The following is a 114,730-nucleotide window of genomic DNA, read 5'->3' as shown; positions in this document are numbered from 1 at the left end:
GCGGTGTCGACCAGCCAGCCGAAAACGGGGGGACCGGTGAGCGACCCGAGCATCATCGACCCGAGCAGCAGCCCGCCGGCCCGCCCGGACCGTCCGGAGCCGGCCAGCTCGGTCCCCCACAGGCGGATGACCCCGACCCAGCCCTGCGCGAAGAATCCGAAGATCAGCATGGTGAGCGCGCCGGTGGTGGCGATGAGCGGGTCGGCGGCGACCCCCAGCATGATCGCGATCATGCCGCCCCCGGCGGCGCTGGTGGCCAGCGCCAGGCCGCGATGACCACGAAAGGCCCGGTCGCTGAGCCAGCCACAGGCGATACGCCCCACGCCGCCACCGAGCCCGAACAGCGCGAACCAGCGTGCTGCCTCGACCGGCGCCAGCCCGCGGTCGTCGACGAGGTACAGCGTGAGGAACGTCATGGCAGACGACATGAACACGCCGAGGGCGGCACTGATGGCGATCAGGGTGGCGAGCTGGCGGACCAACGGGAGTTTCGTGGCGACGGCTGCGCGCACATCCTCCGTCCCGGTATCGCCCGCCCATTGATCATCATCCGGTCCTCCCCGGGCTACGCCGGCCGCACCGTCGTGAACGGTGCGCCGTGCGGGCGCGGCGGAGTCAGGGCCGTGGCGTAGCGCTACAGTGGCGCCCGCCACGACGGCGGCCGTCGTGGCGAGCGCACCTTGCCAGCCCAGGCCGGCGGATGCGAGCGGGGGCAGTGTCATGGCGGCGAGAGCCGAGCCGATCGGGGTGCCGGTCTGCTTGACACCAAACACGAATCCGCGGTCTGCCAGTGGCGCGCCTTCGTACCCGAGGCGGTCGCTGAGCGGTGGTATCGCGCTGCGGCTCACCCCGGCCAGGGCGAGCCCGAGGATGACGGTCGTGACCGTCGAGAATCCGGCGGCTATCAGGAGCGACGCGGCGATGCCCAGACCGGTGAGCAGAACGGTCGTCCGTGCATGGTGCCGATCCACCCATCCACCCGAGACGAATGCCGCGGCGGCCGTGCCGACATAGGGTGCGGCGGCGACCAGGCCCATGGTGGACGCGGAGACACCGAGATCGGTGCGGATGAACGGCGCCAGCGCCCCGTACGTTTGCATCGCCATGGCCTGCACCATCATGAGCGCGGCCAGGTAACCGGCGAGCCGACAGGTGGGCCACGACGGGAGTGCGTGGCCACCCACCCGGAACCGTCCCATGCGTGTCAGAGCAGATTCCGCACGGCCTTGAGCCGCTGTACGGAATCACCCGCCAGGTGAGTCCAGATGGCGGCATCCCGGACGAGTTTCTCGACACCCTGGTCCCGCATCACGCCGAGGGCACCGTGGATGTCCATGTTCAGGTGGGTGACGCGCTGGACGGTGTCGGTCGCGAAATTCATCAGCGCCACGTTGTTGCGCGCGTCGCCGGCGTCTGCTTCCGCAGCGGTGCGAAACGTGAACGCCCGCAGGGCTTCGGTCAGGGTGTGCATCTCCGAGAGCTTGAGCTGGATCGCCTGATGTTCGACGATCTGCTTGCCGCCTTGCCGGCGGCCGCGGGCATGAGCCAGCGCCATCTCCATCGCGGCGTCGCAGACACCGACGGCGATCGCGGCCAGTTCGAGATCGCCGAACTCCGAGGTGTCTCCGGCACGGGCCGCTACGCCCCGGTTGACCTCGCCGACCACGTTCGCGTGCGGGACGCGGCAGTCTTCGAAGATGAGCTCGGCATTCTGGTAGAAGCGCCACCCGACCTTGTCGTAGACGGTGCCGACGCGGAATCCGGGACTGTCCGAGGGAACCAGGAACAGGGTGGTTCCCTCGCTCAGCCGGACTGACGGATCGGTGCGGGTGTCGATGAAGAACAGCGTGCCGACGCTCCCGTTGGCGATGTAGTGCTTGCGACCGTTGAGGATCCACTCGTCGCCGTCCCGCTCGGCGGACATCATCCAGCCGGCGTCGGGGTCGTCCGGCGGCATCCGGTTGTCCGAACCGGCGTGCAGCTCGGTGCCTCCCTTGCCGAGCAGGTACGTGTCGTCGTTCAGGAACGGTTCGAGGAAACGCCGCCGCTGGTCGGCAGTGCACGCGGCGGCGATGAGGTGACTCCATTTCCAGCACTGGCTGAACGTCTTGGTGATCGCGGCATCCCCGCGCGCGAGCTCGGCCATGACGAGCGCCTGGCCGACGAAGTCGAGACCACCGCCGCCCCATTCGGTCGGGACCGCGGCCGTGCGGAAGCCGAGCCGGGAACCCTTCTTGATGATCTCCCAGTCGAACGTGGCCGCGGGATCGGTGATCTGATCCCGCTCCAGCGAGATCGGCCGGATCTCTCGTTCGGCGAATTCTCGAGCTGCCGCCTGCCACGTGCGGTGTTCTCCGGTGAACTCGACCATGCGCCTCGTTTCCTCCGGTTCGCTTCAGCGGACCACGTAGTATGCTAAATATACTGTATATGATTGTCGTGGTTCGGTCCGGAGCCCAAGGGGAGGGCAGTGTCCAGCGGAATGCCGAGCGGGATGCCGAACGGGTCACCGGGCCAGGGCCGTCCGGTAGAGATCTGCGTCATTCCCGGTGATGGAGTAGGTGTCGAGGTGATCGCTGCCGCGTGCCGGGTTCTCGATGCGGTCACGCGTGCCGGAGGGCCGCGCTGGGTCCGCACCGAACACGCTGCGGGCTACGCCGCGTACCGGGAAACGGGTGAGCCGCTTCCGCGTGCCACGGTGGAGGCCGCACAGCAAGCCGACGGCGTCCTGGTCGGTGCCATGGATGCGGCCCGGATCCCCGGCGGGCTGCCGCAGCCGATACGGGCGTTGCGACGGGAGCTGGAGACCGTGGCGAGCCTGCGACGCTGCAGGACCCTGCCGGGAGTGCCCGCTCCGTCGGGTCCGCTGGACGTGATGGTGGTGCGCGAGCTCACCGAGGGCTTCTACGCGGGTGTCGAATATCCGGTGGGAAACGACGGAGCCTGCGCGGTACGCGTCGTGACGCGGGAAGCCTCGGCCCGGGCGGCGCGCATCGCGTTGCAGTGCGCACGCGAGCGATCATGCAAGGTGACGGCCGTGCACAAGCGCGGCGCCATGCCGCTCACCGATTCGCTGTTCCTCACTGCGGTATCCGAGCAGGCGTCCAGCTTTCCCGACGTCGAATACGAGACGAAGAACGTGGACGCCTGCGCCATGGAGATGGTCCGCGCGCCGCAAGCGTTCGACACGATCCTGTGCACCAACGCGTTCGGCGACATCCTGTCCGACCTCGCGGCCGGACTGGCCGGCGGGCTCGGTCTGGCAGCGTCGGGATGTGTCGGTGACCGCTGGGCCTATTTCGAGCCGTTGCACGGCACCGCCCCGGACATCGCCGGTCAAGGCGTCGCTAACCCGCTGGCGGCCATCCTCAGCGCGGCGTTGATGCTGGCGCACCTGGGTCATCACTCGTGGTCGACGGTCGTCGAGGAGTCCGTCGCCGACGTGCTGGGCGCCGGCGGGCCCCTCACCGCCGACCTGGGTGGTGACGCGACGACGTCTGACGTGGCTGGGGCGGTGTGCCGGCGGGTCGTCGCCCGCGCCGCAGGCCTCGCAGCGGCCGGCCGGGCAGATGCCGATCGAGCGAAGGCGGGTGACGATGCCGACCGTGGGGACTGACCAGCTCGAAACGTTCGTCAGGGAGATCTTCGTCGCGGCGGGAACGCCACCGGGCCCGGCCGCGGACGTCGCCGAGCATCTGGTCTCCGCCAACCTCGTCGGTCACGATTCGCACGGCGTCAACCGCGCGCCCGGATATATCAGGCTCGTGGAAACCGGCCATATCGTTCCGGATGCGCCGATCGAGGTGTACGACGAGACCGACACGACTGCCGTGGTGGACGCCAACTGGGGGCTCGGGTTTTCCGCGACGAATCACGCGACGGATCTGGCCACGGCGAAGGCGCACGCACACGGAACGGGAGCGGTGACCATCCGGCGGCAAAGTCACATGGGACGGCTGGGCTGGTACAGCGCCCGCGCGGCGGAACGGGGTGTGATCTCGTTCGTGGTGGCGGATTCCGGACGCGCCCCGAAGGTCGTGGCGCCGTTGGGGGGTCGTGCTCGCCGGCTGGGTACCAACCCGCTGTCGTTCGGTGTCCCGTCCGAGCTGGACGGCCCGCTCGTCCTGGACATGGCGACGTCGGCGGTGGCCCAGGGAAAGACGAGGATCGCGAAAGCGCGGGGTGAGCTGCTGCCGTACCCCTGCATCGTCGCTGCCGACGGCAGTCTCACGCGCGATCCGCATGCGCTCGGCGAGGACGACGGCGGGGCGTTGCTCCCGTTCGGCGGTGACCAGGTGCACAAGGGGTACGGGCTGTCGTTCATGGTGGAGGTTTTCGCGGGTTTGTTGACCGGTATCGGGTTCAGTCACGATCCGGGCGGGTTCTCCAATGACGGCGCATTCGTTGCCGCGTTCGCGGTGGATCGTTTCCGGCCGCTGGAGGAGTTCACCCGCGACGTCCGCGCGTTCGTCGATTACCTGAAGGACACGCCGCTGGCCGACGGGCACGACGAGATCCTCTACCCGGGCGAGGTGGAGGCACGGACCGCGGCCCGGCGGCGCGACCAGGGCATCGACATCGACGATCCGACATGGCAGCGGCTGGTGGACGTCGCGCGAAGGTACGCGGTCGAGGTGCCAGCTGCCTTCGATGGGCACTGAGCACGCCTAGATCCAGCGGCCCTCGGGCAGGTGAACGTTGAACGCGCCGCCGAACAGCTGGTACATGCCGAGCGCGAGGAGACCCGCGACGACGATGATCAGGCCGACGGCGGCTGGATGGCGCCGGCCCCCGAGCACGCTCGCCTGTACGACCATGAACAGCCAGGTTGCCACGAAGTAGCCGATCTGGGGGATGAGCAGGAAGAAGGCGAGCACGCTCGCGGAGAACCAGCTCACGTCGACGGCGGCGCGCCACGACTCGAACAGCTTCTCCCGCGTGCGCCGGGCGAGTCCGATCACGGCGAGCAGGATGCCGAGGCCGACCATGAGCCAGGAGACCATGTTGGGGAACACCCACGTGCGCTCTCCCCAGCCAGGCCCCCAGGTGTAGGCGAACGAACCCAGGATGATCAGTGCCAGACCGGACAGCAGGTCGTGATTGAACGCGATCCGGCGCCCGGTCCCGGTCCCGGCGGGCGCCGTGGTTCCGGCATCGTTCATGGTCAACCCTCCGTGCGCGAGGAGCGTCGGACGTTGGAGTACACGGTCCACAGCGCCGACAGGACCGTCAGCGCCATCAACACGAGTGAGATCGGCCGGGTGAAGAACACGGTGAATATTCCGGCGGTTTCGGCCATCTGGAGCGAGACGTCGAGGCCGTTTTCGACGATGGGCCCCAGGATCAGCCCGAGCGCCACGGCGGCCACCGGTATGCCGATCTTCATCAGGACGTAGCCGACGATTCCGAGCACGAACATCATGTAGGTGTCGAACATGTTGCCGCGCACGGCGTAGGAGCCGACCATGGTCAGCGCGGCGATGACGGGAATCAACGCGTACACGGGCGCCTGGATCGCGCGCACCAGCAGTGGCGCCATCACCCGGCCCAGGATGAAGACCGCGATTCCGCCGAGGATCATGGCCCAGACGAATGCGAAGACGATCTCGGGCGTATCGTCGAACAGGGACGGCCCGGGTTCCAGGCCGTGAAAGAGCAGTGCACCGAGGAAGATGGCCGCGACGTTCGAACCCGGCACGCCCAGCGACAGCAGCGGGACCATGGAGGCTGGCGCGGCAGCATTGTTGGCGGTCTCCACGGAGACCACGCCTTCCACGGCCCCCTTGCCGAACTTCGTGCGGTCCTTGGACCAGCGAACCGCCTCGTTGTATGACACGATTCCCGCCAGCGACGCGCCGGAGCCGGGGAGCACGCCGATGAACGTCCCCAGGACCGACGATCTGATCAAGGTCACTGGCCTGCGCAACTCGGACCAGATGTGCCGGAACACGCGGCGCTCGGGCACGTACTGCGAGATTCGCGTCCGCTGCTTGCGATTCTCCGCGAGTTTGATCAGCTGCGGGATGGCGAAGAGCCCGATGAGGGCCGCGGCCAGCGAGACACCACCCTGGAGCTGGTAGAAACCGAAGGTGAACCGGCTGGTCCCGCCGGCCGGTGCGATGCCCACGGTGCTCAGCAGGAGGCCGAAGAGCCCTCCGCCGAGTCCGCGGAAGAACGACGAGCCGGCGACAGATCCCATGATGGTCAGCGCGAAGGCGCCCAGCCAGAAGAACTCCGGCGGGCCGAACGCCAAGGCCGCGGCGGCCAGCGTCGGCGACATGACCAGCAATGCGGTGCCGCCGATAATCGCGCCGACCGCCGAAGCCCAGCATGCGGCGATGATCGCCCGCTGCCCCTTGCCCTGCTCGCTGAGCGGGTAGCCGTCGAACGCCGTGGCCATCGCCGACGGTGTGCCGGGAACGTTGACCAGCACGGCCGGTACCGCGTCGCCGAACATCGCCCCGACATACATCGCTCCGAGCATGACCAGCCCGGCCGACGGCTCCATGACGAACGTGAACGGCACGAGGAGCGCGGCACCCATGGTGGCCGTCAGCCCCGGCAGCGCGCCGATGAGCACGCCGCCGGCCACCCCGGCAAGGATGAGCAGGAGATGCGCCGGGTCGAGGGCGAGCAGCAGGCCATCGAACATGAGCGAACCCGCTGTCCCTTACTGTTCGAACAACGGCGTCACGGACCGGATGTCGTCGAGATAGTCCTGAACGTATTCTTCGGACTCCTCCGGACCCGTGCCGATCATGCCTTGCCCCTCGTCTTCCATGTTCTGCAGGACGTCTTCCTCGTCGAGGGCGTCGGCGACCGCATCGCTGATGATCTCGATCTTTTCCGGGTCCGTTCCTTCCGGAGCTGCGAGTCCCCAGTTGGTCGACCCGGACACGTCGTAGCCGAGTTCGCTCAGAGTCGGGATGTCCGACGCCAGCTCGTACGTCTCTTCCGAGCTCACCGCGAGTGGCTGGATCTCGTCCTCGGCGCCGAAATACTGCTGGATGGACGTGATGCCGACCGGGTAGTGACCGCCCCGGACCCCGGACACCACGGCCGTCGCGCCCTCGCCGGTGGCGACGTAGTTGGTGTCGAGACCTGCGTCGTCGAGCATGACCTGAACGGCATGGCTCAGGTTGTACTCTGCGGCACCGCCGATGTCGACGTTGCCGGGGTTCTCCTGCACGTGTGCTTCGAATTCGTCGAACGATTCGAAGGCGGGATCTTCGGCGTCGACGAACAGGATCTGCGGCGCGTACGCGTTCATCCCGATGATGTCGAAATCGGATGTCTCGTATCCGGTGTCTTCGATCAGCTCGGGCTGCAACAGGATGTGCGGGAGCACGACGGTACCGATCGTGTAGCCGTCGGGTTCGGCGTTGGCGAGCTCCGCCCACCCGATGGCACCGCCCGCTCCGGTGACGTATTCGGGTTCGAGGCTCACGCCCAGGGATTCTTCGAGGTGTGGTTGGAGACGGCGGAAATCGGTGTCGGAGCCGCCTCCGGGATCGAACGTAATGATCACCCGGATGGATTCGGACGGATAGTCGTCGCCTCCGTCGTCGGAGGATCCAGCATCGGATGCGCAGGCCGCCGGGGCCAGTAGAAGCGGTGCCGCCAGTGATAACAGCGTGCAGCGTGTCCGGATTCGCGGTCGCTTTCGCATCGCGTCCCCTCTCATCGAGGCACGGGCTAGCTATTGAGTTTGAGATATAATACAGGATATACAGTGTGTGACAAGATGATTCCGGAAGAGCTGAGGAATCAGCCCGCTTTCGACGCGTGACCACGCCCGGACAGCCGCATCGACGAGGATGAAGGGACGGAAAGGCGCATGGCAGAGCAACGTGAGGCCAACACCCGGCACGGCACCCAGCTACCTCCCGAGCTGCAGCACATGTCGTGCCAGCTCGACGCCGGCATCGCATGGATAACGGTGCACACCGGCCGAAACGACAACGCGATGACGACGCGGGCCTACGACGAATTGCTCGCGTGCATCCGGTGGGCGGGAAGCCATCGTGCGTGCCGCGTGATCGTTCTGGACGGCCGCTCGAACTTCTCGGCGGGTGGGGATTGGGCCCTGCACAAGGAGCGGGACACGCAGAACTTTCGAGATCACCTCTCGTTGCTCTTCGATATCGCGATCGCCATGCGCACGTGCGGCCGTCCAGTGATCGCAGCGGTTCGTGGACGCTGCACCGGCGGGATGAACCAGATCGCCGCGATCGCCGACCTCACGATCGCTGCCGACGACGCGATATTCGGCCAGCACGGTTGCCGTACCGGCAGCTATCCCATCTTCTGGGGTACCCAGTTGCTGCCCCGCATCGTCGGCGAGAAGAAGGCCCGCGAGATGATCTACATGTCGTGGGAGTACACCGCGCAGGAAGCGCTGGAGATGGGGCTGCTCAACCGGATCGCGGCACCGGAACGGCTCGACGACGAGGTCGTCCGGTATTGCGAGCGGATCAAAGAGGCGAGCCCACGGTCGCTGCGTTTCGCCAAGACATCGATCAATGCGGGATCGGATTTCCTGTATACCGCCATCTGGCACGCGCGTGACGCGCTGGCGGAATTCACCGGTACCGACGAGTGGCACGAAGCCATCGATTCCTACCTGGAACGGCGAGCCCCGCAGTGGGTGGAACACGGACCGCAGTGGTGACGACACCGGTCCGGGAACAGGGTGAAAGGGGCAGGTCATGACGATCCAGAGCATCGATGTCGAGCAGGTGTCCGCGACCACGCAGGACCTCGTGACATATCCGAGTGTGAATCCCCCTGGAGACGTTCGGGCGATCACGGAGTACATCGCCGGCCGGTTCGAGACGGCTGGATGGCGCGTGTCCGAGATGGCGGGAGATCCCGAGAAACCCAATCTCGTCATCGAGTACGGCCCGGACGACGAGCGGCCCGCCGCCCTCCTCTTCTACGCGCACAGCGACGTCGTCGGCGTGGATGACAACGAGCGGCCGCTGTGGGTATGTGACCCGTTCGACGGCTACCGAGATGGCGACACGCTCTACGGGCGCGGCACCGTGGACGCGAAGAGCAAGATCGCTGCATTGGTCGCTGCCGCAGGTGCTGTCGCCGCATCCGGCATCCCGGCCACGCGCAAGGTCCGTGTCATCATCGAGGCCGACGGTGAGCGCGGTGATCAGCTCGGCATCAAGTACATGAAGGACCAGGACGAACGAGTTCTCCTGTCGGACATGATGCTGGCGTGCGAGCCGTCCGAGAACAAGGTGCTTCGCGTTTACAAGGGGCGCCTGTGGATGCGGCTGTCGATGAACCTGCCGAACGTGCATTCGCTCGTGCCGGAGACGGGAACGAACGCGATCGAGCGATTGATCAATGTCCTGCCGCGCATCCTCGGTGCGGACCTGACCGAATCGCCACTCGACGATCCGGATCTCGCCGGCGAGATGATGGGCAGCGAAAGCCGCTGCTACACGCAGTTGCATGCCGGACACGCCTACAACATCTCGCCCGGCAGCGCGGAAGCCACCGTGGATGTCCGCCCGGTCCCCGGCCAGACGATTGACCAGGTCGTCGCCGATTTCCGGCGGGTGGTCGACGAGGTCAACGCGGAGCGGCCGGACGCGCCGGTGATTCTCGACCCGATGGCCGAGTCCTTCCGGGAACCTGCCGTCGTGGAACGCACCTCACCGGTCATCCGAGCGGTCCAGAAGGCGTACCTGGAAGGCGTCGGGCGGCCGGTGGAGTTCGGTACCGGGTATTCGGTCGGTGGTTTGCAGCACTTCTGGGACCTCGGTATCCCCGGAATATACTTCGGCAGCGGCGGTATCTGGGACGCCCATTCCGCGAACGAGAAAGTCACGCTGCCCGAACTGCACGACATGACGTCGGCATATACCCAGCTCATGTACAACGGATTGCTCGATCGGCTCACCGGCACGTCGCCCGGGTGAAACCGGCGCGACGGAGCCGGCGAGCCTGACTTCTTGGCTCTGCGGAACGTTCAGGTGGGCTTCGAGGGCTCTGGGCGTTCCGCAGGGCCAAGAAGTTGCGAAGACGCGCGCCCACGTCCCTCGGGGCCCTCGTGTCAGAACGGGATCCACTCGCCACCGGGAAGTGGCACGAAGAAGACCTTGGTGAGGACGACGTACCCCACGATGCAGACGCCGAGCGCCACGAGCACCGAGATCGCGATGTTGCGCCGGGAACGGAACGTGTCGAGGTAGACCGAGGCCACCACGAGCATGGCCGCGCTGGGGAGCCAGAAGCCCACCTGCTCGATCACGATGACGTACACGACGACGAGCCCGACGAACAGCGCCACGTCGGGATTCTGGCCGCGAAGCAGGCGTGGCACGGCGGGCACGCGGTGGCCGTACCCGAGGAGGCCGCGTACCACGAGACACGCGCCGAAGGCGCCGAGGATCCAGCTCAGCGTGACCGGGAAGAGCCAGTCGAGGTGGCCCTCGCCAGATCCGAGGAGACCGATGGCGACGATGGCGAGTAGCGCCATTCCGGCGATCAGGTCGGTGGAGACGTGCGGGCCGGGGGCGGGCCGTTCCACGGGCCGTTCAGTCGACGACATGTTGGCGCTCCCTTTGCTTGGACCAGATGACCCAGGCGACCGAGATGAGCGTCAATACGATCACGATCAAGCTCACCGGGCGCGTGAAGAAGACCTCGAATGCCGAGCTCGCCTCGGTCATCGCCATGGACTGGACCAGGGCCGGCTCCACGATGGGTCCCAGGATCACGCCCAGCCCGATGGGGCCGGGGTGGAAGCCGAGTTTGCCGAGAAGGTAGACGCCGACGCCGAGGCCGACCATCAAGAACACGTCGATGATGTTGTTGCGGATGGCGAACGAGCCGACGACGGACAGGAACAAGACGATGGGAGCGAGCAAGCGCACCGGGATGGTGACCATCCTCGCCAGCAGACCGGCCAGCACGCTACCGAACAGGAAGGTTCCGATACCGGCGATCACGATGGCCCAGGCGAAGCCGTACACGAGTTCGGGCCGGGTCTGGAACAGCTGCGGTCCGGGTTGCAGGCCATGCAGGAGGAGTGCGCCGAGGATGACAGCAGCGGGCGCGGAGCCCGGGATGCCGAGCCCGGCCAGGGGCACCATCGCCCCGCCGGCGGCGCCGTTGTTGGCCGCCTCGGACGCCACGACGCCGTCGAGGGATCCCTTGCCGAACTTCGTCTTGTCCTTGCTCCAGCGCACGGCCTCGTTGTATGAGACGAGTGAGGCCACCGGGCTTCCGGCGCCCGGCAGGAGACCGACGAGGGTGCCGATGATCGCGGAGCGGAACAGGTTGACGGGGCGCCGGAGGATCTCGCGAACCGTTTCCAGGCTGACGCCGGGTGAGCGGGTGTAGCTGGCGACGGTATGTTTCTCGCGCCGGTTCGCCACCATCCGCAGGACCTGCGGCATGGCGAACACCCCGATCAGTGCCGCGACCTCGTTGAGCCCGCCGCGCAGATCGGGCAGATCGAAGGTGTAGCGAGAGACCGCTCCGGTGGCGCTGATGCCGATGGTTCCGATCAGCATGCCGAGGGCGCCACCGGCGAGCCCTTTGAGCATCGAGTCGCCAGCGATGCTGCCGATGATCGTCAGCGCGAAGATGCCGATCCAGAAGAATTCGGGTGGCCCGAATTGCAGCGCGACGCTGGCGAGCACACCGGAGAGAAACAGGAATGTCAGGCCGCCCAGCGTGGCTCCGACCATGGAACTGAAGCTCGACGCGACCAGCGCTTTCTGCGCATGCCCTTGCTGGGTGAGCGGGAATCCATCGAACGCGGTGGCCATCGCGGACGGCGTGCCGGGCGTGTTGACCAGGCAGGCGGGCACGGCGTCGGCGTACATGGCCGCGACATACAACGCACCCAGCATGGCCAGGCCCTGGCCCGGTTCCATCGAAAAGGTGAACGGGAGCAGGAGCGCCGTGCCCATCGTCGCGGTGAAGCCCGGCAACGCGCCGACCATGATCCCGAGGAGCACGCCGACGGCGATCACGAACAACGACGACGGCCCGGTGGCGAGCTGCAAGCCTTCTAGCATCGCTGCCCTCCCTCCGGGGCGGTCGTGTCGGTCACCTCGACGTGACCGGGGGCTCGGTCCGCTGGTGGGATCGGTGCTAGATCCGGTGTCCGCGCCCGTCCACGAGATTCTTGCAACTGAGCACCTCGGAGTCGTCGAGAGCGGTCACGCCGTGCGGGACGTTCGGCGGCACGTGAAACCCGGAACCGGGGCCGAGGTCACGTTCCTCGTCACCGAGCCGAGCGCGAATGCGGCCACGTATCACGACGACGATCTGCTCGTGGGGATGCTGGTGTGGCTCGGCCCCCTCACCCTTGGTGAACGACAGGTAGCCGACCTCGATGGACTCGCCCGTGGCCAGGGCACCGTAGGCGGTCGAGTGCTGTGGAGTGACGTACTCCTGCTGGCTCGCGGTGTAGTCGATGAACGGCACGATGCCTCCTTGCTCGTTTCCGTTCGCGGCCGGCCCGGTCTAGTGGAGCTCGCCGGTCTTCTCGTAATTCGGTGCGACGAGGTTCTTGAACGACAGCGCCGTGGTCCGCTCCCGCGCCACGGCCCGGTGCCAGACGTTGGACGGGTGGAAGCTGGCTTGGCCCGGGTGCACCTCGTAGGTCTCATCTCCCACCGTGACCTCGAGGACCCCGGCCAGGACGTAGAGGATCTGTTCCTCGGGATGCTGGTGCATGTCGGCACCCTCGCCCGCGTCGAATGTGATCTTGGTCAGCTCCATCTGGTCGCTGCGCAAGACCGGCCCCCGGCCACGTGAATAGTGCCCGGCCACGAGGTTCTCCTCGTCTTTCCCGTCGAACGAGACCAGTCCCACCGTTGTCATCTCCTCACGTCGGCGACCGGACAGGCGGATGATGAACCCAGAATTTCATACATTTTGCACGATGCATGTGCCCGATGCAAGAGCGATCGGGCCGGTATCAGGTGTCGCCGTCCGGTATCACCGGGAGCAACAGGCGGGACTCGTACGGGCCGCCGGTATGCAGCGTCGCCGTCCCGCCGAACACGTCCGCCGGGCGATCGCGCGGATCCTGATGGATGAACGGCCCGCAGCCGCGGAACTCGTTCGCGAAATGGCCGAGGCGCGCGCCCTGCTGGCCATGGTCGAAGTCGGTTCCGGCGACGGTGAGCGCGATCCGGTAACCGCGCGGAAGGACGATGCTGGTGGGCCAGATCTCGACATCGAGCTGGTAGACGCGCCCGGGCCGCAGCGGCTGAACGTCTCGATGGGTGTGATAGGGGCGCTCCGGGGTGGCCAGTGTCTCGTCGAGCTGGCGATGCGATGCCCGCAGCCACCCTTGCGCCAGTGGTGCACGCGGGTCGATGGCGCCGCGGAACAGCATCTCCGAGCCATCGGGAGCGAACGCGCGCACCGTGAGGAAGGCGTCGGCGTCGGTCGTCGACGACGCGAGGAAGAGGCGCGCCGCGAGCGGTCCGGTGATCTCCATCGGTTCGCTCAGCGGCGGTGTCGTCAACGTGAGTCCCGGGCCCAGCATGTCGTAGCTCTTGCTCGCCGGCCGGGGCGGGCGCTCGGTGCGCAGGGCGAGGTCCTCGACATCGAGGTGAAGATCCGTCCACGCGGTGCGGGGGAGGGGCCAGCCGCTCTCGGCGCGCTCGACGAATCCGTCGACGGTGCGAACCTGCAAGAGCACCGGTGGCCTGCGATCCCACCCGTTGTCTACGCCCTTGAGGAAGTGGTCGAAGAATTCCCGCTGCAGGTTCACCCCGTAGTCGGTGTAGAACTCGGTCCAGTGTTCCAGGCCGTGCACCTCCAGCCATTTCTGCGTGGATGCGGCCCGGATGAAGCCTTCGACGTTGCCGCGCAGGTGCAGGCCCTGGCCTCCCCAGTTGCCCGCAGACAGGAACGGCACCGTGATCCTGGCCCAGTCCGCCGAGCGTTCCCGGTGGAAATCGTCCGCCAGGGGGTGGGCGCGCAGCTGGGCGCCGAAGTCGGCGCGATTGCGCGCGCGTTCGTCCTCGGAGAGCGTCTCGTCCCCGCATACCGGCTGGCCGGTGTTCGGGTTCACCGGCCCGTGTGCACCGCGTCCATACTGCACAGAGGTGACTTGGATGTCGTACCAGTTCTCGAAGAAGGTGCAGTAGATGCCGCCGTGATAGCTCATGTCCCGGTACGAGTCCGCCGCGCCCTCCCAGACGACCATGCACGCGAGGTGGGGCGGCTGGAGCGAGGCCACGTGCCACTGGTTGATCGCGTAGTACGAGATGCCGGCCAGTCCCACCTTGCCGGTGCTCCAGGGCTGCGTTCCGGCCCATTCGATGCATGCGTAGAGGTCCCGCGTTTCCCGGGCGGAGAACGGATCGAGGTAGCCCGGTGACCGCCCGGCGCCTCGCGAGTCGACCCGCACGCACGCGTAACCGTGCGGCACCCACTTCTCCGGATCGACGACTTCCCAGTTCTGGTAGGCGTTGGTCGAGCCGGCCGCGACGTCGGGATGCTCGCGCACCATGATCTCCCAGGAGGACGCGTATCCTTCCTGGAACGACAGGCCCTTGCCATACGGGCCATAGCTGAGCAGGACCGGATGGCGCGCATCGGCGTCCGTGGTGGACGGGCGAAAGACGTCGGCGCGAAGCGTGAGGCCGTCGTCGACGACGATGGGCACGTCCCAGTCGATCTGCATGTGGCCCTCCATGGTCACCTCCTGGAACAAGAAGTTATATAATACCTAATGTTTAATATTGTGTCGGCGAGTGTCCCCGGAGAGGGAGGAGGAAGGTCATGGCGATCGTGGTGGGGCTCTCGGACAGTCCTCTCGGCCAGCGCGCCATGCGCCGGGCCGCCGAGGAAGCCGTCTTGCGTGACCTTCCCGTCGTCCTGGTCTCGCACGTCGCGATGCCGCGCAACGAGAACGACGCGGGCCGCTACCGGCAGCGCCGCGAGGAAGCCGAGGCACAGCTGGACCGCGCGGTGCGCCAGCTACGCGAGGAGGGGGTCCGCGCTCAGACGTACCTCCCGTCCGGACCGTCCGATGCCGCGGACGCGATCCTCGCCGCCGCCGAGGAGCACGCCGCGTCACTGATCGTCGTGGGATTGCGGCGGCGCTCGCCCGTCGGCAAGGTATTTCTGGGCAGTACGGCACAGGACGTGCTCCTCGGCGCGGACTGTGCGGTCCTGGGTGTCAAGCTGCCCCGAGACGAGGAGGACGCGGACTGAACGCCGCTGACGAGACCGCCGGCCGCGGGCTGCGGTCCATCTTCCTGGCTACGGGTATCACCGTTTTCGGTCCGCTTCCAGCGTTCCTGCTCGGTGGGCTTGCCGTCCTGATCCGCGAGGAGCTGCAGTTCTCCGAGGCGCGGTTGGGCATTGCCGTGGCTGTCTTCTTTGCCCTGGCGGCGATCGGCGCCGCGCCAGCCGGTCACCTGGCGGATCGTGTCGGTGCGCGCCGCGTCCTGCGGCTCGGGCTGGCGGCGGCCGTGCTGGCACTGGTGACCATGACCGTGGCGGGCACCTGGGCGCAGCTCACCGTGGCGCTGGCGCTGGCCGGTGCCGGGCACGCGACCCTGCAAGTGGGCTCGAACCTCTTGCTGGCAAGCGACGTGCCCGCGCGCATCCAGGGCCTGGCATTCGGGATCAAGCAATCGGCGATCCCCCTGGCCACGTTGACGGCGGGGATGGCCGTGCCGCTTGTCGGAACCCAGTGGGGATGGCGGTGGGCATACGGCGGCGCGGCGGTGATCGCCGCGCTCGTCCTCATGATGCAGGGGCGCTTGCGGTCGAAGTCAGGCCGTGCGGGCCCGCGCCGGCGAGCTCCCGCACCGCCGGCACCCTTCACCCGCCGGCAGCTGCTGGCTCTCGCCGTCGCGGTGGCGTTCGGTGCCGGCGCGGCCAACGCGTTCGGGGCATTCCTGGTCGAATACGCCGTGCACACCGGGATGTCCGCGGGTGTGGCCGGTACCTTGCTCACCACGGTGAGCGCTCTGGGTCTCGGTGCCCGCGTCGTCATCGGGTGGCTCTCGGACCTGCGTCCCTCGATCGACCTGGTGACCGTGGCCGGGCTGCTGACTGCTGGAGGTGCGGCGTTCGCGGCGTTTCCGCTGGCGGGTTCCGGGTCGCCGGCGCTGTGGGTGGCCGCCTCGGTCGCGTTCGTGGGTGGCTGGGGCTGGCCCGGCCTGATGACCTACATCGTGGCCAGGGCGAACAGCGACGCCCCGGCGACGGCGACCGGCGTGGCGCAAGCGGGTGTGTTCGCTGGAGCGGTGGCTGGCCCGTTGCTGTTCGGGCTGGCTGTCTCGGCCGTCTCGTACCAGCTCGCGTGGATCGGTGCGGCAGCGTCACAGCTCGTGGGCGCGGTCCTGATCGTGGCGGTTCGGCAGTCGCATCGGCGGGCCGTTCCTGCCGGGGAATGAGCGATCATATATAATGTACGTTGCAGTTCGCCGTACCCCTGGAGGTAGCCGCATGCAGCGCGTCAACGTCGGGATCATCGGAACCGGGTGGTGCGGGGGCATACGCGCCCGCACGGCGGCCCGAAACGCACTGGTCGAGCAGCTCCACCTGTGCGATACGTCACCCGAGCGCCTCGCCGAGGTGGCCGCGGAAACCGGGGCCGCGAGCGCCGTCGCCGACTACCACGAGATCCTCGCCGACGCACGGATTCACGCCGTAATGATCTCGGCGACACCGGAGACCACGCATTACCCGATGGCGCGGGACGCTCTCGACGCCGGCAAGGATGTCTTGCTGGAGAAGCCGCTCGCGCTTACGCTCGGCGAGGCCGACGATCTGGTGGCGCGTGCACAGGAACGCGACTGCACGTTCACGATCGGTTACTCGCAGCGGTTCAATACGAAACAAGCGCTGGTCAAGCGCAGCATGGACGATGGGACCCTCGGTATCCCGGTGAGCGGCCTGGTCAGCCGGCACATCACCCGCAAACTCGGCGACAAGATCGGCGGCCGGATCACGCTCTCACCGGCCGCCATGGAGGCCACCCACGACATCGACTTCCTGCTGTGGTGTATGGAACCGGCGGTGCCGGTGCGCGTGTACGCGCAGGCGGTCGAGCGCGTGATGAAGGACAAGTACGGCATCTCGGACTGCATGTCGATCGTCGTCACGCTGGACAACGGCGTGGTCCTCACGATCGGTGCCGGGTGGATCTTGCCGCCCGGTTATCCCAACTTCTCGTCCACCTGGATCGAGATCGTGGGCAGCGAGGGCGCGCTCATCCTCGACGACACCCACCGGGACACCATGCTCAACACCATGTCCGGGGGATTGAGCCTGCCGTTGTCGACCATGCCGGGCGAGGAGGTCGGTCACGTCTATGCCGGTCCGATGCGGGACGAGACGAATCACTTCATCGAGGCAGTCGCCTACGACCGGCCGGTGCTGGTGACGCCGGAGCAGGCACGGCAGACCATGGAGGTGTATCTCGCCGCGGACATCTCGGCCGCGACCAACCAGGCCGTGGAGCTTCCGCTCGACAGCTCGCAGGAAGCCCACGCCCTGGAGCTGGCGGGAATCTCCGCATGAGCACGGCAGCCGACGAGATCGTCGCGACCCTGGCAGCAGCCGGCGTCCGCACGGTGTTCGGTGTCGTGGGCACCTCCACCCTCGACCTCGCCGACGCGATCGCCCGCGATCCTCGCATGGAGTTCGTCAGCGCACGCGAGGAAGAGGCCGCCGCGCACATGGCGGACGGCTACGCACGCGCGACGTCGCGGCTCGGCGTGACCCTGGCCCACGTGGGGCCGGGCGCGCTGCGGCAGATGTACGGGGTGGGTACCGCGTGGAAGGACAGCGTGCCGTTGCTGGTGCTGACCGGCAACGAGATGTTGCCCGCAACAGATCTGGAGCTGCGCGAGGGGTACCACGTGGTGGACGTTCTGGAGCTGTACCGGCCGATCACCAAGGCCACGATGCAGCTCCGCGAGGCAGCGGACGCGTCCCACGCCGTGACACGCGCGATGTGGACGGCCGCATCGGGCCGGCCGGGACCCGTGCTGCTCGACCTGCCGAAGAACGTCCTGAAACAGCAATCCATGCGGGCTTCGGCAACTCCCGTGACGGATACGGTTCCCGCGGCCCGGATCGCCGCCCATCCCGCCGAGGTGCGCGCTGCCGCGCAGCACATCATCACTGCGGAGCGGCCGATCATCGTCGCCGGCGGCGGGACGCACTGGGCGGGCGCGCACGAGTCGCTGGCGAGCCTGGCGACCAACCACGACCTTCCCGTGGTCACCACGGATGGCGGCCGGGGAAGCATCCCGGAAGACCACGCGCACGCGTTGGGTGTGGTGGCGCGCCAGGCAGGTGACGCGGTGGCGCAGAAGGCGCTCGCGAACGCCGACGTCATCCTCGTCGTCGGTGCGCCACTCAGCGACGTGTCGACGTTCGAGTGGTCCGCCTGGCCGGACACGTCGACGGTCATCCGGGTCGATGTCGGCCCGGAGTCCGGCTACAAGGGAATCCCGGCACAGCACCACGTCGTCGCCGATGCCGGCGAGTTCGTGGTGGCGCTCGACACGGAGCTCCGGGAACGTGATCACCACCGGGCCGGCGACTGGCACGAGCTGCGCGCGCAGCTGGAGGAGGAACGCCGCGCGTGCCGCCAGCCCGGCCAGGGAGAGCTCGAACGGGCCGACCCCTGGACGGTGATCGATGAGCTTGAGACGGCATTACCGCGCGACGCGTTCATCTCCGTCGATTCGGGCATGCACTCGTTCTTCGGGAAGAAGCTGCGGGTCCTGGCGCCACGGAGTTACATCCGGTCCGCGGGATTCGGCGCGATGGGGTATTCGTACCCGGCAGTGCTCGGCGCCGTGGAAGGTGACCCGGAGCGGCGCGGGGTGGCCATCGTCGGTGACGGTTGTCTGGCGATGTGCCTGGGCGAGCTCGAAACGGCTGCCCGCCGCGGGTCCAGGGTGACCGTCATCGTGTACAACGACGCGCGGTTCGCGTCCCAGCAGAGCCACCAGCACCGGAGATTCGGCGGGCGGGTGATCGGTACGGACTTCCGGGACACCGGCTTCGCCGAGATCGCCCGGGCTCAGGGCGTACCGGGGTGGACGGTCGCCGACGACGCCGGCGCCCGGCAGGCCGTGCGGGAGGCGCTGGCGCTGGACGGGCCGTCGTTGATCGACGTGCGGGTAGACCTCTCGGTGCATCCGCCGACGTGGATCGAAGGCAGTGGTGACGCCCGGATCGGGGAAACTGGCGAGGAACGCTGATGGCAGACGAACGACCCGTGTTCACGCTGTGGGTGAACGGCCGGCAGCAACCGGTGAGCGTGCCGGACACCACGCCGCTGATGTACGTGCTGCGCAATGACCTCGGGTGCACCGGCGTGCGCACCGGGTGCTCCATCGGCGAGTGTGGCGCCTGCCGGGTGATCGTCGACGGGGTATCGCTCCAGTCGTGTATCACCCCGGTGTCCGAGGTGGACGGCAGCCAGATCACCACCCCCGAAGGTCTCGGCGGGCCGGAGAATCCCCACCCGGTCCAGCGCGCCTTCCTGGACGAGCAGGCGGGCCAGTGCGGGTACTGCGTCAACGGGATGATCATGAGTGTCGCGGCGCGGCTCGAGCAGGGCCCGGTGCCGGACACCGGCACGTTGTGTGCGGTTCTCGATGAGCACCTGTGCCGCTGCGGCACGCACGTGCGGATGCTGCGGGCGGCGCACCGAGCCGCGGGATTCGAGGTGCGTGATCTGGACGGTGATCTCGGTGGCGCGGATGTGGCCGGCCACGACGGCACCAGCTCCGCGGCGACCTCCACGCAAGCAGGCCAGGGTGCGGAGGCCGCAGGCGGGTGTCCGACACCCCGGGCTGTGGTGGACGAGCCACGCATCGCGCGATGGATCGGGCTGCACCCCAGCGGCGAGGTGGCGATCTATCCGGGCAAGGTCGAGCTCGGGCAGGGCCTGCGTACCGCGTTCGCCCAGATCGTGGCCAGCCAGCTGGCGATCCCCCGGGAACGGGTGAGGGTGGAGCCGACGATGACGGGCCGGTCACCGGACCAGGGGCAGACCTCGGGCAGCTTCTCGATCGAGCACGGCGGGATCTCGCTGGCGATGGCGGCGGTGGCGTTGCGCCGCGTGCTGCTCCGGCGCGCTGCCGCGTCCTTGGGATGTGCGGCCGATCGGATCGAGCTGGACACCGGCACGGCGGTGGACCGTTCCAGCGGAGAGCGGATCTCGCTGGGAGAGCTCGTCGCGGATCGTCCGATCACCGAAACAATCGAGGACACCGATGTGCCCCGCTGGGACGCGCCACCACTCGGCGAGCCGCTGCCGCGGGAGGACTTGCGGGCAAAGCTGACGGGCGCGCCCGGGTACGTGCACGACCTCACGATGGACGGGATGCTGCACGCGCGGGTCGTGCTGCCGCCGTCGTACGACGCCACGCTGGACGAGCTCGATCTCGCCAGTGGCTGGCAGGTTCCCGGGGTGCGGCAGATCGTGCCGGACGGCCGGTTCGCCGTCGTCGTCGCCGAACGCGAAGAGCAGGCGATCCGCGCCCAGAACCGGCTCGCGCTGGACGCGCGCTGGAAGCGCACCACCACGATCGGCGAGCGCGACACCGAGCGGATGTTGCGAGACCTCCCGGCGCGGGAGCGGGTCTGGCACCAGGATCAGGACGTGACGGACGTGCTGGAGACGCTGCCCGGATATGCGGCGTCGTACTCCAAGCCCTACCAGGCACACGGTCCGATGGCGCCCTCGGCCGCGGTGGCGGTGCACGACGGCGGCGTCCTTCGCGTCTGGACGCACAGCCAGGGAGTGTATCCCTTGCGGCGCGAGCTGGCCGCGCTGCTCGGACATGCGGAAGGACGGATCGTCGTCGAGCATGTCGACGGGCCCGGGTGTTACGGCATGAACGGGGCCGACGACGCCGCCGTCTTCGCGGCGCTCGCCGCGCGTGCGGTGCCGGGATCACCGGTACGCTTCCAGTTCTCGCTTGCCGACGAGTTCGCCTGGGAACCTCACGGGCCGGGAATGGTCGCGGATATGCACGCGGGGCTCGGTGCCGACGGCACGCTCCGGGCGTGGCGGTATCGCGTGATCACGGACTCGCACAGCACGCGTCCGAACGGTGACGGCGATCGGCTGATGGCCGCGTGGCTGGGGGCGCGTGCCGCCGAACGGCCGTGGGTCGGCCTGGGCGAGCCCGGCTTGCGCAACGCGGTACCGCTGTACGACATACCCGCCCTGGACGTCGCGGCAGCGGAGGTCCGCGGTTCACTGCGGACGGGTCCGTTGCGCTCGTTGGGCGCGTTCTTCAACGTCTTCGCCATCGAGTCGTTCGTGGATGAGCTGGCCGAGCTGGCGGGCGTGGATCCGGTCGAGTTCCGGCTGCGGCACCTGCGCGACGGCCGGGCCACGAGAGTTGTCGAGGTAGCCGCCGAACGCGCCGGCTGGCAGCCCCGGGTCGGTCCCAGCGGGCGCGGCCTCGGGATGGCGTTCGCCCGGTACAAGGACACCAAGGGCTATGCCGCGGAAGTGGCCGAGGTGGAGGTTGACGCGGAGTCCGGGGAGTTTCGCGTCGTGCGGCTCGTCGTGGTCTGCGATGCGGGTGCCATCGTCAACCCGGACGGTGTGCGCAATCAGTTGCAGGGCGGTGCGTTGCAGGGGCTGAGCCGCACGCTGTACGAGCAGTTGCGGCTGACCGAGGATGGCGTGCAAGAGCAGGACTGGACCGGGTATCGCAGCTTGCGCTTTCCGGACGTGCCACGGGTGGACGTCACGCTCGTGGATCGCCCGGAGCATCCGCCGTTGGGCGTGGGGGAGGTGGCCACGCCTCCGGTGCCCGCGGCGGTGGCCAATGCCGTCGACGATGCCATCGGTATCCGCCTGCGCGCGCTGCCGCTGACGGCGGACGGGCTGCGCAAGCGGTTGGAAGACATGGACGAGACCGAGATGGCGCGGGTCCTGGTGTAGGCGGCTCCGGTGAACGGGTGGCAGTCGACGAATACCCGCGGGTGTGTGGAGGAGGTGACAGGCGATAAGAGCGGTGCTCGTCACGGGAGTCGACCAGTTGACAGTGTCCGACGTACCCGAGCCGGCGTCCGACGGGCGCGCGGTGGTCGCGCCGGCGACGATGGGCTTGTGCGGAACCGACGTGAAGATTCTCGCCGGTTCCATTCCCGTCGACACGCCGCGGATACTGGGGCACGAGATCGTCGGGCGGGTGGTACGTCCCGGCCCGGCCCGCCGCGTCGACGAGGGCCAGCGCGTGCTCATCGATCCGGGTATCGCGTGCGGTCACTGCCGGCTGTGCCGTGCGGACCGCCCCCATCTGTGTCCGCACGGTGCGCTCATGGGACGCGACGTCGACGGCGGCTTCGGCGAACGGGTGGCGGTCGACGAGTTCCAGCTGCATCCGATCCCCGACGAGCTGTCCACCGGAGACGCGAGCCTGTTGCAGGTCCTCGGCACGTGTGTCCACGCGCAGACCCGCGTGGCCGACGTCTTTCCGGGCCAGACGGCTGCGGTTGTCGGCCTGGGTGTGAGCGGCCTGCTGCACCTGCAGCTGCTGCGCGAGCGGGGAGTGGACCGGATCGTCGCCGTGACCCGTTCGGCGTGGAAGCGAGAACTCGCCGAGCGATGGGGCGCGATCGCGACGGCGTCGCCCGGGGACGCCGGCGATGTCCTGGACGAGGTCACCGGTGGAGCGGGAGCGGATCTGGTCGTGGAAACCGCCGGCAGCGCTTCGACGCTGGCGCGGTCGATCGAGCTTGCCGCCATGGGTGCAACGGTGCTCGCGTTCGGGACCGCACCGTCCGGTCCGGCCGAACTTCCGCTCTACCAGCTCTACTACAAGGAACTCGACGTGGTGAACGCGCGCGCCGCGCGGCCACGCGACTATACGCGAGCGATCCAGCTGGCCACATCCGGCCGGCTGCACCTGCGCGACCTCTGGTCGGCTGACTTTCCGCTCGACGATGCCGCGGCAGCCGTGGCCGCGGCGCGGGACAGCTCGACGCTGAAGGTCACGATGACGTTGCCCGGCTGATCCGGTGTGATCGACGACGGGAGAGGAGGCATCCATGGTGCGGACAGTGGGAGTCGTCGGTGTCGGGATCATGGGGACGGCGATGGCGTCGAACCTGCTGGACGCCGGGTTCGACGTCGTCGTGCACGACGTCGCCGTGGAGCGGTCGACGGCGCTTGCGGCGGAGGGCTCCCGGGCAGTCGCGGCGGCAGGCGATGTCGCTCGCGCCAGTGACGTGGTGATCACCTCGTTGCCCAGCACGCGGGCCCTTGAGGAGGTCACCGCGGACGATGCGTTGCCCGCGGGATGCCGGCGCGGGCTCGTGGTCGTGGAGACGAGCACCCTCCCGCTCGCGGCGAAGGAACGGGCACGCGAGCGTATCGAGGCGGCCGGCGCGACCATGCTGGACTGCCCGTTTAGCGGAACCGGCCGTCAGGCCCGAGTGCGTGACCTGGCCGTGTACGCCAGTGGCGACGAGCTCGCGATCCGGGAGTGCCAGCCGGTGTTTGACGGGATCGCTCGCGTCACGCACCACGTCGGCACGTTCGGGACGGGCTCCCGGATGAAGTTCGTGGCCAACCTGCTCGTATCGATCCACAACGTCGCGACGGCCGAAGCTTTCGTGCTGGCCCGGCGGGCTGGCCTGGATCCGGAGACCGTGTACGACGTGGTGCGCTCGGGGGCGGGAACGTCGACGATATTCGAGGCACGGTGGCCGATCATGGCTGCCGGCAGTTACGACGAGCCCACCGCATCCGTGCAGATGTTCCTGAAGGACATCGACACCATCCGCGATTTCGCAGGGCAGGTTGGCGCGCCGACACCGCTGCTAACGGGCGTGTTGCCGTACTACCTGGCCGCGCACGCCCAGGGGCATGGCACCGACGACGCCGCGGCGGTCTGTGCGGTACTGGAGCAAGGGATGGCGGGCGACGAGACGGTGTGAGCGCCATCATCGACGAGGGCTCGCCATACTAGACGGCGAGGAGGCGTTGCTGCGCGTCGTCGTCGGCTTCGAGCTCGCTCGCCTGACCGTGCCACGCGACCCGGCCCTCGTCACCGAGGATGTAGACGCGATCTGCGACGCTGAGCGCGAGGCCGAGATTCTGCTCGACCAGCAAGACGGCGATGTCGCTACCCTTGAGCTGCTGGATGCGTTCCCGGATCTGCGCGATGACGGCGGGTGCGAGACCTTCGGACGGTTCGTCCATCAGCAACAGCTGGGGGTTCGTCATCAGGGCGCGGCCGATGGCGAGCATCTGCTGCTCCCCTCCGGAGAGGTTCCGCCCGCGCGACCTGGAACGCTCCTGGAGCCGCGGGAAGAACGCGTACACCTCGTCCAGATCCCACCCGTTCTGGCGGCGCCGCGCCGCGACGGTCAGATTCTCGTGCACGGTGAGACTGGAGAAGACGTGCCGTCCTTGCGGAACGAGCCCCATGCCGAGGCGAGCGCGCTCGTGGCTGGGCGCGTGTGTCGTATCGGTACCGGCCCACCTGATCGTCCCGCCCGAGACGACCGGCGGGCGCGTGCCGGCCACGGACCGGACCAGGCTGGTCTTGCCCATGCCGTTCCGGCCGAGGAGGGCCACCACCTCACCTACGTGTACGTCCATGTCGATCCCACGTAAGATCTCGGCGGTCCCGTACGCGCAGCGTAGATTCTCGATCGACAGCATCAGTCACTCTTGAGGTAGACGGCCTGGACTCGTTCGTTCGCCCGGATCTCATCGGGCGAGCCGGTGGCGATGGTTTCGCCGTTGTCCATGCACACCACGTGCTCGACGAGTTCGAGGGCGAGGTTCATGTCGTGTTCGATCAACACGACGGTGAGCTCGCGCGGCAGCTCGGTGATCAGGCGTCGCATGAGCATGCGTTCCGACGACGAGAGACCGGCGGCGGGCTCGTCGAGCAGCAGCACGGCCGGATCCGCGGCGAGGGCCACGGCGATCTCGAGATGCCGCTGCTCGCCGTGCGAGAGTTCGGCGACCGGGGTGTCGTGCCGGTGCGCCAGGTGGACCTGTTCGAGCGCCTCGCGTGCGCGCCGGCTGACGTCTCGTTCCATCCGGAGCGGCCACCACGAGCGGAAACGTGATCGGGTCCGGCCGAGGGCGGCGATGGCGACGTTCTCCACGACACTCAGCTCGGAGAACAGGTTGGTGATCTGGTACGTGCGCCCGAGCCCGCGGTGTGCCCGCCGGTACGCGGGTTTGCGGGTCACGTCATGATCCAGCAGGGTGATTCGGCCGCTGGAAGGGAGGACCTCGCCGGAGATGGTGCGAAACAGGGTGGTCTTTCCGGCACCGTTGGGTCCGATCACGGCCCACCGTTCACCTCGGCGCACCGTCATCGACACCCGGTCGACGGCCGTGAGAGCGGCGAACCGCACGGTCACCGCGTCGAGGTGCAGCGCTGTCGGCGTCATGTATGGCCCCTGTCCGGATTCCGCGATCCCTGTCGATGTCCCTATTCGATGCCCTGGTACTCGCGGCTGTAGACGGGCTGATCGAGGAACTCGTCCGGGTCGTACGTCCAGAACTGGCCGACACTCTCGAACGTCTCGACGGACACGTTCCACAGCCGCCCGTCGTCCCGGCGTTCGACACGACGGAGGTCGACGTCCTGGATCGGGTTGCCGTACTCGTCGAGGCTCATCGGGCCCATCGGCGAATCGTCGAGCTGCACGTCACGCACGGCGTCGAGGAAGGCCTCGCCGTCGGACACGTCGCCGTCGACGGCTTCGACGGCTTCGGCCACCCAGCGTGCGGCCGTGTACATGGCCGCCGCATAGTACGAGGGCAGCTCGTCGTAGGCGTCGAGGTAAGCGTTGACGAACTCTTGCGTGGCGGGTGCCTCCCGCCCCTCGGTGAACCTCCCGATCGATTGCAGGCCGATCGCCTCGTCACCCATGTTGCGCAGCAGCGACTGGTCGAGCAGCGTGTCGTTGCCGAACAACGGGATCTCGTCGGTGAGCCCGAACGACGACCACGCCTGGACCAGCCGGACCGAGTCGGCGCCGACCTGCTCGGAGAAGACCACGTCCGGATCCGCCTGCTGGATCTCCGCGATATACGTCGAGAAGTCCTGGGTGCCCAGCGGGTTCCAGAGTTGCTCCACCACCTCGCCTCCGGCGTCGGTGAACGTGTTGGCGAAACCTCCACAGCTCTCGTGGCCGAACGCGTAGTCGTTACAGATCGTCACGGCTCGCTCGTAGCCTTGCTCGGCCACGTATTCGCCGAGCACGTGGGTGGTCTGGCTGCTCGTCCACCCCGCGGGCCGGAGTACCCAGTCGAGTTGCTCGCGCTGGGTGAGATCGTCGGCCGAGACGATGGGCAGCAACACCGGCATCTGCTGCCGGTTCATCTCCTCGGCGACGGCGAGCCCGACGTTGGCCAGCAGGGGGCCGACCAGCATGTCGACGCCGACGTCGCCGACCAGCCGCTGGGCCTTGTTCAAGCCGGTCGAGGGGTCGCCAGCCGTGTCTTCGTGCACCGACTCGATCTCCCGGCCGGCGACACTGCTGCCGTGCTCGTCCCAGTACAGGTTCCACCCGTTGAGCATGTCCTGCCCGCTCGCGGCGACCGTGCCGGTGGTCGGGGCGAGGACGCCGACGTTGATCGCATCCGCGTCAATGTCTGGCACCTCGCCCGTCGGGGTGTCCTCCTGCCCGTCGCCGGGCCCTTCCGCGTCCTCGCCGGCCTGTTCCGGCGGTGCGGTCTCATCCGCGCCGGGCGCGGAGCAGGCAACCGCGACGAGCATCGCGGCGGCGGTGACGGCGAGTGGAGTACGGAGTCGCCGGGGGATGGTCGATGTCATCGCGAACTCCTTTGGTCGTCCTCGGTGGTGATGCCGTGCGGGTTGCTGGTGGCGTGGGCGGTGCCGTCGAGTGCGGCGCCTGGAGGGCTGCCGGCGCCGGCGTCTCCGGACGCGGCGGGGTGGCCGAACCGGGCGAGAACGCGTGGCCACGCCTGGGAGAGCATTCCCACCAGGCCGCCACGCGCGAAGAGGATGGTGATGACGAAGACCGCACCCAGCAAGGTGGTCCACCGCTCGACGTAGGTGGACAGCATGTTCTCGGCGAACACGATGACGAATGCCCCGATGAGCGGGCCGACGAGCGTTCCGGTGCCGCCGAGGATGGCCATCAGCAGGCCATGTCCGGAGGTGGCGAACTCGGACGCGGCCGGGCTGATGAACTGGTTGAGATAGACGTAGAGGATGCCGGCGATCGTGGCGAACAGGCCGGAGAGGACGAAGACGTAGGCCTTGTGGAAGGCGGTGTTGTAGCCGAGCATCCGCAGGCGGTCCTCGCCGTCACGCAGGCCGCGCAGGGCGAGGCCCACGGGCGAGCGAGTGACGATCCACAGCAGGCCGCCGGCCAGGGCGACGATGGCCAGGACCAGGTAGTAGTAGGTCCAGTAGGCGCTGACGGCCGGCGGGCGCAGGATGCCACGCAACCCGTTCTCGGCGCCGGTGATCGGCGCCAGCCGGTATGCGAGTCCCCACACGATCATGCCCTGCGCCAGCGTGACCATGAGGAAGTAGACGCCGCTCGTGCGCATGGCCATGATCGCGAAGATCACCGAGATGGCGATGCCGGCGGCCAGCCCGACGGCGACCTGGAGGACGTGCCCACCGTCGAGATGGGTCGCGGTGTAGCCCACCCCGTAGGCCGCGACGGCGAAGATGCCTGCCTGCCCGACGGTCACCAGGCCACCGAATCCGGCGAGCACGTCGATGCTCATCGCGAACAGCCCGAACACCAGCGCTAGCGTGACGATGCCGATGATGAACGGGCTGGTGAGGTAGGGAAGCGCCACACCCGCGGCGATGCCGGTGGCCAGCAGGCCGAGCTTCACCTTGGTGGTCAGCGACATCACGCTCTCCTTCCGAGCAGACCCTCTGGGCGGAGGACGAGGACGATCGCCATGGGTGCGAAGAGGGTGAAGAAGGCCAGCTCGGGGACGAGGGCCTTGGCGAAAGCGTCGATCAGGCCGACGATGACGCTGCCGATGGCCGCCCCGGGCAGGCTGCCGAGCCCGCCGAGGATGACGACCACCAGGGCGAACAGCAGGATCTCGATGTCGGACTCGCCCGGTACGAGGCCCAGGAACGCGGCACCGACGACACCGCTCAGCCCGGCCAGCAGCGCACCGAAGAAGAACAGCCCGGTGAACACGAGCCGGATGTTGATGCCCAGGGCCGCGATCATCTCGCGATCGTCGACGCCGGCGCGCACGATCGCGCCGACGCGGGTCTTGCTCATCAGCAGCCACAGCGCGATCCCGACCGCCACGGCGAGGAGGGTGACCAGGACGCGGAAGCGGGGGTAGCCGATGAAGCCGAGATCCACCGATCCGGATAGGTAGTCCGGAAGCGGCATTGCCCTGGGGTCGCCGCCCCAGAACGCGAGCGTGAGGTCGCCGAGCATGAATGCCACGCCGATCGTCAGCAGCACCTCGGGGAGCTCCTGGCCGCGAACGCGCCGCAGCAGCGACGTCTCCATCAGGACGCCGAGGACGCCGACGGCGAGCGCACCGCCGAGCGCGGCGAGCCAGATGTTGCCGGTCGCCAGCACGATCGTCAGGCCGATGTATCCGCCCACGAGGTAGAAGCCACCATGCGCGAGATTCACCACGCGCATGAGCCCGAAGATCAGGGTGAAGCCGCTGGCCACGAGAAACAGCAGCCCGGCGAAACTCAGCCCGTTGAGCAGCTGAAAGAAGACGAACTCCATGGTCATCGGGATCCCACCGCCACATCGACCAACGGGCTGTTTCCGTAGGGCGCCGGTGGCCGGCTGGTGGGCCGGCCGCCGGCACATCCCGTGCGGATCGGACGAACCGTATGATGTTGCATAATGCACCGTGCCTGATGCAGGAGTCAATGGTGCAGGATAGTGCATAATGTATAATCGATTGCGCACGGTCGCCGAATGAGAAGTGGAGTAGACGATGAAGGAAGCCTTCGGCGTACTCAGTACCGACTGGAAGGAAGGCATCAACTGGCAGAACGTGCGGGCCTGGCGGCTGTCACGCGCCCGCGAGGCGATGCGCAGGCACGGTCTGGGTGCGCTGTTGTGCATGTACGACGAGAACATGCGCTACATCTCGGCCACCTACACGCCGGGCTGGAATCGGCTCAAGCCGGGGCTGCGCTACGTGTTGCTGGTCGAGGGGCGCGAGCCCATCGTCTACGAGCAAGGAGATATCGGCTACCACCTCGAGGTGCACAACCCCTGGATCCCCAAGGAGAACATTCGCCACTCGTTCGCCTGGATCAAGGGAGCTGCCGGTCCGGCATCGACACAGCAGGTCACCAAGTTCACCGAGGCCCTCGTCGGTGATCTTGAAGACGCCGGCGTGCGGGACATGCCACTCGGCGTGGACTTCATCGACATCAACATGATCCAGGCCTTCGAGCGTGCCGGGATCACGTGGACGGACGGCATGACCCCGATGATGGAGGCCCGTTCCATCAAGAGCCCGGACGAGCAGAAGGCCGTTCGCATCGTCGGAGCCCTGTGCGACGCCCTGCACTACGAGTTCACCCAGTTCTTGAAGCCGGGCCGGACCGAGAACGAGGTGGCGGCGTTCGGTTTCGAGTACCTGTACTCCGTGCCCGGGGTGGAAGACGTCGAAGACATCATCGTGTCGTCGGGCCCCAACGCGTGGCCCAACTGGCGCAACTTCTCGGACCGGATCATCCGGCCCGGGGAGCTGGTCATCATCGACATCGCCGCGCTGACGTGGAACGGCTTCAAGTCCTGCGTGTACCGCACGTACTGCGTGGGGGGCAAGGCGACCGCGGAGCACAAACAGACATACGATCTGGCGCACAAGTGGTTGTGGGATTCCATCGACGCCGTGCGCCCCGGGGCGACGACGGCCGACATCGCCGCCACCTGGCCGTCGGCGATGGAGCAGTGGGGATACCAGGACGAGGACCAGGCGGCGGCGAACCTGTGGGGCCACGGGCTCGGGCTCGCCCAGTATGACCAGCCGGTCATCTCGCGTATCTGGTCGCTGGACCATCCGCAGGAGATCCAGCCGGGCATGGTATTCGCCCTGGAGACCCAGCACGGCAAGATGTACGACCACGGCGTGCGCCTCGAAGAGATGCTGATCGTCACCGAGGACGGCTACGATCTCGTCTCCACGTACAAGTCGCACGAGATCATCGAAATCGACTGATGAGCTCGCGCTGTTACCACCTGTCCGGTGCCGGCGCCACGGATCCAGCGGTTGCCGGCGCGAAGGCAGCGGGATTGGCGCGGGCGTATGCCGTGGGACTGCCGGTGCTGCCGGGCGTGATCGTTCCGGTCAGCGAGTCCCGGGGCGTCGTCGATGCGGTCACCTCCACCCTGGGCCACGGCAGCGACGGCACGGCGCGGTTGGCGGCGATGGACGTGCATCCCGACGACGCGCTGCTGGCCGAGCTGCGCGAGCAGCTGTCCGGGATCGACCCGCCGTACATCGTGCGCTCGTCCAGCCCGCTCGAGGCGGACGGGACATGGTCCGGCGCGTTCTCCAGCTTCCACGGGATCGCGCCCGACGAGCTCGGCATCGCGGTACGTGGATGCTGGGGTTCGGCGTTCGCCCCGGCGGTGCTCGATCGGGCACGGCGGACCGGCACGGATCCGGGCCGTCTTGGCCTGGCGGTGCTCGTGCAACCGGAGCTGAACCCCGATCTGGGTGGTACCGCGCGGCTCACCGCCGACGGTAGCGTGCGCATCACCGCGACGGATGGGCCCCTCCGGCCGCTGATGGCCGGCCATGTCGATGGCTGGCAGGCCACGGTGGCCGGCGACGGCACGATGATCACCGGCACGCTGGACGACGGCCCGTTGCTGCGACAGGTGGCCGAGCTCGCCCGCGACGTCGGGGCCGCGCTCGGGCACAACCTCATCGAATGGGCGGTGGCCGCGGGTGAGGTGACGCTGTTGCAGAGCATGCGGTCGCGGGATGCCGTGGTGGCGGGCAGCTCGCGTGCCGCGTGCCACGGGGGAGCGCTCGGCGGGCCGATCGCGCTTCGCGTTGCCCGGCTGGCGGAGCGCTACGCGGGCGAGCTCGGTGACGAGCTCGTGCTGCCGTGGGCGATCGCCGCGTCGTGGATGCCGGAGTTGCCCGACGAGGGTTCGGGTGCCGAGCCCTCCGAGGCCCTGGCGGCCGCGCGGGCGCTCGCCGCGCAGCTGACCGCCCGGGTGTGGGGTGGTTCGCCGCGCGCCGCCGCGAGCCGGGCCGGTGACGTGCTGCGCCAGCTGCGCGGTGACGATCCCGCCGCTGCCCTGGAGACGGTGGCCGAGTTACCGGGCCCCGCCCCGGATGAGGCCGCCGGCGTGCTGGCCCACCTGGCGACGGTCCGGCGCGCCATGGGTGTGGACGGGTCGGCCGACGCGGAGACGGCGTTCTGGCGGCTGGCCCCCGGAGTCCTGGCTCGGGCACTTGCCGGGGAGCCGCCGCCACGGACGAGCCGCTTCGGTGTCGAACGGTGGGAACCGTTCGTGCACGGGGTGGTGTCTGCCGTCGGGGAACGCTATGCGGGGACGGCGGCCGTGCCGGGAGCCGGCGCGGGACGTGCCTGCCAGTGGGAGGACATGCGCGAGCGTGGATTGCTGCCCGGGGGACGCTACGTGCTGCTCGCGCCGGAGCCGGAACCAGCGCTGGGACCGTTGCTCTGGAATGCGGCTGGCCTGGTGACCCGGGCGGGTAGCACCGGGGCGCATCTCATCGAGTTCGCCCGCTCCATCGGTGTCCCGACGGTAGTGGGATGCGATCTTCCGCGGCTGTCCGGGGACGAGCGGCCGTTGCTGGCCGTCGACGGCGAGCGGGGAACCGTGTCCGTCGCCGGCGACGGACATCTCGGCGCGCCGGCCAGCGCGGCAGCGGCCATATTTACAACATAATACATCATATAATATACTGCTGGTGCTGGTCGGATGGCCGCGCAGTAGCCGTGAGCAGCAAAGGAGCGGATCGATGGCGAGCGAACAGACGCCGTGGAAGACCGATCGGTGGTTCACCAGCCCGTGGAACCACGACGACGAGGTGACGGCAGAGTACGCGTTCCCGGACGAGATCAAGATCCACGACGTGACGTTGCGCGACGGCGAGCAGCAGTCGGCCGTCATGTTCAACGCCGACGAGAAGATCCGCATCGCCGAATCGCTCGCCGACGCCGGAGTGCACCGCATCGAGGCGGGCCTGCCCGCCGTGTCGCCGGAGGACGAGAAGGCGGTGCGCGCTATCGCGCGGCGTGACCTGCCCTCCGAGATCTACGCGTTCTCCCGCTGCATGCTCGATGATGCCAAGCTGGCGGTGGACTGTGGCGTGGACGGCGTGGTCATGGAGATCCCGTCCAGCCGGCACCTGATCGAGCTCGGCTATCGGTGGAGCGTCGAGCGAGCGGTGGAGCTGTCGGTCGAGGCCACCCGCTACGCGCACGAGCAGGGATTGAAGGTGGCGTTCTTCCCCATCGACGCCACCCGGGCCGCGCTCGACGACTACCTCGACCTCATGGAGCAGGTCGCCACCCACGGCCACATGGACACGTTCGTGCTGGTGGACACCTTTGGCGTGCTCACCCCGCACGCGGTGCGGCGGTTCGCGGACGTGACGCGCGAGCGGCTCCAGGTTCCGCTGGAGACACACTTTCACATGGACTACAGCCTGGGTGTGGCCAACAGCCTGATCGCCGCCGCGGCCGGCGCCAGCGTGCTCCAGACGACGATCGCCGGTCTGGGGGAGCGTGCCGGTAACACCCCGATGGAAGAGACGGTGCTGGCGCTGCTCACCCTGTACAACCGGGATATCGGGATCGAGACGGAGAAGCTGGCCGAGATCGCCGCGATGGTCGGCGAGATGTCCGGAGTCCAGCAGCCGAGCAACCGTCCCGTCACCGGGGACCGCCTGTTCGAGATCGAATCGGGCATCATCACCACCTGGTACCGCAACGTGCGCGACCACGACGTGACGGAGACCGTGCCGTTCCTCCCGTCGCTGGTCGGCAAGGACGGCCCGGCGGTGGTCTACGGCAAGGGCAGCGGGATCGACTCGGTGGCCGAAGCCCTGGATCAGCTGGGCCTGGAAGCCACGACCGACCAGGGCCTGGAGATCCTCTCGAAGATGAAAGAAGCTGCGATCGCCAAGCACGGGTTGCTCGAACTCGACGAGATCGAGCCGATCGCCCGTCGCGTCCTGGGAGAGTGACGGCTCGCTGCGGGCCCGTGTCCGTCAGCCGCTGCGTCGGCGCAGCTGAGACAGCTCGCGGCGTAGCGCGTCGAGCGCGAGACCGGTGGAGCGTGCCCGCACGGTGTCCGGATCGCCTCCCGGGATGAACTGGTGTCCGGTGCGCACGGTCCGGTCGGGTAGGACGATCGCCCACCGCACGGTGGACACGTCCGTGTCGACGTCGACACCGAGAGCGACGTCCGCGCCGAGCCGGTCCTGGGCCTGGCGAGCCATCTGTTCCACCACCCCGGGGCTGGCGACGCCGCTGGCGAGCTGGTCGTCGCCGAGGCCGAAGAGGCCGGCGAGCATCGGCGGCGTGTGCGCGATGATGCCGCCACGGAGGAGCTCGCCGGCGCCGGGAGGAGTGCCGCGAGGAGTGCCGCCTTCGGGGTCGCGGATAGCCGCCAGCGCACCGGACACCGTGGCGCAGATCCGTCCGGCGGTGAATCCTTCGGCCGTGCCGATGGTGGTGCCGTGGCGGTGGAGCATCCGGGCGACGTCGTGCTCGACCCGGTCGTCGGTACTCGCGACCATGTCTCCGAGACGTTCGGCGGCCTCGTCCGCATAGGCGGAGGCGCGCTGGCGGGCCGCGTCGGGAGACGCCGCGCTGGCGGTGAACCGCACCAGCACGTCGTCGTCGGTGGCCAGAAAGCTCAGCTCGACGCCGTGCTCGGGATGGCCGGGATCGAGGCGGGCGGTGGCCAGCCGGGCGGACACGTCCCGGAGCGCCTCCCCGACGGCGGATTCGCCCATCCCGGTCACGTGCAGGGTGCGCGTGACCCGGCTCGCGCCGCCGGAGCGCCGTATCAGCTCCGGGAGCACGACCCGCTCGGCGAGTTCGCGATATTCCCACGGGACGCCGGGCAGGACGTGCAGCCGTCGGTGACCCTCGCCGGCGGCGAGATCCAGCGAGAAGCCGGCCGCCGTCCCGCGTGGCTCGTGGACGGTGGCGCCTGCCGGAATGTCGGCCTGGTGCAGCGCATCCGTGGGGACGGGACGTTCGAGACGCGCATAGGTTTGGTGCAGGTGGCGCACGAGCCCGTCATCCCGGTGCAGGGCCACGCCCGCGATGTCGGCGACGGCGTCGCGCGTGAGGTCGTCTGCGGTGGGCCCGAGCCCGCCCGCGGCCACGATGACGTCGCAGCGGCCGGCAAGCCAGCCCAGAGCGCCGATGATCTGGTCGTGGTCGTCACCGACGACCACGGTTGCCGACGGCGCGGCCCCGGCCTCGACCGCCCGCCGGGCCAGCCAGGCCGCGTTGGTGTCCACGACATCGCCGCCGAGCAGCTCGGAACCGATGGAACAGATGCCGACCCGCACGGCCGGGCGGGTGCCGTTCATCCGCGTCCCCCTCGCTGGTCGATTCCGCCGGTCGGCTCGGGGCGGCCGGGTGCGTCAGTCGCCGAGCACGGTGGTGGGATCCGGCGGGAGCCGCACCGGCTGGCCGGTGCGTGCGGACCGGTCCATCGCCATGGTGATCAGCAGGTTCCGGTGACCGTCGGCGGCGGTGGCGTGATGCGTGTGCCGTCCGGTCAGTAACCGATTGAACCAGCTCATCGTCTCCTCGCGCATCGGCCCCCAGAATCCCTCGTCGGTGTCGTCGCCGAACGGCCGGCTGCCGAGGAAATCGACATAGCGCGGAAGCGGCGCGTCATAACCCTTGGGAGCGTATCCGGCGCTGCGATCCTGCGGTTCCTCGGAAGCGAGGACCAGGTCACGATGGGTGTCCTCGATATCCAGAACGCCGGACGTTCCCACCACTCCGATCTCCAGGCCGTAGACCGCTCCCGGCCACGTGGCCGGCAGCGCCCAGCTGATGCTCAGATTCCACAGGGAACCATCGGCGAGCGTGAAGATGGCCAGCGTGTTGTCCTTGGTGCCGTACTGTCCGAGAACGGTGTCGCCCGCCTTCGCGTAGACCTCCACCGGCTCCTTGCCCTCCAACCCTTCGAGGAGCCACAGGCAGGCATCGAGGCTGTGCGTCCCGGAAACCACCATCGGCGTCAGCGTCTCCCGCTGCTCGGTGCGGGCGAGGGTGGCCAACGGGACCATCCGGTTCATGAACGCCCGGGTGACCACCGTCGTGACGTCGCCGATCACGCCGTCGCGAATCCGCTGGCGGGACGTGATGAACCGGCGCCGGAATCGCTGCGTGTAGCCCACGACGGCGTCGATGCCGGCGTCCTCGATGGCCCGCAGCACCCTGCCCGACTCGACCGGATCCGTGGCCAGCGGCTTCTCGATGAACAACGGGTGTCCGCGTTCCACGCTGGCGAGGATCGGTTCGACGTGCCAGTTCTCGTCCGTCGCGACCACGACGGCGCTCACCTCGGGACGGCGCACCAGCTCCCGGAAGTCGCCGGTGGCGACGTCCGCCCCGGTGTCGGCCGCGAGCCGGTCCCGCAGGTCCTCGTCGATGTCACACATGCCCAGCCAGCCAACGGCCGGGTGCTCGCGGGCCAGCTCGGCGCGGACCCTGCCGACCGTTCCGCAGCCGACGACGGCCAGCCCGATCCCGTCGTTCGCCATGCTCGCCTCCCGTTCCTCGAACCGGTGTCACTCGTACCAGTGCCGCTTGGCGGGCGCGTCCGGATCGTGCGGGCTCGGGCCGTTGGGTTCGAGGTAGAGCACCTCGCCGGGGCGGTCCAGCGGCTTGCCGGAGAGCCGGTCGCCGAGCCAGTCCATGCCGGTGGGGTGGATGTCCAGGTTCCACATCGGCGTGGCGTTCGCCGGCGTGCGCACGTTGGTCATGTGATGTTGATCGGCGAACACCCACATCTGGGCGGGCGCCTGGATCCGGTCGAACAGCGCGAGCGCCTCGTCCAGCGGGCTCCGCGGATCGTATTCGCCCAGGGTGAGCAGCGTGGGGCAGCTGATCCGGGGAAGGATCTCTTCGAGCCCCATCCGGGCGATGAACTCGTCCAGCTCGTCCTCGTCCGCGGCCCGCGTCAGGTACGAGAACAGCTGCTTGTACCGCGGCGATTCCTCTTCGAACAGGTAGTACTTGTCGCAGATGCTGGCCCAGGGGAAGGACGCCGCGCCGATCCGCTGGTCGGTGGCGGCGAACCGGGCACCCCACCAGGAGCCGAAGCTCATCGCGTAGAGGCCGACGCGCGTGGCGTCGATGTCCGGGCGGTCGAGCAGGTGGCTCAAGGCCGTGCTGGCGGCATCCTCGTACCCGTCGATGGTGAGGGGGATGTCCCGGAGGTTGCACTCGCCCTGGCCGGGGCCGTCGAAGACGAACAGGTGCATGCCGCGCTGCGCGGCCCAGTTGTACAGCGGGTGGGGTACCAGCTCCTTGGTCATGTCACAGCCGGGGATGAAGAAGACCAAGGGCGCCGGCCCGTCGACTGGAGCCAGATGCAGGTACCCGGAGACGGTGCTGCCCCTCCAGGGAACGTGAACGTGCTCGATGGGAGCGGGGGCCAGCCGGCGGACCTCGTCGTAGCAGCGGATGGCCGAGCCGTGCAGGTACCGTTTCTCGGCATTGGTGACGAGGATCGGATGCTGCGCCTGGGCGTACTTCACGGCGGCGTCGAAATAGTGCTCGAGCGCGGTGAGGTGGTGGCCGGCCGCGGCCTCCGCGGCACCGAGACGTTCCGCTCGTTGCGCGCCCCGGCCAACGTGTTTGCTGATCATGTCATGCATGCGCACCGACGGTGGCAAGCCGCCGCGCCCGGGTGGCTGGAAGTGGTAGACGCGGCCGGTGTCGCGGATCGCGCGGTCGAATTCCCACTGCTGGCCGTCGCGGCGGAGCCGGATCCGTCGGGCGGGTTCGTCGGACATGTGCTGCACCTCTTCGTCCTGGGGCGGCGCGCGATGCGCTGCCGTCGCTGTACGAGCGTGTCGTCAGTTCACCTGATAGTCCAGGGGCTGTCCGGTCAGTCCCTGGATGACCTGCGATGTCGCCTTGCGCTGCGCTTCACGCAGTGCCGACTCGGAGTAGAACGCGGTGTGCGGGGTGACGTGCAGGCCGGGCGTCGCCGCGAGACCTGCCGGGTCTGCGGGCGGCTCCGGGTCGACGACATCCAGTGCGGCGCCGCGGAGGGATCCGGCCAGGAGGGCACCGATCAACGCGTCGGTGTCCACCAACGGGCCCCGCGAGGTGTTCACCAGGACGGCGTGCGACGGAAGCTTGCTGAGCTGGTCGGCTCCGATCAGCCCACGTGTTTGCGGGGTGAGCGGGCAGTGCAGCGACATCGCGTCGACCGATTCGAGGAGAGCGTCCAGCTCGTCGACGAACCGGATGTGTGCCGGAGCGCAAGCCCGCGCTTCCGTGGACACGTAAGGGTCGAAGACGACGCAGGTGATGTCCAGGGCTTCCAGCGAGCGGGCCAGGCGCTGCGCGATCCGGCCGAACCCGACCAGGCCCACGTGCAGCTCGGACAGCCGGGCGAGCGGCCGGACATGGTCGATGGTCCATGCCCCGGTGCGCACGGTCTCCAGCCCTTCCGGAATCCGGCGCAGCAGCATCAGCAGCAACGCGAGGGTGTGGGCGGCCACTTCCTCCACCGAGTAGTCCGGGACGTTCGTGACCGGGATGCCGGCGGCGCGGGCGGCATCCCGGTCGATGTTGTCCACCCCGATGCCGTAACGCGCGATGATCTTGCAAGAGCGCAGCTGCGCGATGAAGCCGGCGTCCACGGGCAGATAGGTGTTCAGCAGGGCATCCGCGTCCCGGGCCAGCTCGAGGACCTTCTCGCGGTCGCCATGCGCGACGACCAGCTCGGCGTCGATCTCGTGCAACAACTCGCGTTCGAGGTCGACCGTGGGAAAGACCTGATCGGTCACGACCACGCGGTATGTGCTCATGCCCACTCCTTCGGACGGCGCCTGGCAGCTGAACATCAAGCATTATACATAATATAGAGTGGCGTCTGCGTCACCGGAACGGGTGCCGGGCGAGATCGAGCTCGTCCGCCAGCCGGGCGAGCCGCTCGGCGGTCTGGCCGGCGAGCTCGATGCCACGCTCGTGAGCCCGCGCGCGGCGTGCCGGAATCTGATCGCCAGGCACGCGTACGTGCGAGTGCCCTGGCAGTGGCGCCGATTCGCGGATCTGCCGGACGTGGTGGTCCATCTCGGCCTGGAAATCGTCGAGCGGGCGGAACAGGTCGGGACGGATCATCACGATCGTCTGCCCGGTGTTCGCCGGCGTGTGCTGATCCCGGGTGAAGTCCACGACGTCGCGGCCGAAGGCGGCACCGTTGAGCACGCCGGCCAGCATCCCAATGATCATGCTCAGGCCAGACCCCTTGTGCTCACCGATAGGAACGAGGAAACCCTCGGCGCTGCGCGTGGGATCGGTGATCGGCTCGCCCTGCGCGTCCACCAGCCACCCTTCCGGGATGCGTTCGCCCCGTTCCGCCGCCACCTTGATCCGTCCGTAGGAGACGACTGTGGTGGCCATGTCCACGACGACGGGGGGCTCGGCGCCGGCGGGGATGGCCACCGCCAGTGGATTGGTGCTTAGCAACGGCTCGACGCCGCCCCAGGGAGGTAGGTGGTTGGCGCTGCCGACCGCGAGGTACAGGCCGATGAGGTCATGGTCGAGCGCCATGGCGGCGTACACGCCGGCGGCCCCCGCATGGTTCGATCTCCGGACGCCGACCCAGGCCAGGCCGGTCTGGTTGGCTTTGGCCACGGCGATCTGGGCAGCGCGGGTCACGATCACGTGCCCCAGCCCGTTTCCGCCGTCGACGAGCGCGCTGCTGTGCGTCTCGTGGGTGACGCGAAGATCCGCGTCGATGGTGTATCCGCCTGCGGCGAGCCGGTCGGCATACGCCGGCAGCCGGAAGATGCCGTGGCCAGCCATCCCGCGAATGTCGGCTTCGAGCATGCGGTGGGCAGTGATCCGTGCGTCGGCCGGGGGTACGTCATAGCGGCCCAGCACGGTCTCGATGAACGACCGGAGCTCGTCCACCGGATAGCGGGAGGTGATCCTGCCACGCTCTCCAGGGGCGGGATGCGATGGTTGGGATGCCGTGCCGGTCACGCGTCCCTGCCTTCCGTTGGCTCGCCCTCCTGTCCGCCACCGCGACGACCCTCCGGAGCCGTCGCTGTCAGCTGATCATGTGCGAATTGCAGCGCCTCGACCGTATGCGCGAGATGATCCACGGTGATCGCCGCGGCACGCTCCCCGTCTCGGGATCGCAGCGCGTCCATCAGGGCCGCGTGCTCGCGATTCGCCTGGCTGCGGAGTTCGACCGTGTTCTGCAGGACCAGGCCGACGTACGGAGCGGCGCCATCTTGCAGGTTGTGCAGGATGGAGCACAGGCGCGGCATGGCAAGGCCGGCCACGAGTATCCCGTGGAACTCGCGATTCAGATCTGCCCACAACCCGTTGTCCGTCTCCCCGTCCATGTGGCGACGGACGTCGTCGGCGCGTTCCCAGACCTTCTCGTCCAGCGTTCCGGCTGCCTTGCGCATGGCTTCGGGTTCGAGTAGCTGACGCAAGGAGTAGATCTCGCGAACCTCGCCGAGTTCGAGCTGGTGCACGGTGGCGCCCCGATGGGCGTCGAGGTCCACCAGCCCCTCGGTTGCGAGATCTCGCAACGCTTCCCGCACGGGAGTGGTGCTCACGCCGAGCTCGCTGGCGATCTCCGACTGGACGAGCCGGGTGCCACCGGCGAGCGTTCCGCGCAGGACGGCGCGGCGCAGCGTGTCACGTACGAATTCGTGCGCCGTGCGCCGCTCGGTGAGGGAAGCGTCGTACACCGGTGCTCCACCGTCTTTCCGGGATCTGTCGGAGTCTCACTCTTCATACGATTGATTCGATTATACATAGTATAGAAAGATGTCTGCTCGCGATGCGTGGCAGTCGGAGCGGTGCGTGGCAGCACGGGGAACGGCGCGGTTGCGGATGTGACCTCTCGCAGGGCGCGATGGCGTCGATCCCTGGCCGGGGAGGCTAAAGCCGCTGGTACATCGAATGGATCGGGAGCTGGTCAGGCACGCTGACCGGTTACGATGCGCTGCCGAACGCCATGAGCGGCGCAGCAGGGATGCGCGCGATCTCTAATGCGAACTGTCCGCTGTGAACCGGTGGCGCGATTCGTCGATGGCGCGCAGTGTGAGATCCACGTGCGTGCGCGTCAGATCCGCACAGCGGTCCGCTTCTCCGCTGGCCAGGGCTTCGAGTATCTGGCCATGTTGCTCGTTGGCGAGTTCGAACTGATCGTCCCCGCGGTGGCGAAGTGCCAGCGCGACGTACGGCGCGGCGCTGTCGCGTAGCCCGCGCAGCAGGTTGCGCAACCGCTGCGAGGGGATCGCCTCGACGAGTTGAGCGTGGAACGCGCGATTGAGTTCTGCCCAGCGGGCCGAATCCGTCTCCTGCTGCATCTGTTCGGCCAGCGATCGTGCCCGCTGCACCAGATCGTCATCGGCGATCTCTACGACCTGGCGCATGGCCTCGGGCTCGACGAGCCGGCACAGCTCCACGATCTCGCGTAGGTCGTCGAACGTCAGCTTGTTCACGATCGCGCCGCGATGTGCGTCGAGGCGCACCAAACCTTCGGTCGCGAGGTCACGGAGGGCCTCGCGCACCGGCGTGGTGCTCACGCCCAGCTCGTGTGCGATGTCGGCCTGAACCAGCCGAGTTCCGCCTTCGAGATCTCCCCGGAGAATTCCTTCACGCAGCGTTTCCCGAACGAATTCGTGAGCTGTCCTTCGGGGATTGCCGACAAACGAACCCAGGCTCAGGCTTTCCGCTGCGGCGCTCTTGTTTTCCACATCATCCCCGCGACTTTGGCGTCGTGCCAATTCCACCGTCTCGACCACGTCTTCACTACCCACCACTCGATCACTGACGAGTCCATCATGCAGTGTACATGATGGACTCCGCATACTGGCGACCGCGCGAGCGAAGGGCCAGCGTGTTCGCGAACGGCTCGGGCGTCGAGCGATGGTGGCAGTGTGGACGGGCCGCGAGGCCGGCGGTGCGAGACGCGCGGCCCGTCCGTCACCGTCACTGCATGGCTTCGAGTGCTGCCTCGGTCGCGTCGTATTGCTCCTGGAAGTACTCGCGTGCCTCGTCGACGTCCTGCTCCAGGACGGTGAATCCGGTCTCCTCGTACGCTGCCTGGACGTCGTCGGTGGCCATCGCCTCCTGGAGTCCGGCATTCCAGGCCTCGACGATCTCGCTGGGGGTATCCGGCGGCAGGATGAATCCCCAGGATGTCACCAGGTTCACGCCGGGGTAGCCGGCCTCTTCGAAGGTCGGCACGTCCGGGAACTCGTCGCTGGGCGCGGACAGCGCCAGGGGTGTGAGCTGATCGCCGTCCAGCAGGGAGAAGCCCGAGTAGGCCGCATCGATATGACCACCGGCGACTTGCGGGATGATGTCGCCCACGCCGCCGCTGACCGGGACGAACGAGAGGTCGATGCCGATCGCCTGGTTGATCTCGCTGACCAGGAGCTCGCCGTTGGAGCCGACACCGGAGATGGTCACATTGCCGGGGTTGGCCTCGGCCTCGCTGACGAAGTCCTCGATCGTCTCGAACCTGCTGTCGTGCCCGACGGCGATGATGTTGGGTGAGTACTCCGTCCAGCCGATGTACTCGAAGTCTTCCGCGGCGAAACCGACGTCGTCACCCGCGGTGAGCGAAAGGTTGATGATGTTGGGTGCCACGACGTTGGCGATCGTGCAGCCGTCCGGCTCGGCCCCGGCCAGGGCGTTCCAGCCCACGGAGCCGTCGCCGCCGGTCTGATAGTTGATGTTGAATTGCGTATCCAGCGCGTCCTCGAGCGCTTGTTGTAGTCGACGAACCTGCTGATCCGAACCGCCACCAGGCGAGTACGGCACGATGACTTCGACGGCCGGGCAGTCGATTCCGGTCTCGCCGTCGCCGTCGGCGGATTGTGCCTCGTTCCCCGAGTTGCATCCGGCGAGAAGCAACGCCGGAAACGCGACGAGGGTCGTGCTCAGTGTGCGGACTCCCATGTCCTGGACCTCCTCCGTGGGTCGCCGTGGCCGATGTGTCGACCCGGCTCCCAAGCACGTTGTGGCGCTGTGGGGTTCTCCGTCATGTCGTCGGCAGCTCCCTGACATTTCATACAGTATATAGAGTGCAGTGTATGAGGCGTCCTGCATCATGTACAGACTTACGTCCGCGGTTGGGGCGACGGTCGTGAATCGCGATCGCTATTCCGGGCGATCAGACACCGCGCACGTCGCAGTGGATCTCGACCGGAGCGGGTTCTGGGATCCGATGGTGGACGCCCGTACGCAGCTACAGGTGACCAGTGTCAGTCAGGTCGAACGATCAGGTGGCGAGCCAGACAGTGGTGTCGCCGGGCAGCCTGCCGTCGGAGGTCAACGGCGCGCTGGCGAGCAGCACGTCCTGGTGCTCCGGCAGCGCCACTGGCTCGGCGCCGAAGTTCACCACGCACTCGAAGCGCGGCTCGCGTACGAACGCGAGTACGTCATCGCCGAGGCCGTCGAGCCAGGTCATGGTCTCCGTGGCAAGTGCTGGATGCTCGCGCCGGATCCGGAGCGCCGCGCGGTAGAGCTCCAGCATCGATTGCGGGTCGCCGGACTGGGCCTGCACGGACATCTGGCCCCAGCCCTCCGGCTGCGGCAGCCACGAGCCGTCGGGACCGAAACCGTATGACGGGCCGTCGACCCTCCAGGGCAGCGGTACGCGGCAGCCGTCGCGGCCCCGCTTGGTGTACCCGGACCGCTCCCACACCGGATCCTGGATCGCTTCGTCGGGAACGGTCACCTCGGGAAGGCCCAGCTCTTGTCCCTGATAGATGTAGGCGCCGCCGGGGAGGGAGAGCATGAGCAGGGCGGCCGCGCGAGCCCGACGCCGCCCCAGCTCCTCGTCGACCCTCTCGTCCGTCTTGCGCAGATGTCCCGCAGCGGCATCGGTCTCCGTGCGGCCGTAGCGGCTGACGATGCGCTCGACGTCGTGGTTCTCCAGGACCCAGGTGGCGGGAGCACCCACATTGCGCAGGACGGACGTGGACCGCTCGATCGCCTGGCGCTGCCCCTGCGCAGTCCACGGGGCTTTGAGGTAGTCGAAGTTGAACGCGCTGTGCAGCTCGTCGTCGCGGACGTAGCGGGCGAGCCGTTCCGGCGGCTCGACCCAGGCTTCGGCGACGAACAGCCGTGGCGGGTCGTAGGAGTCGGCCAGCTCGCGCCAGCCGCGGTAGATATCGTGGACACCCTCACGGTCGAAGAACGGATGATCGGCGATCGTCGGCGAGTCGAGCAGTCCGGACTCGTCGTACGGGAGGTCGGGCGCGGTCATGTCCTTGACCATCCCGTGCGCGACGTCGATGCGGAAGCCGTCCACGCCGAGGTCGAACCAGAACCGCAGCACGTCGAGGAACTCCGCCCGCACCTCGGGGTTGTCCCAATCGAAGTCGGGCTGGGTGACGTCGAAGATGTGAAAGTACCACTGGCCGGGCGAACCGTCGGGTTCGGTGATGCGTTCCCAGGCCGATCCGCCGAACACGCTGAGCCAGTTGTTGGGCGGCTGGGAGCCGTCGGGCCCGAGGCCGTCGCGGAAGATGTACCGCTCACGTTCGGGCGATCCCGGCTGCGCGGCCAACGCTGCCTGAAACCACTCGTGCTCGGAGGAGCTGTGATTGGGCACGATATCGAGGATGATCTTCAGGCCCATACCGTGCGCCTCGTCGAGCAGCGCCTTGGCCTGGGTGAGATCGCCGAACCGCGGATCGATGTTGCGGTAGTCGGCGACGTCGTAGCCGCCGTCGTTGAGCGGTGACGGGTACCACGGATTGATCCAGATGGCATCGACACCGAGATCGCTCAAGTAGGGCAGGGCCTGGCGCAGGCCGGCGATATCGCCCTCGCCGTCACCGTTGCCGTCGGCGAACGAGCGGATATAGACCTGATAGATGGTGGCGGCGCGCCACCAGTCCTTACGAACATCCGTCACGACGAGCTAGCCTACGATGCTCTCGGAGCCCGTTCGCGAGAGCCACCCCCTGTGTTGTCGCTCACATGCGCAGTCGTGCTCGCCACTGCATCGCGAACGAACATACGGTGGCCAGATGCACAGTGCGGATCTACTCATTGACGCGTTCGGCCGGGTACAGGAGACGGTGCACGGTGCCGTGTCCGGACTGTCCGACGACGAGCTGGCAGAGCGCTTGGACCCGCAGGCCAACTCCATCGCCTGGCTGGTGTGGCACCTGACCCGGGTCCAGGATGATCACGTCTCGGACGTCGCGGGCGAGGAGCAAGCCTGGACGGCCGAGGGGTGGGTGCAGCGGTTCGGGTTACCGTTCGATCCCGCCGTCACCGGTTTCGGTCACGGAAGCGACGACGTGGCGGCGGTCCGGGCGAGCGCGGACCTGCTCACCGGGTACTACGACGCGGTGCATGCCCGGACGCTTCGATATCTCGGGGGTGTTACCGACGCGGATCTCGATCGCATCGTCGACGAGTCGTGGACACCTGCCGTGTCTCTCGGTGTGCGGCTGGTGAGCGTCGCCGACGAGGACGCCCAGCATGCGGGGCAGGCGGCGTTCATCCGGGGCATTCTCCTCCGGCGGCGCACATCCGGGTGACCGGCTCTGGTTGTTGACCGGCCCCGGTTGCCGGGCCGTCGTCGGCGTCGTCGGCGGGCGTCCTACTCCTCGAACGTGTTGACCATCGAGTAGGCGGCGCGTTCGAGGTATTCCCACAGGGTGTCGCGATACTCCGGGGGCAGATCCAGCTCGTCGAGGGCGACCTTCATGTGATGCAGCCAGCGGTCCCGGGCTGCGGGATTCACCTTGAACGGGGCGTGCCGCATCCGCAGGCGGGGATGTCCGCGTTGCTCGGAGTACGTCGTCGGCCCGCCCCAATACTGTTCGAGGAAGAGCCGCAGGCGTTCCTCCGCGCCGCTGAGGTCTTCCTCCGGATACAGGGCCCGCAGCTCGGGGTCCTGCGCCACGCCTTCGTAGAAGCGATGCACGAGGCGGGCGAACGTCTCGTGCCCGCCAACAGCATCGTAGAAATTGTCCACTCGTGCACTCACGTTCCCATTCTCCCATCCGGGATCGAGCGGGGAGCCTGCCGTCGCAGCGGCAGCCTCCACGCGGCAAGATGGGAAGCGTCTCGCACGCACGCATACCCGAGTGGGAGGAACATTTATGGCTACGACCCGCACCGCGACGACCCGCTGGGAGGGCAACCTCACCGAGGGCGCCGGCAAGGTCACGCTTGAGTCGTCCGGTCTCGGCACGTACGACGTGTCCTGGCCGGCACGTTCGGAGGAGCCGAACGGAAAGACGTCGCCGGAGGAGCTGATCGCTGCCGCGCACGCGTCGTGCTTCTCGATGGCGTTCTCCAACGGTCTCAACAAGGCCGGGACGCCACCGACCTCGTTGGACACCCGGGCCGATGTCACGTTCCAGCCCGGTGAAGGCATCACCGGCATCGTGATCACCGTCCGTGGCGTCGTCCCGGGCATCTCGAACGACGACTTCGTGGCCGCAGCCGAGGCCGCCAAGGATGGCTGCCCGGTCAGCCAGGCGCTGGCCGGCACCACGATCACGCTCGACGCCGCGCTCGCCTGACGCCGCCCTAACCCCGCTGATCATGAACACTAATCGAATACATAGGCCGACTAGTGTTCATGATCAGCGGAAGGGGTGCTCGGGGGTGGCGCGGCTACGCGTCGCCCTCCACATCCCCGGTGCCTTCTGAATCGTCCTCGAGTTCGGGCTCGGGCGGCCGCTTCACCTTGCGGCGCTGCTCTTCGGGGGTATCCGCGGTGGATTCGCGGTCGAGATCGGCGCCCGGTCCCGCCACCGCCGGATCCGGATCCGGCGAGACAGCCGGTCCTGCCGGGACGGCGGCACTGGCCTCATTCTCTTGCTTGATCCACAGGGTCCGCTGCGGGAACGGGATCTCGATACCCTCGTGATCGAACCGCCGCTTGATGCGCTCCCGAAGCTCGCGCGCGACCTTCCACTGCTCCATGGGCTGGGTCTTGATGACCACCCTGATCACGATGCTGTCGTTGCCGAGCGTCTCGACACCCCAGACTTCCGGCTCCTCCAGGACCAGCTCGCTCCAGAGCTCTTCGTGGGCAAGGTTGTGGCTGATCTCTTCCAGCAACCGCCGCACGCTGGCGGTGTCGGAGTGGTAGGCGACGTCGACGTCCACCACGGCTCGCGCCCAGTCCTGGCTGGAGTTGCCAACCCGGCTCACGCTGCCGTTGCGCACGTACCAGACCGTGCCGTCGATGGCTCGTAGCCGGGTGACCCGCAGGCTGACCGCCTCGACCATCCCGGCTCCCTCGCCCATGTCGATGTAGTCACCCACGCCGTACTGGTCTTCGAGCAGCATCGCGATGCCGGCAAGGAAGTCCTGGACGAGATTCTGCGCTCCGAATCCGAGCGCGACACCCGCGATACCGGCCGACGCGAGCAGCGGCCCGATCGGGTAGCCGAGGATGTCCAGTGCCATGACGATGACGATCACGCCGATGACGAACGTGACCGTGCTCTTCGTCAACGAGCCGAGGGTCTGTACCCGCAGTGATCGCCGCTCGGAATAGGCACCGGCACTTCCGAATACGACCCGTGCCGCCGTCGTCGATCCGAGCACCTGGTCCGGGGGCTTGCTCTCGACGGTACGTGCCACGACCCGTTTGATCACCTTGTGTATCAGGTAGCGCACGATCAGGGCCGCGACGACGAGGCCGATGAGCTGGGCCGGCCGGTCCAGCAGGATGTCGACCCACCAATCGCCGCTGAAGCGTTCCGGGCCGTCGTCTTGCTCTTGCAGGAAAAGTGTCATGCTCCATCCAGGTCGGTAGGGGTTCGTCCGGGCCGCCGCTCTCTACCGTGCCAGACCCAGCTGCGCGGCGAGGAAACCGAGCTGGTCGGCCGCGAGCTCGGCCGTGCGCGAGATGGCACGCGCGCCGTGCCCGACGTTGCGTTCGGCGCGGAGCAGGACCGGTCGTTCGTCCGGATCGCTGGCGGTCGCGTGCTGTAGCGCGGCTGCCATCTTGCGGGCGTGAAGGGGGTCGACCCGGGTGTCGCCGTCGAAGACCGTGAACAACACCGCAGGGTAGGCGATCCCGTCGCGCACGTGATGGTAGGGCGAGTAGCTCAGGAGCCACTGGAACTCGTCGGGATCGTCAGCGGTGCCGTACTCGTCGTTCCAGGTGGCACCGAGGCCGAACTGTTCGTATCGGACCATGTCAAGCAGGGGCGCCGAGCAGACGACGGCGCTGTAGGCCTCGGGCCGCTGGGTCAGTGCTGCGCCGACGAGCAACCCGCCGTTCGAGCCACCCGAGATGCCGAGCTGATCACGGGTCGTCCATCCCTGCTCGACGAGGTAGTCGGCGGCGGCATGGAAGTCGTCGAAAACGTTCTGCTTGTTCTCCCGCATTCCGGCGCGATGCCACTGCTCGCCTTCCTCCGAGCCACCACGCAGGTTGGCCACCGCCCAGACGCCGCCGGCCTCGACCCAGGCCAGCGTGGTCGCCGAGTACGCGGGGGTGAGCGCGATGTCGAATCCCCCGTAGCCGTACAAGACCGTGGGCCGGGCGGGACGGGCGTCGCCTGCGGGAGCAACGATGATCATACGTACCGGCGTGCCGTCGGCCGAGCGGTACGTGACCTGTTCGGTGTGTACCGGCGGGAGCTCGAACTCGCCGGGGCTCGGCGCCCACGTGTCGACGGAGCCGGTCCGCGCGTCGTAGCGCAGCACGTGCGTGGGCGTGGTGTGGTCGGTGTAGACGAACCACGACTCGTGCCCGCCCTCGGGACGTTCGACCAGCCCTCCGGTGCTGCCCAGCCCGGGTAGGTCGAGGGTGTGCACGTGCTCGCCCGAGTCGAGGCGATGCACGGTGACCTCGGATATGGCGTGCCGGGTCCGGCCGGCGAGCAGGACGGGCTGGTCGAGTTCGGAGCCGTCGAGAATGGCGACGTCGCCGAGTACGGCCTCGGGATCTTCCGGTAGAAGGTCGCGCCAGTGCTCCTGTCCGGGCGTCTCCGGGTCGGTGACGGCCAGCCGGCGGCGCGGCGCGTCGAGGTCGGTGAGGACATACAGCCGTCCGTCCCGGCCGACGTGCACGCCGGCGCGGGCGTCGGCGCCGACCATGACCGGCGTCAGCACGGGACTGTCCGGATCGCTGGCATGCAGGTCGGCGATCCAGACGTCGTTACGCGGGGCGGTGCCTTGGGCCGCGGAGACGACGAGCCAGCGGCCGTCCCTGCTGACCGAGACGCCGTAGTAGTTGGTCTTGTCCAGGCCGGAACCGAAGATCTCGACGTCGCCGTCCGTGTCGGTGCCGACCCGGTGCAGGTAGACCCGGCGGTGAAATTGCTCCTCGCCGCCGGGAACGTGCTCGGGTGCCAGCCGGCGGACGTAATAGAAGGCCTCGCCGCCGGGCATCCAGGCGATGGGGGAGTAGCGAGCCCGGTCGATCGGCCCGTCGACGATCTTCCCGGTCGCCACATCGAGCACGCGGATCACCGATTCCTCGGTGCCACCCTCGGATAGCTGGTAGGCGAGCAGGTCGCCTTCCTTCGACGGCTGCCACGCATCGAGCGTGGTGGTGCCGGTGGGGTCCAGCGCCGCGGGATCGATGAGCGTGCGCTCCTGGCCGTCGGGGTCGATGGTGAGCAGGACGGCGTGCTCCTGCTCCGGTGCCCGGCGGGTGTAAAAGGCGCGCTCGCCGCGCCATACGGGAGCACCGACGGCACCGGAACGCAGCAGCGCGGTCAGCCGCTCGTGGAACGTCGCGCGTTCTGGCCATCGAAGCCGGCACTGCTCGAACAGGATGTCCTGCTCGCTGGCCCACGCGGCTGTTTCCGGTGCCTCGGGGTCCTCCAGGGGGCGGAACGGGTCCGGAACCGTGACCCCGTGCATCACGTCGGCGTGCTTGCCCTCCGGAGCTCGCGGATACCGGAGGGCAGCTGTGTCTGCTGAGATATCTGTGGATGTATCGGCTGATGTGTCGTGTACCACCCGATCGACTCTACGAGGCCGCCATGGGCGATCACCGCCGCACCCGGCGAGCCACCGTGCCTGTCTCACCTGTCGGCTATCGTCGGGTGCGGATGAAAGCGGCTGGAAGGTGATCCCATGGCTTCGGTCAGCGTGCGCTATTTCGTCGACGACGTCGACGCGGCTATCGAGTTCTACACCACTCACTTCGGATTCACGGTGGCATTCCACCCGTCTGCCGGGTTCGCCATCGTGACGCGTGACGCGCTGCGGCTCCTGATCAACCAGACGGATGGTCCGGGAGGCGCCAGCCAGGCGATGCCGGATGGACGGGTTCCGGAACCTGGTGGCTGGAACCGCATCCAGCTGGAAGTCTCTGACCTGGATGCCGTCGTCGGAGGGCTGCGTGAAGCTGGCGTGCGGTTTCGCAACGACATCGTCACGGGGCGTGGCGGGCGCCAGATCCTGGTGGAGGATCCGGCCGGGAACCCGCTGGAGCTCTTCGAGCCGCATGCAGAGTGAGCGAGTAGGCCAGTGAATGCGTAGGCGAGCGCGCGAGGTCGGAAACGTTCGATGACGGGAGCTAGCGACCGATCCCGCCGCGTGACGTTGATGGACGTCGCCCGGCATGCCGGCGTGTCCCGCGCCACCGCGTCCCTCGTCTTGCGCGAGAGCCCGCTGGTGGCCGAGCCGACCCGGCTGAAGGTCCGTGACGCCGTGCGCGAGCTGGGCTACGTCTACAACCGGGGCGCGGCGAGCTTGCGCATGCGCCGTTCCCACACCGTCGGGCTGGTCATCTCCGGGCTGGCCAACCCGTTTTTCGCGGACTTCATCGAGGGTGTCGAGCGCGAGCTCCGCCCGGCCGGATACGTTGCTTTCCTGGCCAACACGTTCGACGATCCCGAGCGGCAGGGCATGCTGATTCGCACCTTGCTTGAGCACCAGATCGACGGAATGTTGATTGTCGCGGCGGCCGGAAGCAGCGCCGAGATCGGTGTGCCCCCGGAGGCGGTCGACATCCCGTACGTGCTGGCTACGCGGCCCGTGCCGGGTGTGGCGGCCAGCTACGTCGGAACCGACAACCGGGCAGGTGCGCGGATGGCGGTCGACCACCTGCTGGGCCACGGTGCTCGCCGGATCGCATATTTCGGCGGGCCGGAGGACGGGGCCGCACGCATGGAGCGGCAGGCCGCCGTTGCTGAGCGGCTGGCCGAGTCGGAGTCTGACCTGGATCCGGCGTGGACCGTGCCGTCCCCGGTGTCTACCACGGATGGGCAGCACGTCGCGCGTGCGTTGGTGTCATCGAGCGCACCGCCGGACGCGGTCATCGCTCACAGCGACGCCATCGCCTTCGGGGTGATGCGCTCCCTGCGCGATGCGGGGATCGAGGTGGGTACGCGGTGCCGGGTGGTCGGTTTCGACGACGTCGAGCAGGCTCGGGCGTGGTCGCCGTCGTTGACCTCTGTCTCGGTCAAGGCCGCCACCCTGGGCGGGCGCGCTGCCCAGATGCTGCTGGAACGGATCCGTGCTCCCGAGATTCCGCCCGAGTCGCTTGTGCTGGAGCCCCAGCTCGTCGTCCGCGAGTCGTGTGGGTGCGGCCGGGATAGCTGACGCGGGGCGCAGTTGACATCTGCCGGGGAGCATGGTGTTGTCGCGGCGTTGTATTAGATCGATCTAAGAAAGCGCTCACAGCATGCGAACACCGCACATCGTCCTCATCCACTGCCACGATCTCGGCACCTGGTTGAGTTGTTACGGTGCGCCGCACGCGCCGACACCCGAACTTGAACGCTTCGCGAGCGAGGGCCTCGTCTTCGACCAGGCCTTCGCGACCTCACCGCTGTGCACGCCGGCCCGGTCGGCCCTGTTCACCGGGGTTTCTCCGCACCGCAACGGGCTGATGGGGCTGACCCACCACGGCTGGCGCTATGCACCCGGCGTGCAGACGCTGCCGGAACTGCTCCAGGGCACCGGGGTGCACACCACCCTCATCGGCCTGCAGCACGAGGACCCGGATCCGTGTGTGCTTGGCTACGACGAGGTGCGCGGGCTGGGTTTTCTGCCGCGTTCCTTGCAGGTCGCCGACGAGGCACGGTCCTGGTTCGCCGAGCACGGGCGAAGCGACGATCCCTATCTGGTGACGATCGGCATGTGGGAGGTCCACCGGCCATGGCCGGCGGAGGACTACGATCCGTTCCCTCCGGGCGACGTCGACGTCCCGCCATACCTGCCCGACAACGACGAGACCCGGGCGGACCTCGCCAGTTTCTACGGGGCGCTGCGCCAGCTCGACACGGCGATCGGCAGGGTGGTGCAGGCTATCGATCAGTACGGCGATCCGGACAACACCTTGGTGATCTTCACGACCGACCACGGAGCCGCGTTTCCCGGCGCCAAGGGCACGCTGTATGACCCCGGCGTGCGGGTCGCGATGATCGCCCGGCCGCCACGTGCATGGAACGTACCGCCTGGACGCATCCCGGGACTGGTCACCCACCTGGACGTCGTGCCGACGGTGCTTGACCTGTGTGGCGAGCAGCTGCCGGCCCAGCTGGAAGGCCGCAGCCTGCAACCCGAACTGCGCGGAGCGGCGGAGCGGTCGCGCCGCTCGCTGTACCTGCAAAAGACCTATCACGACGGCTACGATCCGATCCGTGCCGTGCGCACCGATCGGTACAAGTACATCCGCAACTACACGCCAGGACCGCAGCTGAAGCTAAGCAAGGATCTGGAGGAGAGCGTGACGCGGCGCGGCATGGATGACGCCCATCTGGCGCCTCGCCCCGGCGAGGAGCTCTACGCGCTCGACGAGGATCCGTGGGAGAGTGCCAACCTCGCCCAGCAGCCGGAGTGGAGGAGCGTGCGAGATGAACTCGCCGGTGAACTCGACCGGTACATGAACGACTTGAGTGATCCGCTGCTCGCGGGGCCGGTCGAGCCCCCTCCGGCACCCGTGCGGTGATCGTCTCTCCCGAGCCGGAGCTCCTGCTCCCCATCGGGAAAGCCGGCCCGATCGGATGACAACCGATCCGCGTTGAATTCCGTTTGGCAGGTGGCAGGGGAGAAAGTTCGCGAGGGAGTTGATCGCGTGGCTCGGAGCCAGACACGAGCTGACGAGTTCGTGGCATATGTCAGTGCCCGGCGGGGCTACCTCCGCCGGACGGCGTACCTGGTGTGCGGAGACTGGCATGCGGCCGAAGACCTGGTGCAGACAGCCCTGATCAAGCTGTACGCCGTGTGGCCACGTATCCACCGCGAAGGAGCGGAGGATGCCTACGTTCGCCGCATCATCGTCCGGGCCCACCTGGACGAGAAGCGACGACCCTGGCGCCGGGAGAAAGTGGGACTCGACGGCTTCGACGTGGCTGCACCGGAAGCCGTGTCGTTCGAGGACAGCGACGCCCTCGTGGCGGCCATGAAGACCCTGCCGGAACGGCAACGGGCGACGCTCGTGCTGCGGTACTGGTGTGGCTTGTCGGTCGAGGAGGCCGCGAGCGATCTGAACTGCTCGACGGGCACGGTCAAGAGCCACACCTCCCGTGCGGTCGCGAACCTGCGCGCGATCCTGTCGACCGATGAGCTGGCGGAAGAGAGGCAACGGTCATGAACAGCGACGATCAGATCAGAAGGATGTTCGACGACGTGCGATTCAGCGGCGAGCCGCCCATGGCATCGACGGCGTCGGACGACGTGAGCCGCGGAAGGCGGCACCTTCGGCGGCGACGGATGGCCGCGTGGGGTTCGGGAGTGGCCGGCGCGACGGCGCTGGTGACCGGCGCGGCGCTGGTCGTTCCCGGCGAGGATCCCGGTGGCCCGGAGCTTGATGTGGCCGGCGGAAGTGCTGGCGATGGCATGTCCGCCGAGCAGGGCCGGGCAGGGACATCGGAGGAGAGCGAGCAGCCAACCGAGAGCGAGCGGCCTCCCGGGATCGGTGAGTTCTCGAAGACGAGGCAGCTTCTGCTGGACACCGCCATCGAGCATTTCGATCCGGAGCAGGAGCACCTGCCCGACGAGGTGACCGGTGGGCAGCAAGGCAGTGGCGCGGACGGAGCGCTGTATGTGGGCACCAAGCTGGGATGGTCGGTTCCGGGTGAGGACGGTCTGGGCTTGGTCCAGGTCGCCGTCACCACGCCGGACTATGTCGAGTCTTCGGACCATGCGTTCGAGTCGATCGCTCACTACGTCGGCTGCGAGATGGACTCGGACAGCTGCACCGAGCAGGACATCCCAGGTACGGACGAAACCGCCTGGGTGAACGAGGGCGACGCCGAGAGGAACCTGGAATTCGGCGTCATCCACGAGCGTGCCGACGGCTCCCTCGTCAGCGTGGGCATCCACGACCTGTTCGGGAACAACAGCACCGAACCGGTCTCGGGCGTGGACATCGATCTCGACCAGGCATTCGCGTTCGTCACCGATCCGGAGCTCCAGATCGACGCGGCCGAGCTCGAGAACGCATCGGAGCAGAGAGAGGCTCGCGAGCGGTTCTCGGAACCGGACGAAGAGGAGCTCGACTTCTCCCGCACCGACACGGAACCGGCGCCGCAGACCGAGGAGATGGACGACGCGGATGTCCAGGAGGCGCTGCAGAAGTGCACCGAATCCGCGCCGAGCTGGGAAGGCTTCGAGCCCGTATTCGGCCTGACGGCCGAAACCGACGTCGACGCGTATGTGCCGACCGGCTGGGTGATCGCGCAGCGGGGCGACACCAAGCTGCTGTGCGAGTTCGGCAGTTCCGGGAATAACGCCGGGGGTGCGCTCTTCGGGAGCTCCGAGGCCAAGGACTCCCCATACCTGACAGCGCCGGTCGAGTCGAAGCGGGCCACGTTCGGGCTGTACACGAGTTCCGTCGACCGCGTGACGGTGCAGACCTCGGGCGGCCCGGAACAGGACGCGATCATGCGTGACGGCTACTGGTTCTTCCCGCACGACGGCAACGATGCCGGGCGTCTGGCGCTGCGCGGGTACGACGACGAAGGCGAGCTCATCTACGACTCCACGGAAGACGACGCCGAGTGCTACACCGACCCCGGGGGCACCGAGGTGATCAGGCCGGGAAGCGACGAGGATCTCGATCCCGAGGATTGCCGGCCGATGGTGGAGTGGGACCACTGAGGCCGCCCTTCGGCTAGCTCGTCCTTGCGAGCCGGTTGCTGTTCCCCGTCACCGTGACGGGAACGGCAACCGGCTTCTTAGGTGTAGGCCGCTTCGAGCCACCATCGGCCCTGCTCCACCGTGAGCAGCCAGGCACGGCCGTCGTCGGTGATGACCTGAAACCGGGCATAGCGCCGGTGCCGGCTCCGTTCCCACCAGTACTCCCGGACCGGCCATGGCCCGGTCCAGCCCGTGATGGCCAGCTCCTCCTTGCGCGACGCGTGGCTCACGACGAGCCGCGCGGGTGGCGCGGACACCGCCGAACGACCGCTGACCGTGACGTGGGCTCCCGACGCGTCGAGTACCTGGACGGGCTGCGGCTGGGTATGAACCGTGGACGGGGCCGGGCGCGGGATCCGTCCCGGCCACGGGCGGTTGGCGGGAGACGCGGTGGTGAGGGAGTCGCCCCACGGCACGCGGGCGGCCTGTTCGCCCGGGCCGCGGCCACCCGCGAGCTGTGGGCGGGTGACCGCCGCGTGCCCGAGCATGACCTGGAGCCGGGTGGCGGCCCGGGCAACCCGCTCGTTCACCTCGGACTGTCCCCACAGGGCCAGCTGCCGGCCGGTGTCGACCACCACCTGGTCGGGTGTGAGCAGCAAGTGGGTCAGGTCTCCGGTGAGCTGGCCCGCGGTGCGCCAGGCGTCCAGCTGCCAGCGCACCCGTTCGGCGACGGCGAGGCTGGACAGCAGTCCATCGTGCCGCCACAGCCGGGATCGGGTCTGGCCGTCCGTCGTGTTCACTTCGATCTCGACTCGTACGCACGCCAGCCCGCGCTCGCCGAGCTTGGCGTGCATCTGATCGGCCAGGCTCTTGGCGGCGAAGACGGCGGGCTCCGAGTGATCGAGCGGAGGATCGAAATCGAGGTGCACGGAGAGATCTTCCTCGGTAGGCCGGGCAGCCGGGGGCCGGGCCTGCCCGCCGGAGGCCAGCCGGTGCGCGGTACCGCCCGCGGAGCCGAACCGCGAGAGCACCTCGTGCGCCGGTAGCGCGGCGAGGTCACCCAGCGTGCGGATGCCGAGTCGCGTGAGAATGCCGGCCAGATCTGGCATGTCCAGCGCCGACACGGGGTGCGGTGCCAGGAATTCCGACGTCTTCGAGGACGGGACGAGGCAGAGCCCGTCGTGATCGTCGTAGGCGGTCCGGGCGGCGAGATCGGCCGCGAAGACGCCGTCGGCGACCCCGACGGCACAGATGAAGTTGCGCTCCAGCACGGCGTCGCGCACCCGGGACGCGACGGCTTCCTCGCCACCGTAGTAACGGCTCGGCCCCCGAGCGGGGATGGCGGCCAGCCCCGGGCGTACCACCTCCACCCGTGGGCAGAGATCCTCGATGGCGGAGAGCACGTGCTCGAATGCGCGCGTCTCGCCCTCGGGATCCTCCTCCAGCACGGTGACGTCGGGGCAGTAACGCTGTGCGTCGCGGAGTTTCTGGCCGCGGCGCACCCCGGCCGTCCGGGCGGCCGCCGTGCACGCCGCGACCCGGCCCGAGGACACGACGACGGCGGTGCTGGAAGGCTCCGTACCGGCGGCGATCAGCGGCCAGTCCGGACACCACACGACGAGAACCCGCGGCGCGTTCATCGACCTACCCCTTGCTGCCCGGCGCGATTGCCTACACCCTCAACTATCGAACGGGTGTTCGACAAATGTCAAGTGGAATGGTTTAGTGTGTGGCGTTTGGCGGACTCTGCTACGTGACTGGGAGGTCCTGACATGACCAGTAAGTTCACCGAGCTTGCGATCGACTGTGCCGAGCCCCACGGTCTTGCCCGGTTCTGGTGCTCGGTCCTGGACTACGAGGTGCAAGATGAAGACGACGGAATTGTCACGATTGGCTCCCCTTTGGTGCCTGAAGGCAAGAACCACCTTGGCCCAGTGCCACCGACGTTGACATTCGCGCACGTGCCCGAGGGCAAGAGCGGCAAGAACAGGCTCCACATCGACGTCAACCCAACCGACAGGGAGCAGGACGAAGAAGTTCGTCGGCTGCTCGACCTAGGTGCTCGACACGTCGACGTCGGCCAAGGCGAGGAGAGCTGGATCGTACTTGCCGACCCAGAGGGCAACGAGTTCTGCGTCCTTGCGAACCGCCGCCCCTGATCGGACGGCACGTGCTCGCGTATAGCAACCTCGACCAGCCATCGACATTCGCCACTCCCTCTGGCGAGCGTCCCGACCTCCGCCGTCCCTTGATCGACACGATCGAGGAGTACCTCCGCCACACCGGCCACGCCGACCTCATTTGCGAGGCCGTGGACGGTCTGGTCGGAAACGACCCTCGGCAGTGACACCCTCCGCAGTGACGATGCTCGGCGTGATGCCGAAGGCTTCCAGGTCGAGGTGGGCGAGGCGTTCGGGGTCCACGAGCACGTCGATGGTGGCGATCTGCCCGTGTGCCACGGTGAAGGCCATGATGGAGAACGCCCGCCCTCCGGCGATAGCCACTGCCCCGGCGGTTCCGTTGATCAGCGCTGGTTGCACGAACGGAGCGAGCCGCGTGGCCTTGGCTGCCTGAGCGGCCACGTCTCTTGCTCCCCGGATCACGGAGGTGTGGCGAGCGCGCGCCGTGCCGCCGTCGGCCCGCAGCACGACGTCGGGGGCGAGCACGGCGACGAGGGCGTCGAGGTCGCCATCCCGGACGGCGGCGAAGTAGGCATCGACCACTTCGCGCTGGCGTGTGAGATCGGAATCGGGATCCGGCGCCGCTCCTCGCACGCGGTGGCGGGCACGGCTGGCGAGCTGTCTGGCGGCGGCCGGGGAGCGTTCGACCATCGGGGCGATCTGATCGAACGGCACGGCGAACATGTCGTGCAGCACGAACGCGAGCCGCTCGGCAGGCTTGAGGGTGTCGAGCACCACGAGGAGTGCCAGCCCGACCGAGTCGGCCAGCAACGCTTCCTGCTCGGGATCGCCCTCGTCGGCGCGGCTGACGACGGGGTCGGGCAGGTGCACGTCGAAGGATTCCTCGCGCCGTCTTTCCCGCGTGCGCAGCATGTTCAGGCACACCCGCGCCACGACCGTCGTCAGCCACCCACCGACGTTCTCGACATTGCCGGCGCCGGCGCGGCTGACGCGCAGCCAGGCTTCTTGGACGGCATCGTCGGCGTCGTTGAACGAGCCGAGCATCTGGTAGGCCACCGCGCGCAGGCGGGCCCGGTGGTCCTCGAAACGCTCGGTCAACCATGCCTTCTCGTCCATCACGTCACGTTCCTCCGCCACGGGGTGTCATGAAGGTAGACCCCCGAAACCTCGCTGATGTGACGGGGAGATCGAATCCCGATCGAGCGATTGGAGGGACCATGACCTCCCACCTTCTGGTGACCGGCGGAACGGGCACGCTCGGGCGCCTCGTCACGCCCCGTTTGCTGGATGCTGGTTGCGAAGTGCGGGTTCTCAGCCGGAGCGGCCACGATCCCGGGGACGGTATCGAGTACGTGGTCGGCGATCTGGCCACCGGCGAAGGGCTTGATGCCGCGGTGGACGGAGTCGAGACCATCGTGCACTGTGCGGGCAGCTCCAAAGGTGATGAGGACAAGGCTCGCACGCTGGTCCGGGCGGCGTCGCGGGCCGGGGCGCCACACCTGGTCTACATCTCGGTGGTCGGTGCCGAACGTGTCCCCGTCGTCAGCGGCGTCGATCGCGCCATGTTCGGCTACTTCGCCGCCAAGCGGGCCGCCGAGCACGTCGTTGCCGACTCCGGACTGCCATGGACCACCGTGCGTGCCACCCAATTCCATGACCTGATCCTGACGGCGGCCCGAGGCATGGCGAAACTGCCGGTGATGCCGGTCCCGGCTGGCTTTCGCTTCCAGCCGGTTGACGCCGACGAAGTCGCGACGCGGCTCGTCGAGCTCGCTCTCGGCGAACCAGCCGGCCTCGTGCCCGACATCGCCGGACCCCGGGTCTATGGGATGAACGAGTTGCTCCGCGGGTATCTGCGGGCGGCTCGCCGGCACCGGCTGATGGTACCCGTCAGGGTTCCTGGCGCGGCGGCCCGTGCATTTCGGGACGGTGCGAATCTGGCGCCCGAACGGGCGGTGGGCCGGCGAACCTGGGAAGATTTCCTGATCGAGCGGCTGGACCGGCACGGCGGCCGGATTTCGTGATCGCGGGCACAACCACGATCATCACGAGTCACGGATACCGTACCGGCGGCCGTCAGGCCACATCGGTGCTGGTTGTCGACGCGTTCGGGTTCGCCAGTGCCGCCGGATCGGATGGCGTCTGCTTGGCCGCCGGCAGGGTCCGCCCGTCCGTGCTGCCGTGCTCGGCCGTGCTGCCGTGCTCGTCCGGGGTGTTGAGGTCGGGAACCGGGGCGAGCCCGGCATCGCTCACCGAGCCGTCTGATCCGGGGAGCCACAACCAGGCAGAGCGAGGGCGCCCGCCGGTGAGCCGCCCTTCGGCGACGGCCTTCACGCGGCGGCTACGCAGGTGCCCGTGGCCCTGTTCCACGCCTAGCCACAGCGACGATTCGATCCGCAGCCGGGCTGCCGAGCCTTCCCAGGGGGCGCCGGCCACGAGGAGTACCGCCCCGGATGTGCGCGCCAGCGCCACCAACCGGCGGGCGAGGTTGATCTGCGGCCGGGTGGGCGGGCGCAGCAGGACGACATCGACCGCCTCGAGCAGGGTGGCCACGACGTCGGCCCAGCGCTCGCCTGGCTCGTCGACCAGGAGCAGCCGGTCGAGATCGCATCCCAGTTCGGAGGCCGCGACGATTCCGCAGTCGGGCACGCCGACGATCCCGCACCACGACCCGGCTCGTGACGGCCCGGCGAGCAGTGCCAGTGCGAGCCCACCCGCGTCGTCGATCTCCATCGTCTGGCCCGGCCGCAATGCTGGGATCAGTGCCTGCAACGCGGGAAGTACCGGTAGACCGGTATCGTCGGAAGCCGCGCCGACCGTGTTTTCGGAGGCGATACCGACGGGTGCGCCTGAAACACTGGCCAGCGCCGCTGCCGTGCGTTGGCGCCTGGCTGTTCCCACTCGCCAATTGTCGAACTCACGTTCGATAAGTGTCAAGTAGAGTCGGTGTTGCAGTGCATGCGGACGGTCCTGTAGCCTTGACGAGGCGCGCATCCCGCGCCTCACCTCCAGTTCCGGTGCTCACGCCACCGGCGTTGTGGAGGCAAAGGGGACGTTGATGTTCTCGGGATGCCGGTGAGTATGCCCTATCCGGCGGGGTCGGCCAGGAGCGTGAGTCCGGTCGCCGCGCCGTTGATGGGAGCATGTGATGACCAGGCAGAAGTCGCTCAAATCCCGAGTTCGCGCGCGTATGGACAAGACGGGCGAGAGCTATACCACCGCTCGGCGTCAGGTACTCGGTGCATCCACTCGGGAATCGACCCCGGACACGACCCGGCAAGAAGCACCCGATAGTGCCTCCGAGAACGGCGTCCGTGCACTCCGGCGTTCGGAAGCGTCCGTGCAGGAACGCACTGGCCGAGGCTGGGACCAGTGGTTCTCGCTGCTGGACGGGTGGGACGCCACGTCGCGCACGCATACCGAGATCGCCGCGTGGCTCGTGGAGGAACACGGTGTCCCAGGCTGGTGGGCGCAGAGCATCACCGTCGCTTACGAGCAGGAGCGCGGCATGCGTGCTCCCGGCCAGCGAACTGACGGGACGTTCTCGGCAAATGCCAGCAAGACGATCGCCGTGCCCGTGCAGCGCCTCTTCGAGGCGTTCGACGACGCCGATCTTCGCCAGCAATGGCTTCCCGGGGCCCGTCTCGACGTTCGTACGGCCACGCCACCGAAGACGTTCCGGGCGGATTGGAACGGGGAAGCGAGCCGGATCGTCGTCGGGTTCACCACCATGGGTGAAACGAAGGCCCGGGTGGCGATCGAGCATGAGAAGCTGCCCGGCGCGGAGGCGGCCGCCGAGATGAAAGCCTACTGGCGCGAGCGGTTCGCCGTTCTGAAACAGCTCCTCGAGCATGGTGTAGAAAGAGATCGTGAGGATCCGGCTGGCCAGAACCGATGATCTCCCTGTTCTCCAGGACATCGAGCGGGCGGCGGGTGCGCCGTTCCGGGAACTCGGCATGGACGCCGTCGCCGACGACGCTCCGCCGACAATCGAGCAGCTCACCGAGTTCCACGAGGCGGGTCGCGCCTGGGTGATCGCTGACGAGTCCGACCGTCCCGTGGCGTACGTGCTTCTCGACGTCGTGGACGGATTCGGCCATGTCGAGCAGGTGTCGGTGCACCCGCACCATGCCCGCCGCGGGCTCGGCCGCCGGCTCGTGGACGCCGCCAGTGATTGGGCGTACGAGCACGGGCTGGCCGGGCTGACCCTCACCGCCTACACCGACGTGCCGTGGAACGCGCCCTACTACCGGAGGCTGGGATTTCGGGACCTCGCTGACGAGGAGATGCCGGACGGCCTGCGTGCCATTCGCCGTCGAGAAGCCGAGCATGGCCTTGATGCCTGGCCTCGAGTAGCGATGGTGAAACTACATGTGAATTAAAGATCACCTACTAAGTGATGAAATAAGTGATACATCCTGTTATGAGGCGATCCGTGTCTTGCGTCGTGATCATTCGCCTGTGTAGCATCACGACTCGTGCGTTTGTAGGCAAACTTCTTGGGAGATCAGAGTGGGTCTTTCGGTTATCGGCGCCGGCCCGTCTCGCACTGGAACGACGTCCCTCAAAGAGGCGCTTGAGCAGTTACTGGGCGGCGATTGCTATCACATGAGCGTGATCCCTGGCCATCCATTCGACCTCGGCGCTGACTGGACGAAAGCCGTCCGGGGCGAGCCCGTCGAGTGGGACAAGATATATGAGGGCTACGTGGCCGCCGTTGACTGGCCGACGTCTATGTGCTGGGACGAGCTGATCACCCACTACCCGGACGCCGTGGTCATCCTCTCCCAGCGGGAGAGTGCGCAGGAGTGGTACGAGAGCGTGGCCGCGACGCTGTTGCCAGTGTCACGCATGGCGGTGGCGAACAGGTGGACGGGCGACGGCTGCGGCCTCACGGAACTTCTGGAGCGCTTTGCCGGGTCGGAACAGTGGGATGACAGCGAGCGCCTGACCAAGGCCTACGATCAGCATCTCGCCGCCGTCCGCGAGTCGGTACCGGCTGAACGGCTTGTGGAGTGGAAACCGCAGGACGGGTGGGAGCCCATTTGCCAGGCACTGGGCGTGGAGGTGCCGGACAAGCCGTTCCCGTGGCTCAACCCGCGCAGTGACTGGACGTTCAGTCCCGTCTAGCTGAGGACCGGCAGGCAGCGCGATGGCGATGGGCAGATCTCGTCGCGCTGCCTGGCAGCTCGTCGGTAACGCTCGTCGGCCGGCCCTGAGGCCCGGGTCAGGTGTCGGACGTAAGAATTATCGATATCGAGAAAAACCCATCACTCAGGTTGGCTCGTACGGTGGCGTTCATCTTCTCCGCCAGGGTCTTGACGATATATAGCCCGAGCCCCGAGTGAGAGGAATGACGAGCCTGGTCTGCGCGGTAGGAGCGCTTGAACAGCTGATCAGGGTCGAGCGCCGAAGGATTCGTGATCTCGTTGCTGACCGTTACGACGACGCTGTGCCCGCGATCGTTCAGCGACAGCCAGATCTTTCCTTCGGTGTACAGGATGGCATTCTCGATGAGATTGTGCATGATGCGCTCGAACGCGATGTCGTTCGCCCATGCATAGACAGCTCGGTCGGGCAGGTCCATTTCGGGTTCGATATCTCGCTCCGCAAAGGACGTGTAGAAGGTCAACGCGACGTTCGTCAGTGACGCGTTGATGTCGAGCTTGCCCACGTCCACCTGGTAGTCGTCGGAGTCGATGATCGACAGTTCGAAGAAATTCCCGACGAGCCGGCTGAGCACGTCGGCCTTCTCGGCAATGATCTGCAGATAGCCACTGGCCTCATCCGGCGACACTCGGTCACGTTGCAGGAGCTGCACGTATCCCTTGACAGCTACCAACGGGGTCTTCAGATCGTGTGACATGTTGGCGATCTGGATCTTGAGATCGTGCTCGTTGTTCTTCGCGTCGATGTGCAACTGCCGCAGATGGGTGATGACCTCATTGACTTCGACTGCGAGCCGCTCGAGCTCGCGGTCCACGAGGGAGATCTTGACGATCTCCCTCGTGTCATCTTCACGAAGCCGTTCGAGCTGCCCGCGGAAACGGCGAATGTGGGTCTTGACCAGCAGGAGCTTGGTCAGGCAGATGGCCACGGTGAGGAGGCTCGCACCCAGCACCAGCTCCCAGAACATCTCCACCCACCAATTCGCTACTCGAGCTCACGTCCTACTTGAGCTCGCGCCTCCGCAGCAGCAGGTAGGACAGTATCAGCAAGACCGGGATGCCGATGACGCCGAACAGCGTGGTGCTGTAGATGACCTCACCTTCCGCCCAGAACCGTGACGCCTGGGAAAGGTGATACATCGGGTTGATGTTCAGGTAGGTCTCGGCCAGCAGATTGCGGTCGTCCCCGTAGATGGCCGTGACGAACACGGACGAGAACATGAAGATGGGAATGACCGCCAGCACCGCGACGGTGCTGTCCGTGATGACGTACAGGGTGAAACAGATGGCCGTGAGGACGGCCATGACGAGGAAGTGAAACGACACGAGAGCCAGGAGCTGCGCCAGCTCCTCACCGCTCGGCACCACACCGTTGTACGCGAACGTGACGGCGGACGTGATGGCGCTGTACACGTAATGCATCACGCCGAGTACGCAGATCGTGGCGACCCACTTGCACAGGTAGATCTTGTAAATGTTCTGCCCGTGCGCCACGGAGAGTTTGATGGTGCCGGTCTGGAACTCCTTGGCCACCACGTCCGTGCTCAAGACCATGAAAACGACCCACAACAGGCCGCTGAAGGCCGTGGACGTGTACGCCAGTTCCCAGAATGACGGCTCGGAGCTCTCGTAGGAGAAGCCGATAAATCCGTTGATCAACGGGATGCCGTCCTGTTCCCCGCGGACGGTTCCCATGCTGAACGGGCTCTCGGTGAAAGTCATGATGCCGAACAGCACGAGGAAGGCACCGAAGACGAGGCCCATGAGCCGCAGGGATCTCGAATGCAGCAGACGATAAAACTCGGACCGCAACTGATTAGGCACGCTCGACGCCTCCGATCAGTCTCGAGAAGTAGTCTTCGAGGCTGTCACCTTGCACGTACAGCGACTTCAGCGCTATGCCCTCGCGGACGATGGCGTCGGCGACTCGCTCGGGCTCGTCGATGAAGTCGGTGAGCATCAAGAGATTGTCGCGTCCGACCCGATAATCCGTGACCTTCAAGGTTTCTTCCAAGATCGTGGAGGTGCGTTCCGGATCGTCGGTCTGTACGCACAGGTAGCTGCGGCATCGCTCGTCGAGCTGGGCCGCCGAGATTTGTTCCACCATCTGTCCGCGGTGGATGAACCCGTACACGGTCGCCAGCTTGTGCAGCTCGGCGAGCACGTGGCTCGATACGAGGATCGTGACGTCCTTCTCCTTGTTCAGCCGGGTCAGTTCTTCACGGATCTGGATGATCCAGGTCGGATCCAGCCCGTTGGTCGGCTCGTCGAGGATGAGGAATTCGGGGTCCCCGAGCATCGCGATGGCAATGGCGAGCCGTTGCCGCATGCCCATCGAGAAATCCTTCGCCGGCTTCTTCCCGGTGTCCATGAGACCGACTCGCTCCAGAGCTTCGTCGACGTACTTCCCACCCGGCAGACCTCGCTGGAGACGCAGGACTTCGAGATTCTGCCGCGCGGTCAAGCCCGGAGCGACCGCCGGCCCGTCGATGATGCACCCGGTTCGGCTGCGCACCCTGGCCAGATCGCGGGCACCGGTCTTGCCGAACAGCTCGATCTCACCGTCGGTCGGTTGCGCCGCGCCGGTGAGCAGCCTGATCAACGTGCTCTTTCCTGCGCCGTTCTGCCCGACGAAACCATAGATCTGGCCACGTTTGATCTCCATATCGACATGACGAAGCGCGACAGTGTTCTTGTACTTCTTCGTCAGCTTGGATGCCTTGACGATGTCATCCAACGATGCTCCTCTCCTCGATGGACAGATGGGACGCCGCGGCCGGCCGGCGTATCGGGCATCACCACCCCGGGTGGTGATGTGGCTCGGTCCGGCGGGTGCGCCGGTCCGATCGCTCCCCAGTATCCATCTGGAGTATCAAGAAGACTTCAGGCCAAAAGCCAAGAATTTGTGAAGACCCGTAACCTTCGTCCGAGACGGCGGCCAGGCCGTCGGTGGCGGTGCCGGCCAGAGGAGTCGTCGCGTGGCCACCGCGAGTGAATATCTCGGACAGAAACTGATGTGCGTCGTCATCATTCTCGATGAATCAGAATGTGCGGCATTCTGGCCGAGCTCCGGAAATTCTGCCTCCACGAAAATTCTGGCTACCCCACGGAACTCGTTTCACAGAATGTTCAGCGCCAGTATTAGGTGCGTTCATGTCACGATGGCGAAATGCGGAACTCGCCGTCGACCCGAGCCACGTGGAGCGGGCCACGTGGACGTGAGACGACGCACTGGCGAGGCAGATCGAGCAGCGGTCTCGCATCGTGTGGTCTGCGCGAGCCGGCCCCCGGCTACCCGCATGAGCACGGCTTCCACCATGGGCGCTGCCGCGGGCACACCCCGAATTTTGATCAGTCCAGAATTGGTGACATCATGCCTGCATGCGGACACCAAGGATGGTGCTGACGCTCAGTGAGAATTGGACTATCATGTCCGGCCGAGATGTCCAGCAGTTGGTGCGTTGGGCCCGTGAGGCAGAGGACGCCGGTTTCGACGGCGTCATGATCGGTGAACACATCGTCCTGGGGCCCGATGCGGACGCTCAGGGGCGGATGGCGAACCCGCGCGAAGACGCGATGCCCGGAAATCAAGATCCAGCAACTCCATGGCCGAGCCCGATAGGGGTGCTGAGCGCGATCGCGGCGGTCACGGAGCGGATCCGGTTGATCGCGGGTGCCGTGCTGGCTCCGTTGCGCCATCCCCTGTTGCTGGCCAAGGAACTCGCGACCCTCGACTTGCTCTCGTCCGGCAGGCTCGTCGTGCTCCCGACGGTCAGCTGGAGCCGTGATGAGTACGCCGCGCTCGGCGTGCCATTCGAACGGCGCGGCGAGCTGCTCGACGACCACCTGGCCGCCTGGCAGGTCCTGTGGCAGGACTCACCCGCTGATTTCGAGGGCAAACATTATCGCTTCCAAGATGTCTACCTCGAACCCAAGCCGTTCCGCCCCTCTGGGCCTGATCTGTGGTTCGGTGGTTCGAAGCTGCACGGCCGAACGCTGTCACGCATCGCACGCTATGGCGTTGGCCTCCATTTGCTTACGCTGCTGGACGTGAAATCGATGCAGGAGATCAACAACGCGATGAGCGGTTCTGGCCGTACGCTGTCCGAGCTCGAATTCGTCGGCGGCGTGCCTGCGGTCTTTCGCGACGATCATCCCGTGGCCGACCTCGATCGTGCGCTCGAGGTGATTCCCTTCCTGCTCGCGTACGGCTTCGGCACCTTTTGCATCAAACCGGCCCAGTTCCTCGACGATCCGAGTCAGATCGGCCCCTTCTGCAAAGATGTCATGCGCAAGGTGACCGCACTTGCATCGTGACGTGCATCGCGAGCGATGTGGTGTGACGGCCGCCGGAGAACCGTAGTTCGCCGGCGGCCGCCCGGACGCACATGACCTACGCCCCGTATCAGCGTAGGCTCGTGACCAGCTCGGCAAGCCGATCGATCGTGTCCCGTACTCCGGATTCCATGCCAGACGCCACCATGGCGTCGCGGGCTTCGACCGACGGGTGTAGCTGCTGGGTCACGTAGCGCGTCTTCCCGTCCACCTCTTCGAGTGTCAGTGTCTCGAGTGCGACGTGTCCCGGTGCGCCCTCGAACTCGAAGGTCTGGACGATGCGCTCGGGGGTGACGACGTCGTGAAAGACGCCGCGGAAGGCGTATTCGGCGCCGTCGTCGTCGATATGGACGAACCGCCAGCTGCCACCGGGCTGGGCGTCCATGCGGTCCACCCGGGTGGTGTACGCCTTGGGTCCCCACCAGGCGGGGACGAGCTCCGGGTCGGTAACAGCGCGGAACACGACGTCGGGTGGTGCGTCGAAGACGCGGCTGATGACGATGTCCTGCCGGCCGGGTTCAACGGTGATCTCCGTGTCACTCATGATCGTTTCCTTTCCGTGTGCGTTGGATCTTCTGGATTTCCTGGTCGAGGCGGTCGAGTCGGTCGCGCGCGATGTTGCGATACTGCTCGATCCAGTCAGTTGCGTCGTCCAGCGGTGCTGTCTCCAGCCGGCACGGCCGCCACTGCGCATCCCGGCCCCGGGTGATCAGCCCGGCGCGTTCGAGCACCTTCAGATGCTTCGAGATCGCCTGGAGGCTCATGTCGAAGGGTTCGGCGAGCTCGTTCACCGTGGCGTCTCCGTCGGCGAGCCGGGCGAGAATTGCGCGGCGTGTGGGATCCGCCAGGGCGGTGAAGGTGAGGCTGAGCTGGTCGTCAACCACTGTTTTCAACCCCTTAGTTGATTAACTACTAGGTTGAGTATGCGCGTCGAACGGCGTGCTGTCAAGCAACCACCGGCGACGCGCCGCCGGGCGGTCACCAGGCGACGTGCCGCCAGGCGGCCATCGGGCGACGCGCTGTCTGGTGGTTACGGGGCGCTCGGGTGCTCACGTGAGGCGCGCTGTCACGCGGCCACGGGCGATTTGTGTGGGTCTAGGGACTCGCCTATCGTATGAAAACGATAATGAGTGTCGTTTGATATAGAGGTGCGATGAGTTCCCAGCCGGTGAGCGAGCGCGACGTCGCGTCCTCGGCCGAACATGGCGAGGCGGCCGAGCGGTCGCTCGGGTCGTCGGTCGTGCCGCCACCGCCCCCGTCCCGGCGCTCTGCCCCGGCCATAGCCGCGTTCACCGTGCTCGCCGTCCTGCTGGCCGGTGCGGTGATCGCGGCGGTCTCGCTGGGCCCGATCACGATCCCGTTCTCGGAGACCGCGCGCGTGTTGCTGGGCGAGCGGGGCAGCGAGCACGCCGCCATCATCGACACCATCCGCCTGCCACGGGTCCTGGTCGGCCTGTTCGTCGGCGCCGGGCTCGGCGTCGCGGGCGCCGTGATGCAAGCTCTCTTTCGCAACCCGCTCGCCGAGCCCGGTGTCCTGGGCGTGTCCAGTGGAGCCGCCGTCGCCGCGGTCGCCGTGATCGTTTCCGGAGCGACGGCTGCCGGTGCCTGGGTCCTGCCCGTAGGGGCCTTTCTCGGGGCGCTCGGCGCTCTCGTCCTCGTCTACGCGGTCGCCAGTGCGCCGCGGGATAGCTCCGTGGCCACCCTGCTGCTCATCGGGATCGCGCTCAACGCGCTCTTCGGCGCCGTGGTCAGCGCGATAGTGACGAACGCACCCGACGACGACACCTTGCGCGGCGTCGTGTTCTGGCTCAACGGCGATCTGGTGGCCCGGACCTGGAGTCACGTACAGATCGTCGCGATACCGACGGTAGTCGCAGTCACCGCGGTGCTCGCCTTCACGCGCGACCTCAACGTGATGCTGCTCGGCGAGGCGCAAGCGCGGGCCAGCGGTGTCGACGTTGTCCGCCTGCGCCGGATCCTGCTGATCCTGTCCGCCGTGTTGACCGGCGCTGCAGTGGCGGTAGCCGGTATCATCGGCTTCGTCGGGCTGGTGGTACCGCACGTGCTCCGTCTCGTTCTCGGTCCGGACCACCGGATTCTCCTGCCCGGCTCGGCCATCCTCGGGGGGAGCTTCCTGGTACTGGCCGATCTCGTCGCCCGGATGCTGTTCTCACCGGTCACCCTGCAGACCGGTACGGTCACCGCGTTTCTCGGCTCGCCGATCTTCCTCCTGCTCGTCCTCCGACGGCGACGGGCGCCCCGGACATGATGGGGCAGCGAGCGAGCCTGATGCGCGCGGACGGCGTGCGTGTCGACATCGACGGGCGGACGATCGTCGACGGCGTGCGGCTATCGGTCGCCGCGGGTGAGATGGCCGGCCTGATCGGCCCCAACGGTGCGGGCAAGACGACGCTGCTGCGGGTGCTCGCTGGCGTCCAACCGGCGGCGCATGGCGATGTACGTGTGGGTGACGCCCCGTTGCTCGCGCTGCGGGCGCGGGAGCGGGCGCGCCGGCTCGCCTACGTACCGCAAGACACCACACTCGATTTCGACTTCACCGCCCACGACGTCGTGCTGATGGGACGGCACCCGCACGTCGGGCGGTTCGAGCCGTTGCGTCCGGCCGACTACGAGGTGGCTCGGACGATGCTGGCCGAAGCGGGCGCCACGCGACTGGCTGGCCAGCTCGTCACCACGCTCTCCGGCGGTGAGCGGCAGCTGGTTCACCTGGCCAAGGCACTCGCGCACGAACCCGATGTGCTCTTGCTGGACGAGCCCGTCGCTGCGCTCGATCTGCGTCACCAGCTACAGGTCCTGGGCTTGCTGCGCCGCCAGGCCACCCGCGGGTTGGCCGTCGTCGCCGTCCTGCACGACCTCGAACACGCGGCGCGGTTCTGCGATCGGCTGTTCCTCCTGGATGGCGGACGGCTCGTGGCGGCCGGGACGCCACGCGAGGTGTTGACGGAGAAGACGCTGGCCGACGTCTATGGCGTCCGGGCCGTCGTGGACGACGACGTCGCGACGGGAGCGCTACGGGTGACGGCGCTCGATGTCATGTCCGGCCCGCAAGCCGACGCTCGCCCTGACAGGGCGTGACCACGAGAAAGTGAGTGCAGATGTCCGATGACAGGCGACGTTTCCGACGCTGGTGTGCAGTCCTCGCAGTCCCCGCGTTCCTGTTCGTCTTGGCCGCGTGTGGCGGCGACGACGGGCGCGCCGAGCCGTCGACGGAGCCGGTGACGCAGCCGGCGGACGAAGGCCCGGCACAGATAGCGGCGTTGTCCAGTGACGCGGCCGAGGCGGTGCGCACCCTGGTCGGGGCCGAACGCCTGGTGGCCGTGCCGGAGAGTACCTCCAACGAGCACCTGGGCAACCACGCCGATGAGATGGCTCAAGTCCCGAATCACGTGCCCTCGAGCGCGAACGTCGATCCGGAGCAGGTGCTGTCGTGGGACCCCGACCTGGTCGTCGTGACGGCCCGGCATGATGGCGAGCAGGACGCGGGCGAACTGCTCGAACAGGCCGACGTGCCGCTCGTGACTATCGAGAACAACTGGGGCAGCATCGAGCAGTTGCAGGACAACTACCGGACGATCGGGGAGGCGCTGGGAGCTGTCGATCGGGCGGACAAGCTGATCGCAGAGATGGAGGCAGACCTGGCCGAGCTCGCGGATCAGCTCGACGGTGCCGACGAGCCGTCGGTACTGGTCCTGACCAACCAGGCCAGCGATCCGTTCATCGCCGGGCCGGGCTCGATGCCGACGGATATCGTGCGGCATGCCGGTGGTGCGCCCGTGGTTGACGGATCGGAGATCAGCCGGACCATGCCGGCGGAGCCGGAGCAGATCGTCGGCCTCGAACCGGATGCCATCCTTCTCGTCGACGTGCTGGGCCGTGGCGAGGAGTCGTTCGACGGGCTGCTCGGAAACGAGGCGGTCGCGCAGCTGGATGCGGTCGAGAACGGCCGGATCATGACGCTGCCGGGACGCTCGGCGATGGCGGCCGGTGGCGTCCACGTCGTCGACGGTGTACGTGACGTGGCGACATGGCTGCACCCTGGCGATGGGCTCGAAGAGGGAGGTGCGTGACAGGATCGCCGAAGGCCCGCGGCAGCAGGGCCTTGGGTGTCGCTGTGCAGCCGCGGTTTCGTTGGCGATCCGAACTCGTCGGAGGGTTGTATGGGAACTGGTGTTCGATTAGAATGCCGGGATGGATGGTAGCCGTGGTACCGAGGTCGAGCCCCGCAATGGTGATGTAGCGGGCTCGCATGCGGCTGCGGAGGCCGAAGCCGCATGGGTGGCGCTCGTCGAGCGTGACATCGATCGGTGGAGTGCCACGGAGTCTGCCGCGCTTCGAGCGGGAATGGACTCTGAGGAGTTCGTTGTCGCCGAGTTCGCGGCCGAGCTCGGCGATGCCCCCAGCGTGGCCGAGATGCCTACCGGGGTAGGGCTGGCCTCGGCGCTGGACGTGGTGCCGCTGGGTCACGTTGACGCACACGAGCTGGGTGATGTGGTTGCCGGGTGGGAGCGGCTCATCGCCTGGGCACAAGCGCGCCAGGCGGCGGCCGCGGCCGAGCTGACCAGCCGGGAAGAGATGCGCGCCGGTGAGGGGCATGGGCGTAATTCGTTGCATCCGGTACCGGTGACGGCAAGTGAGTTGTGTCTGACCTGGCCGTGGACGAAGCCACAGGCGCAGCGGGTGGTGGATCAGGGTGTGCAGCTGAGGGACGTGTTTCCGGCGGTGCACCGGGCGTTGCTCGAAGGGCGGATCGATACCCGCCGGGCGAAGATCATCACCGACGTGTTGCGCGGTCACGAGGCCGCATTGGTAGAGCGGATTCTGGCGGCGGTGCTGCCCCACGTGCATGCCTGGACATCGGTGAAGGTGGGCCGGGTGGTGCGGCGGTTACTACATGAGCTGGCGCCGGAATCGATGAAGGAGCGGCGGGAAAAGGCTCGCAAGGATCGCACGGTGTGGATGGAACCGGATGCTGACGGTATGGCCTGGTTGCATGCGTATCTGACCGCTGAAGAGGCCGCTGCGATCATGGCCGCGCTCACCGCCGCCACATCGGGCGACGCCCAGCCCGACCACAACGCAGCCGACGCCGATCACGATGCGGCCGATCACAACGCCCAGCCCAACGACAACGCCGATCACAACGCCCAGCCCGACCAGGCCACCGCCGACCATGCCGCCCACCCCGACCAGGCCACCGCCGGTCACGCCGCCGCCGGTCCTCCGCCGACCGCCGCACAGCAGGGACGATCGGCGGGGGAGCGGCGTGCGGATGCGTTGGCGGCGATGGCATGGGCGTCGTTGACGTCCGGCCGTCTGGGCGGCACGGGGTGCGCGGAATGCGGCTCGGCGTTCGGGGAGCCGCTGGCCCGGGCACATGGCCGCGCGGTCACGGTGAACGTGACGGTTCCCTGGTCCACGCTGCTTGGCCTGGACGAGCAGCCGGGTGAGCTGGATGGCTACGGCCCGATCGACGCGGACACCGCGCGCCGGTTGGCGGCGGCTGGGGTGTGGCGCTGGATCGGCACCGACCCGGCCGGTGGGTGGGCCTTGGATTACGGGCGCACCCGGTACACCCCGCCGCAAGATCTGGTGGACTACGTGTTGCTGCGCGATCGCGAGTGCCGCATGCCCGGCTGTCACCAGCCGGCGTATCGATGCGAGATCGATCATCGCATTCCGTATCCGGAGGGGCCGACGTCTGCCTGTAACTGCTCGGCGCTGTGCCGGTCGTGCCATCTGCAAAAGCACCATGCCGGGTGGTCTGTGGAGCAGGTCGCCCCGGGTACCCAGCGCTGGACCAGTCCCACCGGACGTACCCAGACTGTCACGCTGCCCAGAATCGCTCCGGCCGCGCATGCCGGCCCGGGGCCAGATTCGGAACCCGACCCGCCACCCGACCCACCACCCGGTGCACCATTCGATGAGCGGGTCGCTCCACTTGACGACATCCCACCCTTCTAGTGCCGAAGCGAGGCTGGTATGGGCTGGCATAATCCATCCATTCCCTGGCGTGAGTTCGAGCGGGCGCTGTCGTGGGGCAGTGGCTGGCGAAGCGACGGCGAGAAGCTACCTCGGAGCGTGCGTGAGGCTGCCGAGTTGTCGGCGCATCCACCTCAGGAGATGCGAGAGCTTCCCGACTATTCCGGTCCTGCGTGGGCGGAGCTGCACTGCCATTCCGCCTACAGCTTTCTCGATGGTGCGTGCGAGCCCGAGGCGCTGGTCGTCGAAGCGATCTTTCAGGGTGTGGAAACCCTGGCCATTACCGATCACGACGGCCTGTACGGCGTTATACGGTTTGCCGAGGCAGCCCGCGATGCGTGCCAGATGTCCGGCCGAACGCTGCGGACGGTCTTCGGGGCCGAGCTCAGCTTGGGCCTGACGGAGCGGCAGGCTGGAGTGCCCGATCCGGAAGGCCGGCACTTGCTCGTTCTGGCGCGAGATCCCGAGGGCTATGGCCGGCTGGCGGGTGCCATCACCACCGCTCAGATGCGTGGTGACAAGGGACGCCCGGTTTATGACCTCGAGGAGCTGGCAGCACAGCACGGCGGGCACTGGGCCGTATTGACCGGGTGCCGCAAGGGCCTGGTGCCCGCCGCTCTGGAGCGGGAGGGCGGGGATGCCGCCGAGAAGGAGCTACGGCGGTTGGTCGAGCTGTTCGGCCGGGAGAACGTCTTCGTCGAGTTGATCGACCATGACCAACCGCTCGACGATGCGCGCAACGACATGCTTTTCGAGCTGGCGGGGCGCGTCGGGGTGGGCGTGGTGGCGTCCAACAACGTCCACCACGCGGGCCCGGAAGATGCCGACCTCGCCCACGTACTCGCGGCTGTCCGGGCACGTAGCAGTCTGGACGAGATGTCTGGCTGGCTGCCGGCCAACGGCACGGCCCACATCCGCAGCGGGGCCGAGATGGAGGAACGGCTCGGCCGCTTTCCCGGCGTGCGAGAAGCGACGGCCGAGCTGGGCCGGGCCTGCGCGTTCGACATCAGCCTGATCGCGCCCGAGCTGCCGGATCGAGATGTCCCGGAGGGACACACCGACGCCAGTTTCTTGCGCCAGAAGGTGGAGGAAGGGGCACACCGCCGGTACGGGCCGCGAGGTATCCCGGAGACGGAGAAGATCTACGAGCAGCTCGAACACGAGCTGAAGGTCATCGAGGATCTCAACTTCCCGGGCTATTTCCTCATCGTCTACGAGATTGTCCAGTTCTGCGAGCAGAACGGCATCCTCTGCCAGGGTCGTGGGTCGGCGGCGAATTCGGCGGTGTGTTTCGCTCTGGGCATCACGGCCGTGGACCCGATCAAGCATGAGCTGCTCTTCGAGCGTTTCCTCACCGACGATCGGGTGGGGCCGCCGGACATCGACATCGACATCGAGAACGCCCGGCGGGAAGAGGTCATCCAGCACGTCTACGAGTACTACGGCCGTCAGCGCGCGGCGCAGGTCGCCAACGTCAACACCTACCGGCAGCGGATGGCGCTGCGGGATGTTGCCCGCGCCCTGGGATACAGCCCGGGACAGGTGGACGGCTGGTCTCGCCACGTTGGCCATCGCGAGCCGATCTCCGATGAGGCCGGCATTCCCGAGGACGTCGTGCAGCTGGTCTATCGGATGCTGCGCCTGCCGCGGCACCTGTCCATCCACTCTGGCGGCATGGTGCTCTGTGACCGGCCGGTGGGAGAGGTGTGCCCGGTCGAGTGGGCGAGCATGCCCGGGCGCAGCGTCTTGCAGTGGGACAAGGATGATTGCGCTGCTGCCGGGTTGGTGAAGTTCGACCTGCTCGGCCTTGGCATGCTCGCGGCGCTGCGGGAGTCTTTCGAGCTCCTGCAGGAGCACCACGGCATCACCTGGACGTTGCAGACCGTCCCGGACGAGGAGCCGGCGGTCTACGACATGCTGTGCGACGCCGACACCGTGGGGGTGTTCCAGGTGGAGTCGCGCGCGCAGATGGCGACGCTGCCCCGGCTGAAGCCGGAGACGTTCTACGACCTCGTGATCGAGGTGGCACTGATCCGCCCGGGGCCGATCCAGGGTGGCTCGGTGCATCCATTCATCCGGCGCAAGAACGGCGACGAAGACCCCGACTACCCGCACCCGCTGATGAAAGGCGCTCTTGAGCGCACCAGGGGTGTGCCGCTGTTCCAGGAGCAGATGATGCAGCTGGCCATCGACTGCGCGAACTTCACGCCCCGCGAGTCCGACCAGCTGCGGCAGGCGATGAGCTCCAAGCGTTCCCCCGAGCGGATCGAGCGGTTACGGCACCGGCTGCTCGCGGGCATGGCGGAGAACGGCATTCCCGCCGACGTAGCCGAGGACGTCTACGGCAAGCTGTTCGGCTTCGCCAGCTACGGCTTTCCCGAGTCGCACGCCTACAGCTTCGCCTATCTCGTCTACGCCAGCGCCTATCTCAAGCGGTTCTACCCGGCCGTCTTCACCACGGCGCTGCTCAACAACCAGCCCATGGGCTTCTACGCGCCACAGACGCTGGTGGACGATGCCCGCCGGCATGGGGTGACGGTGCGGGGAGTCGACATCAATGCCAGTGACGTCAAGACAACCCTGGAAGAGCCGGTTCAGGTGGAATCCGACCACCCGCACCGGCCGGATGTCCCACAACCGGCCATGCGCATGGGACTGCTGTCGGTGCGGAACGTGGGCAAGAACGTCGCCCAGAACATCGTTGACGGGCAGCCGTATGCCGATGTCGCCGACCTCGTGCGCCGGTCCGACGTGCCCCTGGCCGCGCTGGAGTCGCTGGCCACTGCGGGGGCCTTTGACTGTTTCGGTCTCGACCGGCGCGAGGCACTGTGGGCAGTGGGGGCGCTCGCCGGCAGCGATGAAGGCCAGCTACCGGGGACGACACCGGGTTCTCGCGCCCCAGCACTGCCCCGGATGACGGCCGTGGAGCAGACCTTCGCCGATCTCTGGGCGACGGGCGTCTCACCGGACAGCCATCCGGTTCAGCATGTGCGAGACCAGCTGGACGAATGGAACGCGGTCCGGGCGGATCAGTTGCGTGACCTCGACGATGGGCAGCGGTTACTGCTCGGCGGGCTGATCACCCACCGGCAGCGGCCGCCGACGGCGGGTGGCGTCGTGTTCATGAACGTCGAGGACGAGACCGGCATGGTCAACGTCATCTGCCCGCCCGGCGTGTGGCAACGCCAGCGCAGGATCGCGCTCGAGTCCACCGCTGTCGTCGTCGACGGTAAGCTGGAACGTGCCGATGGCGCTATCAACCTGCTTGCCATCCGGCTCGCCCCGTTGAAGGTCACCGGCAGTACGGGCAGCCGCGACTTCCGGTAACGTCGGAAACCGTGCGTCTCGTCATTGCTCGTTGTCAGGTGGACTACGCAGGCCGGCTCACCGCTCACCTGCCCATGGCCACGAGGCTGATCCTCATCAAGGCCGACGGCTCGGTGTCCGTTCATGCCGACGATCGTGCCTACAAGCCGTTGAACTGGATGAGCCCGCCGTGCACGCTGGTGGAGGACGACGGTGTGTGGACCGTTCAGAGCACGAAGACCGACGATTCTCTCGTCATCGGTATCGAGGAGATCCTGCACGATTCCAGCCATGATCTTGGCGTCGACCCCGGGTTGGTAAAGGATGGGGTCGAGGCTCACTTGCAACAGTTGCTGGCGGAAAACGTCGAGACGTTCGGAGCTGGCTGGCGGTTGGTGCGGCGCGAGTATCCGACCCCAATCGGCCCGGTCGACCTGCTCTGCCGGGACGAAGCCGGCACGACGGTTGCGGTCGAGGTGAAGCGCCGGGGCGAGATCGATGGAGTCGAGCAGCTGTCTCGCTACCTGGAGCTGCTCGATCGCGATCCGCAGCTCAGCCCCGTGCGGGGGGTCTTCGCCGCGCAAGAGATCCGGCCACAGGCTCGCACGCTGGCCAACGACCGCGGCATCAGCTGCGTGACGGTCGATTACGACGCCTTGCGAGGCGTCGACGACCCCTCGGAGCGCCTCTTCTAGATCGGAGCGCCTCTTCTAGAAACGCGGGACTTCCGGGCGCGGGCGCGCTCGGGTACTGCGGCCGTCGTGCAAGGCTGGACGCATGGCCGAACGTATCGTGATCATCGGCGCGGACGCCGCCGGAATGAGTGCTGCGTCGCAGGCACGACGCGTCGCCGCCCGCAGCGGCCGGGAGGTGGAGCTGGTAGCCGTCGACCGCGGGCACTGGACGTCGTACTCGGCGTGCGGGATCCCGTATTGGGTGGGCGGTGACGTCGACGGTCCGCACGGGCTGGTGGCGCGCTCGGCTGAGGAGCATCGGCAGAACGGCATCGACGTGCGCCTGAGCACCGAGGCCCGCGCGGTCGATCTCGACACTGGCCAGGTCGAGGTGGTGGGGAACGGCTCGGCTCGCACCACCCGGCTCGGGTTCGACCACCTGGTCCTGGCGACCGGTGCCGTGCCGGCCCGCCCGCCCCTGCCGGGGATCGACGCGGACGGTGTCTTCGGCGTGCAGACGCTCGACGACGGCGCCACGGTGATCGACTACTTGGCCCGTCGCCGCCCCAGCCGGGCCGTCGTTGTTGGTGCCGGATACATCGGCCTGGAGATGGCCGAGGCGATGGTCCGCCGTGGCCTGCAGGTGACGGTTCTCGAACGCGCGCCGGAGCCGATGACGACGCTGGATCCGGACATGGGCAGCCACGTCCGCACGGCGATGCAGGGGATGGGAATCGAGGTCGTGACCGGTGTGACGGTCGAGGGCTTCGACACCGCGCCCGGCACCGTGTCCGCCACCCCGGCCGGCGGTTCGGTGCGGCGTGTGCGGACTGATGCGGGTGACTACGACGCGGACATCGTCGTCCTCGGAATCGGTGCCCGTCCGGCAACGCAGTTGGCCAGCGACGCCGGCTTGCCACTCGGCGCCACCGGGGGCCTGCGGGTGGACGATCGCATGCGGGTCAGCGGCCACGAGAACGTCTGGGCGGCGGGCGACTGCGTCGAGACGTTCCATCGCGTGCTCGCCTCATACGTGCACGTCCCGCTCGGTACGCATGCGAACAAGCAAGGCCGGGTCCTGGGGATGAACCTGGGCGGCGGGAACGCGGTGTTTCCAGGCATCGTCGGGACGGCGGTGAGCAAGGTCTGTGACCTCGAGATCGCACGCACCGGAGTGTCGGTGGCCGAGGCCGATGCCGCGGGACTGGACTACGTGACCACCACGATCGAGTCGACGACTCGCGCGGGGTACTTCCCGGGCGCGCAACCGTTGACGGTCAAGATCGTCGCCGAGCGGTCGACACACCGGCTGCTGGGCGGGCAGATCGTCGGCCGGGAAGGTGCGGCCAAGCGTATCGACGTGCTCGCTGTGGCGTTGTGGAACGGTATGAGCGCCGGCGATCTGGCGATGAGCGACATGTCGTACGCCCCGCCGTTCTCGCCGGTCTGGGATCCCGTTCAGATCGCCGCCCGCAAGGCGGCCGACGAGCTGGATTAGGGCACGGTGTTGGAGTGGCGGACGTCGTCGACGGCCTGGCAGGTATTGGCGACGGGATCGAAACGCTGGACGTGTTCGGCGATCCGTCGCAGCAGGGCACGCAAGGCGCCGCGCTCGTCGTCGCCGAGCGGCGCGAGCAGGTGCTCTTCGGCGCTGGCAAGTTCCCGTTCCAGCGTGTGGAGCAGCTGAGCACCCTGTTCGGTGGCGACGATGCGCCGGGCGCGCCGGTCCGTGGTATCCGGGCGGCGTTCGACGAGACCAGCGGTGACGAGATCGTCGATCAGGTATGTCATGACCGTGCGGTCGATGCCGAGATGCTGGGCGAGCGCGAGCTGGCTGGGTGGGGAGCCGTGTGTGGCGGCGGCGAGCACCTGGTAGCCGCGCGGGCCACCGGGTACGTCGTCGAGAACGGCGTCGAATGTCTTCACGTACGACCGGAAGATCCGGCCGAGTGCCCAGCCGAGGTCGCTTTCCAGCCCGATCTCGCCGTCTGAATCCGCCACCGTGACCATGAGGCCAGTGTAGGCGTCGCGGGAAGGTTTGCGGTATCCGAGATGTTCAGGTAGACATATAATCTGTTCAGCAGACGATTGGATACTTGATGCCCGACTACGGCCACGACCTGCTCTTCGGTACCTTCCTCACGCCGTCCGCTGCCGATCCGCAGCGCATCCTGGCGTTGGCGCAGCTGACCGAGGATGCGGGCCTGGATCTGGTGACCGTGCAGGACCATCCGTACCAGCCAGCGTTCCTCGACACGTGGACGTTGCTGGCGGCGATCGCCACGCGCACGAATGCCGTGCGGGTCGCTCCCAACGTCGCGAACCTGCCATTGCGCCTGCCGGCCGTCCTGGCGAAGAGCGTAGCCAGCCTCGATCTGATCAGTGGGGGACGGGTCGAGCTGGGCCTCGGTGCCGGTGCGTTCGGCGAGGCCGCCGTCGCCATGGGAGCACCGAAGCGCACGCCCGGTCAGAGCGTGACCGCACTCGACGAGGCCCTGCAGATCATCCGGGCGTTCTGGCGACCGGACGGCGGGCCGGCGCGCGTCGACGGCGAGTATTACCGCGTGTGGGGTGCCAAACCCGGTCCCGCGCCCGCGCACGAGCCCGGCATCTGGCTGGGCTCGTACAAGGCGCGCATGCTGCGGCTGACCGGGGCACACGCTGACGGCTGGCTGCCGAGCTCGTTCTACGCCGCTCCGGAGACGCTGGCCGAGATGAACAAGATCATCGACGATGCGGCGTCCGAAGCGGGCCGCGACCCCGCGCAGGTCCGGCGGCTGTACAACATCGGCGGGACGTTCATGGGTCCCGGGGCCGAGTTCCTCCAGGGGCCGCCCGGAGTCTGGGCCGAGCAGCTCGCCGAGTTGGCCGTCGTCGACGGCATGAGCGCCTTCATTCTCGCCAGCGACGACGCGGACACGATCCGGCAGTTCGCAGCCGAGGTGGTCCCTGCCGTCCGGGAACTGGTGCAGCAGGAGCGCGTTCGGCACGAGCGACGGCACGCACCGGACGATCAGGCACCAGACGATCAGGCGATAGGTGCCGCGGAGTCGAGCGGTGAGCCGGATACGAGCTCGCGTGCCGGTGCCGGCCCGGGGCGCGATGCCGGGCGTGGCAGCGTCGCCCCTGCACTGGGCGTTACCCCCACGCCCGACGACGGAACCCGGCTGAGCCAGGAGCGGCCGTGGAGCGAGGACGATCGTCCCGTCGGCCCGGAACCCGAGGCGGGGCGCACCTACACCGCGCACGAGCAGGCGAGCGGGCAGCACCTGGTCGATGTGCACGACCATCTGCGCAGCGAGCTGCAACGGCTGCGCGAGCTGGTAGATCAGGTGGAGGCCGGGTCGATGGACGCCGGGACGGCGCGCTCGCAGCTCAACACGATGACGATGCGGCAGAACAACTGGACGCTCGGCACGTTCTGCGAGTCCTACTGCCGGGTGGTCACCCACCATCACATGCTTGAAGACCAGGCCGTGTTCCCACGTCTCAGGCACGGCGACGCGCGGCTCGCGCCGGTGCTCGATCGGTTGCAGGAAGAGCATGTCGTGATCCACGGCATCGTGGAGCGCGTCGACCGGGCGCTCGTCGGCCTGGTGCGCGGCGATCACGGCATTGAAGAAGTCCGCTCGGTTGTGGACTTGCTCACAGACACGTTGCTCTCGCACCTTTCTTACGAGGAGCGGGAGCTGGTGGAGCCGCTCGCCCGGCTCGGATTCTGGTGAGCGTACCTTCGAGCCCGGTACGCAAGCTCTCGAATCATGGGACTCGCAACTCGTGCAGGGGATCCTTCCGGGCTGCGGAGATGGCAGGAAGTAGGGCGCCGAGCAATGCAGTGAGGACTGCTGCGATGACGACGGCTATCACGAACGACGGGCCGGGCAGCGGACTTCCGGTGACGCTGAGTGCGGTCAGTGCTCCGGCGACTCCTACCAGCGCCCCGATTCCGGCCAGCAGAGCTGTTTGAGTCAGCAAGAGGGCAACAATCAGTGACCGTGTAGCGCCCAGGGCACGGCGACGTCCGAAGTCCTTGCGGCGAATACTGACGAGCGTGAGCAGGTTGACGGCAACTAAGGCTGCTGAGACTGCCAGGATGACCAGTACCGTTCCGCGACCGTAGCTGCCAAGCTCGCCTTGGATCGCGGTACGGATGGTGGCCAACTCTTGGGACGTCTCCATGGTGATCTTCGTCTCATCGGCAGCCTCCAGCAGGCTTTTCACCGTGTCAGAAACCGGTGCGACATGTCGCGGGGAATCTGCGAGGACGATGAGCACGGTGAGTGGATCCGTAGGGCGGGTTCCCGACGGGGCGTCTGGCTTCGACGAAGGTATCACTACCAGCGGTTCGAGGAATGTGGCGTAAGCGGGAACCTCGAGCTTGCCGGACACCACGAGTTCGTGGCCCGTGTCCGTCCGCAACGCGCCGAGGCCGTCACGGAAGCCGAGCGTCTGGATTGCCTCGGTGGAAGCGAGCGCACGATCCGGGAGATCCGGTACGACAAGTGAGCGGCCATCCAACGTCCCGTAGCCGTTGCGAAGAGGCACCTTGGGTCCGTCCGGCACCTGGGCGTTGCGCGCATCGACGATGGGCCCAAAGCCAATTGCGGTGTCGATCTCGGTAACCGCTTGAAGGCGGTCGATGACGTTTGCGGTAAGACGGGCATCGGCGTCGGCGCGGACCACGATACTGCGAGTGCCTGCCGCATCGATCTCGGCAAGGGCAGCATCCTCGGCTGCGGCTGTACGGCCAGTGGTCATCAAGACAGCGACGCACATTCCAGCGACCATGGCGACTGTCAGGACACTTGTCACCACCTGGCCGCGTGCGGAGGCGACAGCCTCCCGCCCGAGGACAAACATCGCGCTCACGATGCAGCCCCCAGCCGGATACGCCGATCGCATGCCTCCACGACAGCGGGATCGTGGGTGGCGACAACGACACAGGCGCCGTCAGCGGCGCGGTCGCGTAACGCCTGTATGACCGTCTCGCTGGTGGCCGGATCGAGGTTACCGGTGGGTTCGTCGGCGAGGAAAACGGGCGGGTCCGCGAGCATTGCTCGGCACAGTGCGATGCGTTGTGCCTGCCCGCCCGAGATCTGACCGGGACGGTGTGCCTCGCGGATCTCGACTCCGAAGCGTTCCAGCAGCTCATAGGCAGTCTGGATGGCTTCGTGCCGGGACTGGCGCCGGTACAGTGCCGTCTCGATGACGTTGTCCAGTACGGTTCGTGTCGCGTCGAGGGCGGCATCCTGGAAGACGAACCCGAACGTGTGGGCTCGCAATCGAGCGCGTTCGGCATCTCGTAGCGCGTCGACCGGAGTACCGCGCAACATCACATGCCCGGCGGATGGCTGCAGCATGAGACCAAGCAGGTAGAGCAGGGTCGACTTACCGCATCCCGACGGCCCGGTGATAGCTGTCGTCGTTCCAGCCTCGAATGTAGTCGTCCATTCGGCGACGATCGGGTCACCGTCCGCGTAGGCGAACGTGAGATCTTCTGCGGAGAGCACGGGCGCCGTGGATTCCGTCACGAACTGCCGTCCCCGTCTGCCTCCATGTCACCTGATCGTCCAGGTGCGCGAACCTGCATGCCTGCCTCAACGCCCTCGACAACGGCGGTGCCCCCGGCGCTCTCGACGACCGTGACCGGGAGAAACTCGCCTGACTCAGATACCACCCCGACATCGCCCTCCGCTCGGGTGACGAGCGCCGCCGCGGGGACCGTCAGCCCACTGACCTCGGGAACCACCTGGATGACACTGGGCAGCAAGGTCTCCTGGTCAAGGGGAATCTCGGGACAGTCATTGCCGCATATTGGTGCGTCACCGGTGCTGTCCAGCACGGCCACAGAGTTCTCTGGAGTCTCGCCGCTGCGCACTTCATCGATCTCTGCCGACCACGGATCACCATCCTCTCGCGTGATCTGCACAGCCATCCCCGGTTCGACCATCTGGGCTTGATTCTCCGGAAGCGTGATCGTAAACGATGGTGCATCGTCGAGTATCCGGACCGCCTCTTCGCCTCCGGTCAGCGTATCGCCGGTGGCGAGATCTGGATGGAGGGCCAGACGTTCTGGAAGGCCCGGCACGTAGAGGACATCTTCCCGGGAAACCACGCCGTCTTCGGCAACGCCGAGGTCCCTCTGCCAGGCACGTACCGCCCTCTCCGTGTCTGAACCGAATATCCCGTCGGCCTTGCCCACGTCGTAACCCAAACTCAGCAACAGTTCTTGGAACTGGGCGACGTCCTCGCCTCGTGTCCCGGCGCTCAGGTCACGGAATGCCGGAACGTCACCAGCCGCCACGACGACGGGATGGAGGTCAACGGTATACAGGACGTCACCAGGCTCTGCCCGCTCGCCGTCCGTGAACTCGAGGCTGGTCAGAACTCCGGACGCCTGATTCGGCACGACTGACTGAGTCGGCCACTGGGCCGACGTGTTGAGCTGCATGGATTGGCCGACGGTCCCTTCCCCGACCTCGACCAAGGTGTACTCGGGCGCCTCGAGTGTGTCCTCTGGCCCGGCCAGCAGCTCGTGCGCCGCCCATGCGCCAGCCGCACAACCGGTGGCCAGCGCCAAGACCCAGCCGATCACAACAGTCCGGGTACGCACCGGGTGGCCTACTCGGGTTGCGGACACTCAGCGAACACTCGCTCGATCTCTGACCTGTCCTTCGTATCGACGACGTGCTTGTACGGGAACCACAACGGATCCCGACTCTCGCTCATGAGCGACTCGATCGACGCCTGCTTGCTCGGTGGCTCCGGCACCGCGTACCCGAGATCCTTGATGCACTGTGCGGCATCGGCCAATTCCGCGTAATGCTCCTCGGCCTGCTCCCGTGTCATGGGCGGAGGCGGCAGGTCATAGCCGTATTCGGCCTTGCACGCTTCCATATCATTCCGGTATTGGTCTCGTTGCTCCACCGGCGCGCTCCCCATGACACTGCCGTCGTCGTCAATGGTGAGTTCCCAGCCCTTGTCGCCCATGCAGCGTTTCATGTTCTCGGCGAAGTCCTCAGCAGGCGCGCGCGTGCGCGTCGAATCGCCGTCGGCTTCGGGCTCGTCCGTTGTGCATGCGGCCAGTGCCACCGCGATCGCGGTGACACTGGCGCTGAGCGTTCTGCGTGAGCGTGTCAACGTTGCTTACTCCTCGGCGAGAGGGTAGGTGCACGTGGCGCCCGTATCGTCATTGTCTAGTGCTTGGTTCGTAACGACGGCCCAGCTGTTGATGTACTCGAAACCGAAGTATGCCGAGTCGTACTGGTAGGAGCTGTGGTTGAAATCATCGAAGAAGTTTCGCCCGCCCACGGTTTGTCGGTGGTGACCTTCACCCACCACGCGGGTATACGTGTACACATCCAACGGATTACAGGAAACGTAGCGTCCGTTTTCCGACTCGGCAGCAGTGGCTGGCGTCGCGACGACAAAGGCCAGGGTGGCGGTGGTGATGGCCAACGCCAGCGCCCGTGCCCGATGGCGTGTACCGGCGTGACCAGCCTGAGATAAACTGCGCTCGTTCCTCACTGGTACCTCCCGAGGTCTGCACGGTGAGGAGCTAGCGGTGGCGGTGTTAGTGGCGCCGCCACCGCGTCCTCAAGATTATTAGGAGGCAGCCTACGAGCACCTGAAAGGCCCCACAAGGGGCCACGTTGCTGTTGGTTATGGGGGCCGACGAGCCTACCGGTCCGCCGGTCTTAGCCGGTCCCTCGTTAGGCTGTCTTCTATGAGTACGCACTTCGATGTCGTCGTCCTCGGCGCCGGCCCCGGCGGGTACGTCGCCGCCATCCGCGCCGCCCAGCTCGGCAAGTCCGTTGCGGTGGTCGAGTCCCAGTACTGGGGTGGTGTCTGCCTGAACGTCGGCTGCATTCCCAGCAAGGCGCTCCTGCGCAACGCCGAGCTCGCGCACCTGGTGAAACACGAAGCATCCACCTTCGGAATCAGCTTCGAGGGGGAGGTGCAGGTCGACTACGCGAAGGCGTACGAGCGCAGCCGCTCGGTGGCCGATGGCCGGGTAAAGGGCGTGCACTACCTGATGAAGAAGAACGGCATCACCGAGTTCGACGGGTGGGGAACGTTCACCGACGCCAACACCATCGATGTCACGTTGAACGCTGGCGGCACCGAGACGGTGACGTTCGACCATTGCATCGTCGCGGCCGGTGCGACGACGAAGCTCCTGCCCGGAACCCAGCTCAGCGAACGCGTCGTCACGTTCGAAGAGCAGATCATGCAAAGCGAGCTGCCGGACAGTGTCATCGTCGCCGGCGCGGGCGCGATCGGCGTGGAGTTCGCGTACGTGCTGGCGAACTACGGCGTCGACGTCACCATCGTCGAATTCCTCGACCGGATGGTGCCGCTGGAAGACCCCGAGGTGTCCAAGGAACTCGCCCGCCAGTACAAGAAGCTCGGTGTCACGGTGCGGACCTCCACGCGGGTAGACGCGATCGACGACTCGGGCGACAAGGTGAAGGTGACGGTCACCAGCGGCGACAAGCAGGAGGTCCTGGAGACCGACAAGGTCTTGCAGGCCATCGGCTTCGCTCCACGTGTCGAGGGGTACGGCCTGGACAAGGCCGGGGTGACCCTCACCGAGCGGGGCGCCGTCGACATCGACGACTACATGCGCACGTCGGTGCCGCACATCTACGCGATCGGTGACGTCACTGGCAAGCTCATGCTCGCGCACACCGCCGAGGCCATGGGCGTCGTGGCGGCGGAGACCATCGCCGGAGCCGAGACCATGCCGATCGACTACGCGATGATCCCGCGGGCCACGTACTGCCAGCCGCAGATCGCCGCCTTCGGATACACCGAGCAGCAGGCCAAGGACCTGGGCTATGACGTCAAGACGGCGAAGTTCCCGTTCATGGCCAACGGCAAGGCGCACGGCCTGGGCGAGACCACGGGATTCGTGAAGCTCGTCGCGGACGCGAAATACAACGAGATCCTCGGAGCCCACCTGATCGGCCCGGACGTGACCGAGCTGCTGCCCGAGCTGACGCTGGCGCAGCAATGGGACCTCACCGCCGACGAGGTGGCCCGCAACATTCACGCTCACCCGACCCTGTCGGAGTCCATCAAGGAGGCCGTCCACGGCATCGCGGGCCACATGATCAATATGTAAGGTCAACGGCCGGCTGCTCGCCGGATAAGAACATGTGAGGCCAATGGCTGGGTTCACGACTCTACGGGCATCAGTTGCTACACTGTAGTGCATGGCGTCCCCGACGAACGTGCGGTTCCCGGACCAGGTGGATAGGAACCTGGCCGAGTACGCGCGCCAGACCGGAGCGAACAAGTCGAGCGTGGTCGTGAGCGCGGTGCGGGAGTGGCTGCGCATGGAGGCCCACCCCGGCATCGTCTTCGTCACCACGGTGACCGGTGAACGTCGCGCTGCGCTGGTGAGCGGCCCGCAGGTGTGGACTGTGGCGGAGTCGTGGTTGCAGCACGACAAGGACGAGCGCAGCCCGGCCGTGGTCGCCGACGCGCTCGGGCTGGGCGTTGCCGACGTGGAAACCGCGCTGGCGTACTGGGCTGACCACCGCGACGAGATTGACGATCTGATCAGCCGCCATCAGGCCAGCCAGGACGAGGCGCTGGCGGCGTGGGAGCGTCGGCGAGCCCTCGATGCCGTCTGAGCTGACGGCGCTGCGGTTCCTGCTCGACGAGCACTACCCGGCCTGGCTCGCCGACGACCTGACGGCTGACGGCATCGATGCGGTGGCGCTGACTACGCACCGGCCCGAGCTGCGCGGCGTAGACGACCAACGCGTCCTGCAAGCCGCCGTGGCCGAAAGCCGGGTCGTGGTGACCGAGGACGTGACCACGTTCAGCGCCGCCATCGCCGCCGGGCCCGACCATGTCGGCGTCATCTACTGTCACCACGCCCGCTTTCCACGCACCCGGCCCGGCCTGAACCGGCTCCACAAGGCCATCACCGCACTAGTCGCCGACCCACCAGACGGTCTCGGCGAACACCCCGTCGTCTGGTGGCTGGCCGCTTGACTACTGTCTGCTGGGCGAGGGGTAGTGATCGTGCTTCGGGTTGGTTCCTGACACGGCTGTGTCAACTGAAGCGTGACCCTTACTAGAGTCTGTGAGCGTGAACTCAGCCGGATCTGCAGATGACCGGGCGATCGGAGGCGCCAAGTCCGGGTCTCAGTGGGTCAAGAGCTCCCCGAGTATCTCATCCTGGAGATTGACCACGCAGCAATGCTATCGCTGTGAGGTCACTCCCAGCGGAAGAGCCGCGCCGCGACGGCGGTTGCCACGCCGAGCAGGGCCACGAGTACGACGATGGGTACCCAGTTCTCGTGCCACGCTTCCCCGGACCACAGGGCTTGGAGGAGCTCCACGAGCTGTGTCAGGGGCGAGTACTGTGCGAAATCGCGTACACCGTCGGGCAGGACGGCGAGGGGGACCGGACCGCCCGAGAGGAAGATCAGTGGAAAGACCAGCACGTTACCCGCCAGCTGGGCAACACCGGCCGTGGGCATGATGGCAGAGAGCGCGTAGCCGACGGCGAGGAAGGCGAGGATGCCGAGCGCGGCTGCGAGCAGCACGTTGACGATGTTGCCTTCCAGATTTGCGCCGAAGATGAGCGTTCCGACGGCCAGCATGGCGGCCACGCTGAGGAGCGAGAGGACGAATCGCACGACCACATCGGACGCGATGTAGGCGGCCGGCTGCAGCGGCGTCGCACGAAAGCGACGCAAGGCCCCGGTCTCGCGCTGGGTGACAATGTCGACCGGAATCACGATCATGCTGACGATTGCGATGATGATGGCCGCGAAGCTCACCAGGTTCGCGTCGAGATAGCCGCGGCCGTCGAACTCCGGCTGGGGATCGTTGCCGAAGATGAGGCCCATGGCGATGGCGAACAGCGGCGCGAACGCGATCATGAAGAACACGCCGACCGGCTCGCGGACGGATCGTTTGGTCTGGATGCTGACCAGTTTGGTCGTGGCTGTCATGTCGGCTGTCCTTCTCGCATCTCGCGGCCGGTGAGAGCCAGGAAGACGTCTTCGAGGCTGGGTTGTTCGGAGCGCATGTCTCGCACGTTCAGGTCGATGTCGGACAGTACACTCATGACGTCTTGCTGGAATCGGTTGCCGGTGCCGTGGACGACGACGCGTCCGCTGGCGTTCTCGACCCGAGTGACTCCGGAGACTTCCTTCAGGCGGTCGACGGGAGGAGTGCCATCGACAGTAAAGGTGATCCGGCTTTCGGCATCGATCGATGCGATGAGGTTGGCGACGGTGTCCAGCGCGACGATCTTGCCGTGATCCACGATCGCGACGCGGTCACACAGGTTCTCCGCCTCTTCCATGAAGTGCGTGGTGAGGAAGACGGTGGTGCCACCGTCCCGGATGTCACGGACCACGTCCCAGATGGCGAGGCGCGACTGCGGATCGAGCCCGGTGGTCAGCTCGTCCAGGAAGACGAGACCGGGGTTGTTGATGAGGGCGAGGGCGATGAAAACGCGCTGGCGTTGCCCTCCCGAGAGCTTTTCGACGTAGGAGTCGGCCTTGCCATCGAGGCCGAGCCGGCTGAGTAGCTGACGCCAGTCGGCCGGATTCTGGTAGAAGGCGGCGAACAGGTCCAGCGTCTCGCCGACCTTCATCCGGTGGGGAAGGGCGGCCGACTGGAGCTGCACGCCAGTGCGCTCGCGCACCTGGCGAACCTCACGTTCCGGGTCCATGCCGAAGACTTCGACCGTGCCCGTGTCGCGGGTGCGCAGACCCTCGATGCATTCCATGAGGGTGGTCTTGCCAGCGCCGTTGGGGCCGATCATGCCGAAGATCTCACCGTCGTGGACCTCGAAAGACACGTCGTCGACGGCACGGATATCGCCGTAGTGTTTGGTGACGTTGCTACATCTGATCGCGTCAGGCATCTCCCGGCTCCGCCTCGTCCGTTCCTTTCTGGGTGTGCTTCTGGATCTGCTCGAGTAGCGCCGAGGATCCCTCGAGGTTGCGTATCAGAAATTCGAGTTTCATGAGCGCTATGCCCTGTTCCGGGTCGCCTAGAACGAGCAGCTTGTCGCCTGCCTCGATGCCGTGATCGCGCCGTGCCTGAGCTGGGATCACGATCTGGCCCCGCTCACTGACCGTCACCGCGCCGTAGAAACCTCGTCCCCCGGGTCCATAGAAGGCTTCATCCTCCTCGGAAGGCATCGGGCCACCTCTTCCAACATTCACAGCATGAATGTTTTACAAATCATGTCATGTAAATCGTGCCCAACGTCATCCATCCCGTCAAATGGCCACAGTATGCTGGGCAGAGCAGCACATCCGGGCAGGCCAGGACCCTGCTCACGGGTTCGATGCGGCTCGCGATGTCATCGGATCTTCAGCCGATTTTCAGTCGATGTCGAACCACAAGGTGAGGGGGTAGCCGTGGTCGCTGTGTCCCTGGATGGACAGCTCGGCCTCGCCGCGGAGGTTCTCCAAGCCACCGGTGCCCATGCCGGGTACGACGTCGAGGTGTATCGAGACCGAGCCCTTGTCCTGATGGCCGATGTGCCGGAACACGCAAGTGCCTTCGTGACCGGCGATGGACCCTTCGAAGCGTTCCAGACCGACGACGGGAGCGGCGTCGGCCTTGTAGGCGATGAGGTAGACGAGGGCGCCGGTGCCTTCGATGTCGCCGGTGTACGTGTAGCTGACGTCGGTGCGGGTGAGGCCGCGATCGGGGAAATACGCCTCGCCGGCTTTCGTACCCGTGCCGTCGATGTCGGCGATGAGTTTCTCCGACCACGACGCGACGTTGAACATGCAGGTTGCCTTCCGTGTATACGTCATGGTTAACACGCTAGGCCGCCGGAATCCGGCGGTCTTGAACAAACGCGACGACTATGCTGTGACCATGTCCGTGCCCAGGGGGCGCCCGGAGGCGATCGTTCGGCCGGAGAGGGGCCGGAAGGCGTTCGACGTCGAGCGCCTCCCGCCATCGGCGTCGCTGGCGGAGTTCGTGGACTATTACTGGCTGGTGCGGTGGCGGGTCTCGCAGCCGTACCGCCAGCAAGTCATTCCGCAGCCACGCGTGCATATCGCGGCCGAGGACGGCCGGCTGTTCGTCCATGGTGTGACCCGGGAGCCGTTCTTTCGCACGTTGACCGGTGGGGGACACGTGCTCGGTGCGGCCTTCTTCAGCGGCGGCTTCCGCCCACTGCTGAAAGGTAGCCTGGCGGCGATCTCGGGGACGGTTCGTACTGCGGCAGACGTCCTCGGAAGGAACGACCGCGGCACGGCCGAGGGAATCTTGGCGGCGACGGACTCCGCGGCTATGATCGCGGTTCTCGAGGAATACCTGCTCGGTGTCGGGCCGGAGCCGGATCCGATGGCACGGGAGGTCACGCTCCTGGTCGACGAGGCCGAGCGGCGCACCGACATCGTTCGTGCCGAGCAGTTGGCCGAGCATGCCGGGATCAGCCTGCGCCGGCTGCAGCGGCTGTTCTCGGAGTACATCGGGATCGGCCCGAAGTGGGTGATCCAGCGATTCCGCCTTCTCGAAGCGACGGCGGCCGCGCACAGTGGCGAGCGAATCGACTGGGCGGCGCTGGCGGGCCGGCTCGGTTTCAGCGACCAGGCACACTTGACGCGCGTGTTCACTCAGGTGGTGGGAACGCCCCCGGTGACGTACCAACGAGATCAGACCGGCGCCCGTTGATCGAGAAGGCGACTTCTTGGTTCTGTGGAACGCCCAGGAACCCCAACATCTGTCTGGACGTTCCGCAGAACCAAGAAGTGAGCTCGCCGGCAGCCGTGGTCCGGTGCCGCGCGAATGGTCAGGCGCGGATATGTGCGCGGATCGTGACCTGACCGTTCGCCGGCAGCCGGTAGGTGTCCCACCAGATCTCCGGATTGGTCTGCCAGGACTGATCACCTGCGGGGATGCCCTGGACATCCAGCACCTGGAACGGGTGGCCGTTCAGGTGGAAGCGGTGCTGGGTGGCGTCGTCGTTGATGAGTACCCATTCCTCGACGGTGCCGGCCGTGACGTATCGATCGACGTCTGCGAGATCCAGCTCGTGCCCGTCCATGACGGTCCGGACCGCCCGTCCAGGAGTGCCATCGCCTCCGGTGAAGCGCAGCGTGCGTTTCTCGGCGATCGGCTCGGTGGCGAACTGCGGCCCGTCGACGAGGCCGCGGGGCATCGGGTTGAAGACGGGCCGTCCGGCCACGGCGAAGGTCGCCAGATCGACCGCCGGCTGGGGTTGGCCGGTCTGGCCATGGCCGTATTTCCCGGCATACACGCGATACCGTCCCGGCCGGGTGGCGCGGATCAGGATTTCCGCCCGGTTGCCGGGCACCAACATGATCGACTGCACCGGGCGGGCCTGGGTGAAGGGCATGCCATCCTGCCCGATCTGGTGCAGGGTGTGGCCTTCGACGTGGAACCACATGACCCGGCGCGGATCCGCGTTGAGTATCCGCCAACGTTGGATCTCGCCGGGTTGGATGTCGATGTCCGGCAGTACCTGGCCGTTGACGGTGGCGGTGAGCCCGGCCGGTGGTGCGGCATCGGCCGGCCGGCGTTCGCCGATCACCAAGGTGCGCTCCCGCGCGCTGGCGATGCCGTCCACCTGGTCGATGTCACCTTCGACGAGGAGTGGAGCGGGCAGGCACGCGTGGGCGCGCGGAGAGCTCCGGCCCAGCGGGTGGTAACGGTGCAACCCTGCCGGGAAATCGGCCGGGATCTCGTACTCGTGCCGCTGATCGGACCCGGCTTGCGCGGTGCCGTCGTCGGTAGTCAGCTTGATCGTGTCGCCAGGGCGAACCCGCAGGATCTGACCGGGTGTGGCGTGCTCTGGTGGCAACGTGTGCTCCAGCACGCCACCCATGCTGCGCAGTTCCGGCAGATCGCGCAGCGGCTCGCCCGCAGGGGCGCCGTCGGATTGCGGATTGCCGAAGTACTGGCGAATGGCCGCACTCGCCGCGTCCGTGACATCGGCCGTCGACTCCGTGCCAACCGGACGTGGATGACCCGGTACGAAAGCGGGCTGCCGGGTAGTGATCGTCGTTGCCATGGTTGTCCCCTCATTTCGCGTCCTGGGAGACCGTAGCAGTGCGGGGCGAGATCTACCGCCGTTTTCCGTGAGCACGAGACGTGTGTCTCGGATTTTGTCTACTTGTCAACGGATTTGTATAGAACTTGATCGAGGTCGCCGACGATCCGCGTGGCCTTCGACGGTTCTCCGTTACTGGCGAGGTGGACCGACGGGTCTGCTGGCAGCCCCGGTGACAGGTGGTGGCTTGACGGTCCCTGACATTTCACCAGGAGTTGTCTTGTCGCTGATCATTTTCTTCTGTATTGTCCCGAATCGCACGTGTGTGGACGACGTTTGGAGATGTCAGCGTGGGTCTTTCGATCGTGGGTGCGGGGCTGCCTCGTACCGGAACGTCTTCTCTGAAAGAGGCGCTCGAACAGCTACTGGGGGGCGACTGCTATCACATGGCTGTCATTCCCGGTCATCCGTTCAACCTCGGTGCCGACTGGGCGACAGCTCTCACGGGTGGATCTCCCGATTGGGACAAAATATATGATGGCTACGTCGCCGCCGTCGATTGGCCCACGGCGATGTTCTGGGACGAGCTCGGCACCCACTATCCAGAGGCGCCGATCATCCTGTCCCGCCGGGACAGCGCGCAAGAATGGTACGACAGCATGTCGGCAACCCTCCTGCCGATAGCCCGGATGGCGGTGGCGAACGGCTGGACCGGCCAGGGCTGCGGGCTCACGGATCTCCTGGAGCGTTTCACCGGGACGACCGACTGGGATCATCCCGAGCTGTTGATGAAGGCCTACGACGACCATCTTGCTGCGGTCCGGGAGTCGGTTCCGGCCGAACGGCTGGTGGATTGGCACCCGCAGGACGGTTGGGAGCCCATCTGCGCAGCACTGGGCTTCTCCGTGCCGGACACGCCATTTCCGTGGCGAGGCCTTCGTAGCGAGTGGGGCTTCAGCCCGGCGAGCTGAAGGCGTGCAGGTAGGGCGTGCTGGCTGGCAACGTTCCGTCGGCTGCGGCGCGGGCCAGAGCGAGCGCGCCGGCAACCGAGCCCCCGCGGGGTGGTTCGAAACGCGCGTCGGGAAGTGACGCCCGGATCGTTCTCTGAAACGGCTCCATGAGCAGGTCACCGGCCTCGAAGAGCCCTCCGCCCCAGGAGAAGACGGGCTTCAGTCCGGAGGCGGCGGCGATCGCCGTCTCGCCCAGGTGCTGCCCGGCCTCGGTCCAGATCCGCCGGGCGACCGGGTCGCCCGCGTGAGCGGCCTCGGCGACGCTGGGTGCGAACGACGCGAGGTGATGCGCCGGGGATGGTGACTCGTAGACGAGACCCACCAGCTCCAACGGATGCCCGAACCGAGCTTCGAGGTGGTCGAGCAAGTTGCTCGACCCGTTTGGCCGTCCGTCGTGCGCGCGCAGCGCGGCCTGCAAGCCCATCAAGCCGATCCAGGCGCCGCTGCCGTGGTCGCCGAGCAGGTACCCCCACCCGTCCGACTGGTTCCAGATGCCGTCGAGGTCGGTACCGAGCGTGATGACTCCGGTGCCGGCGGCGACCACGACGCCCGGGTGGAAACCGAGTGCACCCACGTGCGTCGTCAAGGCGTCGCCGGCGACGGCGAGCGAGCCGATGTAGAAGCGTGCACGCATCCCGTCCCACAGTGGACGGGGATCGTCGACGAGTCCGGGAAGCCCGGTCATGCCGATGGCCATCCCGGCGAACCCGGCGGCTCCGGGAGCCGCCATGTCGAGGGCATCGATGATGCGCGGTGCGAGCTGGCCGAGGTCGATCTTCCCGTTCACGCGTGGCGGTGGCTCTCTGTCCTGGGCCTCCCGCGCGCCCGGATCGACGCGCACCCTGATACCACTGCCACCGACGTCGACCCCGGCGATGCCGGTCTGGTTCATAGGGCGCGTCCGTGCACTGCGGCAACGGCGTCGCGAACGCTCGGGTGCGCGTCGATCGCCGACCGGGCCCGTTCTGGCGAACAACCGGTGAGCAGGCGCACCAGTGCCTCGGGGATCTTGCCACCCGCATCGGTGAGCGCCTCGCGGCAGCTCCGCTCGTCGGAGCCGGTGGCGTCAGCGAGCAGGCCGACCGCCCGCTCCCGCAGCTTGGTGTTGGACGCCACCAGCCCCACCATGAGGTTGCTGTACGTGCGCCCCGATTTGATCATGAGGGCGGTGGAGAACGAGTTGAGGATCACTTTGGTCGCCGTGCCGGCTTTGAGCCGCGTGGAACCGGCGAGCGCCTCCGGGCCCGTGTCCGCGACGACGGCCATGTCGGCCAGCTCGCGCAGCGGGGCGTCGGGGTTGCAGGTGATGAGTATGGTGAGTGCGCCGATGGCACGGGCGGTGCGCAGCGCACCGGCGACGTAGGTGGTGGACCCGGAGGCGGTGATACCGACGGCCACACTGCTCTCGTCCAGGTTCCGCGCCGCCGCCGCGCCCATGTCGTCGGAGTCCTCGCAGTCGATCGAGGAATCGACGACGGCGCTCGCGCCGCCGGCGAAGTGAGCCGTGAACAGATCCCGAGGAGCACCGAACGTTGGCGTGATCTCCGTGGCATCCAGCACGGCGAGCCGGCCCGAGGCGCCCGCGCCGAAATAGTGCACCGATCCGCCCCGGACGAGCCGCGCGTGGGCCTCGTCCACGGAGCGTGCGAGTTGTTCGTTTGCGGCCGCAACCGCCTCCACGGCCCGGGCGTCCTCGTCGTGCAGGAGCCGGAGGATGTCGTGACTCTCCAGCGTGTCGATATCGGCGGTGTGCGGGTTGCGCTGCTCGGTCGGTGGTACCCGCGATGTCATGGTGCTCCTCATCAGTTGTGGTCTGGCGTCCGCGAAAGCGAACCGGCATGGGATGCGTATGTGGTGTACACGCGGCGCGATTCGGTCGCGACGTCGCCCAGGTCTTCGGGTGGCGGGTGAGGGCCGTCTCGCAGGAAAGCCTCAGCGCGTTCCTGGAGCCGGCGGTTCAGGTCGTGCTCGCTGCTGTCGTGATCGTGGCCGAGCTCGTCGCTGGCCAGGGCCCGATCTAGCCCGTGCGCCCACAGCTGCCAACGGTCGCGGTAATAACCGCCGACCAGGCCGCTCCAGAAGCGTCCCGAGTAGTCGTCGAGCAGCGGGCTGGTCGTGGTTCCCCACACCGTGATGATGCGACGGGCGTTGTCGGCCAGGACGTCCCGATCTCCCGGCTCGCTCGCCCAGGACAGCGCTTTCGCCTCCCAGTGCTGGTAGGTGAACTCGTCGCGGGTGGCCAGCAGGCGGTCCAGATCGTCGAACAGGCGCATGAAGCGGGCGACGTGCTCGTCGCTGCGCGTGCCGAGCCGCACCGACTGCTCGACGACGTCGAGGAAGAACCGGTCGGCGAGGCGTGCCAGGTAGGCGATACCCACCTCGATGAGATCGTGCCCCAGCGGTCCTGCGGCCAGAGCGCGGTCCCGCTCGGCAACGTCGATCATCTGCTCCCAGGCTGTCACGAGCGTGCCGGGCGAGTACCAGAGGGCGCCGGCGATATCCGCGCGTAGCTGGTCGAGGCCGTCTGGAATGCGCGCGTACGACGGCTTCGCGGTGACGACGCCGCTGAACTGGGCGGGAAAGATCCGAACTCCGCTGGCGGCGTAGATGCTGTCGAGCAGGCCACGCCAGGCCGCGCGTAGCGTCGTCGCGTCGTCGTCGCGCCGCGTGCTGTAGCGCTGGTCGACGAAGGTGTCCATCCAGGTGCCGATGTCGGTGACCCGGTTCCAGATCTGGTCGGCCACGAGCTCGAAGAACGCCGGATTGTTCCGGGTGGCCTCCATCGACAGTCCGATACCGGACGGAGGGTTTGGTGCTTCGAGAGCTGCGTCGATCGATTGCGGGACGTTCGGGAGGTCGGCGACGGGGTCGGTGCGGCCGCCGAAGTTCAGCAGGGCACACCACAGCCATGGCTTCCCGGAGAACTGTTCGAGGCGCCGCCACTGCGGGTCGTACTCGGCCCAGAGGTCGGCGATCAGCATCCGCTCGTGGGGAATCGCGTCGAGAAATGCCCGGATCCGCTCGTCGGTCCAGAAGTGGCGCTGGTAGGAGAACGGCCACGCTTGCATGACCCAGACGGCCTCGGGGTCTGCGGCGCGAAGACCCGCGAGCGTTGCCCGGGCGACGGCACCCGGAAAGGCCGGGTCGGCGTCCACCGGGATCATCTCGATGAACGGGTCGGCGGCGTACAGGTGATCGCTGCCGAAGAGTTCGAGCTGCGCGCGTGCGATCTCGGTGCAGATCTGCTGGTACCGCGAATCCGACGGATCGAGGACGCGGGTCTCGAATCCCTGCCAGATGCGACTGGATCCTTGCGGCGCGAGCTGGGGCGGCACGTGCCCGGTGAAGGCGGGCAGGACCGGTGTCATGCCGAAGGCACGCTCGCGTTCGAGGATGCGGGCGCCGAGTTCGCGATGGCTGTCGAGCCACGACGGGGGCAACGGCCCGGCGAAGGTGTCCAGGCAGCCCATGAACTGGAACGGCAGGTAACCCGGGCCACCCAGGAAGCCGCGGATCGACTCGTCGTCCATGCCGAGCCGGGTGTAGGCGGTGTGGAGTACCGACTCGTGGCCGGTGAGGGCCAGCGGCATCGTGATGCCGTGCAGCGCCATCCAGTCGATCTCGCGTTCCCAGTCGGCCCAGTCCCAGTACGGCATGGTGTAGCTGAAGGTGCAGAAGTTCAGGTAGTACCCGTGGCGTACCCGGGCGTCGCCGCGCGAGGGCGGGCTGTCCGGTAGCGACCGCACCGGCAGCGGCAAGGGCGTATCCCATCCGACGGAGTGCCCGCAGCGTTCGCGCAGGTAATGGTGGAGTCCGACGGCGGCGCTCACGCCGTCTGTCGCCGCTACCGTCACGTCACCGCCGCGTGCCTCGTACTCGTAGTGCCGGCCGGCATTGTTGTGGCCGGCGGCCGGCGCTGGATCGAGAGGGGCGGAATCGAGAGGGGGGAAATCGAGAGGGGCGAAATGCACGGCGTCGGCCACGGGTCCGAGCACGCGCCGGGCCAGGCCCCGGAGCGTGTCACCCCAGGGTGGCGTTGATTCATCGTTGCCGGTCATCCTCACACCTCACGACCATTGTCGAATTAGTTTCGTACGGTCCATAATAAATATGCTAGCGTACATGACCCGACACAACGATCGAGCGGTGGATGTGAGGGAGCGCCAGTGGACGGGATAGTGGCGGTCGGTACCGAGTTCATGCGGGAGCTGAACTCGTCCGCGATCTTGCGCCAGCTGCGGGCCGAGACCAGCATGAGCGTGTCCGCACTGGCCAAGGCAGTCGGGCTGTCACGGCAGGCGGTCACTCGCTCCCTCAACGCGCTCGAATCCGAGGGATTGATCGAGTTCGAGGGTCCGGACCGGGAATCGACGCGCGCGGGCCGGCCGGCGCAGCTGGTGCGTTTCCGGGCCGAGGCGGGGTACGTGCTCGGCCTGTCGATCAGTCCGCAAGACCTGCGGGTGGCCCTGGCGGACCTCGGTGGCACCGTCGCGGGATCCGAGGTCGTCCAGCTGCCCGCCGGCGTCCGCGGCGACGAGGCGGTGCACACGCTGCTCGACACCGTGCGACGGGTACTCGAGTCGGCAGCGGTGGCGAGCGACGACGTGTGGTTCACCTCGGTGGGCGCGCCGGGCATCGTCGATCCGGCGGCCGGCGTCATCAAACTCATCCCGAGCATGCCCGGCCTCGCCGGGGACATCCTGGTCCGCCGCCTCGCAGAGACGCTTGGTGGGCCGGTCTACCTGGACAACGACGTGAAGCTGGCCACGCAGGGCGAGCGGTGGCGCGGCGCGGAGCGGCGCGAGGACTCGCTGGTGATGGTGCACTGGGGCGAGCGCGTGGGTGCCGGCATCGTCCTGCACGGTGAGCTCTATCGCGGCGCGTCGAACGACGCCGGCGATGTCGGCTTCCTCGATCTGCTCGCGGAAAGTTCCGCTGCTACGCGCTCCCCGCAGGGCCTGGGTCCGTTCGAAGAATGGGTCGGAGCGGTGGAGATCGTCCGGCTCGCCTCGGTAGCCGCGGAACGGTGCGGCGACGACGAGTTCCGGTCGCGGCTCGCAGGCGCCGGGGAGCGCGCATTGGGCATCGTGCTCGACGCCGTCGTCGATGGCGCTCCGGCCGCGCTGGAGGCGATCGACGTCGTCGCCGGCCGGTTCGCCAAGGGCGTGGCCGCGATCCGCGCCGTTCTCGATCCCCGGCTGATCGTCATCGGAGGTCCGCTGGCCAGATGCGGGGAGACGCTCCTTGCGGCGGTGCGGCGGCAGCTGGATCAGCAGCCGTTGAACCAACCGGCGCTGGAGGTGTCAACCCTCGGTGACGATGCCGTCGTCTACGGGGCCTTGCATCACTCGCTGGAGGAGATCGACCGGACCACGTTCGACCGCGTCAGAGGCCCACTGACGACGACCACGGCACCCCGGAAGGGTGCCTAGCCCGGTATCCGGCCAGTGCCGGTAACCCCGATGAAGGAGAAGGTCATGCGTAAGACGGCACCATTCCGGCGGCCCGGCGCACTGCTCGCCCTCGGCACCACGGCGGCATTGGCCCTGGCTGCGTGCGCGGGCGGCTCGGGCGGGGGTGAGACGAATCAGTCGGACAACGACGTGTCGACCACCATCACCGATGAACCGGTCACGCTCACCCTGTCCTACACCAACGAACCGCCAACCGAAGACCTGATCGACGGCTTCACCGAGCATCACCCGAACGTCACCATCGACGCCCAGCAAACCCCGTTCAACGACTACGTCAAGTCGATCAAACTGGCGATGTCGTCGGACGATCCGCCGGATATCGCGCAGTACAACCCCGGTGCCATGAACACCCTGGTCCCGGCCGGGCTCATCCTGGACCTCGGACCCTGGGCAGAGGCGTACGGCTGGAGTGAAAAGTTCCCGGCGGCCAGCCTGGAAGTTCTCAGCTCGGACGAATCGGCCCAGCAGTTCGGCACCGGCAACCTCTACGCCGCACCCGGCGCGCTGTCCGTCCTCGGCGTGTTCTACAACACGTCGATCCTGGACGATGCCGGTGTCGACGGGGCGCCCGCGACGCTTGAGGAGTTCGAGGAGGCGATGCGGCAGGTGCAGGATTCCGGGACCGACCCGCTGAGCGTCGGCGGCCTGGAAGTCGGCGGCTTTCACATCTGGAACGCGCTGCTCAACGTCCTCGGTGACGTAGAAGACTACCGGGCGTGGGTGTACGGCGAGGACGGCGCGACAATCGAGAACGACGGCGCCGCCGAGGCCACCGACACGCTCATCGAATGGGTCGACGAGGGGTACATCCCATCGTCGGCGAATGCCACCGCCGACAGCGACGCGCAGGCGAACTTCGCCAACGGCGAGAGCGCGTTCCTGATCACCGGAAACTGGGCGGCGGCAGACCTGGAATCGGAAATGGGTGAGGACGTCGGATTCTTCCTCATGCCCACGGCGTCCGGCGAGCCCGCCACCGTAGCCTCGGGGGCGAGCGTCGCATACGCTATCTCGTCGAAGACCGAGCACCCCAACGTGGCCGCCGCGTTCCTCGACTACCTCAGCTCGGAAGAAGCCGCTCAGATCCAGTTCGAGGGTGGATTCATGCCGATCAACACCGAAGCCGAACTCGGCGCCGAAGGAGTGCGGGCCGAGATCGCGGACAGCTTCGCCACCGTGGTCGAGAACGACGGGATCGTGCCGTTCCCCGACTTCGCCTCGCCGGGAATGATCGACAAGCTGACTCCGGGCGTGCAGGGGCTCATCAGCGAGACGATGACGCGTGACGAGTTCCTGCGCTCCTTGCAGGAATCGTGGGACGAGCACCATGCCGGATGACCTGGCCATGTCCCCCTCTCCGCCACGGGCCGGCGCTGCTCGTGGCGGAGAGGAGAACGCGGTCCGGCGGACGCGTCGCCTGCCGCGCGGGAGCCGGCGGGCGAAGGGTCTGCTTTACGTGCTGCCCGCACTCGCCGTCTACGTGGGCTTTGCCATCTGGCCGGCGCTGAGCACGCTTCGCCTGTCGTTCCTCGAATGGGACGGCATCCTGCCGCCGGTCTGGGCGGCGTTCGAGAACTACGTCGAGATCTTCCAGGATCCGGCGCTCTACGAGGCCATCCTGCACAGCCTGATACTGATCATCTTCTTCTCGTTCGTTCCCGTCGTTATCGGGCTGTTGATGACGGCCTTGCTGCTCGGGCGGGTACGCACCGGGATGACGTTCTTCCGGGTGGTGTTCTTCCTCCCCCAGGTGCTGCCACTCGTCGCCGTCGGAGTGACCTGGCGCTGGCTCTACGCCGAGAACGGCGTCATCAACCAGTTCCTCGAAGTGATCGGTCTCGGCGGGATCACCCGCGCGTGGCTCGGTGACTACCACCTGGCCCTGGTAGCGCTCGGCCTCATCGGCACGTGGACGATGAGCGGGCTGTGCATGATGCTCTTCCTCGCCGGCGCACAGAAGATCGACACGTCGCTGTACGAAGCCGCCATCATCGACGGAGCCGGGCCGTTCCAGCAGTTCCGCCACGTCACGCTGCCCGGAGTTCGCCGGGAGATCACGATCGCCGCGGTGATCACCACGATCGCCGCGCTCGCCAGTTTCGACCTCGTCTTCGTGACGACGAACGGCGGCCCCGCCGGGCAGACGAACGTGCCCGCACTGCTCGTGTACCGGCTGGCCTTCAACGAAGGCAACATCGGCAGCGCCAGCGCGCTGGCCGTGGTACTGACCGTGATCGTGATCGGGTTCGTCAGTGCGATCCGCTACTTCGCGCGGGAGGACAGATGAGACCTCGGGCCGGTAGCAAGATCGGCGGCGTCAGCGTCCGGTACGCCGTCCTCGTGATCCTCGCGCTCATGGTGCTGTTGCCGTTCGTCAGCATCATTCTGGCGGCCTTGCATGCACCGGGTTCACAGATCAGCGGGCTGAGCATTCCCGATCAGTGGTCCTGGCAGAACTTCACGCTCGCGTGGGAGCAGGGCAACTTCACCAATCTGATGCGCTCAAGCATGATCATCGCTTTCGGCGTGGTGCCGCTCGCGGTGCTGCTCGCCACGTTGGCCGCCTACGGCCTGTCGATTCTCAAGGTGTGGGGTAACCGGGTGCTCTCGCTCGGGTTCGTCCTGGGGCTCACGTTGCCCGTCGAGCTCGTCGTGGTGGCGCTGTATTTCAACCTGCGCGAGGTCGGCCTCACCAACTCCTACATCGGCATCATCCTGGCCGAGGCGGCACTGTTCCTGCCGTTCGGCGTGTACTGGATGCAGGCACATTTCTCCAGCATGCCCGAAGAACTGGTCGAGGCGGCGCGCATCGATGGTGCCCGGGACATGATGGTCCTGGTACGGGTGCTGTTGCCGATCTCGTGGCCGGCCATCACCACGTTGTCGGTGCTGTATTTCATGTGGTCGTGGAATCAGTTCCTGCTGGTGCTGGTGATGATGCAGGATCCCGACCGGAGAACCGCACCGGCGGGTCTGGGGTTGTTCGTCGGGCAGTACTCGACCGATATTCCCTTGCTAGCGGCGGCCAGCGTGATCGTCATCGCGCCGATCGTGATCGTCTACCTGACCTTCCAGCGCAGCTTCGTCAACGGAATCACTCAGGGAGCCGTCAAGGGCTAGCAGGGTTGCCGCGGTTCGTCATCGGTATAGATCGCGCCCTTGGATCATGTGCCTGACAGGGGAAGATTCGGGTCGTGTGGGGCAATGCCGGACAGCTATTCATGTTCCTCATCGGGCGCCGCCGAGTTCGGGCATCGTGGCAGGCCAGCGTGGTAGCGTGGACGGCCACGACCTGCTGAAAAGGGAAGTATTTGTGTTCCAGAAAAGGAAGTGCCTGTGTTCAAAAAGACATTGTTGAGTATCGGTCTTGCTATTTCTCTCGCCAGCGTAGCAGCATGTGGTGAAGACGGGGAAGAGGAAAATGACGAGGCCTCGTCGGAGCAAGAGCAAGAAGAGCAAGAAGACAATGAGCAACAGCAGCAGGGAATGCCGGAGCCGCCCGACCTGGAGGAAATTCCGGACGTCGTTGCTGAAGTAAACGGCAGCGAGATCCCGAAGGAAGATTTCGTCTCCTCCTACGAGCGCCAGTACCAGCAGATGGCGATGCAGTCCCAGCAGTCGGGCCAAGAACTCGGCGATGAGCAGGTGGAACAGCTCAAGCAGCAGACCGCCGAGGGACTCGTCGACACCGAGCTTCTCGTGCAAGAGGCGGAGAACCGCGGGTTCGAGGCTTCCGAGGAAGACGTCAACGAGACGCTGGGAGATCTCGCCGAGCAAAACGGCATGGAATCGGGCGAAGATTTCAAGAACGCCGTGAAAGAGCAGCAGGGCATGGAAGAAGAAGAATTGATGTCCCAGCTCGAGATCCAGGTGAAATTGGAGCAGCTCGTCTCCGACGAGGCCGGTGAAATCGACCCCACGGAGGAGGAGCTGCAAGAGCTCTATGATCAGTCCAAAGAGCAGCGAGAGCAGATGGGTACCGCGGAGGACATGGATTCCTTCGAGGAGATGAAGCCACAGCTCGAAGAGCAGGCCAAGGCTCAAGAGGAAAACGAAGCCGTCCAGGCTCTGATCAGCGATCTGCGCGAGGACGCGGAGATCACGATCAACGTGTAGCTCCACGCCGCCTGATCATCGAGGATCACGCCGAATCAAGGCCGGCGCGATCCTCGATGATCAGGGAGCGGGTGTGAGGGTGTGGCCTTCGTGCATGTGCCTCCATGTCGCGGGTACAGCGACGCTGTATCGGCATGAGAGGAGGAGCTGATGAAGGCCGTCGTGTACCAGGGACCCGAACGGATCGAGGTCCAAGAGGTCGACGATCCCCGAATCGAGGCGCCCACTGACGTCGTCGTGCGCATCACGACGACGGCTATCTGCGGTAGCGATCTGCACATGTACGAAGGCCGTACCGCTGCCGAACCGGGGATCGTCTTCGGCCACGAGAACCTCGGCGTCGTCGAAGAAGTGGGCCAGGGAGTCACCACCGTCCGCCAGGGCGATCGGGTCGTCCTGCCGTTCAATGTCGCCTGTGGTTTCTGCCGGAACTGCCGCGCGAAGAACACGGCGTTCTGCCTCACCGTCAATCCAGGCGCCGCCGGCGGCGCCTACGGCTATGTCGGCATGGGGCCGTACCGGGGTGGACAGGCGGAATACCTGCGCGTGCCGTTCGCGGATTTCAACTGCGTACAGCTGCCCCCGGGCGAGGAACACGAGAACGATTTCGCGATGCTCGCCGACATCTTCGCCACTGGCTACCACGCCACCGAGATGGCCGACGTCAACCCGGGCGAGTCGGTTGCCGTCTACGGTGCCGGCCCCGTCGGCCTGATGGCCGCGTACTCGGCGCTGATCCGGGGCGCCGCCACCGTCTTCGTCGTTGACAAGGTGGCCAACAGGCTCCGCCTGGCCGAGAGCATCGGCGCCATCCCGATCGACTACTCGGCTGGTGATCCAAACGAACAGATCCAGGACCGCAACAACGGCCGCACGGACAAGGGCATCGACGCGGTCGGGTACCAGGCAACGGTCTCCGAAGGAGAGGAGCAGCCCGCACTGGTGCTGAACAACCTCGTCGAGACGGTCCGCGCCACCGGGGCACTGGGCGTCGTCGGCCTGTACCTGACCTCGGACCCGGGTGGGCCGGACGAGAACGCGCGAGAAGGGCGCTTGCTGTTCGACATCGGGAAGTTCTTCGAGAAGGGCCTGCGCATGGGAACTGGCCAGGCGAATTCGAAGGTTTACAGCGAGTTCTTGCGTGATCTGATCATCGCCGGCCGTGCGGAGCCGAGTTTCGTGGTTTCCAGGGAGCTCCCGCTGCGTGAGGCCCCGGATGCGTACGCGAGATTCGACCGGCGGGAAGAAGGCTACTCCAAGGTCGTCCTGAAACCCTCCCTCCGCTGATCATGAACACTAGTTGACCTATATAGTCAACTAGTGTTCATGACCACGAGTTGGCCCACCAGCGTCGACCGGACGATCCAGCGCGGTGCCGTGCAGCGCACCGGGCCGGCGCAGTCATACCACGTCCTGACCGACGCACCCGGTGAGGCGCACGTCGCCCGCGAGGATCTGGCGGTCCGCCGCTCCGGCACGCCCGGCCGCAGTCTCGCCTACATCGCCCACCTCACCGACATCCAGCTGCTCGACGTGCAGTCCCCGGCCCGGCTGGAGGTCCTGCACGGGTTCGGTGACAGCGCCGACACGCGGCGCCTCCTGCCCATGCAGCGTCCGCAAGAGCTCCTGGCCCCGCACGCCACCGACGCGCTGATCCGTACCCTGAACCGGATCCGGATCAGCCCGCTGACCGGCGCCGCGCTGGACCTCGCCATGACCACGGGCGACAACGTCGACAACATGCAGTGGAACGAGATGCAGGCCTACGTGCGCCTGCTCTCGGGAGGGCCGGTGCAGCTCGACTCCGGCGGTCCGGTATACGAGGGCACGCAAGACGGCAGCGTGGACTGGGCGTGGAATCCCGAGAGGGCCGACGTCGGGTGGGCACACGCGCACGGGTTCCCGGCCGTCCCGGGCCTGGTGGAGGCCGGGCTGCGGCCGTTTCACGCGACGGGGCTGGACGTGCCGTGGGTGACCTGCCACGGCAATCACGACGGGCTGGTCCAGGGCCGCACGGCGGCCACACCCGAGCTGGAAAAGGTCATGACCGGCGATCGCAAGGTGTACGGCATCCCGCCGGGTCCCCTGGGGGATTTCGTCACCAACCCGATGCACCTGTTCTCCGGACCGTGCCGGCAGGTCCACGCGAGCGCCGAGCGCCGCCCGGCGAAACGCGGCGAGTTCGTCCGCGCTCACTTCGACGACGGGGGCCAGCCCCACGGGCACGGTTTCACGGCCGAGAACGTGGATGCCGGTACGGCCTACTACGCCCACGACGCCATCCCCGGCGTGCGGATCATCATGCTGGACACCACCAACCCGGCCGGGCACTTCGAGGGCAGCATCGACGAGCGCCAGCTGGCCTGGCTGGAGGCGCGGCTGGCCGAGGTGCACGTGCGCCATCACGACGCCGGCGGGCGCGTGGTCTCCGGCGGGGGAGACGAGCGCCTGGTACTGATCGCGTCGCACCATCCGCGGGCGAGCATGACGAACGACATCGCCCCGGCGGCGGATCATCCGGATGCCGGCCGGCGGATCCTGGGTGACGAACTGGCCGGCGTGCTCGATCGCTACCCCAACGTGCTGGCGTGGATCAGCGGCCACACGCACCGCCATCACGTGCGCCTGCATCAGGGACAGAGGCACCCATTCTGGGAGATCACGACGGGCTCGATCATGGAGTGGCCGAGCCAGGCGCGGCTGCTGGAGATCGTCGAGAACGACGACGGTACGGTATCGCTGGTCTCCACGATCGTGGATCACGACACGGCACTCGTTCCCGGCGGCACCGACACCGTCGACGAGCTCGCATCCTGGCACCGGGAGCTGGCCGCCAACAGCCCGTACAGCGTGGGTGGCCGGGACGCGTCGGGAACGGCCGGTGACCGCAACGTCGAGCTCGTGATCCCCGATCCCCGTATCGCGGCGCGTTGACCGGCGGTGACCGGCGGGTCAGTTCACTCCGAGCAGGTGGGGTAGTGCTGCGATGCTGTCCAGGACGTGTGTGGGGCGCCATTCGGTGGCGGCGACCGCCGCGCGGTCACTGACGCCAGACAGTACGACGGCGCTGGCGAAGCCGGCGTGGTGCGCCAGCGCGATGTCGGTGGCCAGGCGATCCCCGACGACCAGGATGTCCCGCGCCGCCACGCCGAGCAATTCCCGGATGCGCGCCGACATGACCGTGGACGGCTTGCCCGCGACGGCGTCGAGCTGCCGGCCCGAGGACGTCTCCAGGGCGGCGATGATGCCCCCGCAGTCGGGAATCTCGCCGTCGGCGGTGGGGCAGGTGGCATCGGGATTCGTGGCGACGAATCGGGCGCCCGCGCGCAGCGCGAAGCAGGCGTCGCGCCACGTGTCGTAGGTGAACGTCCGATCGAACGATGCGAGTACCACGCTGGCCTCGCGCCAGTCGGGCGTGGTAGCGATCCCCGCCTCGTGCAGCTGCTGGTGCAAGATCGGCTCGCCGACCGCGAAGACGGGCTCGTCGGGAGCTTCGGTGCCAAGCCACTGCGCCACCACGACGGCCGAGGTCACCACCTCGTCCTCGGTTGCCGGGATGCCGATGCCGGTCAGCCGCTCGGCGTACTGGCGCGGGGTGCGCAGGGGGTTGTTGGAGACGAAGAGCACGGCGCGTCCCGACGAGCGGATGGCGGAGACGGCTTCGGGTGCGCCGGGAATCGGGACGCCGCTGACGTACAGGGTGCCGTCGAGATCGAAGGCCACGGCCGGGTACGGGCGAGGTGGATCCGGTTCGGCCGGTGCGGCATGGTGCGCCGAGGTTCGAGGGGGCGACATGGGAACGTGGACTCCTTCCACTCCGGATCGCACGGTACTAAATCGATATAGTCGTGCCAAGCTTGTGTGTTCGTGAGGGTGAGCGGCCTCGGAGTGGAGAGTTGATGACGCAACGACCGAAGATCAAGGACGTCGCACGCCGGGCCGGCGTATCGCCCACGCTGGCGAGCTTCGCGCTCAACGGGCGCGAGGGCGTCGGGGAAGAGACCCGGCAGCGCATCCTGGCTGCGGCGGCCGAACTCGGATACCGCGCCAACCCCTATGCACGCGCGCTGCGCACCGGCAGCAGCAATTCATTCGGCCTGTTGATCCGGAACCTGAGCAACCCGATCTTCTTGGACGTCATCGCGGGTGCCCAGGAAGCCGCGGTCTCCTCGGAGACGACGATCCTGATCGCCGACGCCGACTACTCCTTCGAGCGCGAGCGCCAGCACATCGAGCGGTTCGCGGCGCACCACGTCGACGGGCTCGCGATCGCGCCCGTCGGCCCCGGCGAGTCGGTCGACCTGTGGCGCGATCTGCGACCCGGAGCACCCACGGTGGTGCTCTACGCCACGGCTCCCGGTCTCGACGACGTCATCCGCGTCGGCCCCGATGCCCGCCGCGCCGTGCGCCTGGCCGTCGACCACCTCTACGAGCTCGGCCACCGCGACATCGCCTTCCTCACCGCCCCGCGCGAACTGATGGCCGACCACGACCGCCTCGACGAGTTCGAGCTGGCGTGCGCGGACCTCGGCCTCCCGCCCCGTCCCGTGTTCACGCCTCTCAACCTTGCCGCCGTCATGGAACGGGTGACGGCGTTGCTGGATTCGCCCACCCCGCCCACGGCAGTGATCACCAACTCCGACTACACCGCACACGGGGTATACCTGGCTGCCCGGGAGCGGGGCTTCACCGTCGGGCGCGACCTCAGCGTGGTCGGCCACGACGATCTACCCACCGCCGAGCTTCTCGACCCGCCGTTGACGACGATCCGGATGGATGGCCGCGCCCTCGGGCGTGCCCTCTTCGACCGGTTGAGCGGTGCGGATGCCGACCGTGCAGGGGATGGCGATCCCGGTGACGGCGCGGGACGCACCGAGCCGGTGGATCATGCTGAGCCGGTCGAGCTCGTCGTGCGCCGCTCAACCGGCCCCGTCCGCTGATCATGAACACTAATCGACCTATGTATTCGACTAGTGTTCATGATCAGCGGGTTGGGGTGTGGTCGAGTGCCAGGCGTCGCCGGAGCGTGCGCAGTGGACCGGGCGCCCACCAGTTGACCCGCCCCATCAGCTTGAGGACGGACGGAACCAGCAGCATCCGGATGACGGTGGCATCGAGCGCGAGAGCGAACATCATCCCGATACCGATGAACCGCATCATCTGGATCCCGGACAGTGCGAACGCCCCGGTCACGACGATGAGCAGGAGGGCGGCGGACGTGATGACGCGGCCAGATTTGATCATTCCGGTGCGGACCGCGGTCGCGGTGGATGCTCCCGCCTCGTGCGCTTCGACGATCCGGGAGAGCAAGAAGACCTCGTAATCGGTGGACAGGCCAAAGATCACGGCAGCCATCAGCACGACCACACCGATCTCCATCGGCTGCGGCGTCACGTCGAGCAGGCCGGCGCCGTGCCCCTCGACAAAGATCCATGTCAGCACGCCGAACGTCGCGGACAGGCTGACGGCGGCCATGACAGCCGCCTTCAGCGGCAGGACGATCGAACCGAAGGCGAGGAACAGCAACACGAGCGTCGCGCCCACCAGGATGGCGGTCATGAGCGGGAGCCGGTCGGTGATGGCGTCGAGGCTGTCCACGTTCAGTGCCGTGACGCCACCCACCAGCACCTCCACACCGTCCGGCGGCTCCAGAGAGCGGATCGCATCGACGGCGTCCTCCGCCGGCCGATCCGTGACGGCGCCGGGAAACCGCGCTTCGAGAACGACGATCGACGCGTCGGGTGGGCTAGTCCGGTCGACGGCTTCCACCTCGGGCAGTGCGGACACGTCGTCGGCGAAGCGGGCGGCGGTGGTGTCGTCGACGCCGGAAGCGTCGCGGGGAGCGTCGCCCTCCGGGTAAAGCACGATCTGGATGTCGTCCCTGCCGATTTCCGGAAAGCGCTGGTTAAGGTCCTCGGTGGCGATCCTGGCCGGATCGTCCTCGGGAAGCACGCGCTCGTCGGGTGAGCCGAAGGTCGTGTCGAGGAACGGGGAGATGAGCAGCACGAGGATCGCCAGGATGGGCGCGGCGAACAGGAGAGGCCGGTGCATCACCCGATCTGCCAGCCGTCCCCAGAACGTGGCCGTCCGGGCCACCGCATCCTCCGGGCTCCGGTGGCGGAACAGGCGGATCCGCCACGCGTCGATCCGGTCTCCGAGCACGCGAAGGATGGCCGGCAGCGCGGTCAGCGCGACGATGGCGGCCAGGGCGACGGCGGTCATCCCGCCATACGCCAGCGAACCGAGAAAGTCCTGCGGGAACAGCAAGAGCGTGGACAGCGCGACGATGAGGAGCAGCGCCGAGAACGCCACGGTGCGCCCGGCGGTGGCGACGGTGTTGCGTATGGCGTCGTCGACGAGCGCTCCCGACGCACGTTCCTCGCGGTAGCGGCTGACGATGAACAGGCCGTAGTCAATAGCCATACCCAGGCCGAGCAAGCCGGCCACGTTGATCGCGAACTCGTTGACGGTGGTGAACTCCGCGATGAGCCGCAGTATCCCCAGCGCGACCGGCACGGTCAGGGCGCCGATGAGCACCGGAAGCAACGCGGCGACGACGCCGCCGAAGATGATGATCAAAAGGAACGCCACGACGGGCAGGGCGACGCCCTCCGCAAAGAACAGGTCTTGCTTGGTCTGATCGGAGATGGCCGACTGGACCGGTGCCGTTCCGGTGAGCGTGGTCTGCACTCCGTCGTCGTCGACGTGGAGCGCGTCTTTCACCTCGTCGAAAGCGGCCTGGGTATCGCTCGAGTCCTCCCCCGCGAGGGTCACCAGCGCGAGCGCGCTGCGGCCGTCGTCGCTGAGCAGGTACGGCGCGCCGGCGTCCCAGTAGGTTGTGAGATTCGACACGCTCGCATCCGGGAGCGCCGAGAGCGACTCCTGAACGGTGGCCGCGAACTCGTCCGAGTCCGCTCGCTGCCCCGCCGGTGCGGTGTACACGGCAATGACATCGGCCGCCGCGGTCTCGGGAGCGGACTGCATGACCTGCCGCGCCTGGACGGCCTCGCTCCCGGGATCCTCGTAGCCGCCCTGCGTGGTGGCATCGAAGACACCGATGCCGTACCCGCCGCCGACGACGGCGATCACGACGACGGCGGGAAGGATCCTCCAACGCAGGCGAGTGGCGCGGGCGCCCCAACGAGCGAACACAGAACGAGTCTGCGACATGTCGCCCACGCTCACGGTGCCGGGGGTGTCCTGGTATCAGGTGTCGCCGGGGCGTGAGCGACGATGATGACGTGCACGAGACAGTCGAGTCGTGGCCGGACGGCGAGTGGGTCGTCCGTCACATCACGGGGAGCGCGTCCACCAAGCCGTACCGGTGCCCGGGCTGTGACCAAATGATTCCACCGGCCACACCACACGTGGTGGCGTGGCCGGTGGAAAGCCCAACGTTCTTCGGCGGAGGAATCGACGAGCGCCGGCACTGGCATCGCGGGTGCTGGAAGGCCCGGGGCCGTCGCCGGCCCCGGTGACCCCAGCGAAGTGATCCCAGCTTATTCGGTGATCCTCGTCACTTGTCGTCGTCGACGACCTCGGCATCGACGACGTCGTCGCCCGAAGTCTCGCCGCCGGCCTCGAGACCGGGGACGTTGCCGCCCCCGACACCGCCGAGGAGGCTGCGCAGCTGCTGCAGGTGCGAGCTGATGCTGTCGCGCTGGCGGGTGAGCTCGGCGACCTCCCGCTTGGCGTTGGACACGCTCTGGTTCGCCTCGGACTTGGCTTCCGAGAGGATCTTCTCTGCCTGCTGCTTGGCGTCGGCGATGAGGTTGTCGGCGTTCCGGCGAGCGCTGGCCAGCAGCGATTTGGCCTGCTCGTCGGCGTCGCGGCGGACTTTCTCCGCCCTCTCGTTCGCCGTCTTCGCGCGCTCTTCAGCCTCGCCGGCACGCGCCTCGGCGTCGGCCACCATCTTCTGGGTCTCGGAGACCGCGTTCTCGTGCCGCTCGCTGATCTCGCGCTCGAGCTGCTCGCGCTTGGCGACGAGGGTGAGCTCGAGGTCGGTGAGCTCCTTATCCGCGCGCGTCCGGGCATCGTCGAGGATGCTCTGCGCCTCGGCCTTCATCTCGTCGACCTCTTGCTGCGTGCTCTTGCGCAGCTCCTCGACGTCCCGCTTGGTCGTGTTGCGGAGCTCTTCGGCCTCGCGCTTGGCGTTGGCCCGGAGCTCGGCGACCTCGCGCTCGCCTGCCGCGCGGACCCGGTTGAGCTCGCGCTCGGCGTTGGACTTGCGCTCGCTGACCTCTTGCTCCACCGCGGAGCGGATCTTGGACGCCTCGCGCTTCGCGTTCTCGACCAGCTCCTCGGCCTCGCGGGAGGCCGACGAACGGAGCTCTTCGGCCTCGACGCGGGCGTCGTCCACCAGCTCCTCGGCCGTGCGCCGCGCGTTGACCCGCATCTCCGAGGCTTCGTTCTCGGCGGCGGTACGCATCTCGGCGGCCTCGGCCTGCGCAGCGGAACGCATCTCGCCGGCCTCGCTGTCGGCCTGGGCCACGAGCTCGCTCGCTTGCTCTTCAGCCAGCCTGAGCAGCTGCTCGATGCGCGCGCCCAGCCCGGAGTAGGAGGGCCGCTCTACTTCACGCAGCTCCGTGCTGGCTTCGGCCAACTCCTGCCGCAACCGGACGACCTGCTTGTCGAGATCCGAGGCACGGCTGCGCACCTGCGCCAGCGTCGCCTCGAGCTGGCGAATGTGCTGCTCGACCTGGATCCGGTCGTAGCCGCGCATCGCGATCGTGAACCCACCGGTCGGCGAGCCGTCGAAAATCGACAGGCCGTCCGAACCCGTCTCGTTCGCGGTTGCTTCCTGTACCTCGCTCATGGTCTCCCTCGGGGTGCGGCCCTCCCGGGGTCGCACGTCTCGGTCCTTTCGTTGATCAGTGCTCCGTGATCAAGATAGTGGCTGATCGACGCGGTGTTGATCTCCGTGAGCTGCTGCCCGGGATCCCCCGTCGTGCCTCACCGCCCAAGGCAACAGTACCTGCCTACGGTAGTGGTCGAGACGTCGTGCCCACCACCCCTCAATCGGAGGATATGTAAATATCTGGACCCTCTCTAGGGTGATTGTCATGGCCATCTTTACCACGATCGACCACGTCGGCATCGCGGTCCACGATCTGGACGAGGCAGTGGACTGGTATCGCGAGACGTTTGGCATGCAACTCGCGCATCGCGAAGACAACGAGGAGCAGGGCGTCCGGGAGGCGATGCTGTATGTCTCGCCCGGCGATACCGGGGCGCAAATCCAGTTGCTCGCACCCCTGCGACCCGATTCGGCGATCGCGAGCTTTCTCGACCGGTCCGGTCCAGGCGTCCAGCAGATCGCCTACCGCGTCGACGACGTGGCAGCGGCCAGCGCAACGCTGCGTGAGCGGGGAATGCGCCTGCTGTATGACGAGCCGCGACGCGGCACCGGCGGCTCGTTGATCAACTTCGTCCATCCGAAGGATGCCGGAGGGGTCCTGGTGGAGCTCGTCCAGGCACCGTGACGAGGGCCCGCGGGGGACCGGGCACGTTACGCTGAAGGTATGGCGGTCATCGTAGGTGGTGCACGTACCCCCATCGGCAAGTTGCTCGGTTCCCTGTCCGGGTTCAGCGGTGCGGAGCTGGGCGGGTTCGCGATCAAGGGCGCTCTCGACAAGGCTGGTGTGCAGCCGGACGCCGTCGAATACGTGATCATGGGACAGGTGCTCACGGCGGGATGCGGGCAGATTCCGGCCCGCCAGGCCGCCGTGAACGCGGGTGTCCCGATGACGGTTCCCGCGCTCAACGTGAACAAGGTGTGCCTGTCCGGCATCGACGCCATCGCACTCGCCGATCAGCTGGTGCGCGCCGGGGAATTCGACGTGATCGTCGCGGGTGGTATGGAGTCGATGAGCAACGCCCCCCACCTGCTGCCGGGCTCGCGAGCCGGATACAAGTACGGCGACGCACGGCTGCTGGACCACATGGCCTACGACGGCCTGCACGATCACTTCACCGATCAGGCGATGGGTGCGCTCACCGAAGCCGCGAACGAGTCGAGCGCCGGCTCCGTGTCGTTCACCCGCGAGGAACAGGACCAGTTCGCGGCCCGTTCGCACCAGCGCGCCGCCCAGGCGTGGAAGGACGGCACGTTCGACGACGAGGTCGTCGCGGTCGAGATCCCGCAGCGCAAGGGGGATCCGGTGTTCTTCGGGCACGACGAAGGCGTCCGGGCTGACACCACGGCGGAGTCCCTGGCCAGGCTGCGTCCCGCATTCGACCGGGAGGGCACCATCACGGCCGGATCGGCGTCGCAGATCTCCGACGGCGCCTGTGCCGTCGTGGTGATGAGCGAGGCCAAAGCCCGTGAACTCGGCGTGGAACCGCTGGCCACGATCGGCACCCACGGCGTCGTCGCCGGCCCGGACTCGACCCTGCAGAGCCAGCCTGCCCGGGCGATCCGTGCCGCGTGCGAGCGGGCCGGCGTGGCCGTGTCCGAGCTGGGCGCCGTGGAGATCAACGAAGCGTTCGCCGCCGTGGGCCTGGCGTCCACCCGCGAGCTCGGCCTCGACCCGCAGATCGTGAACGTCAACGGCGGGGCCATCGCCATGGGCCACCCGATCGGGATGTCGGGTGCGCGCCTCGTGCTGCATGTGATCCTCGAACTGCGCCGGCGTGGAGGCGGTCAGGGCGCGGCCGCGCTGTGCGGTGGCGGTGGCCAAGGAGACGCGTTGTTGCTGAGGACATCCTGACAGTGGCCGCTGCGGAGCTGACAGATCTGGTCGAGCGCGCCCGTACGGGGGATCCGCGGGCGGTTGCCCGGTTGATCTCTCTCGTCGAGAACGATTCCCCACTGCTGCGCGATGTCATGGCGGCCCTGGTGGCACATGCGGGCTCGGCGCGCGTGATCGGAATCACCGGGTCTCCGGGTGTTGGCAAGTCAACCTTGACGTCCGCTCTGGTCACGGCGTTTCGTGGTCAGGGTCGCCGCGTCGGCGTGCTGGCGGTCGACCCGTCGTCGCCATTCACCGGCGGTGCCCTGCTCGGCGACCGGGTACGCATGCAAGAGCACGCGACCGATGGCGACGTCTATATCCGTTCCATGGCCACCCGCGGCCACCTGGGCGGGCTGGCGGCGGCGACGCCGCAGGCGGTGCGGGTACTCGATGCTGCCGGATGCGAGTTCGTGCTCGTCGAGACCGTCGGTGTGGGGCAATCGGAGATCGAGGTCGCGACCGTGGCGGATACCACCATCGTCTTGCTGGCACCCGGCATGGGCGACGGCATCCAGGCGGCCAAGGCCGGCATCCTGGAGGTCGGCGACGTGTTCGGCGTCAACAAGGCCGACCATGACGGCGCCGAGCACGTCGTGCGTGACCTGAAGGCGATGACGCGGATGGTGGAGCGGGAGCCGGGAGACTGGCGCCAGCCCATCGTGTCCACCGTCGCGTCGCGGGGCGACGGTCTGGACGAGATGATCGACGCGCTCGAGAAGCACCATGCCTGGCTGGCGGAGAGCGGTGAGCTAGAGTCACGTCGCATGCGGCGTACACGTGACGAGATCGAAGCCATCGCGCTCGGCACGTTGCGCCAGCGATTCTCGGAGATCCATGGTGACGAACGGCTCGACACGCTGGCTGCGGAAGTTCTGCGGGGCGCGCTCGACCCGTACGCTGCTGCAGAAGAAGTTGTCGATGCTATGTCATGATCGGTATGTGATGATCGGCGTGGCGAACGGACAGGATGGTGTCTCGTACGTTACAAGTAACACAGTGGCGGGCTTGTGACGTTCAGCGCCGTCAGGACATCATGAGCACGAGCGGCCGGCAGAAGGGAGGGCAGCGATGAAGAAGGCGTTGATCATCTTTCTCATCGCGTTCGTGGTGTACTTCCTTCTGGCCGAGCCTGAGGGGATGGCCGACATGCTGTCCAGCATCGGCTCGTGGTTCGGCGATCTCTTCAGCGCAATCATCACATTCTTCACCGAGCTCATCTAGGCAGATACCGTGCGGACGCCGAAGGACCTGGTCGATGGTCTGGTCGATCGCTTCGTGCGCTGGCTCGACCGAGTAGCCGAAGACGGCCTCGTTCGGCTGATCTGGTGGCGGATCAAGTCCTGGTTCGGCCACCGGATGGTGGCACGCAAGCTTGTCTCCGGCGAGCGGGTGATCGCCGAGGTCTGTCACAGCGGCATCCTGTATATCCTTCCCGTACTCGCTGGTGTGGTGGGGCTTGCCATCGCCGTCTTCTGGGTTCCGTTCGTGTCGGCGAACGTGGCGTGGTTCGGGATCCTGCTGGTGCTGGCGCTGCTCGGCTACGGATTCGGCCGCTCGCTGTATATCGCGCGTGACCGATTCGTCGTCACCGATTCCCGGGTCTATCGGGTGTGGGGCCTGTTCTCGCTGCACGAGGCGGAGATGGAGGTCGTCCGGCTGCTCGACATCACGGTGATGCGGCCGTGGTACCTGCGACCGTTCAACTCGGGTCACCTGGTGCTGGAGAACGCCGCGCAGCAGCAGGGTCTGAAGGACATCCGCTACGTTCCGCGGCCCCACGACCTGGCGCGGGTCATTCACAAGCGCCGACGCGAGATGAGCGGTGCCGGACCGAAGCCTCCGGAGAAGAAGAAACCGAACCCGAAGCGGCCTGACCATCCACCGAACCGGCGGGTAACGGCACGCCGCCGGTAAGGAGGTGCGGGTGTCTGACCCCCTCGACCTGAACTTCGATCCGATCGAGCGAGCCGCGCAGATCTGGGATGAGCGATTCGGGCCGTCCGACGCGATGGCGGCCGCGACGTCGATCATGCGGGTCCAGCAGCTGCTGCTCAGCGAATTCGATCGGATCTGCCGACCGTACGGGCTGACCTTCGCGCGCTACGAGGCGCTGGTGCTGCTGAGTTTCAGCCGCACGGGTGCGCTGCCGATGGCCAAGATCGGGGAGCGGCTGATGGTGCACCCGACCAGCGTCACGAACACGATTCAGCGGTTGGAGACCGCCGGGTTCGTGGTGCGTGAGCCCAACCCGCGCGATGGGCGCGGAACGTTGGCCCGGATCACCGATTCCGGGCGTGACGCGGTCAAGCGCGTCACGGCGGAACTCATGGAGGCCGACTTCGGGTTGCCCGCCCTCGACCGGGACCAGCGGGTGGCGGTGTTCGAGCTGTTGCGCGAGGTGCGCGTCGCGGCCCGCGACTTCTCCCGCTGATTTCTCCCGCTGATCATGAACATTAAGCGACCTATGGGCGGGCTCAAGCGGTGCTTGCAACGTTCATGCTTAGCGGTGGAGGTGGGCGTTGATGGCGTC

General features: G+C 67.3%; 108 protein-coding genes (1 of these 108 cut by a window edge). 56 read left to right on the top strand and 52 right to left on the bottom strand.

Annotation, left to right across the window (positions count from 1 at the left end; genetic code table 11):
• Positions 1-1,199 carry the 5' portion of an MFS transporter gene (locus DPM12_RS12530; protein WP_112258659.1) on the bottom strand. It extends 124 nt beyond the left edge of the window, so the window shows 1,199 of its 1,323 coding nt (coding positions 1-1,199); the start codon lies at positions 1,197-1,199; its stop codon lies off the left edge, out of view.
• Between the two features lie 5 nt (positions 1,200-1,204).
• Positions 1,205-2,371 (bottom strand): acyl-CoA dehydrogenase family protein, encoded by a 1,167-nt coding sequence (locus tag DPM12_RS12525; RefSeq protein ID WP_112258658.1) that lies wholly within the window; start codon positions 2,369-2,371, stop codon positions 1,205-1,207.
• Between the two features lie 99 nt (positions 2,372-2,470).
• Here DPM12_RS12525 and DPM12_RS12520 point away from each other — a divergent pair, with 99 nt between their 5' ends.
• Positions 2,471-3,616, top strand: a complete 1,146-nt coding sequence (locus tag DPM12_RS12520; protein WP_123788392.1) for an isocitrate/isopropylmalate dehydrogenase family protein — start codon at positions 2,471-2,473, stop codon at positions 3,614-3,616.
• Entirely contained in the window at positions 3,606-4,661 is a 1,056-nt protein-coding gene (locus DPM12_RS12515) for an Ldh family oxidoreductase (RefSeq protein WP_158542877.1), read from the top strand. Before DPM12_RS12520 ends, DPM12_RS12515 begins: the two co-directional genes overlap by 11 nt.
• A gap of 6 nt (positions 4,662-4,667) precedes the next feature.
• Here DPM12_RS12515 and DPM12_RS12510 read toward each other — a convergent pair whose 3' ends face one another.
• Genes DPM12_RS12510 through DPM12_RS12500 form a run of 3 tightly spaced genes read right to left on the bottom strand, consistent with a single transcriptional unit; the run spans position 4,668 to position 7,669 of the window.
• The gene (locus DPM12_RS12510; protein WP_112258655.1) at positions 4,668-5,162 is read right to left on the bottom strand and encodes a tripartite tricarboxylate transporter TctB family protein; all 495 of its coding nucleotides are present in this window, start codon (positions 5,160-5,162) and stop codon (positions 4,668-4,670) included.
• 2 nt (positions 5,163-5,164) lie between these two features.
• Positions 5,165-6,652 (bottom strand): tripartite tricarboxylate transporter permease, encoded by a 1,488-nt coding sequence (locus tag DPM12_RS12505; RefSeq protein ID WP_112258654.1) that lies wholly within the window; start codon positions 6,650-6,652, stop codon positions 5,165-5,167.
• Positions 6,653-6,670: 18 nt separating this feature from the next.
• Entirely contained in the window at positions 6,671-7,669 is a 999-nt protein-coding gene (locus tag DPM12_RS12500) for a Bug family tripartite tricarboxylate transporter substrate binding protein (protein ID WP_158542876.1), read from the bottom strand.
• A 168-nt stretch (positions 7,670-7,837) separates the two neighbouring features.
• Between DPM12_RS12500 and DPM12_RS12495 the strand changes: the two genes are divergently transcribed.
• Both DPM12_RS12495 and DPM12_RS12490 read left to right on the top strand, forming a co-directional pair.
• Complete coding sequence (locus DPM12_RS12495; RefSeq protein WP_112258652.1) at positions 7,838-8,671, top strand: enoyl-CoA hydratase/isomerase family protein; 834 nt, start codon at positions 7,838-7,840, stop codon at positions 8,669-8,671.
• Between the two features lie 37 nt (positions 8,672-8,708).
• Entirely contained in the window at positions 8,709-9,938 is a 1,230-nt protein-coding gene (locus tag DPM12_RS12490) for a M20 family metallopeptidase (protein ID WP_112258651.1), read from the top strand.
• A 134-nt stretch (positions 9,939-10,072) separates the two neighbouring features.
• Here DPM12_RS12490 and DPM12_RS12485 read toward each other — a convergent pair whose 3' ends face one another.
• The 5 genes from DPM12_RS12485 to DPM12_RS12465 all read right to left on the bottom strand — a co-directional run bounded on the left by DPM12_RS12485 (position 10,073) and on the right by DPM12_RS12465 (position 14,689).
• Entirely contained in the window at positions 10,073-10,570 is a 498-nt protein-coding gene (locus tag DPM12_RS12485; RefSeq protein ID WP_112258650.1) for a tripartite tricarboxylate transporter TctB family protein, read from the bottom strand.
• A complete protein-coding gene (locus DPM12_RS12480) occupies positions 10,557-12,047 on the bottom strand; it encodes a tripartite tricarboxylate transporter permease (RefSeq protein ID WP_112258649.1) in 1,491 nt (496 codons plus the stop codon). The genes DPM12_RS12485 and DPM12_RS12480 overlap by 14 nt, the downstream gene beginning before the upstream one ends.
• A gap of 76 nt (positions 12,048-12,123) precedes the next feature.
• The gene (locus tag DPM12_RS12475; protein WP_211658922.1) at positions 12,124-12,459 is read right to left on the bottom strand and encodes a cupin domain-containing protein; all 336 of its coding nucleotides are present in this window, start codon (positions 12,457-12,459) and stop codon (positions 12,124-12,126) included.
• A gap of 39 nt (positions 12,460-12,498) precedes the next feature.
• Positions 12,499-12,858, bottom strand: a complete 360-nt coding sequence (locus DPM12_RS12470) for a cupin domain-containing protein (protein WP_112258647.1) — start codon at positions 12,856-12,858, stop codon at positions 12,499-12,501.
• Positions 12,859-12,955: 97 nt separating this feature from the next.
• A complete protein-coding gene (locus tag DPM12_RS12465; protein WP_211658920.1) occupies positions 12,956-14,689 on the bottom strand; it encodes a CocE/NonD family hydrolase in 1,734 nt (577 codons plus the stop codon).
• Positions 14,690-14,775: 86 nt separating this feature from the next.
• Between DPM12_RS12465 and DPM12_RS12460 the strand changes: the two genes are divergently transcribed.
• The 7 genes from DPM12_RS12460 to DPM12_RS12430 all read left to right on the top strand — a co-directional run bounded on the left by DPM12_RS12460 (position 14,776) and on the right by DPM12_RS12430 (position 23,937).
• The gene (locus tag DPM12_RS12460; protein WP_112258646.1) at positions 14,776-15,210 is read left to right on the top strand and encodes a universal stress protein; all 435 of its coding nucleotides are present in this window, start codon (positions 14,776-14,778) and stop codon (positions 15,208-15,210) included.
• Positions 15,117-16,403 (top strand): MFS transporter, encoded by a 1,287-nt coding sequence (locus DPM12_RS12455; RefSeq protein WP_342778784.1) that lies wholly within the window; start codon positions 15,117-15,119, stop codon positions 16,401-16,403. The genes DPM12_RS12460 and DPM12_RS12455 overlap by 94 nt, the downstream gene beginning before the upstream one ends.
• Before the next feature lie 52 nt (positions 16,404-16,455).
• The gene (locus DPM12_RS12450; RefSeq protein ID WP_112258644.1) at positions 16,456-17,532 is read left to right on the top strand and encodes a Gfo/Idh/MocA family protein; all 1,077 of its coding nucleotides are present in this window, start codon (positions 16,456-16,458) and stop codon (positions 17,530-17,532) included.
• Complete coding sequence (locus DPM12_RS12445) at positions 17,529-19,229, top strand: thiamine pyrophosphate-binding protein (protein WP_112258643.1); 1,701 nt, start codon at positions 17,529-17,531, stop codon at positions 19,227-19,229. The genes DPM12_RS12450 and DPM12_RS12445 overlap by 4 nt, the downstream gene beginning before the upstream one ends.
• Entirely contained in the window at positions 19,229-21,937 is a 2,709-nt protein-coding gene (locus DPM12_RS12440; protein ID WP_112258642.1) for a molybdopterin cofactor-binding domain-containing protein, read from the top strand. The genes DPM12_RS12445 and DPM12_RS12440 overlap by 1 nt, the downstream gene beginning before the upstream one ends.
• Positions 21,938-22,040: 103 nt before the next feature.
• Positions 22,041-23,012: a zinc-dependent alcohol dehydrogenase gene (locus DPM12_RS12435; protein WP_245951261.1), complete on the top strand. Its 972-nt coding sequence runs from the start codon at positions 22,041-22,043 to the stop codon at positions 23,010-23,012.
• A gap of 34 nt (positions 23,013-23,046) precedes the next feature.
• Positions 23,047-23,937 (top strand): NAD(P)-dependent oxidoreductase, encoded by an 891-nt coding sequence (locus tag DPM12_RS12430; protein ID WP_112258640.1) that lies wholly within the window; start codon positions 23,047-23,049, stop codon positions 23,935-23,937.
• A 28-nt stretch (positions 23,938-23,965) separates the two neighbouring features.
• On the opposite strand, the gene DPM12_RS12425 is transcribed toward DPM12_RS12430, so the two are convergent.
• The 5 genes from DPM12_RS12425 to DPM12_RS12405 are packed head-to-tail and all read right to left on the bottom strand — an operon-like array spanning position 23,966 to position 28,731.
• A complete protein-coding gene (locus DPM12_RS12425; protein WP_112258639.1) occupies positions 23,966-24,667 on the bottom strand; it encodes an ABC transporter ATP-binding protein in 702 nt (233 codons plus the stop codon).
• Entirely contained in the window at positions 24,667-25,413 is a 747-nt protein-coding gene (locus tag DPM12_RS12420) for an ABC transporter ATP-binding protein (protein WP_112258638.1), read from the bottom strand. Before DPM12_RS12420 ends, DPM12_RS12425 begins: the two co-directional genes overlap by 1 nt.
• Positions 25,414-25,454: 41 nt before the next feature.
• Positions 25,455-26,804: an ABC transporter substrate-binding protein gene (locus DPM12_RS12415; RefSeq protein ID WP_112258637.1), complete on the bottom strand. Its 1,350-nt coding sequence runs from the start codon at positions 26,802-26,804 to the stop codon at positions 25,455-25,457.
• Positions 26,801-27,865: a branched-chain amino acid ABC transporter permease gene (locus DPM12_RS12410; RefSeq protein ID WP_112258636.1), complete on the bottom strand. Its 1,065-nt coding sequence runs from the start codon at positions 27,863-27,865 to the stop codon at positions 26,801-26,803. Before DPM12_RS12410 ends, DPM12_RS12415 begins: the two co-directional genes overlap by 4 nt.
• Positions 27,865-28,731 carry a branched-chain amino acid ABC transporter permease gene (locus DPM12_RS12405; RefSeq protein WP_211658918.1) on the bottom strand — a complete coding sequence of 289 codons (867 nt, stop codon included), beginning with the start codon at positions 28,729-28,731 and terminating at the stop codon, positions 27,865-27,867. Before DPM12_RS12405 ends, DPM12_RS12410 begins: the two co-directional genes overlap by 1 nt.
• A 211-nt stretch (positions 28,732-28,942) precedes the next feature.
• Here DPM12_RS12405 and DPM12_RS12400 point away from each other — a divergent pair, with 211 nt between their 5' ends.
• From DPM12_RS12400 to DPM12_RS12390, 3 genes are all read left to right on the top strand, one after another.
• Positions 28,943-30,181, top strand: a complete 1,239-nt coding sequence (locus tag DPM12_RS12400) for a M24 family metallopeptidase (protein ID WP_112258635.1) — start codon at positions 28,943-28,945, stop codon at positions 30,179-30,181.
• Positions 30,181-31,893 carry a PEP-utilizing enzyme gene (locus tag DPM12_RS12395; RefSeq protein WP_112258634.1) on the top strand — a complete coding sequence of 571 codons (1,713 nt, stop codon included), beginning with the start codon at positions 30,181-30,183 and terminating at the stop codon, positions 31,891-31,893. Before DPM12_RS12400 ends, DPM12_RS12395 begins: the two co-directional genes overlap by 1 nt.
• 73 nt (positions 31,894-31,966) lie before the next feature.
• Positions 31,967-33,196 carry a LeuA family protein gene (locus DPM12_RS12390; RefSeq protein ID WP_112258633.1) on the top strand — a complete coding sequence of 410 codons (1,230 nt, stop codon included), beginning with the start codon at positions 31,967-31,969 and terminating at the stop codon, positions 33,194-33,196.
• A 24-nt stretch (positions 33,197-33,220) separates the two neighbouring features.
• On the opposite strand, the gene DPM12_RS12385 is transcribed toward DPM12_RS12390, so the two are convergent.
• The 9 genes from DPM12_RS12385 to DPM12_RS12345 form a co-directional block, all read right to left on the bottom strand.
• The gene (locus DPM12_RS12385) at positions 33,221-34,558 is read right to left on the bottom strand and encodes a molybdopterin-binding protein (RefSeq protein ID WP_112258632.1); all 1,338 of its coding nucleotides are present in this window, start codon (positions 34,556-34,558) and stop codon (positions 33,221-33,223) included.
• 54 nt (positions 34,559-34,612) lie between these two features.
• A complete protein-coding gene (locus DPM12_RS12380) occupies positions 34,613-35,746 on the bottom strand; it encodes a Gfo/Idh/MocA family protein (protein WP_112258631.1) in 1,134 nt (377 codons plus the stop codon).
• A gap of 27 nt (positions 35,747-35,773) precedes the next feature.
• Complete coding sequence (locus DPM12_RS12375; protein WP_112258630.1) at positions 35,774-37,003, bottom strand: alpha/beta hydrolase family protein; 1,230 nt, start codon at positions 37,001-37,003, stop codon at positions 35,774-35,776.
• A gap of 63 nt (positions 37,004-37,066) precedes the next feature.
• A complete protein-coding gene (locus tag DPM12_RS12370; protein WP_158542875.1) occupies positions 37,067-38,029 on the bottom strand; it encodes a C-terminal binding protein in 963 nt (320 codons plus the stop codon).
• 70 nt (positions 38,030-38,099) lie between these two features.
• Positions 38,100-39,209, bottom strand: coding sequence for an Ldh family oxidoreductase (locus DPM12_RS12365; protein ID WP_112258628.1), 1,110 nt, complete (start codon positions 39,207-39,209; stop codon positions 38,100-38,102).
• On the bottom strand, positions 39,206-39,931 hold the full coding sequence (locus DPM12_RS12360; RefSeq protein ID WP_112258627.1) for a GntR family transcriptional regulator: 726 nt from the start codon (positions 39,929-39,931) through the stop codon (positions 39,206-39,208). Before DPM12_RS12360 ends, DPM12_RS12365 begins: the two co-directional genes overlap by 4 nt.
• Before the next feature lie 300 nt (positions 39,932-40,231).
• A complete protein-coding gene (locus DPM12_RS12355) occupies positions 40,232-40,945 on the bottom strand; it encodes a GntR family transcriptional regulator (protein ID WP_158542874.1) in 714 nt (237 codons plus the stop codon).
• Positions 40,946-41,180: 235 nt separating this feature from the next.
• Positions 41,181-42,155: a tripartite tricarboxylate transporter substrate binding protein gene (locus tag DPM12_RS12350; RefSeq protein WP_158542873.1), complete on the bottom strand. Its 975-nt coding sequence runs from the start codon at positions 42,153-42,155 to the stop codon at positions 41,181-41,183.
• Between the two features lie 322 nt (positions 42,156-42,477).
• Entirely contained in the window at positions 42,478-44,121 is a 1,644-nt protein-coding gene (locus DPM12_RS12345; RefSeq protein ID WP_112258624.1) for a glycoside hydrolase family 13 protein, read from the bottom strand.
• Between the two features lie 115 nt (positions 44,122-44,236).
• Between DPM12_RS12345 and DPM12_RS12340 the strand changes: the two genes are divergently transcribed.
• The gene (locus tag DPM12_RS12340; RefSeq protein WP_112258623.1) at positions 44,237-44,755 is read left to right on the top strand and encodes a mycothiol transferase; all 519 of its coding nucleotides are present in this window, start codon (positions 44,237-44,239) and stop codon (positions 44,753-44,755) included.
• 62 nt (positions 44,756-44,817) lie between these two features.
• Here the strand turns inward: DPM12_RS12340 and DPM12_RS12335 are convergent, their stop codons facing one another.
• Positions 44,818-45,207, bottom strand: a complete 390-nt coding sequence (locus DPM12_RS12335) for a globin (RefSeq protein WP_112258688.1) — start codon at positions 45,205-45,207, stop codon at positions 44,818-44,820.
• A gap of 115 nt (positions 45,208-45,322) precedes the next feature.
• Between DPM12_RS12335 and DPM12_RS12330 the strand changes: the two genes are divergently transcribed.
• Positions 45,323-45,748 carry an OsmC family protein gene (locus DPM12_RS12330; protein WP_112258622.1) on the top strand — a complete coding sequence of 142 codons (426 nt, stop codon included), beginning with the start codon at positions 45,323-45,325 and terminating at the stop codon, positions 45,746-45,748.
• A 94-nt stretch (positions 45,749-45,842) separates the two neighbouring features.
• Here the strand turns inward: DPM12_RS12330 and DPM12_RS12325 are convergent, their stop codons facing one another.
• Both DPM12_RS12325 and DPM12_RS12320 read right to left on the bottom strand, forming a co-directional pair.
• Complete coding sequence (locus DPM12_RS12325) at positions 45,843-46,976, bottom strand: mechanosensitive ion channel family protein (RefSeq protein ID WP_112258621.1); 1,134 nt, start codon at positions 46,974-46,976, stop codon at positions 45,843-45,845.
• Positions 46,977-47,018: 42 nt separating this feature from the next.
• Positions 47,019-49,121 carry a prolyl oligopeptidase family serine peptidase gene (locus DPM12_RS12320; RefSeq protein ID WP_342778783.1) on the bottom strand — a complete coding sequence of 701 codons (2,103 nt, stop codon included), beginning with the start codon at positions 49,119-49,121 and terminating at the stop codon, positions 47,019-47,021.
• Between the two features lie 153 nt (positions 49,122-49,274).
• Here DPM12_RS12320 and DPM12_RS12315 point away from each other — a divergent pair, with 153 nt between their 5' ends.
• The 5 genes from DPM12_RS12315 to DPM12_RS12295 all read left to right on the top strand — a co-directional run bounded on the left by DPM12_RS12315 (position 49,275) and on the right by DPM12_RS12295 (position 54,251).
• Positions 49,275-49,658: a VOC family protein gene (locus DPM12_RS12315; RefSeq protein WP_112258620.1), complete on the top strand. Its 384-nt coding sequence runs from the start codon at positions 49,275-49,277 to the stop codon at positions 49,656-49,658.
• 51 nt (positions 49,659-49,709) lie between these two features.
• Positions 49,710-50,747, top strand: coding sequence for a LacI family DNA-binding transcriptional regulator (locus DPM12_RS12310; protein ID WP_112258619.1), 1,038 nt, complete (start codon positions 49,710-49,712; stop codon positions 50,745-50,747).
• Positions 50,748-50,829: 82 nt separating this feature from the next.
• Complete coding sequence (locus DPM12_RS12305) at positions 50,830-52,098, top strand: sulfatase family protein (RefSeq protein WP_112258618.1); 1,269 nt, start codon at positions 50,830-50,832, stop codon at positions 52,096-52,098.
• A 126-nt stretch (positions 52,099-52,224) separates the two neighbouring features.
• Positions 52,225-52,743, top strand: a complete 519-nt coding sequence (locus DPM12_RS12300; protein ID WP_112258617.1) for a SigE family RNA polymerase sigma factor — start codon at positions 52,225-52,227, stop codon at positions 52,741-52,743.
• On the top strand, positions 52,740-54,251 hold the full coding sequence (locus DPM12_RS12295) for a hypothetical protein (RefSeq protein WP_112258616.1): 1,512 nt from the start codon (positions 52,740-52,742) through the stop codon (positions 54,249-54,251). The genes DPM12_RS12300 and DPM12_RS12295 overlap by 4 nt, the downstream gene beginning before the upstream one ends.
• Positions 54,252-54,328: 77 nt before the next feature.
• On the opposite strand, the gene DPM12_RS12290 is transcribed toward DPM12_RS12295, so the two are convergent.
• Entirely contained in the window at positions 54,329-55,870 is a 1,542-nt protein-coding gene (locus DPM12_RS12290; RefSeq protein WP_112258615.1) for a DNA polymerase Y family protein, read from the bottom strand.
• 132 nt (positions 55,871-56,002) lie between these two features.
• Between DPM12_RS12290 and DPM12_RS12285 the strand changes: the two genes are divergently transcribed.
• Together DPM12_RS12285 and DPM12_RS24295 are read left to right on the top strand one after the other, a co-directional pair.
• Positions 56,003-56,389: a VOC family protein gene (locus DPM12_RS12285; RefSeq protein WP_112258614.1), complete on the top strand. Its 387-nt coding sequence runs from the start codon at positions 56,003-56,005 to the stop codon at positions 56,387-56,389.
• Between the two features lie 11 nt (positions 56,390-56,400).
• Positions 56,401-56,577, top strand: a complete 177-nt coding sequence (locus DPM12_RS24295) for a mycothiol transferase (protein ID WP_211658916.1) — start codon at positions 56,401-56,403, stop codon at positions 56,575-56,577.
• Here DPM12_RS24295 and sigJ read toward each other — a convergent pair.
• A complete protein-coding gene (gene sigJ, locus DPM12_RS12275) occupies positions 56,528-57,487 on the bottom strand; it encodes an RNA polymerase sigma factor SigJ (RefSeq protein WP_112258686.1) in 960 nt (319 codons plus the stop codon). The two genes, DPM12_RS24295 and sigJ, sit on opposite strands and share 50 nt — an antisense overlap.
• A 101-nt stretch (positions 57,488-57,588) precedes the next feature.
• Between sigJ and DPM12_RS12270 the strand changes: the two genes are divergently transcribed.
• A complete protein-coding gene (locus DPM12_RS12270; protein WP_112258612.1) occupies positions 57,589-58,395 on the top strand; it encodes an SDR family oxidoreductase in 807 nt (268 codons plus the stop codon).
• 52 nt (positions 58,396-58,447) lie between these two features.
• Here the strand turns inward: DPM12_RS12270 and DPM12_RS12265 are convergent, their stop codons facing one another.
• Entirely contained in the window at positions 58,448-59,272 is an 825-nt protein-coding gene (locus tag DPM12_RS12265) for a hypothetical protein (protein WP_211658912.1), read from the bottom strand.
• 247 nt (positions 59,273-59,519) lie between these two features.
• Here DPM12_RS12265 and DPM12_RS12260 point away from each other — a divergent pair, with 247 nt between their 5' ends.
• The 3 genes from DPM12_RS12260 (at position 59,520) to DPM12_RS12250 (ending at position 61,501) form a co-directional block, all read left to right on the top strand.
• Entirely contained in the window at positions 59,520-60,269 is a 750-nt protein-coding gene (locus DPM12_RS12260; protein ID WP_112258611.1) for a DUF4287 domain-containing protein, read from the top strand.
• Positions 60,241-60,753, top strand: coding sequence for a GNAT family N-acetyltransferase (locus DPM12_RS12255; RefSeq protein ID WP_211658910.1), 513 nt, complete (start codon positions 60,241-60,243; stop codon positions 60,751-60,753). The genes DPM12_RS12260 and DPM12_RS12255 overlap by 29 nt, the downstream gene beginning before the upstream one ends.
• Before the next feature lie 130 nt (positions 60,754-60,883).
• Positions 60,884-61,501 (top strand): sulfotransferase family protein, encoded by a 618-nt coding sequence (locus DPM12_RS12250; protein ID WP_158542872.1) that lies wholly within the window; start codon positions 60,884-60,886, stop codon positions 61,499-61,501.
• 97 nt (positions 61,502-61,598) lie between these two features.
• On the opposite strand, the gene DPM12_RS12245 is transcribed toward DPM12_RS12250, so the two are convergent.
• Genes DPM12_RS12245 through DPM12_RS12235 form a run of 3 tightly spaced genes read right to left on the bottom strand, consistent with a single transcriptional unit; the run spans position 61,599 to position 64,276 of the window.
• Positions 61,599-62,507 carry a sensor histidine kinase gene (locus DPM12_RS12245; protein WP_123788394.1) on the bottom strand — a complete coding sequence of 303 codons (909 nt, stop codon included), beginning with the start codon at positions 62,505-62,507 and terminating at the stop codon, positions 61,599-61,601.
• A 34-nt stretch (positions 62,508-62,541) separates the two neighbouring features.
• Complete coding sequence (locus DPM12_RS12240) at positions 62,542-63,363, bottom strand: ABC transporter permease subunit (RefSeq protein ID WP_123788395.1); 822 nt, start codon at positions 63,361-63,363, stop codon at positions 62,542-62,544.
• Entirely contained in the window at positions 63,356-64,276 is a 921-nt protein-coding gene (locus DPM12_RS12235) for an ABC transporter ATP-binding protein (RefSeq protein ID WP_211658908.1), read from the bottom strand. Before DPM12_RS12235 ends, DPM12_RS12240 begins: the two co-directional genes overlap by 8 nt.
• Before the next feature lie 644 nt (positions 64,277-64,920).
• On the opposite strand from DPM12_RS12235, the gene DPM12_RS12230 reads away from it, so the two are divergent.
• Positions 64,921-65,856, top strand: a complete 936-nt coding sequence (locus tag DPM12_RS12230; RefSeq protein ID WP_342778781.1) for a TIGR03619 family F420-dependent LLM class oxidoreductase — start codon at positions 64,921-64,923, stop codon at positions 65,854-65,856.
• Positions 65,857-65,944: 88 nt separating this feature from the next.
• On the opposite strand, the gene DPM12_RS12225 is transcribed toward DPM12_RS12230, so the two are convergent.
• Entirely contained in the window at positions 65,945-66,418 is a 474-nt protein-coding gene (locus DPM12_RS12225; protein ID WP_112258606.1) for an SRPBCC family protein, read from the bottom strand.
• The gene (locus DPM12_RS12220) at positions 66,411-66,758 is read right to left on the bottom strand and encodes an ArsR/SmtB family transcription factor (RefSeq protein WP_112258605.1); all 348 of its coding nucleotides are present in this window, start codon (positions 66,756-66,758) and stop codon (positions 66,411-66,413) included. Before DPM12_RS12220 ends, DPM12_RS12225 begins: the two co-directional genes overlap by 8 nt.
• A gap of 269 nt (positions 66,759-67,027) precedes the next feature.
• Here DPM12_RS12220 and DPM12_RS12215 point away from each other — a divergent pair, with 269 nt between their 5' ends.
• From DPM12_RS12215 to DPM12_RS12185, 7 genes are all read left to right on the top strand, one after another.
• Complete coding sequence (locus tag DPM12_RS12215; RefSeq protein WP_112258604.1) at positions 67,028-68,143, top strand: FecCD family ABC transporter permease; 1,116 nt, start codon at positions 67,028-67,030, stop codon at positions 68,141-68,143.
• Positions 68,140-68,970, top strand: coding sequence for an ABC transporter ATP-binding protein (locus DPM12_RS12210; protein WP_112258603.1), 831 nt, complete (start codon positions 68,140-68,142; stop codon positions 68,968-68,970). Before DPM12_RS12215 ends, DPM12_RS12210 begins: the two co-directional genes overlap by 4 nt.
• Before the next feature lie 20 nt (positions 68,971-68,990).
• Positions 68,991-69,962, top strand: a complete 972-nt coding sequence (locus DPM12_RS12205; RefSeq protein WP_123788396.1) for an ABC transporter substrate-binding protein — start codon at positions 68,991-68,993, stop codon at positions 69,960-69,962.
• A 121-nt stretch (positions 69,963-70,083) separates the two neighbouring features.
• On the top strand, positions 70,084-71,856 hold the full coding sequence (locus DPM12_RS12200; RefSeq protein ID WP_112258601.1) for an HNH endonuclease signature motif containing protein: 1,773 nt from the start codon (positions 70,084-70,086) through the stop codon (positions 71,854-71,856).
• Between the two features lie 18 nt (positions 71,857-71,874).
• Positions 71,875-75,201 (top strand): error-prone DNA polymerase, encoded by a 3,327-nt coding sequence (locus DPM12_RS12195; RefSeq protein ID WP_112258600.1) that lies wholly within the window; start codon positions 71,875-71,877, stop codon positions 75,199-75,201.
• An 11-nt stretch (positions 75,202-75,212) separates the two neighbouring features.
• Positions 75,213-75,875, top strand: a complete 663-nt coding sequence (gene nucS / locus DPM12_RS12190) for an endonuclease NucS (protein WP_112258599.1) — start codon at positions 75,213-75,215, stop codon at positions 75,873-75,875.
• A gap of 82 nt (positions 75,876-75,957) precedes the next feature.
• A complete protein-coding gene (locus DPM12_RS12185; RefSeq protein ID WP_112258598.1) occupies positions 75,958-77,352 on the top strand; it encodes an FAD-dependent oxidoreductase in 1,395 nt (464 codons plus the stop codon).
• On the opposite strand, the gene DPM12_RS12180 is transcribed toward DPM12_RS12185, so the two are convergent.
• A complete protein-coding gene (locus tag DPM12_RS12180; protein WP_112258597.1) occupies positions 77,349-77,864 on the bottom strand; it encodes a MarR family winged helix-turn-helix transcriptional regulator in 516 nt (171 codons plus the stop codon). The genes DPM12_RS12185 and DPM12_RS12180 overlap by 4 nt on opposite strands.
• Positions 77,865-77,953: 89 nt before the next feature.
• Here DPM12_RS12180 and DPM12_RS12175 point away from each other — a divergent pair, with 89 nt between their 5' ends.
• Complete coding sequence (locus tag DPM12_RS12175) at positions 77,954-79,579, top strand: LLM class flavin-dependent oxidoreductase (protein ID WP_112258596.1); 1,626 nt, start codon at positions 77,954-77,956, stop codon at positions 79,577-79,579.
• A gap of 34 nt (positions 79,580-79,613) precedes the next feature.
• Here the strand turns inward: DPM12_RS12175 and DPM12_RS12170 are convergent, their stop codons facing one another.
• From DPM12_RS12170 to DPM12_RS12150, 5 genes are read right to left on the bottom strand one after another with little or no spacing between them, the layout of a single operon-like run.
• The gene (locus DPM12_RS12170) at positions 79,614-80,714 is read right to left on the bottom strand and encodes an FtsX-like permease family protein (protein WP_342778782.1); all 1,101 of its coding nucleotides are present in this window, start codon (positions 80,712-80,714) and stop codon (positions 79,614-79,616) included.
• A 5-nt stretch (positions 80,715-80,719) separates the two neighbouring features.
• Complete coding sequence (locus DPM12_RS12165; RefSeq protein WP_211658904.1) at positions 80,720-81,385, bottom strand: ABC transporter ATP-binding protein; 666 nt, start codon at positions 81,383-81,385, stop codon at positions 80,720-80,722.
• Positions 81,382-82,467 carry a peptidoglycan-binding protein gene (locus DPM12_RS12160; RefSeq protein ID WP_123788397.1) on the bottom strand — a complete coding sequence of 362 codons (1,086 nt, stop codon included), beginning with the start codon at positions 82,465-82,467 and terminating at the stop codon, positions 81,382-81,384. The genes DPM12_RS12165 and DPM12_RS12160 overlap by 4 nt, the downstream gene beginning before the upstream one ends.
• Positions 82,468-82,475: 8 nt before the next feature.
• Positions 82,476-82,994 carry a hypothetical protein gene (locus tag DPM12_RS12155; protein WP_112258593.1) on the bottom strand — a complete coding sequence of 173 codons (519 nt, stop codon included), beginning with the start codon at positions 82,992-82,994 and terminating at the stop codon, positions 82,476-82,478.
• Between the two features lie 6 nt (positions 82,995-83,000).
• Positions 83,001-83,381, bottom strand: a complete 381-nt coding sequence (locus tag DPM12_RS12150) for a hypothetical protein (RefSeq protein ID WP_112258592.1) — start codon at positions 83,379-83,381, stop codon at positions 83,001-83,003.
• A gap of 199 nt (positions 83,382-83,580) precedes the next feature.
• Between DPM12_RS12150 and lpdA the strand changes: the two genes are divergently transcribed.
• The 3 genes from lpdA (at position 83,581) to DPM12_RS12135 (ending at position 85,862) form a co-directional block, all read left to right on the top strand.
• On the top strand, positions 83,581-84,981 hold the full coding sequence (lpdA, locus tag DPM12_RS12145) for a dihydrolipoyl dehydrogenase (protein ID WP_112258591.1): 1,401 nt from the start codon (positions 83,581-83,583) through the stop codon (positions 84,979-84,981).
• Positions 84,982-85,072: 91 nt separating this feature from the next.
• The gene (locus DPM12_RS12140; protein WP_112258590.1) at positions 85,073-85,495 is read left to right on the top strand and encodes a DUF433 domain-containing protein; all 423 of its coding nucleotides are present in this window, start codon (positions 85,073-85,075) and stop codon (positions 85,493-85,495) included.
• The gene (locus DPM12_RS12135; RefSeq protein ID WP_112258589.1) at positions 85,485-85,862 is read left to right on the top strand and encodes a DUF5615 family PIN-like protein; all 378 of its coding nucleotides are present in this window, start codon (positions 85,485-85,487) and stop codon (positions 85,860-85,862) included. The genes DPM12_RS12140 and DPM12_RS12135 overlap by 11 nt, the downstream gene beginning before the upstream one ends.
• Positions 85,863-86,086: 224 nt before the next feature.
• Here DPM12_RS12135 and DPM12_RS12130 read toward each other — a convergent pair whose 3' ends face one another.
• The 4 genes from DPM12_RS12130 to DPM12_RS12115 all read right to left on the bottom strand — a co-directional run bounded on the left by DPM12_RS12130 (position 86,087) and on the right by DPM12_RS12115 (position 88,660).
• Positions 86,087-86,830 carry an ABC transporter permease gene (locus DPM12_RS12130; protein ID WP_112258588.1) on the bottom strand — a complete coding sequence of 248 codons (744 nt, stop codon included), beginning with the start codon at positions 86,828-86,830 and terminating at the stop codon, positions 86,087-86,089.
• Positions 86,827-87,753: an ABC transporter ATP-binding protein gene (locus DPM12_RS12125; protein WP_112258587.1), complete on the bottom strand. Its 927-nt coding sequence runs from the start codon at positions 87,751-87,753 to the stop codon at positions 86,827-86,829. Before DPM12_RS12125 ends, DPM12_RS12130 begins: the two co-directional genes overlap by 4 nt.
• Positions 87,746-88,033 (bottom strand): AbrB/MazE/SpoVT family DNA-binding domain-containing protein, encoded by a 288-nt coding sequence (locus DPM12_RS12120; protein ID WP_112258586.1) that lies wholly within the window; start codon positions 88,031-88,033, stop codon positions 87,746-87,748. The genes DPM12_RS12125 and DPM12_RS12120 overlap by 8 nt, the downstream gene beginning before the upstream one ends.
• 186 nt (positions 88,034-88,219) lie before the next feature.
• Positions 88,220-88,660, bottom strand: a complete 441-nt coding sequence (locus DPM12_RS12115) for a DUF3224 domain-containing protein (RefSeq protein ID WP_112258585.1) — start codon at positions 88,658-88,660, stop codon at positions 88,220-88,222.
• Between the two features lie 64 nt (positions 88,661-88,724).
• On the opposite strand from DPM12_RS12115, the gene DPM12_RS12110 reads away from it, so the two are divergent.
• Positions 88,725-89,528: a helix-turn-helix domain-containing protein gene (locus DPM12_RS12110; RefSeq protein WP_112258682.1), complete on the top strand. Its 804-nt coding sequence runs from the start codon at positions 88,725-88,727 to the stop codon at positions 89,526-89,528.
• A gap of 118 nt (positions 89,529-89,646) precedes the next feature.
• On the opposite strand, the gene DPM12_RS12105 is transcribed toward DPM12_RS12110, so the two are convergent.
• A complete protein-coding gene (locus tag DPM12_RS12105) occupies positions 89,647-90,888 on the bottom strand; it encodes a multicopper oxidase family protein (protein WP_112258584.1) in 1,242 nt (413 codons plus the stop codon).
• 329 nt (positions 90,889-91,217) lie between these two features.
• Between DPM12_RS12105 and DPM12_RS12100 the strand changes: the two genes are divergently transcribed.
• Positions 91,218-91,838: a sulfotransferase family protein gene (locus tag DPM12_RS12100; RefSeq protein WP_112258583.1), complete on the top strand. Its 621-nt coding sequence runs from the start codon at positions 91,218-91,220 to the stop codon at positions 91,836-91,838.
• Here the strand turns inward: DPM12_RS12100 and DPM12_RS12095 are convergent.
• From DPM12_RS12095 to DPM12_RS12085, 3 genes are read right to left on the bottom strand one after another with little or no spacing between them, the layout of a single operon-like run.
• Positions 91,822-92,769, bottom strand: a complete 948-nt coding sequence (locus DPM12_RS12095; RefSeq protein ID WP_112258582.1) for an N-acetylglucosamine kinase — start codon at positions 92,767-92,769, stop codon at positions 91,822-91,824. The two genes, DPM12_RS12100 and DPM12_RS12095, sit on opposite strands and share 17 nt — an antisense overlap.
• Positions 92,766-93,668, bottom strand: a complete 903-nt coding sequence (locus DPM12_RS12090; protein WP_112258581.1) for an N-acetylmuramic acid 6-phosphate etherase — start codon at positions 93,666-93,668, stop codon at positions 92,766-92,768. Before DPM12_RS12090 ends, DPM12_RS12095 begins: the two co-directional genes overlap by 4 nt.
• Positions 93,669-93,679: 11 nt before the next feature.
• Positions 93,680-95,935, bottom strand: coding sequence for an alpha-N-acetylglucosaminidase (locus DPM12_RS12085; protein WP_112258580.1), 2,256 nt, complete (start codon positions 95,933-95,935; stop codon positions 93,680-93,682).
• 108 nt (positions 95,936-96,043) lie between these two features.
• Between DPM12_RS12085 and DPM12_RS12080 the strand changes: the two genes are divergently transcribed.
• The 7 genes from DPM12_RS12080 (at position 96,044) to DPM12_RS12050 (ending at position 104,401) form a co-directional block, all read left to right on the top strand.
• Positions 96,044-97,309, top strand: a complete 1,266-nt coding sequence (locus DPM12_RS12080; protein WP_211658902.1) for an ROK family transcriptional regulator — start codon at positions 96,044-96,046, stop codon at positions 97,307-97,309.
• A gap of 45 nt (positions 97,310-97,354) precedes the next feature.
• Positions 97,355-98,689: an ABC transporter substrate-binding protein gene (locus DPM12_RS12075; protein ID WP_112258579.1), complete on the top strand. Its 1,335-nt coding sequence runs from the start codon at positions 97,355-97,357 to the stop codon at positions 98,687-98,689.
• Complete coding sequence (locus DPM12_RS12070; protein WP_211658899.1) at positions 98,679-99,638, top strand: carbohydrate ABC transporter permease; 960 nt, start codon at positions 98,679-98,681, stop codon at positions 99,636-99,638. Before DPM12_RS12075 ends, DPM12_RS12070 begins: the two co-directional genes overlap by 11 nt.
• Complete coding sequence (locus DPM12_RS12065; protein ID WP_112258578.1) at positions 99,635-100,471, top strand: carbohydrate ABC transporter permease; 837 nt, start codon at positions 99,635-99,637, stop codon at positions 100,469-100,471. Before DPM12_RS12070 ends, DPM12_RS12065 begins: the two co-directional genes overlap by 4 nt.
• Before the next feature lie 216 nt (positions 100,472-100,687).
• Entirely contained in the window at positions 100,688-101,467 is a 780-nt protein-coding gene (locus DPM12_RS12060) for a SurA N-terminal domain-containing protein (protein ID WP_112258577.1), read from the top strand.
• Positions 101,468-101,617: 150 nt separating this feature from the next.
• Positions 101,618-102,754 carry a glutathione-independent formaldehyde dehydrogenase gene (locus DPM12_RS12055; RefSeq protein WP_112258576.1) on the top strand — a complete coding sequence of 379 codons (1,137 nt, stop codon included), beginning with the start codon at positions 101,618-101,620 and terminating at the stop codon, positions 102,752-102,754.
• A gap of 39 nt (positions 102,755-102,793) precedes the next feature.
• Entirely contained in the window at positions 102,794-104,401 is a 1,608-nt protein-coding gene (locus DPM12_RS12050; RefSeq protein WP_123788398.1) for a TIGR03767 family metallophosphoesterase, read from the top strand.
• An 18-nt stretch (positions 104,402-104,419) separates the two neighbouring features.
• Here the strand turns inward: DPM12_RS12050 and DPM12_RS12045 are convergent, their stop codons facing one another.
• Complete coding sequence (locus tag DPM12_RS12045; RefSeq protein ID WP_112258574.1) at positions 104,420-105,262, bottom strand: HAD-IIA family hydrolase; 843 nt, start codon at positions 105,260-105,262, stop codon at positions 104,420-104,422.
• A gap of 104 nt (positions 105,263-105,366) precedes the next feature.
• Between DPM12_RS12045 and DPM12_RS12040 the strand changes: the two genes are divergently transcribed.
• Positions 105,367-106,407, top strand: a complete 1,041-nt coding sequence (locus DPM12_RS12040) for a LacI family DNA-binding transcriptional regulator (protein ID WP_112258573.1) — start codon at positions 105,367-105,369, stop codon at positions 106,405-106,407.
• Between the two features lie 43 nt (positions 106,408-106,450).
• Here DPM12_RS12040 and DPM12_RS12035 read toward each other — a convergent pair whose 3' ends face one another.
• Entirely contained in the window at positions 106,451-108,619 is a 2,169-nt protein-coding gene (locus DPM12_RS12035; protein ID WP_112258678.1) for an MMPL family transporter, read from the bottom strand.
• 53 nt (positions 108,620-108,672) lie between these two features.
• Here DPM12_RS12035 and DPM12_RS12030 point away from each other — a divergent pair, with 53 nt between their 5' ends.
• Positions 108,673-108,945, top strand: coding sequence for a hypothetical protein (locus DPM12_RS12030; RefSeq protein ID WP_425467591.1), 273 nt, complete (start codon positions 108,673-108,675; stop codon positions 108,943-108,945).
• A 38-nt stretch (positions 108,946-108,983) separates the two neighbouring features.
• Here the strand turns inward: DPM12_RS12030 and DPM12_RS12025 are convergent, their stop codons facing one another.
• Positions 108,984-110,282, bottom strand: coding sequence for a coiled-coil domain-containing protein (locus DPM12_RS12025; protein ID WP_112258572.1), 1,299 nt, complete (start codon positions 110,280-110,282; stop codon positions 108,984-108,986).
• Between the two features lie 247 nt (positions 110,283-110,529).
• On the opposite strand from DPM12_RS12025, the gene mce reads away from it, so the two are divergent.
• The 6 genes from mce to DPM12_RS12000 all read left to right on the top strand — a co-directional run bounded on the left by mce (position 110,530) and on the right by DPM12_RS12000 (position 114,631).
• Entirely contained in the window at positions 110,530-110,949 is a 420-nt protein-coding gene (mce, locus tag DPM12_RS12020) for a methylmalonyl-CoA epimerase (protein WP_112258677.1), read from the top strand.
• A gap of 39 nt (positions 110,950-110,988) precedes the next feature.
• A complete protein-coding gene (locus DPM12_RS12015; protein WP_112258571.1) occupies positions 110,989-112,176 on the top strand; it encodes an acetyl-CoA C-acetyltransferase in 1,188 nt (395 codons plus the stop codon).
• A 2-nt stretch (positions 112,177-112,178) separates the two neighbouring features.
• Positions 112,179-113,132, top strand: coding sequence for a methylmalonyl Co-A mutase-associated GTPase MeaB (meaB, locus tag DPM12_RS12010; protein WP_112258570.1), 954 nt, complete (start codon positions 112,179-112,181; stop codon positions 113,130-113,132).
• 136 nt (positions 113,133-113,268) lie between these two features.
• Positions 113,269-113,421 carry a hypothetical protein gene (locus DPM12_RS23210; protein WP_158542870.1) on the top strand — a complete coding sequence of 51 codons (153 nt, stop codon included), beginning with the start codon at positions 113,269-113,271 and terminating at the stop codon, positions 113,419-113,421.
• A gap of 9 nt (positions 113,422-113,430) precedes the next feature.
• Complete coding sequence (locus DPM12_RS12005) at positions 113,431-114,114, top strand: PH domain-containing protein (protein WP_112258569.1); 684 nt, start codon at positions 113,431-113,433, stop codon at positions 114,112-114,114.
• 10 nt (positions 114,115-114,124) lie between these two features.
• Complete coding sequence (locus DPM12_RS12000; protein ID WP_170313697.1) at positions 114,125-114,631, top strand: MarR family winged helix-turn-helix transcriptional regulator; 507 nt, start codon at positions 114,125-114,127, stop codon at positions 114,629-114,631.
• Positions 114,632-114,730: the final 99 nt, after the last annotated feature.

The organism is Phytoactinopolyspora halophila, assembly GCF_003287285.1.
Lineage (GTDB): Bacteria > Actinomycetota > Actinomycetes > Jiangellales > Jiangellaceae > Phytoactinopolyspora_A > Phytoactinopolyspora_A halophila.
The sequence above is the reverse complement of the archived record's forward strand: the minus strand, read 5'-3'. Positions and strand labels throughout refer to the sequence as shown.

Bases quoted from the DNA above. Each gene is read 5' to 3' on its own strand.
- DPM12_RS12465 (WP_211658920.1), bottom strand. From the start codon at position 14,689: ATGGAGGGCCACATGCAGATCGACTGGGACGTGCCCATCGTCGTCGAC.
- DPM12_RS12460 (WP_112258646.1), top strand. From the start codon at position 14,776: ATGGCGATCGTGGTGGGGCTCTCGGACAGTCCTCTCGGCCAGCGCGCC.
- DPM12_RS12295 (WP_112258616.1), top strand. From the start codon at position 52,740: ATGAACAGCGACGATCAGATCAGAAGGATGTTCGACGACGTGCGATTC.
- mce (WP_112258677.1), top strand. From the start codon at position 110,530: ATGGCCATCTTTACCACGATCGACCACGTCGGCATCGCGGTCCACGAT.
- DPM12_RS12445 (WP_112258643.1), top strand. From the start codon at position 17,529: ATGAGCACGGCAGCCGACGAGATCGTCGCGACCCTGGCAGCAGCCGGC.
- DPM12_RS23210 (WP_158542870.1), top strand. From the start codon at position 113,269: ATGAAGAAGGCGTTGATCATCTTTCTCATCGCGTTCGTGGTGTACTTC.
- DPM12_RS12130 (WP_112258588.1), bottom strand. From the start codon at position 86,830: ATGACAGCCACGACCAAACTGGTCAGCATCCAGACCAAACGATCCGTC.
- DPM12_RS12495 (WP_112258652.1), top strand. From the start codon at position 7,838: ATGGCAGAGCAACGTGAGGCCAACACCCGGCACGGCACCCAGCTACCT.
- DPM12_RS12105 (WP_112258584.1), bottom strand. From the start codon at position 90,888: ATGGCAACGACGATCACTACCCGGCAGCCCGCTTTCGTACCGGGTCAT.
- DPM12_RS12120 (WP_112258586.1), bottom strand. From the start codon at position 88,033: ATGCCTTCCGAGGAGGATGAAGCCTTCTATGGACCCGGGGGACGAGGT.
- DPM12_RS12470 (WP_112258647.1), bottom strand. From the start codon at position 12,858: ATGACAACGGTGGGACTGGTCTCGTTCGACGGGAAAGACGAGGAGAAC.
- DPM12_RS12315 (WP_112258620.1), top strand. From the start codon at position 49,275: ATGGCTTCGGTCAGCGTGCGCTATTTCGTCGACGACGTCGACGCGGCT.
- DPM12_RS12395 (WP_112258634.1), top strand. From the start codon at position 30,181: ATGAGCTCGCGCTGTTACCACCTGTCCGGTGCCGGCGCCACGGATCCA.
- DPM12_RS12210 (WP_112258603.1), top strand. From the start codon at position 68,140: ATGATGGGGCAGCGAGCGAGCCTGATGCGCGCGGACGGCGTGCGTGTC.
- DPM12_RS12500 (WP_158542876.1), bottom strand. From the start codon at position 7,669: ATGCGAAAGCGACCGCGAATCCGGACACGCTGCACGCTGTTATCACTG.
- DPM12_RS12350 (WP_158542873.1), bottom strand. From the start codon at position 42,155: ATGGGAGTCCGCACACTGAGCACGACCCTCGTCGCGTTTCCGGCGTTG.
- DPM12_RS12065 (WP_112258578.1), top strand. From the start codon at position 99,635: ATGAGACCTCGGGCCGGTAGCAAGATCGGCGGCGTCAGCGTCCGGTAC.
- DPM12_RS12340 (WP_112258623.1), top strand. From the start codon at position 44,237: ATGCACAGTGCGGATCTACTCATTGACGCGTTCGGCCGGGTACAGGAG.
- DPM12_RS12175 (WP_112258596.1), top strand. From the start codon at position 77,954: ATGCCCGACTACGGCCACGACCTGCTCTTCGGTACCTTCCTCACGCCG.
- DPM12_RS12040 (WP_112258573.1), top strand. From the start codon at position 105,367: ATGACGCAACGACCGAAGATCAAGGACGTCGCACGCCGGGCCGGCGTA.
- DPM12_RS12230 (WP_342778781.1), top strand. From the start codon at position 64,921: ATGCGGACACCAAGGATGGTGCTGACGCTCAGTGAGAATTGGACTATC.
- DPM12_RS12085 (WP_112258580.1), bottom strand. From the start codon at position 95,935: ATGACCGGCAACGATGAATCAACGCCACCCTGGGGTGACACGCTCCGG.
- DPM12_RS12485 (WP_112258650.1), bottom strand. From the start codon at position 10,570: ATGTCGTCGACTGAACGGCCCGTGGAACGGCCCGCCCCCGGCCCGCAC.
- DPM12_RS12140 (WP_112258590.1), top strand. From the start codon at position 85,073: ATGGCGTCCCCGACGAACGTGCGGTTCCCGGACCAGGTGGATAGGAAC.
- DPM12_RS12525 (WP_112258658.1), bottom strand. From the start codon at position 2,371: ATGGTCGAGTTCACCGGAGAACACCGCACGTGGCAGGCGGCAGCTCGA.
- DPM12_RS12420 (WP_112258638.1), bottom strand. From the start codon at position 25,413: ATGACGCCGACAGCGCTGCACCTCGACGCGGTGACCGTGCGGTTCGCC.
- DPM12_RS12200 (WP_112258601.1), top strand. From the start codon at position 70,084: ATGGATGGTAGCCGTGGTACCGAGGTCGAGCCCCGCAATGGTGATGTA.
- DPM12_RS12055 (WP_112258576.1), top strand. From the start codon at position 101,618: ATGAAGGCCGTCGTGTACCAGGGACCCGAACGGATCGAGGTCCAAGAG.
- DPM12_RS12135 (WP_112258589.1), top strand. From the start codon at position 85,485: ATGCCGTCTGAGCTGACGGCGCTGCGGTTCCTGCTCGACGAGCACTAC.
- DPM12_RS12380 (WP_112258631.1), bottom strand. From the start codon at position 35,746: ATGGCGAACGACGGGATCGGGCTGGCCGTCGTCGGCTGCGGAACGGTC.
- DPM12_RS12075 (WP_112258579.1), top strand. From the start codon at position 97,355: ATGCGTAAGACGGCACCATTCCGGCGGCCCGGCGCACTGCTCGCCCTC.
- DPM12_RS12260 (WP_112258611.1), top strand. From the start codon at position 59,520: ATGACCAGGCAGAAGTCGCTCAAATCCCGAGTTCGCGCGCGTATGGAC.
- DPM12_RS12225 (WP_112258606.1), bottom strand. From the start codon at position 66,418: ATGAGTGACACGGAGATCACCGTTGAACCCGGCCGGCAGGACATCGTC.
- DPM12_RS12400 (WP_112258635.1), top strand. From the start codon at position 28,943: ATGAAGGAAGCCTTCGGCGTACTCAGTACCGACTGGAAGGAAGGCATC.
- DPM12_RS12180 (WP_112258597.1), bottom strand. From the start codon at position 77,864: ATGGTCACGGTGGCGGATTCAGACGGCGAGATCGGGCTGGAAAGCGAC.
- DPM12_RS12405 (WP_211658918.1), bottom strand. From the start codon at position 28,731: ATGACCATGGAGTTCGTCTTCTTTCAGCTGCTCAACGGGCTGAGTTTC.
- DPM12_RS12490 (WP_112258651.1), top strand. From the start codon at position 8,709: ATGACGATCCAGAGCATCGATGTCGAGCAGGTGTCCGCGACCACGCAG.
- sigJ (WP_112258686.1), bottom strand. From the start codon at position 57,487: ATGGACGAGAAGGCATGGTTGACCGAGCGTTTCGAGGACCACCGGGCC.
- DPM12_RS12305 (WP_112258618.1), top strand. From the start codon at position 50,830: ATGCGAACACCGCACATCGTCCTCATCCACTGCCACGATCTCGGCACC.
- DPM12_RS12510 (WP_112258655.1), bottom strand. From the start codon at position 5,162: ATGAACGATGCCGGAACCACGGCGCCCGCCGGGACCGGGACCGGGCGC.
- DPM12_RS12195 (WP_112258600.1), top strand. From the start codon at position 71,875: ATGGGCTGGCATAATCCATCCATTCCCTGGCGTGAGTTCGAGCGGGCG.
- lpdA (WP_112258591.1), top strand. From the start codon at position 83,581: ATGAGTACGCACTTCGATGTCGTCGTCCTCGGCGCCGGCCCCGGCGGG.
- DPM12_RS12480 (WP_112258649.1), bottom strand. From the start codon at position 12,047: ATGCTAGAAGGCTTGCAGCTCGCCACCGGGCCGTCGTCGTTGTTCGTG.
- DPM12_RS12205 (WP_123788396.1), top strand. From the start codon at position 68,991: ATGTCCGATGACAGGCGACGTTTCCGACGCTGGTGTGCAGTCCTCGCA.
- DPM12_RS12330 (WP_112258622.1), top strand. From the start codon at position 45,323: ATGGCTACGACCCGCACCGCGACGACCCGCTGGGAGGGCAACCTCACC.
- DPM12_RS12430 (WP_112258640.1), top strand. From the start codon at position 23,047: ATGGTGCGGACAGTGGGAGTCGTCGGTGTCGGGATCATGGGGACGGCG.
- DPM12_RS12390 (WP_112258633.1), top strand. From the start codon at position 31,967: ATGGCGAGCGAACAGACGCCGTGGAAGACCGATCGGTGGTTCACCAGC.
- DPM12_RS12015 (WP_112258571.1), top strand. From the start codon at position 110,989: ATGGCGGTCATCGTAGGTGGTGCACGTACCCCCATCGGCAAGTTGCTC.
- DPM12_RS12290 (WP_112258615.1), bottom strand. From the start codon at position 55,870: ATGAACGCGCCGCGGGTTCTCGTCGTGTGGTGTCCGGACTGGCCGCTG.
- DPM12_RS12310 (WP_112258619.1), top strand. From the start codon at position 49,710: ATGACGGGAGCTAGCGACCGATCCCGCCGCGTGACGTTGATGGACGTC.
- DPM12_RS12090 (WP_112258581.1), bottom strand. From the start codon at position 93,668: ATGACATCGCGGGTACCACCGACCGAGCAGCGCAACCCGCACACCGCC.
- DPM12_RS12440 (WP_112258642.1), top strand. From the start codon at position 19,229: ATGGCAGACGAACGACCCGTGTTCACGCTGTGGGTGAACGGCCGGCAG.
- DPM12_RS12370 (WP_158542875.1), bottom strand. From the start codon at position 38,029: ATGAGCACATACCGCGTGGTCGTGACCGATCAGGTCTTTCCCACGGTC.
- DPM12_RS12170 (WP_342778782.1), bottom strand. From the start codon at position 80,714: ATGTTTGTCCTCGGGCGGGAGGCTGTCGCCTCCGCACGCGGCCAGGTG.
- DPM12_RS12070 (WP_211658899.1), top strand. From the start codon at position 98,679: ATGCCGGATGACCTGGCCATGTCCCCCTCTCCGCCACGGGCCGGCGCT.
- DPM12_RS12285 (WP_112258614.1), top strand. From the start codon at position 56,003: ATGACCAGTAAGTTCACCGAGCTTGCGATCGACTGTGCCGAGCCCCAC.
- DPM12_RS12270 (WP_112258612.1), top strand. From the start codon at position 57,589: ATGACCTCCCACCTTCTGGTGACCGGCGGAACGGGCACGCTCGGGCGC.
- DPM12_RS12025 (WP_112258572.1), bottom strand. From the start codon at position 110,282: ATGAGCGAGGTACAGGAAGCAACCGCGAACGAGACGGGTTCGGACGGC.
- DPM12_RS12095 (WP_112258582.1), bottom strand. From the start codon at position 92,769: ATGAACCAGACCGGCATCGCCGGGGTCGACGTCGGTGGCAGTGGTATC.
- DPM12_RS12115 (WP_112258585.1), bottom strand. From the start codon at position 88,660: ATGACGTATACACGGAAGGCAACCTGCATGTTCAACGTCGCGTCGTGG.
- DPM12_RS12410 (WP_112258636.1), bottom strand. From the start codon at position 27,865: ATGTCGCTGACCACCAAGGTGAAGCTCGGCCTGCTGGCCACCGGCATC.
- DPM12_RS12125 (WP_112258587.1), bottom strand. From the start codon at position 87,753: ATGCCTGACGCGATCAGATGTAGCAACGTCACCAAACACTACGGCGAT.
- DPM12_RS12425 (WP_112258639.1), bottom strand. From the start codon at position 24,667: ATGCTGTCGATCGAGAATCTACGCTGCGCGTACGGGACCGCCGAGATC.
- DPM12_RS12215 (WP_112258604.1), top strand. From the start codon at position 67,028: ATGAGTTCCCAGCCGGTGAGCGAGCGCGACGTCGCGTCCTCGGCCGAA.
- DPM12_RS12110 (WP_112258682.1), top strand. From the start codon at position 88,725: ATGTCCGTGCCCAGGGGGCGCCCGGAGGCGATCGTTCGGCCGGAGAGG.
- DPM12_RS12415 (WP_112258637.1), bottom strand. From the start codon at position 26,804: ATGACATCGACCATCCCCCGGCGACTCCGTACTCCACTCGCCGTCACC.
- DPM12_RS12045 (WP_112258574.1), bottom strand. From the start codon at position 105,262: ATGTCGCCCCCTCGAACCTCGGCGCACCATGCCGCACCGGCCGAACCG.
- DPM12_RS12385 (WP_112258632.1), bottom strand. From the start codon at position 34,558: ATGAACGGCACCCGCCCGGCCGTGCGGGTCGGCATCTGTTCCATCGGT.
- DPM12_RS12050 (WP_123788398.1), top strand. From the start codon at position 102,794: ATGACCACGAGTTGGCCCACCAGCGTCGACCGGACGATCCAGCGCGGT.
- DPM12_RS12185 (WP_112258598.1), top strand. From the start codon at position 75,958: ATGGCCGAACGTATCGTGATCATCGGCGCGGACGCCGCCGGAATGAGT.
- DPM12_RS12450 (WP_112258644.1), top strand. From the start codon at position 16,456: ATGCAGCGCGTCAACGTCGGGATCATCGGAACCGGGTGGTGCGGGGGC.
- DPM12_RS12505 (WP_112258654.1), bottom strand. From the start codon at position 6,652: ATGTTCGATGGCCTGCTGCTCGCCCTCGACCCGGCGCATCTCCTGCTC.
- DPM12_RS12325 (WP_112258621.1), bottom strand. From the start codon at position 46,976: ATGACACTTTTCCTGCAAGAGCAAGACGACGGCCCGGAACGCTTCAGC.
- DPM12_RS12245 (WP_123788394.1), bottom strand. From the start codon at position 62,507: ATGTTCTGGGAGCTGGTGCTGGGTGCGAGCCTCCTCACCGTGGCCATC.
- DPM12_RS12375 (WP_112258630.1), bottom strand. From the start codon at position 37,003: ATGTCCGACGAACCCGCCCGACGGATCCGGCTCCGCCGCGACGGCCAG.